Origin of the sequence: Sorangium sp. So ce124, from assembly GCF_051525235.1 — a bacterium.
GTDB classification, from domain to species: domain Bacteria; phylum Myxococcota_A; class Polyangia; order Polyangiales; family Polyangiaceae; genus Sorangium; species Sorangium atrum.
In genome coordinates this window covers 5,439,067-5,554,409 of sequence record NZ_CP150312.1, presented here as the reverse complement: position 1 = coordinate 5,554,409, position 115,343 = coordinate 5,439,067, and the positions used below count along the sequence as shown (strand labels likewise).

The following is a 115,343-nucleotide window of genomic DNA, read 5'->3' as shown; positions in this document are numbered from 1 at the left end:
ATCACCGGCAGCTCGCGGGTGGCGTCGTCCTGGCGCACGCGCTGGAGGAGATCGAGGCCGTTCATGCCAGGCAGGAGCAGGTCGACCAGGGCGAGGTCGACGGGGCTGTCGCCGTGCGCGAGCAGCTCCAGCGCCGCCTCGGCGCTCGGCGCCTCCGCGACCTGGTAGCCCTCGCCCTGCAGCACCAGGGCGAGGGTGCGGCGGATGTTGCGCTCGTCGTCCACCACGAGCACGGTGGGCGCGGCGGCGCCTCCGGGCGGGGCGGCGGGCGGCGGAGAGGAAGCGGGCATGGGTCGACCATACCCCAGCTCAGCCGTGCGCCACGACGCGGGGAGCGAGGGAGCACAGGCCCGGCCCCGCGGCGGAAGCCCTGGCGCGCCGGCGCCGGATTGGGTACGAGGCCTGCTCGATGAGACCCTCCGCCGCTGTCCTCGCCCTCGCCGGGTGCCTCGCTGCCCTCGGCGGGCTCGTGGGCTGCGATTTCGAGCTCAACGACGGCCGCACCGCGACCCTCACGTACACCGAGGACGCGCGCGCCGCCTACAACGAGGCGATGGCCGCCTTCCAGGCCAAGGACTGGGAGGACGCGCGCGCCCTCTTCGGCGAGGTGAAGCGGCTCTTCGCTTACAGCCGCTACGCCCGGCTCGCCGATCTCAGGATCGCGGATCTCGATTTCGAGCAGGGAAAGTACCCGGAGGCGATCTCGGAGTACCGCGCGTTCATCCAGGAGCACCGGACGGACCGGAACGTCGAGTACGCGAAGTACCGGATGGCGAAGGCGCTCTACCTGGACATCGACGACACGGTGTTCCTGCCGCCGGCCGAGGAGCGCGATCAGGCGACCACGCTCGAGGCCTACAAGGAGATCCGGACGTTCCTCCGGCAGTACCCGCGCAGCCGTTACCGCGAGGACGCGGCCTACATGCTCGAGGTCGTGACGGGGCGGCTCGTGCGCCACGAGCTCTACGTCGCGCGCTACTACCTCAAGGAAGACGCGTTCGACGCGGCCCTCGCGCGGATCGACTACGCGCTGCGGAGCTTCCCGGGCTCCGGGCTCGATCCGGAGGCGCTCGTCCTCAAGGGCGAGACGCTCCTCAAGATGAAGAAGCCCGACGAGGCGCGCGCCGTGTTCGAGTCGGTCATCCGGGACTGGGGCGGCCCGTTCGCCGTGACCGCGCGCCGGTTCCTGGATGAGATGGGCGCCGGCCGGCCGCGCGGCGCGCCTGCCAAGAAGGCGGCGTCGGGCCGCGCCCCCGCGGGGCCGCAGCTGTGACGCAGGCTGTCGGGCGGCCGTCCTCCGGCGCGCGCTACGTGCTGGAGCAGACCGGCGCCGGAGATACGCCAGGGGAGTTCGTGTACCGGGGCCTCGTGCGGCTCCCGGCCGCGGACGTCCCGGTCGAGGTGCGGGTCGCCGAGGCGACCGGCGCGGCCACGGCGACGGTGGACGCCGCGGCCGTCCCGCACGGCGGACCGCATCCCGAGGAGCTCTCCAAGACGGCGGCGGCCCTCGTTCGGAGCGCGACCAAGTCAGCGGACGCCCATGCGCGGCGGCTGCCGCGGAAGATCGTCCGCTGGCGAGGCTAGGCGACGGCGGCGCGGAGCCCGCGCTGCGGTCCGGGCGCCTGGCGCCTCGGGCGATCGGCGCGCCCAGGGCCGTCGTCTCCCGGCCGGGAGCCATGCTAAAAGCGTCCCACCATGTCCGAGAAAGTACCGATGACGCCCGAGGGGCAAGCGCGGCTCCGCGAAGAGATGCGACGGCTGAAAGAGATCGACCTGCCGCAGGTCGTCAAGGACATCGGCACGGCCCGGGAGCACGGCGATCTCTCCGAGAACGCCGAGTACCACGCCGCCAAGGAGCGGCAGGGCATGATCGTCGCCCGCATCAGCTACCTCGAGCAGACGCTCTCGCGCGCCGAGGTGATCGATCCGTCGAAGCTGAGCGGCAGCAAGGTCCAGTTCGGCGCCAAGGTCAAGCTCGCGAACGTGGACACGGACGAGGAGCAGAGCTTCCAGATCGTCGGGCCCGAGGAGGCCGATCTCAAGGTCGGGCGCATCTCCATCGCGTCGCCGCTCGCGCGCGCGCTGCTCGGCCATGAGGTCGGCGAGGAGGTCCGCGTGAACATGCCGGCCGGGCCGCGCACGTACGAGATCCTCGAAGTCTCCTTCGCATGACCGAGCGCAACGGGGCCGCTCCGATGCGCCCGCGGGGCCATGGGGGCGCCGGCCGGCCTCCCGGGGGGCCCGTGCCCTCCGGGCGGCCCCTGCTGGGGAGCCGGCCTGACACGACGGCCGCCGGGGAGGGCGTCGTACCGGGGCCTGCCGGCCACCGGGCCCCGGCGGCGCCGCGCCCGCAGACCGGGCCGGCGCGCCCGTCCACGCCGGCGCCCGCGCCGAGCCGCGCCACGTTCCCGAGCGGGAACTCCGACGCGCCTCCGCGGAAGCTGGAGACGGAGATCGGGTGGCGCATGGCGGACGCCTACCTCGCGATCGCGGCGCTCGCGCTCGCCGAGCTCCTGGTCGTCGGCGCGTGGCGGTGGCGAGAGCTGCTCGGGCCCTACGAGCTCGGCCGCGCCCTGCGCGACCTCCTGCCGCTCGCGCTCTCGGCCGCGGCGCCGTGCGCCGCCGTCCTCGGCGCGGTGCTCGAGATCGTCATGCGCGCCGAGCGCAAGGCGTTCCGCGCCGCGGCAGCGCTGATCGCGGGCGCGTTCGGCGGCGCGGTGGCCTTCGGGGTCTCGACGGGGCGCATGCTCGAGGGCGGCCGGCGCGCGCCCTTCATCGCGGCGCTCGCGCTCCTCGCCGCCGCGGCGACGTTCGCCGCGGCGCCGCGCGCCGCGCGCGCCTTGAAGCGGGCGCGCGCCGCGGCCGCCGGCAGGTGGCTCCTCCTCGCGGCGATCTGCGCGATCGTGCTGCTCGAGGTCGCGAACGTGCGCGTCTTGCCGCGCCTCTACGCCGCCTTCCACCTGGGGCTCGCGGCGCTCACGCTCGCGGCGGCGACCTTCGCGACGCCGGCGCTGCCTGCGCGCGCCGCTCGCCTGGAGGACGCGCACGGGCGGCGCTCGCCCAGGCTGGTGCGCGCGGCGCTCGCGCTCGTCCTCTTCGCGTTCGGCGCCGCGCTCGCGCCCGGCGCGGCGGACAGGCTCGCGCTGGCGGACAACATCCGGCTGATCTACGCGACGCACAGCCCGCTGCTCGGCCACGTGATCGAGCTCGCCGCCGTGCTGTCGCCGCCCGAGGCGCTCGACGCCGCGCCGCTCGACGAGCGTGCGAGCGGGCACGCCATCGATCTGCGGGGGCGCGACATCGTGCTGATCAGCATCGACGCCCTGCGCGCCGACCACGTGGGGGCGTACGGCTACGACAGGAAGATCACCCCGAACCTCGATCGCCTCGCGGCCGAGGGCGTGCGGTTCGACGCGGCGTACACGCCGACGCCGCACACGTCGTACGCGGTGTCGTCGCTCATGACGGGCAAGTACATCCGCCCGCTCGTGCTGCAAGGTCTCGGCGAGGACTCCGAGACCTTCGCGCAGCACCTCCGCCGCTACGGCTACAAGACGGCGGGCTTCTACCCGCCGGCGGTGTTCTTCATCGACGGCGAGCGCTTCGGCGCGCTGCGCGACCGGGCGCTCGATTTCGAGTACCGGAAGGTCGAGTTCGCGAGCGCCCAGCTCCGTCTGGAGCAGGTGCGGAGCTACCTCGGCGGGCTCGGGCCGGAGCAGCGCGCGTTCATGTGGGTGCACCTCTTCGAGCCGCACGAGCCGTACGAGGCGCACCCGGAGCACCCGCTCGGCGACCGCGACATCGACCGCTACGACGCGGAGATCGCCGTGGCGGACGCGGGGGTGGGGGCGATCGTGGACGAGGTCCGCAAGGGGCGCCCGGACGCCGTCGTGATCGTCACGGCCGATCACGGCGAGGAGTTCGGCGAGCACGGCGGCCGCTACCACGGCACGACCGTGTACGAGGAGCAGGCGCGCGTGCCGCTCGTCGTGAGCGCGCCCGGCCTGCTCTCGCCCCGCGTGGTCCGGGCGCCGGTGCAGCTCGTCGATCTCCTGCCGACGGTGCTCGCGGGGCTCGGCATCCCGAGGCCGGCGCGCGTGCGCGGCGCCGATCTCGGGCCGCTGCTCGCCTCGGGCGACGAGGCGGCGGAGCAGGGCAAGGCGGCCCCGCCGGGCGGGCCGCCCTCGCTCCCGGGCTTCGCCTTCGCCGAGACGGACGCGCAGACGCTGCTCGCCAAGGGCACGCTGCGGCTCGTCTGCGCGCGCAAGATCGGCGCGTGCGCGCTCTACGACGTGGCGACCGATCCGCGCCAGCAGGAGGACGTCTCCGCGCTGCGCCCGGCGGAGCTCGGCGCGATGCGGTCGGAGCTGCGCGCGATCGAGGCGTCGCACGGGCGCTACGAGGTCCGCGGCCTCCGGCAGGAGGGCAAGGGCTGGCCCGACGCGCTCCGCCGCGGCATCGCGGGCGACGCCGACGCGGTCGTGGAGGTCGCGGCGCTGCTCGACGACGCGGACGTCGCCATCCGGCGCAAGGCGGGCGAGGTGCTGTTCGATCTGCGCCGCTCCGAGGCGGCGCCCTCGCTGCGCCTCGCGCTCGTGCGCGACGAGGACGACGAGGTGCGGCGCTGGGCGGCGCTGACCCTCACGCGGCTCGGCGAGGGCGCGCCGCTCACCCGCGATCTCGTCGTCGATCGCGATCGCAAGTGGCGGCGCCTCGCGGCGCTCGCGCTGGCGGAGTCGGGCGATCGCCGCGGCGACGACGTCCTCGTGGCGTGGCTGCGGCAGGTGGTCCGCGGCCCCGAGCAGGACGGCGGCGCCGACGCGGGCGAGGTGACCTCGTTCGAGCGGGCGCGCGAGATCGTGGACGCGCTCGCCAAGATCCGGGTGAAGGCGGCGCTGCCGCCGCTCATCGCGGCGCTCGGCGACGTGCGGCTCCGCCCGTACGCCGCGGCCGCGCTCGCGGCGATCGGCGAGGACGCCGCGCGGCCGGCGCTCGCGGAGCGGCTGAGCCAGGAGCCGTACCAGACCGCGCGGGTCGCGATCGCCGAGGCCCTCGTGAAGCTCGGCGCCGGCCCCGAGCTCCGGGCGCCGCTCCTGCGCATGCTCGGCACGCCCGATCCGCTTCCGGGGGGGCTCGGGCTCGCGCTCCGGGCCGACATCCTCGACCTGCTCGGCGGGCCGCGCGAGCGCGATCTCGGCCGCCTGCGCCGCTTCGCGAAGAGCGGGGTGGGCCTCGGCGTCGTGATCCCGAAGGCCGGCAACGGCAAGGGCGTGCGCGTCATCTGCCGCGCGCGGACCGACGACGGCCGCCCCGGCGAGGTGCGGTTCGGCAGGCCCACGCGCGGCTGGCGCCCGCCGAAGCGGGACGGCGCGTCGCTCGTCCCGGCCAGCGCGCCGGAGCTCGACGCGGAGCGCGCGGTCACGCTCGCGATCCCGCCGGGGAGCGAGCCGACCGAGGCGTTCGCGACGCTGCCGCCCGCGGCGGGCGCGCAGGCCGGCAATTACGGCGATTTCGTTGTGTACGCGACCCAGAACGTCGAGGTGTCCGCGTGCGCGGTCGTCCCGCTCGCCGACGAGATCCCGCCCCCGCCGCCTGCGCCCTGGTCGCCCGACGAGGCCGGGGCGCCGGCGCGCTCGGACGACGAAGCACCCGCCGCTCACCGGCCAGATTGACGCCGCAGGCCGCGAGACTAGAGTCCGCCGCGTGTCGGACAAGGACCGAGAGCAGGCCGAAGAGAAATCCGCGCAGAGCGATGGCGATGTCGCTGCCACGCGGAGCGATGGCGACGAGGACGGGGCCGCGGAGGCGGCCCCGGCGAGGCCGCCGCGCGGCGCTCCGGTGAAGGACGCCGGCGGCGATGGCGACGACGAGGCCGCGCAGCGCGTGGCCGACGCGCTCGGCGTCGGCGAGGCGGAAGAGGCCCCCGCGCCGGAGGCGGCGAGCGAAGAGGCGGTCGAGGCAGCGCCGAACCGCGCGGCCCGCCGCCGCGACGAGGCCACCGCGCGCCGCCGCAAGAAGAAGGCGACCGGCGAGGAGCTGCCCAAGGACAAGAACGCCCGCGCGAAGGAGCTGCTCGCTCGCCGCAGGGAGCAGGCCGAGGGGCGCCGCCCGGTCCAGCTGCTGCCGGGCGAGATGGTCGAGGACGCGCTCAGCCGGATGACCAGCGGCGCTGGCCGGTGGATCAAGACGAACTTCCACATCGTCCAGTGGGGCGTGGTGGCGGCGATCGTCGCGACCGGCGGCGCCCTGTTCTACCTGTCGCGGGCCGAGAAGAAGGACGCCGCGTCCACGTCGGCGCTCGTCGCGGCCGTCGCCGCGGATCGGGGCAGGGTGCTCGCCGAGGACACGCGCACCGACGAGGAGAAGGAGCTCGACGTCACGAGGACCTTCAAGACCGCGGACGAGCGGTCGGCCACCGCGCTCGCCGAGTACAACAAGGTCATCGACGAGCACGCCGGCACCGGAGCGGCGACCCTGGCGAAGCTCGGCCAGGCCGGGGTGCTGCTCGACAAGAAGGACTACGCGCACGCGCTGGACGCGTACAGCGTCGTGGTCTCGTCGCCGCTGGCCGGGGCCGATCCCGACGTGAAGGGGCGCGCCATCGAGGGCATCGCCTTCGCCCGGGAGGGCAAGGGTGATCTCGACGGCGCGCTCGCGTCGTTCAAGGAGCTCGAGGCGATCGACATGAAGGGCTACAAGGAGCTCGCGCTGTACCACCAGGCGCGGCTCTACCTGGCCAAGGGCGACACCGACAAGGCGAAGGAGCTGCTCAAGAGCGCGCACGAGAAGCTCCAGGCGCCGTCGACGGAGGGCCGCCCGTTCCAGTTCCTCGAGGCGGTCGTCGAGGAGATGCTGCGCAAGATCGATCCGGCCGCCGTGCCGCCTCGCGCCGCGTTCGGCGGTCCGAAGGGCCAGTCGATGACGCCGGAGGAGATCGAGCAGCTGCTCCGCCGTGCGCGTGAGAACGCGGAGAAGAAGGCGGGCGATGCGCCGCACTAGCCGCGCAGCGGGCGTCGCGCTCGTCTGGCTGGGGCTCGCGCCGCTCAGCGGCTGCGGCAACCTGGGCGTCGCTGCGGCGCCCGATGCGCCGCTCTGGCTGCACCATCCAGGCGGCGCGCTCGGCATCACCATGCGCCGCGAGATCACCGCCGAGACGCGCAAGGTCGGCGAGGCCTACGAGCGCGGCCGCCCCGAGATCGACGTGGCGCACCGGCGCGTCTTCGTCGGATCGAGCGATCACGGCCTGTACGCGGTGCGCGCGGACACGAGCGACGTCCTGTGGCGCTTCGAGACGCTCGGCCCGGTGCAGTGCGAGCCGCTCTACGACGCCGCGTCGGACACGGTCTATTTCGGCTCGGACGACGGCGCGCTCTACAAGGTGCGCGCGTCGGACGGCGCGCTGCTCTACCGCTTCATGACCAACGCGAAGGTCGCGCGGCGGCCGGTGCTGCGCGACGGCGTGCTCTACGTGACGAACGCGAACGACACGCTGATCGCGCTCGACGCGGCGACGGGGGCGATGCGCTGGCACCAGCACCGGACGCCGGCGGGCGGGATGGAGATCGCCGGGTACGCGGGGCCGGCGCTCGGCCGGGACAAGGTCTACACCGCGTTCTCGGACGGGGTCGTGATGGCCTACGACCTCAAGGACGGGTCCGAGCAGTGGGCGCTCGTCGACCTGGCCGCCGAGGCCGAGCAGAGCGCGGGCGGCCAGACGCCGAAGTACCTCGACACGGACACCACGCCGGTCCTCGGGAAGATCGCCTCGGGCGATGTGGTCTTCGTGGCAGGTTACGCGGGCGGGGTCTTCGCGCTCGACGCCGAGAACGGGACCCGGGCCTGGGTGAACGAGGCGGCGGTCGGCGTGACCGAGCTTCTCCTGTGGGAGCAGCCTGCGCACCAGCCTCGGAGCGGAGGCGGTCCGATCGTGCCCGCGCGGAAGGTGCTGCTCGCGTCCTCCGGCATGACCGGCCTGTGGGCGCTCGATCCGGAGGATGGCCGCACGATCTGGCGCCGGGACTTGCCAGACGGCGGCATCTCGGCCCCCGTGCCGTTCTCGGGGGCGCTGCTGGTGACGACCACGCGCTACGGGATCTTCCTGTTCTCTCCGCTGGACGGGGCCGTGATCGACGGCATCGAGACCGGCGGCGGGATCGCGATGACGCCGGCGGCGTACGGCCGGCGCGCGTTCGTCCTGACGAACGGCGGCTCGCTGCTGAGCCTGGACGTCGAGACGCCCCCGGTTCCGAAGGGCTGAACACACGCACAGGCTGAAGCGCGGCGGCTTGATGCCGGCGGGCCGAGGGGCGCGCAGGCGTTGCTGCCGACGCCTTGAGGCGTGCTTCGGGGGGACGCTGGACGGGGGGCCTCCGGCCAGGTCTCGTGGCGGGCAGCACCGGCGGGGCGGCGGCCGTGGGCGAGGCCGACCCAGGTTGCCGTCCGTGGGCGAGGCCGACCGGGGTTGCGGCAACGGCGAGGCGACCGACCCAGGTTGCGGCAACGGCGGCGACCGGTGCGGCGGACCCAGGTTGCCGTGGGCGAGGCCGACCCAGGTTGCGGCAACGGCGGCCACGGCCGCGGGATGCGGCCCGATCGGCCCCAGATGCATGAATTTGCTTGTGAAATCGAGCCGAGCTCCCCTGCCCGCCGCACCGGCCTTGGATCGCATAAGAAACATTATGTCAACTCGCGCGCCCGGGCGGGGTTCCAAGCCCCACGGCTGGTCCGAGCGCAGCCAGGCACCCTGGCCGAGTCGTCCGCGCGCTTCTGCAACCGCGCGCCTTCGCCCGGGCGCCCGCCGGCTCACGACGGCCCCCGAGCGAACGGCTCACCCCGCCGGGTTCAGCTCTCGCCGCGCTCGTCGCCCGCGTCGCCCTCGTCCGGCGCTTCGGGGCGTTGCAGCGGGATGGCCGCCCACAGGATGACCTCGCCGGCTCGTGTCAGCGGGCTTCCGGAGTCCTCCTGCTCGCTCCACCACGCCCGGACCTTCGCCGGCGCGCCGTCGCCGAGCGGCTCGAAGCCCATCTTCTCGCAGAAAGCGCGCGTCCAGCTCGCCTTCTCCCTGGAGCGCACCACGACCTGCTCCAGGCCGAGCTCGCGCGCCCGCTCCTGGAGCTCCGCGAACAGCCGCGTGCCGACGCCGCATCGCTGGTGGTCCGGGTGCACCGAGAGCTCCTCCAGGACTGCGACCCCAGGCGCCTCGTCGCGCCACGCCAGGTAGCCGGCTACCTCGTCGTCCGCCTCTGCCACGCGCACGTCGTGCCGCCGCGTCAGCGCGGCGAGATCGGCGAGCGTCCGCGCCTCGACCTCCGCCACCCCAGGGCCAGCCTCGCGGTGCATCGCCGCACAGGCCTGCTCCAGCGCCACGAGCGCCGGCAGCTGGGCCTCTTGCAGTCCTGTCACGCGGATCCGCTTCGGGGCCGTCCGTTCGTCATGCATCCCCCGAGGCTACCGCCGATGCGCGGGATGCCCCACTTCTTGCCGAACGTGCACGCGCGGCGCCGCGGCAGCTCAGCTGCGCAGCTGGAGCAGCCGCGCGATCGTCTCGCCGTCCCCGGGGCTCAACGGGACGAGGATCCCGAGCGCTGCGCCCCGTGGCGGAGCGTTCCTTCCGTCCATCGGGACGAGCCGGAGCTCCCCGGCGCTCGAGATGCCGATCACCGCGATCCGCAGCGCCGGCAGCGGCTCGATCTGCGACGCGGGCAGCCGCGGCGGCGGCGCCTGCCATTCCCCTTCGTACGGCGGATCGCTCCACGACGAGTCCTCCGACGATCCTCCACGATCGTCCATGGGAGCTCCCTGCGACCAGGACGCCGCCCCCTCCGCGCCCCGGCCCTGCACCGCGCCCGAGGGCTCCCCGTCTCCCTGCTGATCCGCAGACGCGATGCCAGCGTCGGCTTCATCCGGCTCGGCCTCGGTCCAGTCGGCGCGGTCATCGGACGCGGGGCCCGCCTCCGGTGCGGCAGCGGGCGCCTTGCCGTCGCCCGCCAGCTGCTCCAGGGCGAGCATCGGCGTCTCCTCGTCCAGGTCCTCGATCCGGAGCTCCATCAGCACCCGCTGCTCCTGCGGGGTCAGGGGGCGGCGCGCGGTGCCCTCCTCGTCCGTGCTCGGCCAGAGCCCCGGGCGCCGCTCGGTCGCCTCCTGCGAAGAGCCCGCGCCGAGCGGGACCGCCGGCCGCCGCGCCAGCGCCGCGGCCATGGCCGTCGGCGTAGGCACCGTGGCGCGCTGATCGGCCGGAGGATCCGCGTCGGCCGGCTGCTCCCCGCTGTCACTCTCGCGCGCCGCGTCCGACGCGCCCTGCCCTGGCTCCTGGCCAGCGAACGCGCTCGCGGCCGGGAGCTTGACCACCGGGACCTCCTCGGTCACCGCGGTCGTCGACGACACCCTCCCGTGCGGCGACGCCGCGAAGCCGGTGATCGCACGCGCGTTCGCCGGGACAGCGCGGCCCGGCGATCCGGCCGTCGAGGCAGCCGCACCCGGCGGGGCGCCGGTCTTCGTCGCCGCGCCGGGGCGCGCCGGGAGCCCTGGCGCGTGGCTGGGCGCGCGGGCCGCGGGCGACAGCTGCGTCGGGGTCACCTCGCGCAGCGCCGCTGCGCTCACCGGCGCAGGGGCGCGCCCCGGCACCACCGACGCCGGCCGGCCCACCCCCGCCGCGGGCCTGGGCACGGCTCCGTCGCGGAACGTCGCCACCGCGGAGGCGAGCGGCCCTGTCGGCGCATCGCCGGCAGGCGCGCGGACCGAAGGCGCCCGCATCGCGGCGGGCGGCGCGCTCGTGCCCGCGCCGCCGCGCTCGGCTCGCCCTGCCTCCGCGCCCGGTGGACGCGACGGTCTCGCCGGTGCCCCCGGCGCGCTCGGCCTGGGCGGCGGCGCGCTCGCCGTTGCGGGAGGAGCGCCGGACCCCTGGGGCGGCGCGCTCAAGGCCGCGTTCGGCGGCGCGCTCGCGGTCGGGGGCTGCGAGGCCGTGGCCGTGTCCGCCTCGAGCGCCGCGATCTTCTGCGCCACCTCCGCGGCGGCCTTGAAGAGCTCGAGGGCGCGCAGGTCGGCGTTGGCATCCGAGGCCTGCTCCGCGGCGCGGCGCAGCCATTTCAGGGCCTCGTCACGCTCCCCGCGCCCCCACAGCGCGGTCGCGGTCGACAGCGCCCAGTGCACGTCTTCGTTGTCTTCGTCGTGCGGCGGCGGGATCGGGCGCAAATTGGCTTCCATGAGGCCTCGTCGAGCAGGTCGCTCACCGTGTATCACGACTCCAGCGCCCGCGTCTTCAACGCGAGCTGGCGCACTTTTCGCACCTTTGCGCGCACTTTTACACGCGTCTTTACACGCAACGAATCATTCCCTTTCGCGGCGCTCGGTTCCCATCGGTTCGCATCCGTTCCCATCGCTTCGCATCGCTTCGCATCCGTTCCGATCTCCTCGCGCGTCACATCGATCGCCCTGGCCGCGCTCTCTCTTCGGGCCGCGCTCGCCTACCCTCCGCTGCGATGCGTCCATCCGAGGCGCCTTCGCCCCCGAGCTTGAGGTCCGTATACGCTTCGTGGCACCCTGGCTTTGCGGGACCTCCTTCGTGACGTGCAGGCGCGATGGCGCTGCGTCGCTCCGGCAGACGTCGAGGCTACGGGCCTCCACGAACGTAACGGCGGCACTCGATCCCTACCCCTCCAAACTCCGCCTCCCCATCCAGTAGGACGACCACCGCGTGCAGATCCTGTCGGACCTCAAGCCTGGAGACACGCTGGGCCGCTACGAGCTCCTCATGCCGGTCGCCCGCGGAGGGATGGCGGCCGTCTGGGCGGCGCGCCTCGTGGGATCCCGCGGCTTCCAGAAGATCGTCGCCATCAAGACGATGCTGCCGGAGTTCGGCGACGACCCCGCCTTCGAGGCGATGTTCCTCGACGAGGCGCGCCTCGCGTCCCGCATCCGGCACCCCCACGCGGTCGAGATCGTCGAGCTCGGCGACGAGAACGGCGTGCTCTACATCGTGATGGAGTGGGTCGACGGCGACACGATCGCCACGCTGAACAAGCAGGTGAAATCGACCGGGGGCGTCGGCGTCCCCCTGCCGATCCTCCTGCGCATCGCCTCGAGCATCTGCGCCGGCCTGCACGCCGCGCACGAGCTGCGCGACGACGAGGGCAGGCTCGTCGACCTCGTGCACCGCGACATCTCGCCGCAGAACGTGATGGTGTCGTTCGACGGCATCGTGAAGATCGTCGACTTCGGCGTCGCCAAGGCCACGGGCCGCCTGCATGAGACGCACGTCGCCGGCCAGCTCAAGGGCAAGATCCCGTACCTCTCGCCGGAGCAGCTCACGTCGGGCAAGGTCGATCGGCGCGCCGACATCTTCTCGCTCGGGGTCCTCCTCTACACGACCCTCAGCGGCTATCACCCGTTCCGCGGCAAGACGGACGCGAAGACGATGGAGAACATCATTCGCTTCGCCCCCGTCCCCATCCGCGAGCTCGTGCCGGACGTCCCGTTCGATCTCGCGCTGGCGATCGAGCGCGCGCTGGCCAAGGATCCGGCGGACCGCTGGAGCGACTGCGCGTCGTTCCAGCGAACGCTCGACCAGATCGCGATCTCTCTCGGCGCCGCGGTCACGGAGGGCGACGTCGGCCGCTTCGTCCGCGAGACGCTCGGGGACGCCGTGGCCGAGCGCCGGAAGAAGCTCGCGACGGCGATCCAGCTCGCGGACAGCCGCTTGTCGTCGCGCGGGGAGCCCCGCTCCACGTCCGGGCGGCGAGGCGAGCCGCGCAGCAGCAAGCGGCCGCCCGCCGGGAACACGCCGCTCCCCGCCACGTTCGCCGGCATCCTCCCCGTCTCTCTCGACGAGCCGCCGCCCAAGTCCTCCTTCCCGCCGCCACCGTCCAGCCGCAAGCTGCCGGTCAAGTCCGCGCCTCCGGCCCTGATGACGCCGGCGCCCCGCCGACGGCGGCGGTGGCCCCGACGCGTCTTCCTGGCCTTGGTCGTGGTGCTGTTGCTCGTCTCGGGGGCGGCGCTCGCCGCCCGCGCGGGCCTCCTGCCCGTGCCCGGCGAGGTCCACGACGCCCTTCGCGACGTGCGCGCGCTCCTGCGCGGCGCGCGCGAGGTGCTCCGCGGCGTCCTCGAGCGGCTGAGCGCGCTATTGGCCGATTAGCGCCGATTAGCGCCGATTAGCGCCGATTAGCGCCGACCAGCTCCGTGCGGCCGTGCGGCCGCGCGGCCGTCACTTGATGCCGGCGGACGGCTCCGGCAGGCAGACGCCGAGCGCGCAGAGCAGCAGGTTGACGTCGCCCGCCGCGCAGTACACCTGCCGCGCGCAGTAGTCGTCGTAACCGCAGAGCTGATGGCAGGACGCCTCGTTCCCGAGCTCCCCGGTGAACGTCATGCAGGACCAGCCGCTCGACAGCCAGAGCCCCTCGGGCCGCTTCGCGTCGAAGAGGCACGCGTCGGCGCGCGTCTCCGGGTCGAACACCTCCGCGGTGCAGGCGTCGCCTCCCGACAGCTTGCCCCGCGCGGCGGACATCGTGTTGAGCAGGTAGGTCACGTCGCACGCCTGATCCGAGGCGGAGTCCCGCGCGATCCGGGCGCGCAGCTCGTCCTTCCTCGCCGCGTAGGACCGCACCGCGCGGATCGCGCTCGTGACCTGGTTGTTGCCGCCGTCGGGCTTCGTCCCTTCGGCGAGCGCCGCCAGCACCTTCTCGACCAGCTGCTCCGCCTCCGGATCGGCGCCCGCGGAGCCGTCCTTCGCGTAGCCGAGCCGGATGTACGAGGGCGGCGTGCGCGGCGTGCACGGCTTCGCGTGCGCCCAGAGCTCCTCGCTCACGATGGGCGGCCGCTTCGTGAACGGCTGCTTGCAGGCGCCCACCGATCCGGGAGGCAGCGAGCCGGAGGCCCGCGGCGTCGGCTGCCCAGGACCTTCGTTGACGTACTCGGTCGACGCGCAACCCGCGGCGCCCGCGGCGGCGGACAGCGCGAGCAGACAGCCCACCGAGAGAGCTGCGGCGCAGCGATGCGGAGCGTTTCCCACGGCCGCACGGTAGCAGAGCCGGCGCGCGAGCAGAAATTCTCGCACGGCGGCGCCCTTCGACCGGCGGCCACCTCGCGGTGCGTCCTGCCGTCCCGCCGCCCCTGCCCCGCCGAGCGCCTCCGCCGGAGGCGCCCGCGGCCGGGAGGAGGACCCCTCCCGGCGCGCGGCATCCCCGCGGCGGCCTCCGCCGCCGGGCCGCTCGAGGCCTTACAGCCCGAGGCTCGACTGCTCGATCAGGTCGTCGACCACGGCGTGGAAGCTCTTCGTCCGGGCGTAGACCGTGAGCTGGCGATCCGCGCTCGTCCCGTCGCGGAGGATCGCCCGGATCCGCTCGATCTCGCCCTGCGACCCGAAGATCTCCGCCGACTCTTGCACGAACTCGAGGAGCTCGCCGACGAGGTGGCGGACGGGGACCTGCTCCTGCTTCCCGAAGTCGATGAGCTGCCCGTCGAGGCCGTAGCGCACGGCGCGCCACTTGTTCTCCTCGATGAGCTCCTGCCGGTACTCGCGGAACCCGAGGTTGCGCCGGTAGAGGAGGTAGAGCTTGCCCATGACCGCCTGGACGAGCGCGGCCAGCGCCACGGTGTCGTCGAGGCGCGTGGTCATGTCGCAGATCCTGACCTCGACCGTGTCGAAGAACGGGTGCGTGCGGACGTCCCACCAGATCTTCTTCGCGTTGTCGATGCAGCCCGTCTTCACGAGCAGGTCGACGAAGCGCTGGAAGTGGCCGTACGACTCGAAGGGCCCCGGGATCCCGGTGCGCGGGAAGCGCTTGAAGATCTCGCTGCGCGTGCTCTTCAGCCCCGAGGGGCGGCCGAGCCAGAACGGCGAGCTCGTGGAGAGCGCGAGGATGTGCGGCAGGAAGTAGCGGACCTGGTTCGCGAGGGCCATCGCCACCTCGCGGTCCTTGACGCCGACGTGGACGTGCAGCCCGAAGATGAGGTTGGCGCGGGCGACGTCCTGCAGGTCCTCCACGATGCACCGGTAGCGCTCGCCGTCGGTGATGTCCTGCTTCTTCCAGTCGCTGAACGGGTGCGTCCCGGCCGCGACGATCCGCATCCCCCCTCGCCGCGCGAGCGTGTTCAGGCTGCCGCGCAGCTCGGCGAGCTCTCCCCTCGCCTGCCGGATGTCCCGGCAGACGCCCGTGCCCGTCTCCACGACCGACTGGTGCATCTCGGGGCGGGCCCGGCCGCGCAGCAGCTCGTGGCCCGGCCCCCCCTCGAGCAGCTGGCTCACGTACGACCGCAGCTCGCGCGTCTCCGCGTCGACGATCTGGAACTCCTCCTCGATGCCCAGCGTGAACTGGCCGTCGAGGAGCCCCTCGACGTCGGTCATGACGAGGCCCCGAGCCGAACTTTGCCCACGGAGGGCCGGACGAGCCTCGACCACGCGTAGCCGTCCCGCGTCCGCCGGTCGCCTCGCGAGCACTCCACCGCGAACGCGACCATCCAGTCGACGGCGATGTTGAAGTACCGCTCCCGCAGGTGCTCGATGTGCATGTCCGGCGCCGGGTTCGTGAAATCGATCGCGTACGGGACGCCGTCGCGGATCGCGAACTCGATCGAGTTCATGTCGTAGCCGAGCGCCTTGTTGATCTTGATCGCGTCCTCGATGACGCGGTCGTGCAGCGCCTTCGGGAGCCACCGCTCGCTGTCGTGCTGCACGTAGCAGCCGCGGAGCCCCGTGGGGCCGATCGCCCTGGGGTCGTACTGGATCGGGAGGACGCGATCCTTGCCGACGCAGATGCAGCGGACGTAGTCGTCGAAGTCGATGAACTCCTGCAGGGTCATGACGTTCTGCCCCGAGGCGTTGTAGGCGGCGAGCAGCTCCTCCTGGCTCCGCACCACCGACACGTCCTTCCACCCGCCGCCGTCCGCGGGCTTGAGGATGGCCGGGAAGCGCACGTAGTCGACGATCGCCTCCCAGTTGAGCGGATACTCGAGGTTGCGGAGGCTGCGCTCCTTGACGATCGCCGGGATGTAGTCGCGCTGGGGCAGCATGACGGTGCGCGGCGTCGCGATGCCGATCTGCGACGCCAGCGAGTAGCCGAAGAACTTGTCGTCCGCGCTCCACCAGAACGGGTCGTTGATCACGAACGCCCCGCCGAGCGCGGCGGCCTTCAGGTAGAAGCGGTAGTGCTTCACCTCCTGGCTGATCCGGTCGATGAGCACCCGGTACGGGCTCTCGAACCGCTCGGGCGTCCCGCCGAGCTTCGCGATCTCCGCCCGGACGCCGGGCACCTTGTTGCACCTCTCGAGGAACGCCTGAGGGAACGACTGTTCCCAGCCGACGAGGATGCCGATCTTCTCCGCCATACGTTGCTTGCTCCTCCCACTACGCCTACGCGCGGCTGGCGCCGCTGACGCACAGCGTAGCGCGGACACACGGGAATTTTGCGCCATAAGTGTATCGATGAATCAGGTTGTCACACGGTTCAGCAGCTCTGTTCGCACGTCCGTTCGGCGTTCGTGACGGCGCTTGCCATCGCAGCAAACGAGCGACGCGAGGCCTGGACGCGGATCGCGAGCGTGGCGACGGGCGCGCGGCAGGCGCGCGGCGCGTGGCGAAAGCCACGGAGATCCCGGGGCAGACGCGGGCTCGATCAGCCAGGGACGGAGGCCGCGAGAAATAAATCTTGACGGACTCCGTTCGGCGAGTACAGTCGCGCACCTCTCCGACGGGGCGGGTAGCTCAGCGGCAGAGCGTCGGCCTTACAAGCCGATGGTCGCAGGTTCGACCCCTGTCCCGCCCACTTCCTGGGTCTAGGGGCCTGGGTGATCTGTAGTGATGTCAGTCTGGGGTGGTAGTTAAGTTGGTTATAACGCCGGCCTGTCACGCCGGAGGCCGCGGGTTCGAGTCCCGTCCACCCCGCCAGCTTTCTTCCCTGTCATCTGAGCCGATGCTCGCCTGAGCCTCCCTCGGTTGGCTTGCATCGCTCGGTGCAGGCCAGGCGAGGAGGTCTGGCTCGTGGCGAGCTTGCTCATGGGAAGGAAAGCCGAGCATGCTCGGCGCTCGCTGAGCGATCGTATCGCTGACGTCTGGGGTGGTAGTTAAGTTGGTTATAACGCCGGCCTGTCACGCCGGAGGCCGCGGGTTCGAGTCCCGTCCACCCCGCCAACGCTTCTTGAATCTCCGCCGCGCCGCCGTCCGCGGTCGCCCGCCGCTCCTGGCGGGACCGGGCGCTTCTGGCGTGGCGTGCAAGGCGCTGCGCCTCAGTCGTCCCGCCGCGAGAGCGTGAGCAGCGCCTTGACCTTCGAGTACGAGATGTAGGGGTTGTCCTCGCTGCCCCCGAGATCGTCGTCGTCCTCGCCCGCGCCCTGGGCCCGCACCGGGATCCAGAGATAATCCGGGTGGAGCTCCTTGCCGTTGATCCCGTTCACGATCGAGGGGTTCTTGATCCACTCGCCGCCCAGGATGTTGAGGTTGTCGTCGAGCTCGAGCACATAGTGCAGCTCCGACACGGAGAGCGGGACGGTGCGCTGCTCGGGCGGCGTGAGCAGCGTCTCGCCGGTGACCGAATCGGAGATCATCCAGAAGCGCGCGGCGACGCGGACGAAGCGCGTCGCGCTCGGGTTGAACCGGTAATTGTAGCAGTCGGCGCCCATGTACGCGCCGCCGCACAGGAGCCGCGCGGCCTGCTGGGCGTCCACCTCCTCGATGACATCGATCGAGAACTGCTTGACGGGGAAGCTCCACACCTCGACGTCCCAGGTGTGGTCGACGATGAACATGAGCTTCTGTCGCTCTGTCGAGTCGCCGTGGAGCGGCTTTGCTCCGACCGCGAGCAGCCCGGTCATGGCCACGTGCATCGTGGCCGGGTTGAGGTCGCGACAGGCGGGGTCGATGGGCCTGCCGTAGACGTCGCGCATCGTCCGATCCGCCCGCGTCTCGCAGCGGCGCCCCGAGAAGGTCACCGAGTCGCTGAAGTAGAGCTCGCTCATGAGCGCCTCGATGTCCGCCATGCGGAACAGCACGCAGCCGGTCTCCGCCGCGGCGCACTCGGTCACGGTCGAGCCGGAGAGCTTCACCCGGACGTCGCGGCGCGGCCCGGCCCCCTCGGCGGCGACATAGGCCGACCACCCGTTGCAATGCCCCCACCAGTACTCCGGATAGACACCCTGGTAGAGCCCATGATGCTGTAGCTCCCAGCGTGTGACCGGGCCGGCCACGACCACCGCCGGCTGGATATAGGGAGGATTGCGCAGGTACGGAGGCCGCCTGAGGTCGTCCATGCTCCACGCGGCGATGCCCCCGAGCCTCTCCATCTGCCCCGGATGGAAGAGGACATCGTATTTCTCGGCGGGAGAGAGGTTGTCCGGGTCGGACGTCCGATCGGAGTAGTTCTTGTTGGCCGAGTTCCAGCGATCGGCGATCCCGTTCTGCCGCTGCGGCCACCAGTTCGAGGCGAACGCGGTCGACTGCGCCTCGCCTTCCCGGAGCGTCGAGTTGAGCTGGAGCAGGGAGCCCCGGAGGTCGGGGTGCAGCTGCGAGGGCAGGTTGGCGCCGTCGATCGCCTCGCGACCGCCGGTTCGAGGGATGAGGAGCTGGTGCGCGCCGCCGAGGATCTGGCCGGTCTCGGGCGAGAAGCCGAGCACATAGGGCAACTCTCCGCCTTCCGTGAAGCGGAAGGTCGAGACGTTCAGGCTGCTCTCCGCGACGGCGACGCTCTCTCCCGGCGTCGGGTCGAGCTCCGCACAGCCCTGCACCAGAAGCACCGAGCTCACGACGCTCGCCCATCTCCACGTCTTCATCGCCGAATCCCCCCGGAGACCGACGCCCGCCGATCTCTGGCGCGTGCTCTGCAGAGGGCGCGCCACCGGGCCCGGCGTTAAAGAGCGCAGCCATTGCACGGCGCGGCAGCCGGACCATTCACCGCGCGCCGATGCGCCAGAGCACGACCTTCACGGTGTCGATGAGGATGGAGATATCGAACCAGAGCGAGAAGCTCTTCATATAGTAGAGATCATACTGGAGCTTCTCCAGCGCGTCCTCGGCGGACGCGCCGTAACGGCAGCGCACCTGTGCGTGTCCCGTCACTCCCGGCTTCACGAAGAGCCGCTGCCGGAAGAAGGGGATTTGCTTCTCCAGAGCGTCGATGAACTCGGGGCGCTCGGGCCGCGGCCCCACCATGCTCATCTCGCCGACCAGCACGTTCCAGAGCTGCGGCAGCTCGTCGAGCCGCGTCTTCCGGATGAACCGCCCGACGCGGGTCACGCGCGGATCGTTCTCGGTGGCCCACGCCGCCCCGTCCTTCTCGGCGTCGGTCCTCATCGAGCGGAACTTGTGGATCCTGAACGGCTTCCCGAGAGCGCCTGTCCGGATCTGCGAATAGAGCGCCGGCCCCCTGGAGTCGAGCTTCACCAGGGCGGCCGTGAGCGCCATCAGCGGCAGCGCGAGGACGAGCCCGGCGGTCGCGCACACGACGTCGAAGATCCGCTTCGCCAAAAGCGTCCGCCGCCGCACGCTGAACCCGTGAGAGAAGATGATCTGGCTCGGCTTCAGCTCGCGCACGCAGATCTTGCCGGTCACCCGCTCGTAGAAATCCATGCCCTCCTCGATCTCGACGCCGCGGAGCTTCAGATCGAGCAGCGCTTCCAGCGGGAAAGCGGCGCGGCGATCGGACGTCGCCACGATCACCGCCCCGACGCCGCGCTGCTCGACGAGGCGCCGGAGGTCTCGGTACCTCCCCGCGATCTCGGCCTCGTCGATCGGCTCCTCGTCGCGGACGAGCCGGCCGGCGAGGCGCAGCCCGAGGACCTGTCCATCCTTGCGGATGAGGGCCGCGCACGAGCGGGCGAGCTCGCCCGAGCCCAGCACCACCGCGAGTTTCGAGAAGCTCTCGCTCCTCATCACCCGATCACACGCCGCGCGCCACGCGGGGAGCACGAGCGCCGCCGCCCCGAGCGACGTCAGGATCACCCGATCGCTGATCTGCGCGTCCGGCACGAGCCAGAACGCGAGCCACAGCACCGCCGCCGCCAGGCCGAGCGCCCGGAACGTCGTCAGGACCAGCGCCCGCGCCCTGGGAGGCTCGGGCCCGTACAGGCCGTGATAATAGAGCGACGCCAGCGCCACCAACGAGATGCTCGCCGTCCGTCCGAAGCGCTCCCCATCGAGCGTGTGCTCCCAGCCCACGAGCACGCCCGGCGCGCAGCACACCAGGAGCGAGAGCAGGCTGGCCTCGACAAACCACACCATGGCCCGGCGCGGCGACCGGAACAGCTCCAGCATCGTCCCTCCACTCGTCGGCCCCGGGCGGTCGCACGTCACGGCGCGTCGCCTCTGACGGGGCACATACGGTTGTAGTTGAACCTACATTAGAGCAGACCGGGGCAGATCGCCAGATGCCTCCGACGAATCTCATTTCATGACGGCGGACTGAGCCGCCGCGCGCGGGGCCGGGCCCGGCGAAATTGGCGATTTCGCGGCCGGATTGCGCCGATGACGTGCGGGCTGTCGTGGGGAGTCGCGGCCCGAGTAACGCCGTCGACGGATTGCATACGTCGAGTCCTTAGCGTGACGTGGACCGAGACGGAGCCGCTGCGCGCCACGTCAGGGGGGCGCCGCTCGGCGCGCGGTAGTCTCGGCGGCTCTCCGGCGGCTGAGCCGTCGCGCGGGTGGGCGCGCCGCTCCCGGCCGGGAGAGCGATTGGCGTGTCGAGGGGGGTTATCGCGTGTCGCGCATCGCGCGCGAGCCGGCTTGCGCGGCGCGCGCGGACGGGGTCTCGCCGGAGGCGTCTGGGGTCTCGCCGGAGGCGTCGCCGCCATCGTCGAGCTCGCGGCCTGGCTCGGGCGCCTGCCAGCGGCCCGAGGGCATCCCCTGGATCATCGCGCTGCGGCGCTCGTCATCCCATGCGCCGTCGGGATCGCGGCGGAGCGTCCGGTGTCGATCCGTCGACAGCGTCCCCGAGATCCCGGCGCTGACGATGCTCCTCAGCGAGCCGCCGGCCTCGCCTGCGCTCGGCGCCGGATCGAGCGCGGCGCGCATGTACTCGAGATCGACGCCGCCGCTCAGCGCGATCCCGCGCCAGAGCGGATAGGAAATCTGCGCGCCGGCGAGCGCCGTTGTCGTGGACAGCGACCCTTCCCTGGAGGGCGCCGGCGCGCCGGGGGTGAGGTGGAGCGGCGGATTGGCGGCGACGGGGGCGCTGCCGGTCGAGAAGCGGGCGACTCCGGTCACGATGAGGTCGCGGGTCGCGCCGCCCCGGGCGGGCCGAAAGCTCGCTTCGAGGGACGCCTCGTGCTCGTGCCCGAATCCGATCCTCGGCCCGAGCGACGTGTAGGCATAGGCGTAGCCTGCTGTCAGCCGATAGCGCTGCTCGACATAGGTGAGCCCGATCCGCGCCGCCGGCGCGATCACCGCGTCGCGCGACGACAGCACGGGCGGCGGGCTCGCGACGGTCACGCCGCCGGCGACGCGCGTCGAGACGTTCCGCGTGAGCTCGTGGGACTCGGAGAGGAGCGCGGCGCCGGCGTGGACGCGGGCCGCGCCGCGCGTGAGATCGGTGTCGAGCAGCGCGTGACGGTACTGGGTGACCTCGTACCGGAGCTCGGGTGTCAGCGTGTCCAGCGCGCCGAGGTCGAACGAGGTGCTCACCTCGGCGCGCCCCGTGTGCGCGTCGATCCCGACCGCGGCAGGGTCGTCGGCCGAGAGCGCGCCCGCCTGCTCGTAGCCGGCGCCGAGGCGCACCGACGACCGCCGCGACGCCGTGATGGAGAGGGCCGGCCCGGCGGAGAGCGTGTATTGCAGGCGATCGCCGGACAGGAAGGGATCGCGCGCGGCGAGCGCGTCGTCGGCGCGCACGCCGAGGCGGGTCGCGAGGTAGCCGGCCGCGGCCATGGAGAGGTCCGCGAGCGGCGAGAGCGCCCAGCCCGCTCCCCCGCCGAGCCGCGCCGAGGCGCTGTCGGAGGGCGTGAGTCGAGCCGAGTCGAGCGAGACCTGAAATACCCGCTCGTAGCTCCCATCGACGCTCAGTCCATAACGCGACACCTCGCCCCGGAGAGAGCCCTCGAGCGAGCCCACGACGCCAGCCATCAGCGCTCCCGAGCCCACGTCCCCGACGTTCGACGCCACGCTCTGCTCCACCGCCGCCCGTGCCGTCACGTCGGAGTCCCACATCGGCAAGACGAACGAGAACACGCGCCCCCTCGCTGTCGAGCGGCAAGCCCCGCGGCACGGAGCGACCCGAATCGGCCGCCCTCCCCTCCCCGGCAGGCACGCCCGGCGCCCGGAGCGTCCCACGTTCGATGATGTTTGCAACATTACAAATCTGGCCTCGGCATGCGCATGTCACGGGAGCGCGGCGCGCCGGGCTTGCGCGGCGCTGCCAGGGACGCTCCGGAGAGCGGGCCAGGTCGTGCGAGGCGCGCGCTCGCGGTGTGGACGTGCGCCGACAGGGCAGGACGTACCTCGGAGTCCATCGCTGCCCCGCTGAGGGCGGACCCATGGAGTGTAACAAATGTTACACCATGAAGCCTGGCGTGAACGTGGGCATGAAGGAGGCGGGCTGGCCGAGGCAGCCGCGCGTCCTCTGGGTGACGCGCATCTTTCCGAACCGGGTTGAGCCGCTGTCGTGCGCATTCCAGCGGCAGCAGCTCGCGGCGCTGTCACGCCGCTGTGCGGTGGAGGTGCTCGCGGCGATCCCGTACCACCCGGGCGTATCGCTCCTGGGCGAGCGCACGCGTCCGGGCCGGCTGGTGGCGGTGCCTGCGCGCGACGAGATCGATGGCGTCCCGGTGGTCCACGCGCGCGCACCGTACCTCCCGGGGGCGGGTCGGGTGCTGGCGCCCGTGAACGCGCCGCTCTACCTGGCGGGGCTCCTGCCGTACGTCCCGCGGCTGCGGGGGCGGTTCGATGTCGTGCTGGGGGCGTGGCTCTACCCCGACGCCTGCGCCGCGGCGCTGCTCGCCCGGATGCTCGGCCTCCCTTACGCTGTGAAGGCCCACGGCACGGACGTGAACGTCGTGGCGCGCTGGCGCTCGGTGCGGCCGCTCGTCGGCAGCGCGCTCCGGTCCGCCGCATACGCGATCGGCGTGAGCCGGCCGATGGTCGAGGCGCTCGTGGCGCTCGGCGCGCCGAAGGAACGCGCGGTCCTCGTCCGCAACGGGGTCGACCGCGCGCTCTTCCGCCCTGCCGACCGGCGCGCGGCCCGGCGCGAGCTCGGGCTCCCGGCGCGCGGGCGCATCGTCACCTTCGTCGGGCACGTCAGCCGGGAGAAAGGGATCCACGAGCTGCTGCGCGCGTTCGAGGCGCTCGGCAGGGACGGCAGCGACGGAAGCGAGCCTGTCCATCTCGTGATCGTCGGCGACGGTCCGGAGCGGGCTGCGGTCGAGCAGGCTGCTGCGCGGCGCGATCGCGAGCGCGCGCCGGCCGATCTGCGCGAGGGGCGCGGCCGGATCATCGCGGTCGGGGCGCGGCCGCTCTCCGCGGTTGCCCGCCACCTCGCCGCGACGGATCTGCTGGCGCTTCCGAGCTGGGCGGAAGGAACCCCGAACGTGGTGCTCGAGGCGCTCGCGGCCGCGCGGCCAGTGGTGGCCACGCGCGTCGGGGGCATCCCGGACGTGGTGACGCCGGGGCGCACCGGCCTTCTCGTCCCGTCGCGCGATGCGGGGGCGCTCGGCCGGGCGCTCCGCGAGGCGCTCGCGCGCGCCTGGGACGAGGACGCGTTCGCCGAAGCGGCGCCGCCGTCGTGGGAGGAGAGCGCCGAGGCGCTGCGGCGGCTGCTCGCGCGGGCGGCGTTCGGGGACGACGGGCGGGCTGCCGCGTAGCTCTACTGCGGGAAGTTGCCCCGGATCAGCAGAAAAACCGCCAAGTCGCCAAGGACGCCAAGGAGAGAGGGGAAAAGGGGCCGTCCGGGCATCCCCCCTATTCCCCGGTTTTGTTGGCGCCCTTGGCGGCTTGGCGGTTCGCTTCCCCGGCCGACTTCCCGCAGTAGAGCCAAGGGCGGATCACCACGAGATCGACCAGGTGCACCGCGGCGCACCGCGGTGCCTGCAGGACGTATGCTCGACCGAGCTGCGCCGGCTGCCGAGGAGCGCGAGGCCCGCCTCGACCCAGCCCGAGATACCATGGCTGCACATGTAGAGCGGCAGACCGCCGCCCGAGAGGGTGGCCCTCCCCGCGGCGTCGCTGATGGCCGTCGCGCTGAAGTCGCCGTACCTGAAATAGGTCTTGTACACTAGGCCGAAGCGCTTGAAGAGTACCGACGGCGAGCCCACCGCCGCCATCGTCTTGTAGGTCGTCGTCAGGTCCTTCCGGGCGATCTCCGCGCCGAAGAAGCGCATCTTCTCCATCCTGCCGCCGAAGAGCCCATGCAGGAGCGCGCAGTCGATCTCGAGGAGCGGCGCCATGTCGTGCCAGGCCAGCGGCATCGGCGGATCGTCGAGGTAGCGGGCCGCCTGCGGCGAGAGCTGGCGGCTCAGATCCGCCACGACCCGCTCGCCATAGCTCTGCCTCAGGGCCTCGGCGCGGGAGCTGATCAGGGTGCCCTTCACGAGGTTCCCCTCGCGGAGGATCCGAGGATCGCCAAGGAACTGGGAGGAGTCTGGCGTCGGCATACTGCGGAGCGCTCCTATCTTCGCCGAGTATAGCGACAGATCCGCGCGGAGGTGTGGCGGATTCGCGTCATGTGCCCTCGGTCCGCCGTGCGCGTGTCCTCCGAGGTTCCGAGGTGTCCGCGTCTTCCGGGGCCGCGGAGGGGGCGCGGAGGCGAGGGCTGCTCACCCCGCTCGATATTTCGATTGCGCTCGCTATTTCTACGCCGCTCTACGCCGCTCTACGGCGCTCTACGCCGCTCTACGCCGCCGCCGTCCTGCCCCACGATGCGCGAGCGCCACCTCATCCGCGATGGCGTCTCCTTCTCAGATGAATGGTATGCGACATTACCACCGACGCGACGTGCGCGGCGCCGTCCTCCGCCGCTCGATCACAGGGATGATGCGCGCGTCTCGGCCCGAGGGCTGATGAGGTCGCAGCGCGCGGGCCGCTCGGCGGCGCCGTCGATGTTGGCCATGTGACACGGACGCGCACTGCTCCTTCCTTGGCGACGCGCGGCGCGCACGCAGATACTCGGCACGACGCGTGCTGTTCAGCGTGGGTCAACGCTGGCCGGCGCGGCTGTTCGCGCCCAGCGATACCGAGAACCAGCATGCGACCGATTCACCACATCCTCACCGCCGCGGTGCTCTCTCTGGGCCTTGTCGGGGCGCAGGGGCGCGCCGCCGCGCAGCCTGTCGCCGGTCACCCGCGACTCTGGCTCACGAACGAACACCTCCCCAGGCTGCGCGGGTGGGCCGCGGACGGCCGAAACCGCATGTACACGGAAGCCATGGTGCCCGCGCTTCGGGGCGCGATCGCAGCTTACGAAGGCCGGTTCTATCCGAATGGCCGGCCGAACCCGACGTGGCCGGACGGCGGCACGAACGCCTACGAGCAGTATCCGACCGAGGCGTATGCCGAGTTTTTCGCGTTCATGTCGCTCATCGATCCCGACGCAGCGGCCCGCCCCACCCACGCTGTCAGGGCGCGCAACCTCCTGATGCATGCCATCGAGGAGGCGAGCAAGGGCAGGGCCGACGGCGAGCCCTTCCGCCGCCCGGGGTTCGCGACCGGCGACCGCTCGCGCTGGTGGGGTGAAGGCTTCCCGCTGACTGTCGACTGGATCTACGGCGCGACCGACAGCGGCGGCCGTCCGGTGCTCTCCGCCGGAGACAAGGCCAAGATACGGCAGGTCTTTCTCAGGTGGATTGACGACAACCTCCACGCCTCGACGGCGGGCAACGAGCACCCCCACCCGGTCGGCGTCATGAACGATCCGGCGCTCCTCCGCGATCCGCTCCAGCTCAGGTGGGCTGCGAACAACTACTATCTCGGCCATCTGCGCAACGTCACGCTGATGTCGCTCTCGATGGACGACGCGGACGACCCTCCGCTCGATCCCAGCGCGCCGGCGGGGGCGCTCGGCAACACGCTGCGCAGCTACCGCGCGGACGCGACCGGGGCGTGGCTCTACCAGGCCTTCGCCGTCTTCGAGGCCTCCGAGACCGCGGCCAAGCAGCTCGGGGTCCCGTCCGACGGGCTCGGCGTGGCCAGCGGCGGCATGCCCGTGGAGGGCTTCCTCTATGGCAGCGGCGGCGTCGCGACCCTCCACCAGGCGCTGCTCGGGCTCTATACGGCCGGCTACGGCGCCCAGGCCCAGTCAGGACCTCAGATCGGGCTGCTGCGCAGCGGAACCTGGGACCGCTTCACGGACGGGTTCCTGCACTCGATCGCGCCGGGCCCGATCACCTACCCGTCGAGGAGCGACCTCGGGCCGGTCTACGAGGTGGCGAACTACGGCGACACGCTGCAGAGCTGGGTCGAGCCGCGCTTCGCGGAGCTGTTCGGCTCGCTGGGCGTCTACGACCAGCTCACGGGCAACACGGCGCGCTTGCAGAGGTCGCGCTGGATCGTGGCCAACACGATCGCGGGCGGCGCGCCCGAGCTCTACGCGCGCACGTCCAAGATCTGGGGATCGCCCGCCCCGAGCCGGGCGATCCTGAGCTTCATGCTCTTCGACCCGGCCGCGCCGCTCCCGCCGGATCCTCGCCCGGCGATGCCCACCGCGTTCTTCGAGCGGGCGCAGGGGCGCGGCTCCCTCCGCGCGCGCTCGGACTGGACGGCGGGCGCGACGTGGTTCACCTGGCGTTGCGGCTGGGTCACCATCAACCACCAGATCGGCGATTGCAATCAGATCGAGCTCTACCGGAAGGGAGAGTGGCTGACGAAGGAGCACACGAGTTACTCGAACAACCTGATCGGGGCCACGACCGATTACCACAACACCCTCTCCCTGCAGAACGACAAGCCGTCGAACATTCGCTGGTTCGAAAAGGAGATCGTCGCGCGAGGCGGCCAGTGGCGCGAGGGGCGCGCCGCCGGCGATCCGATCACGCGCATGACCCGGGGCGCCGGCTACGTGTTCGCCGAGGGGATAGCGACGGATCTGTACAACACCCGCGAGAACGTCTGGACGCCGACGGACGCCGCCCGCGACATGGTCCATGCGAGCCGGTCGGTCGTCTGGCTGCAGCCGGATCACGTGGTCCTCTACGACCGCGCGACGTCGCGCACCGCCGGCCGGTTCAAGCGGTTCAACCTGATGACCACCTCGGCGCCGCGGATCGCCGGCCGGACGGCCAGCTCCGTGACCCCGCGGGGGCAGACGCTGTTCATCCAGAGCCTCTTGCCGCGGAACGCCCGCATGACGGCCGTGCCGATCGAGAACGTCGACAAGCCGGCGGCCATGGAGCCGACGACCCACCGCCTCGTCGTGGAGGATCCGACCGCTCCGACGGACGTCCGCTTCCTGCACGTGCTCCAAGGGGCGGACGCGGGCGCGGCGGTGGATACGGCGACGCGGATCGACTGCGCGCAGGGCTCCGGCTTCGACGGCGCGCTCGTGGCAGGCACGGTCGTCCTCTTCCGCTCGGATCTGCGCTCGGACCCGCAGCCGAGCTCGGCGCCGCTGTCCTATCAGGTGCCTCGCGCGACGCGCAGGCATGTGATCACCGGCCTCCTGCCGAAGACCGGCTACGACGTGGCCGTCGTCTCCCGGGAGCCGGAGCTCGCGATGCGCATCACGCCGGGCGGGCGCACCACGACAGACGACGCGGGCGTGCTCTCGTTCGACACGCCGTAGCGCGCAACGCGCCGCGGCCGCGCGGACGGCGCCGGGGCGATGAACAGCCGGCGCCCCCTTCAGGGCTTCGGGGCGAAGGCCCGGTCGAGCTCCTCCTTTCCGAACACCGGCGCCCACGGCAGGAGCTCGTACTGCGCCAGCCCCTTCTCCGTGAAGGGATCGCCGTCCCGGATCCGATCGAGCGTCGCCCCGGCCGCCTCGTCGGGCACCCGGAGCAGGAGCGCCCCGCCGTAGCGGGGATCGAGCGGCCCTGACACGAGCACGAGTCCCTGCTCGATGAGCCCCTTCAGATAGGCGCGGTGGGCGTCGACGGCCGGGAGCACCTCGTCGAGCGGTCGCCTGTAACGAATGATCGCAATCGCGTACATGATGTCGTGAGTCCTCGCGCCGCAATCTACCAGAGCACAGCGCGCCCGGTCGGAGAGTCTGTTCGCGTCAGGGCGCTCTCCGGCCGAGCTTCCGGCGGCAATCGCGCGGTCCCCCTTTCCCTTCGCGCTTCCGTCTGGCAGTGTGCGCGCCCTCCGCTGGAGACACCTGTATGGCGAGACCCCCGAAAGCAGCACCTGCTCCCATTCTCCCGTCCTCGCCGGCCGCCGCGCTCGCTGCGTACGGCCGCGTTGAGCCGAAGCTCCTCGAGCTCGGCCCCGACGATCTCGTGACCGTCTACGTCGAGGTCCCCAGGGCCGTGAGCTCCGTGCTCTCGGCCCTGCCCCACCTGCGCGAGCTCCGCGACGAGATCGTCCGGGATCTCCCGAACCATCCGATCGCGATGCTGGACGAGCTCGAGGACTACGCCCTCGCGGCCTGGTACGCCGATCTCCTCTACAGCACGCCCGCGAGCGAGCTCGATGCGAAGAAGCTCACCGAAGACGCCAGCACGCTGCGCGAGGGGCTCCTCGTCGCCGCCGAGGCGCTCGGTCACAGGAACCTCCTCGACAAGCAGCGCGTCGCCGACATCCGCAAGGGCAAGGGGCACGCGGATCTCGCGAGCGATCTCATCGCCCTGGCCGAGCTCTTCCGCGGCTCCTGGGACAAGGTCCGCGCCAAGACGGCGGTCGAGGACGAGGAGCTCGAGCGCGCCGCGGATCTCGGCGTGCGCCTCCTCGCCGCGCTCGCCGCGAAGCCCGGCAAGGGCTCGTCCGCGGCGCCGAAGATCACCGACGCCGCCGATCGCCGCGCCCGCGCGATCTCGCTGGTCGCGAAGGCGTACGAGGAGTGCCGCCGCGCCGTCGCGTACCTGCGCTGGCACGAGGGCGGCGACGGCGACCTCGCCCCGTCGCTGCTGCAGAAGCCGCGCGGCCGACGCCCGAACGCCGAGAAGGCGGCGGCGGCCGCGAGCAGCGCCTCGTCCGAGGCGCCGGCCAAGGCGCCCGACGAGGAGGCGTCCGCGGCAGAGGGCGGCGAGCTCTCGTCCCCCGAGCCGGCGAACGACGCCGCGCCGGTCGTGAGCGCCTGATCGTCCGCGCCTCGCGGACTCGAAGCGAGCGCGCAGCAGGGACGAGGCGCGGGCAGCGTGGAGGCTCCTCTGGGCCTCCGGCCGCTCCGCGCCCTCCCCTGCGTCGACGCGCCTCGACGACCTCGATCTGCCGGCCTCGAGCTCCGGCTACCGGCTCCGGCTCGACTCCTCGATGAGCTCGACCTTGTAGCCGTCCGGATCCTCGACGAACGCGATCACGGTCGTGCCGTGCTTCATCGGGCCCGGCTCGCGCGTGATCTTCCCGCCCGCCGCCCGGATGCGGTCGCAGGCCCCACGGATGTCGTCGACCCCGAGCGCGACGTGCCCGTACGCCGTGCCGAGCTCGTACTTGTCCACGCCCCAGTTGTACGTGAGCTCGAGCTCGGCGTGCTCGGGGTTCTTCCCGTAGCCGAGGAAGCAGAGCGTGAACTTGCCCTCCGGGTAGTCCTGCCGCGACAGGAGCTGCATCCCGAGCACGTCCCTGTAGAAGCCGATCGAGCGCTCGAGATCGCCGACCCGAAGCATCGTGTGCAAGATCCTCATGCCGATTCCCGTCTCCTTCTCCGGCCCTGGCGCCAGCGCGGCGCTCAGCCGTAACGCACCGAGATGAGCTCCATCTCCGCCTCGCCCGCCGGGCGGCGCACCGTGATCACGTCCCCCGCGCGCTTGCCGAGGAGCGATCGACCGACCGGAGAGCGCCAGCTGATGCGCCCTGCCGCGCTGTCGATCTCGTCCTCGCCCACGATCTGGTACGTGCGGCGCGCGCCGTCCTCGTCCTCGATCTCGACCGTCGCGCCGAAGAAGACCTTGTCGCCGCGCTGCTCGGACGGATCGACCACGACGGCCTTCTCCAGCCGCTTGGTCAGGTAGTGCATCCGCCGGTCGATCTCGCGCAGCTTCTTCTTGCCGTAGATGTACTCGGCGTTCTCGGAGCGGTCGCCCTGCGCCGCCGCGTCGGCGACCTCCTGGACGATGCGAGGCCGCTCCACGGAGCGGAGCCGCGCGAGCTCTTCGGACAGCCTCCTGGCCCCGCTGGGCGTGATGTAAGCCGGGTCGGACATGGTCGAGCGCGAGCGAGCCTACGCCGCGCCGCTCGCCAGTTCAACGCCATGGATCCCGGCGCGGAAGCCCCGCCGAGGACCCGCCTCGGATGCCCCGATCTTCACGGATCTCCACGAGATTCTCCACATGTTGCGGACGGTTGTTGACGCGCCGCGGCGACATGCTAGGCGAATGCAGAACTGTGCCGCAGCTGCGCGGAAGACCGGGAAGGGAACCGGCTGCCAGCGCCTCCCTGCCGCGGCAACGAGGAGGTCTCCCATGTCGAACGCTCAAACCCAACAGAACCGTTACAAGGCCGACCTCCGCGAGATCCGCTTCCTCCTCTTCGAGCAATTCCGGCTGGACGAGCTGCTCGGCAGCGCGCCCTACGACGCGTGGGGGCGCGACGAGGTCGGGATGGTCGTCGACGAGGCGTACAAGTTCGCGTGCGATGTCTTCGGCCCGCTCAACGCGGTCGGCGATCGGGTCGGTTGTCGCATCGAGGGGGGACAGGTCAAGACCCCGCCGGGGTTCAAGGAGGCGTGGGACAAGCTGTATGAGGCCGGGTGGAAGTCGGTCTCGGTCTCGCCCACCTACGACGGCCAGGGCGGTCCCTTCACGCTCTACACGGTGGTGGAGGAGTTCCTCTGCGGCGCCAACGCGGCGCTCAACATGTACCCCGGGCTGACGTACGGCGCGGCCGAGGTGATCGAGCACTTCGGGACGCCGAGGCAGCGCGACCTCTTCTTGAAGCGGATGTACGGCGGGCAGTGGAGCGGGACGATGTGCCTGACCGAGCCCCAGGCCGGGTCGGACGTCGGCTCGTCGCGGACGAGCGCGGTGAAGCAGAAGGACGGCAAGTACCTCATCCGCGGCACGAAGATCTTCATCTCCGGCGGCGATCAGGACCTCACCGAGAACGTCGTGCACCTCGTGCTCGCCCGCGTCGAGGGCGCGCCCCCCGGCACGAAGGGGCTCAGCCTCTTCGTCGTGCCCAAGATCCGGGTGAACGACGACGGCTCGCTCGGCGGGTCGAACGACGTCGTCGTCGGCAACATCGAGCACAAGATGGGCATCAACGGGTCGTCGACGTGCGTGCTCAACTTCGGCGAGAGCGACGCGTGCCTCGGGGAGCTCGTCGGCACCGTCGAGCACCAGGGCATGCCGCAGATGTTCCGGATGATGAACGGCGCGCGCATCTCCGTGGGCCTGCAGGGCGTGTCGGTCGCGTCCTCGGCGTACCTGAACGCGCTCGAGTACGCGAAGGATCGCAAGCAGGGCTCGTCGATCCTCCAGTGGAAGGACGCGACCGCGCCGCGCGTGCCGGTCATCGATCACCCGGACGTGCGGCGGATGCTGCTCGACATGAAGAGCCGCGTGGAGGGCATCCGCGCGCTCATCATCAAGCTCGCGCGCCACCAGGACGCGGTCGCCGTCTACCAGGGCAAGGACGACCGCGCGGCCGCCTACAACCAGGGCCAGGTCGACCTGCTCGTGCCGCTCGTGAAGGCCTACTCGTCCGACCAGGCGTTCCGCGTCTGCGAGACGGCGATCCAGACCTTCGGCGGCGCCGGGTACACGAAGGATTACCCGGTGGAGCAGTACTGCCGCGACGCGAAGGTCTTCTCGATCTACGAGGGCACGAACCACATCCAGGCGATGGACCTGGTCGGGCGGAAGCTCGGCCAGGGCGGCGGGGTCAACCTGCAGGCCTTCCTGAACGACGTGGCCGAGTTCGTGAAGGCCAACGAGAAGCACCCCGTCCTCGCCGCGAGCATCAAGGAGCTCCGCGAGGCGCACGAGGCCGTCGCCGGCACCGCGATGCGGCTGCTCTCGTGGTTCCAGATGGGCAAGATGCCGATGGTGCCGCTCGCGGCGAACCGCTTCCTCGAGATGATGAGCGAGCTCGCGATCGGCTGGCTCCTGCTCGACGGCGCGGTCATCGCGCTCAAGGCGATGGAGGGCCTCCCGGCCGGCGACGCCGGCGCGAAGGACCGCGCCTTCTACGAGGGCAAGAAGCACGCGGCCCTCTACTTCGCGGCCAACGTGCTGCCGCACGCGAAGTTCTCCGCCGAGATCCTCGGGCGCGAGGACTCGTCCGCGCTCGACATCCCGGCCGACGCGTTCGCGACCGTCTGACCCCCCTCCCCGCGCCGGCCCCGCCTCCGGGCGGGGGCCCGGCCGCGCGGCGCGGGCTCACTCGGGGACGGTGAGCCGCTCCGCCAGGTCCCGGACGGGCACGGGCATCGTCGGGTCGCGCGAGACGGCCATGATCTCGGCGCGGAGCGCGCGGACCTCCGTCAACCGGAGCCACGAGAGCGCGAGCCGCGTCATGCTCGGCAGGCCTCTCGCGAGCACCGCGCGGACGACGTCGGCCGCGGGGAACGAGAAGGCCACCTCCTCGGGGGGCAGGCCCGCGGCCGTCGCCGCCGCCTCGATGCTCGCGTCGAAGTCGTCCCGCTTCGTTTCCAGCACCTCGAAGAAGGCCCGCCCGCGCTCCGGCGCGATGACCTGAGCCGCCCCTCCGCCTTCGGGCGCGAAGATCCAGGCGCCCGAGCCGTCCAGCCCCACCCGGGCGCCGGACTCCAGCGTGACGAGCGGCAGGAAGCGACCGCCTTCGATCGGCTCGCCGCCGCCGGCCTCGATCAGCTCGCGCACGAGGTCCCTCAGGTTCGCGCTCATGGGCGGATGTTCGCACGGAATACCCGGCGATGGGCAACAGGGCCGACGCGCCCTGCGCCGGCAGGCGCGGGGCGGCTGCGCGCTCACGCGCTCGCCACCCGGGCGGCCCCTCCCTCTCCGGGGACGCCCCCGGCGAGCGCGTACGTGACGGGGCAGGCGCGGCGATCGCGACTGGCGGCGCGCGCAGGTCGCTTTGCTTGGAAAACGCGCAGGGCTGACCGGAATAAGGACGGGGCAGGCGTGGCGATCGCGACTGGCGTCACGCGCAGGTCGCTTTGCTTGGAAAACGCGCAGGGCTGACCGGAATAGGAATAGTATGAGGATTCGATTCAAGGTTGATGCACGGGTATTGGGGTTCATTCCGGTCGCGATGGCGTTGAGCGGCTGCTTCGAGGAGCCAGCAGATATCATCGGGATCGGGGACATCGAAGACGAGCTGTCCGACGAGGCCTGCGCTCCGAGCAAGCACGAGAGGGTCCGCTCGGACTGCGGGGTGTGGGTCTCGAGCACCCTGGGGCACGACAGCAACGCGGGGACCTCGACGGCGCCCCTGAAGACGATATCGAAGGCGCTCCAGCTCTCCCCGGACAGGGGAAGGCGCATCTATATATGCGCCCAGACGTTCGATGAGGCGGTGATCGTGCCGGGAGGACACACGCTCTTCGGCGGGCTCGACTGCGACGACGGCTGGCGCTGGACAGGCGACAAACAGAAGACCACCCTCACCGCTCCCGAAGGCGAAACGCCGCTCTCGTTCGACAACGGCGAAGGCGTGGCGGTGATCGAGGATCTCCACGTGATCGCGCGCTCGATCCCGGCAACCCACACCGAGCTGGCAGGCAGATCGGCGATCGCCGCGAACAGCTCCGGGGTCCCTGTCGATTTCACGCGGTGCATCCTCGAGGCGGGCGACGGGGCGCCGGGGGCGAGCGACGGGGCGTTCGTGGACGGCGCTGCCGAGAAGGGGATGATCGGCAACTTCGGCAACGCCGCGTGCTCGGCCGCGACGGTCTCCGGCGGACTCCCCGTGAACAACAGCTGCGGTACGCCCGACGATCGGTCGGACGACTCGCGCGGCGGCACGGGAGGGACGGGTGGCTTGGCGTCCGGGGGTGATGGAACCAACGGGGTTCCGACCACTGCGATGAACGGCGGCAAGGGCGAGACCAGCACCCGGCGCTGCACCGCGGGGCAGGATGGCGCGGACGGGGTCGACGGGAGTCCGGGCGCCGGTGCGACGGGCTTCGGCGATCTGTTCCTGGATGGGTATACCGGTCCGCTTGCCGGCGACGGGGCGCCGGGGACGCGGGGCCAGGGCGGCGGAGGAGGCGGCGGCGCGAAGGGCGGCACCGGCGCGCAGATGTGTCCATTCGAGGCCTCTGCGGCCGGCGCCGGCGGCGGCGCCGGGGGCGCGGGCGGGTGCGGGGGGCTCGGCGGCCGCGGCGGAGGCGCCGGCGGGGTGAGCATCGCCCTCTTCGTGGGGAGCGCGGTCGTCGACCTGAACGACGTGGTCCTGAAGACCGGCCGCGGCGGCAATGGCGGCGCTGGGGGCGAGGGCCAGGCGGGCGGCGAGGGCGGCGACCACGGGGCAGCCGGGACCCGAGGCGAGGCCACGGGGCTGAACGCCGCCTGCCCCGGCGGTCGGGGTGGCCGGGGCGGTCATGGCGGCCGGGGCGGCGGCGGGCTCGGCGGCCACTCGATCGCCGTCGCGTACGCGGGCTTCAAGCCTTCGCTCACGAACACGACCATCGAGATCGGTGAGGCCGGGATCGGAGGGCGCGGGGCCAGCCAGGCGTATGACGGCGCCGACGGCGTGGCGGCGGAGATCTACGATATCGAGCAGCAATTCAGGCAGTAACGCGGCGTGAGGCCCGCGCTAACCGGGCGCCGCCGGCGCGGGCCAACTCCGATCCTCCTGCATGCAGCGGAGCTGCGTCACGCGCCTTCCCTCCGCGGTGGTCACCACGATCTCCCGAACGGGCGTGTCGCGCCGCGCGCGTCGGCTCAGCTTCTCGACCACCAGGAAGCCCTCCCGCGCGCCCGCGAGGCGGAGGAACTCGTCGAACAGCGCGATGTGCGCGCCGCGCGCGCCATCGTCGGCGGTCGCGATGCGCCGCTGGGTGGCGACGCCGATCGCCAGCGCGCCGCCGCGGGCCCGCACGACCATCGCAGGATCGAGCCCGCGCTGGCTCTCGTCAGGCACGGTCCAGATCTCCGCGACCCCCGCCTCTGCGAGGCGCCGCTTCATGTAGTAGAAGGCAGACTGGAGCGTGTTGTTCCGGTACGGGATCGCCTTCGACTCCATCGGATCGACGTGGTTCCGCCAGAACGCGATCAGCGCGCGCGCCCAGCGCCCGCCGTCGAGCCGGCGATCCTCGAACGGCCAGTCCTCCGCCATCGCCTGCGCGCACACGCCGAGCAGCGCCTGCTCGTCGATCCCGCGCGTCGCCAGGCAGGGCGCGCAGTGCATGTAGGCCGTACCCCGCTCGAGCAGCGCGCCGCACATCGAGCAGACGTCGTTGCCGTAGCCGGGGCCCATGTACCGGAGCCAGCTGGCGCTGAGCTCCTTGTGCGCCGCGCGGCGCTCCTCGTTCCGCTCGATCTCCCGCAATCCGTCCCGGAGGGCCTTCAAGGCCGCGCGCCGCTCGTCATCTCGCTGCTTCATCCGCTGCCCTCCAGCGTGAGCCCGTCCGCGCCGGCTCGGGCAATGTAACGCCCGAGCCTCCGCCACGCTTCGCAAGGAGGAGGGATCCGCCCGTGCGCGATCCTTCACACCAGCCCGGCGAGCGCGCCGCCGTGGGTTATTGACACTGACTTTCATTTACGGCTACGGTTCCGGGCGACGACATGTCACGATTTGCCCTGTTTCTCACGCTCCCGCTGGTCTTCAACATGGGTTGCGGTTCGGAGCCCGCCCCCGACGATCCTCTGGCTGGCATCGAGCTGATCAGCGATGACCTCACCGACGTCCCGCTGCACGACGCTTCTGCGGAGCAGGTGGCTCGGTTCAAGGACGGCGACGCGCTCTTCGATTTCGTCTTTCGCGAGCGCGACGGCCTCGGGCCGCTCTACATCCGCGCGGCGTGCGCCGGCTGCCACGACGGCGCCTCGCGCGGCCCGGGCGCGGTCCAGAAGATGGCGCTCGTCGAGGACGACGGCGTGACGCCGGCGGCAGATCAGGGGGGGCTCCCCTACGGCCACACGTTGCGGCCCTACGCCGTCGGGGGGGCGACGACGCTCTCGGAGCCCGAGACCGGGGCGACGATCAAGGTCTCGAAGCGCCTCGGCCCGCCGGTGTTCGGGCGCGGCTACATGGAGGCGGTCGACGACGCCGAGATCGAGCGGGTCGCGGCCGAGCAGGCCGCGCGCGGCGACGCCATCCGCGGGCGCATCAACCGCGTGGTGTTCCACTCGAAGAAGAGCGGGGACGAGTCGTTCAGCGCCTTCGTCGAGGGCGACGAGAACCTCATCGGCCGCTTCGGGTTCAAGGCGCGCGTCGCCACGCTCGACGACTTCACGGCCGACGCGTACCAGGGCGACATGGGCATCACCTCGCCGCTCCGGCCGGACGAGCTGCCGAACCCCGACGGGCTCACGGACGACGCCAAGCTGGGCGAGGACGTGGTCCTCGACACGGTGAACGCCGTCGCCGACTACATGCGCTTGCTCGAGATCCCGAGGCGCGCGCCCGCCGACGCGCGCGGCCAGGCGCTCTTCGTCGAGGCCGACTGCGCCGCCTGCCACGTCCCCTCGCTGAGGACGCGCGCCGACTACCCGATCGCGCAGCTCGCGGACATCGACGCTCCCGTCTACACGGATTTCCTCCTGCACGACCTCGGCCCCGATCTCGCCGACGGGCTGGCCGACGAGTCGGCCAGCTCCGTCGCCTGGCGGACGGCGCCGCTCATCGGCGTGCGCCACAGCACCGCGTACCTCCACGACGGCCGGGCCAGGACCATCGAGCAGGCCATCTTGCTCCACGACGGCCCCGGCTCGGAGGCCGCGGCTTCGATCGCCGCGTTCCGCGCGCTCTCCTACGAGGATCGCGGGGCGCTCATCGACTTCGTGCGCTCGCTCTGATCGACGTCCACCGCGACGCACGCGCACCAATCCGCATCGCGCGCTCGCCCCGCGCGAGCGGTGACAAGGAGCTCGAACATCATGCACATCCCCGCCCGCTTGCGGTCCGGTCTGGCCATCGCCGCCGCCGCCCTCTCGCTTCCTGCGTGTGGAAGCGACAACGAGACGCTGCTCACCGACGCGGAGTACGAGCAGCAGGCCGTGTCCGACGTGAAGACCTTCATCCAGGGCAACATCGACCAGTTCGCCGCCGCCACGGCCGCGCTTCAGGCGGCCGCGCCCGCGCCAGATGCCGACGGGTGGAGCGCGACGAGCGACAAGGAGGCCGTCGATGCCATGAAGGCCGAGTGGAAGAAGGCACGGCAAGCCTACGAGAGCATCGAAGGAGCCATCGCGGTCGTCTTTCCGGATCTCGACTACTCGACGGACGCCCGCTACGACGCGTTCATCGAGGTCCAGGCCGACGACGATCTCTTCGACGGTGAGGGGGTGACCGGCGTGCACGCCATCGAGCGCATCCTCTGGGCCGACGCGATCCCGGAGCCCGTCCTCGCCTTCGAGTCCGAGCTCGACAACTACAGCGAGGCCGCCTTCCCTGCCACCGAGGCCGAGGCCGCCTCGTTCAAGGACGAGCTCTGCGCGCGCCTCGCGGCCGACGCGGCGAAGATGCAATCGGATTTCCGCTCGCTCGCGCTCGACGCGCCGTCCGCCTACCGCGGGGTCATCGCCTCGATCGCGGAGCAGGTGGAGAAGACCAGCAAGGCGGCGACCGGAGAGGAGGAGTCGCGCTACGCCCAGTACACGCTCGCCGACATGCGCGCGAACATCGCGGCCGGCGTGGCGACCTACGAGGCCTTCCAGCCGTGGATCCTGACCAAGGGCGCCGAAGGCGCGGAGGTCGACAAGGCGGTGCTCGACGGCTTCGAGCGGCTGTCGAGCGCGTACGACGCGATCGAAGGCGACGCGCTGCCGCCGCTCCCGGAGGGGTGGAGCGAGGCGGAGCCGACCGACGAGCAGCTCGCGACGCCGTTCGGGAGGCTGTTCTCGCTCGTGGAGCACGAGAGCGACGACGCGACCCCGGGCACGCTCGCCAGCGACATGACGAGGTCCGCCGATCTGCTCCGGCTCAAGACGCTCCCGTAGAGCAGGGCGCATCGTCGTGCGCTGCGGGCTCATCCCCGTCGTTCGGCTCGTCGAGGCCTACTTTCGCGCGCCTCACTCGCTTGCCTGGCGGCTGAGCCCGGTTCACACGAGCCTGCGTCCCGCTCTGGCGCGGCGCTGTCAGCCGCGTCAGCCGCCGGCGTTCCACCGCACGAGCACGCACGTGACGTTGTCGGGGCCGCCGTGCTGGTTGGCGCGGTCGATGAGGGACCGCGCCGTCGCGGCGAGGTCGCTCTCCTGCGCGAGCAGCTCGGCGATCTCCGGCTCGGAGACCGGGCCGGAGAGCCCGTCGGAGCAGATCAGCAGGAGATCTCCGGCCTCGGGCCGCTCGACGCGCGTGGCCACGTCGACGGTCTTCCCCATCCCGAGCGCGCGCGTCACGACGTTGCGGGCGAGCAGCGGGTCCACATCGTCAGGCAGCTGCTCGCCGCTGTTCAGGTGCTCGTTCCAGAGCGAGTGATCCTCGGTCAGCCGCTCTAGCCTGTGCTTTCGGTAGCGGTAGACGCGGCTGTCGCCGACGTGCGCGATGCACGCCGAGCTCCCGTCGACGTAGACGCCCGCGAACGTCGTCCCCATGCCGTAGCAGAGCGGGTCGCGCTGCCCGACCTCGAAGATGCGCTCGTTGGCGCGCCAGATGGACGAGACCAGGCGCAGCTCGAGGGGCGTCACCTCCTCGTCGTACCCCGTCGGCTGGGTGATCTCGCCCTCGCCGTCCTTGCAGTACGAGCGCACGATGTCGACCGCCATCCGCGACGCGACCTCCCCACCGGCGGCGCCGCCGATGCCGTCCGCGACGACGAAGAGGCCGAGATCCAGATCGACCGCGAAGCTGTCCTCGTTGTGCTCGCGCTGGTGGCCAACGTCGCTGTCACCGGCGGCTTCGATATGGAGCGGGGGGTTCACAGAGCTTCCTCGTCAGCGGGACGCGTGTCGATGCCCGGAGCATCCAGCGGCGGGACGCCTCGCGCAAGTCAGGAAGGCGCTCAATTCGGGCGAAGAGCGCCGGCCTGCTTGGGCACGTGCGTCATCCGCGTTACGCGCTTCACGTGCGCAGCGCAGCGGTCGCGGGCGACTGGAGCGCCGGATGGGCGCCCTGCGGCTCGCTGCGCTGCCCGGCAGGGGGCGGTACGCTGGCCGCGAGGGCCTCGAAGCGGCCGTTCTTCCAGGTCACGAGGCCTCCCGAGAGGCGCGCGGCGCTGCCCGCCCCTGGCTCGGATCTCAGCCAGACCAGGGGGCGCGCGGCGAAGACCGGCTTCGTGCAGGCCACGTCCTCGAAGGCGGCGGACCATGAGCCGGTGTTGCCGAAGAACAGCCCGCCCTCCCAGGTGCCCTCGGGCGTGTGCGTGTGACCGAAGACGACCGCTCTGGCGCGATGGGCGCGGGCGACCTGGCGCGCGGCGCGACTGACGCGCTGCCACGTCGCGTCGAGCGGGAGCTTCGGCACGAGGCGCTCATAGACGATGAGCGCCGCCGGCGCGACGAGCGCCGCCGGCGCGAACCAGAGCGGGGCGAGCAGCAGCCACACGAGCGCCACCGCGACCGCGAGCAGCCCCAGCGCGGCCCGGTCGAGCCACAGCTCGCGCGCGACGAGCCCCAGCCGATCCTCGGCCGGGGGCGCGAACAGGCGGGCGTGACGGGCCACGGCGCGGAGCGGGGCGCCCGTCTCCTGCGCCGCGGCGGCGAGGCTCTCGCGCAGGCGAGCGCGCCGCTCCGGCTCGCGCCGGCGCACGAGCTCGACGAGCGTGCGGAGCGCGCCGAGGGCCCACGCCCCCGCGAGCGAGCGGCGGGAGAACATGTAGTAACGCGCCCAGTGCGCGAGGTACCCGAACGCGGACAGCATGAACGAGGAGTCCACGTGCGGGTTGAAGTAGCCCATCCGCGACACGAGCAGCCGGCACACGAGCGAGCCCATGGTGGGCTGGATCTCGCCCGGTTTCCGCCCGAACGGGACCATGGGGTACCGGTAGCTGCAATAGGCGTCGTACTGGTTGCCGTGCTCCACGATGATGCCGTCGGGCGTCTTGTGGAACCACGCGCGAAACACGACGCGCGCGCCCAGCGCCGCGCGCGCGTGCGGGGCGCCGGAGAGCGACGCGTCGCCCAGCGCCGCGAGCGCCGCCTCGACGACGCGGGCCCGGACCAGGTCGCGCACCTCGGGCAACGTGAGCTGGACGTCGTGGTTGCCGGAGATGAACACGACGGTGTGCCCGTCCGCGACGACGCGGCCGAGCGCCTCGATGAACACCGGGTGATCCGCGAGGATCGCCGCCATCGCAGGGACCGCGTGCTCGGCGCTGCGGGGGAGATCGTGAAAGACGCTCTGCTGATCGATCACGCGCGGCGCATCGAAGTCGAACACGTCGCCGTTGAGCACGAGCGTGAGCTCATCGCGCCCGGCGCCGCGCGCCGTGCCCTGCCTCATCTCGTCCCGGAGCGCGTCCAGCATCGCCGCGACCTCGCTGTCGGGGGAGTAAGGAGCCTGGCGGTAGCGCATCCACAGGCCGTCACCTGGCTCGAGCTCGCAAAGATGGATATCTGAGATCGCCACCGTATGGAGCATTCGATAAGGTGACACACGCGCCCGTCCATGGCCGTCAGGGAACGGTCACGGCCGGGGGTCGGGTGATGGCGGAGGCGCATGCGGGCGCGGCGCAGCATGACGTGCCGCGACGCTGCGATCGCCCTGGACTGCGAGGTATCGGCGCCTGCGCGTCTGGGCGGCTGTCGGGATTTGTGGTGTCTTGGGCGTTGTGTCGCTCGTTGTCGTGGTCGTTGCACCACACCGCCGCCCGCCGCCGCTTGCCTGCTAGGGCTTTCCCTTGCGCTTGACGATCACGAACTGCACGCGACGGTTCTTCTGGCGCCCTGTCTTGACGCGGTTGTCCCCGAGCGGCTGCTCGAAGCCGTAGCCCTTGGCGACGAGCTTCTCCCGGGGCACCCCGGCGGCCACGAGCCACGAGAGGACCGCGTCCGCGCGCTGCTGCGACAGGCGGAGGTTGTACTCCTCGGTCCCGTTGTCGTCGGTGTGGCCTTGCACCTCGATGAGCTCGATGTCCGGGCTCTGCTGGATGGCGTCGCGCACCTCGTACAGGATCTCGTCGGAGATGGGATCGACCGTCTCCGCGCGCGTCTTGCCGTAGACGACGAACTGCACCGGCTTGGACGTCTTGATCTCGTCGGCGTTGACGCGAACGAACCTGGGGCAGCCGTTCTGTCGTGGATCGGGGTCGGAGGGCCCCCGCTCGTTCGGGCAGGCGTCCGCGGCGCCGCGGACGCCGTCTCCATCCGGATCGTCCGGGCAGCCGTTCTGCTTCGGGTCCCGGTTCGCCGGTCCCTTGACCTTGGGGCAGGCGTCCGACGCGTCGGCGATGCCGTCGCCGTCCGCGTCGCCAGGGCAGCCGACCTTCTTCGGGTCGTCGCTCGCCCCGCCGCGCACGGTGGGGCAGGCGTCGATGCCGTCGTGGAAGCCATCGTCGTCCGAGTCTTCGGGGCAGCCGTTCTGCGTGGCGTCGGCGCTGCGGGCGCCCGGGGTGGTCGGGCACGCGTCGTCGATGTCGAGCACCGTGTCCCCGTCGCGATCCGCCGGAGGACATCCGTCCTTCGCGCGATCGGGCGACGGATCGCCCTTCACGTCGGGGCAGGCGTCGATGTCGTCGTTGATGCCGTCGTCGTCCTTGTCGCCCGCGACGGCGGCGGTCTGAGCGCGCTCCGGGGCCGGCTTCGGGAGCGGCGTCCAGCCGACCATGCCGACCGCGCGGACCGGCGGTGTGCCGATGGCGTTCGTCAGGCCCGGCCCGACCGCGGCGCCGAACGTGAGGCCGTCGAGGACGCGCAGCTTGGCGCCGAAGAGCAGCTCGGCGTTGACGCTCGCCTCGTCCCGCTGCACCGGCGTGCTCGAGAGCAGGAGCTCCTCGCCGAGCGGCGCCCCCCCGTACGCCTCGGCGCCGAGCTGGAGGAGATCGCCGCCGATCAGGAGCCCCGCGGCGCCGCCGAACGTGAGCCGCTGCGGCCGGTTGGGGCCGCCGCCGAGCTCGACGCCGCCGCTCGCGCTCCAGAGGAAGCCGAGCGACGACTCTGCCGAGCCGACGCGCCCGCCGAGGCTCGCGTGGACGGCGCCGCGGGCCTCCGCGTCGCCGGTGTACTGCGCCGGCGAGCCGGTGGGCGCGAACAGGTAGCCGCCGATGCCGAGCTGGAACGGGCCTGCGTCTTTCCCGAGCACGCGGAGGCGCGCGCCGAAGCGGAGGTCGCCGAGCTCGGGCGCCGTCAGCTCGGTGAACACGACGCCGGGGATGCCTGGATCGTCGCCCCCTTGCGCGACGGCGAGGGGGGCGTCGATCGAGAGCAGCAGGCGATCCCACAGCGCGAGCGAGGCGTCGAGGCGGAGGAACGTCTGCGAGGAGACGAGGTCGACGGGGGTGTCGCCGCTGGTGTGGATGGGGCGGTGGGCGTAATCGAGCATCACGTACGCGCGCGGCGCGAGGTGGCCGGGAGCGGCCGGAGAGGGCACGCCGAAGAAGGCGTCTCCAGCGGGCGCCGGCTCGAACCGGTCGAGGGAGAAGCCGCCGGTGGATTGACCGCGCGAGGCGCCGGCGAGCGTCATGAGGACGGCGGTGGACGCGACCGCTGCGACGGAGGAAGGCCTCATCGGCCGGGCACGATAGCGGGGGCGCGTGGCGGGGGGCAACATCCGCTTTCCCTGGCCGCGGCGATCCCGGGCGAGGTCCAGGCGGCGGTCAGCGCCCGCGCTCTCGCCGCGTTTGACTTTGCCACTGGGGTGGCCACGGGACGACGGTGCGCAGAGCGCGCGCGACGTGCCAGGGATGATCAACGGCTATGGGATGGCCGCGCGCGGCGCCTCACGGACAGTCGCCGAAGGCGCTGTTGGGTACGACGCTGCGCGTGATATCCGCCGTGACGGTGGGGATGTCCTGCGTCCAGACGTGATCCGTGGGAGCCGCGTCGCAAGTCCCATTCTGGGAAAGGTCCACGTACCAGTGCATCTTGTACGCTTTGTCGCCGGGTATCTGTCCCGTCACGGTGAACGTGCCGTCGGCCTCGATCGCGTCCGAAGCGCTCAGGGCCGGCGCGGCTTCGCCGGCGGCGACGACGGCCACGTAGACCATGTCACCAGCGGTGTAGGCGGGAACGTAACCGGTGCCGCGGAGGGTGAAGTTGAAGCTCTCGCCCGATGTGCCGCCCGCGCCGCCGGAGCCGCCCGCTCCCGCTCCGCCCACTCCCGCGTCGCCTTCGCCGCCCGTTCCTGAGCCGCCGGCGCCACCTGTTCCCGTGCCGCCGGCGCCGCCTGTCTCCGCACCGCCAGAGCCGCCTGTTCCCGCGCCGCCTTCGCCGCCCGTTCCCGCGCTGCTCGTGCCGCCCTCACCCGCGGTGGTGGTCGTCGTCGAGCTCGAGGTCGTCGCCTCCCCCATGCCGTCATCACCGCCGCACCCCGCGCCCGTACCGGCGATGACGAATGCGCCCATCGCCATCCATACCGCGATCCACCGAGATGCCTGCATGAGGGTCCTCCTTGAAGCTCCGTAGTTAGCGGGGCGCATCTTCGTGCGCTGCGGGCTCATCCGCCTCGTTCGGCGCGCTGCGGCGTACTTTCGTACGCCTCATTCGCCTGCCTGGCGGCTGAGCCCGTATCACACGGATCTGCACCTCGCTATCCAAGATTGACGGTATCGGACGGCTGCGTCGACGAGGAGCCGTCGCGCTCGCCGGGCGTATATCTCAGCTGATCGCCAGAGCCCAGTTTCCGCGGCGTGGAATCACGCCCGCCGTGGCTGCCGCCGGCCTCCCCGCCGGAGCACGGCGGCGAGGATCAGCAGCATCCCCCATGCCTCCCGGGGCATCGGCGCGCGTCCCATGCGGCAGTCGCAGCCACCTTGGAAATCGGGCGACGTCCCGCCGCCGCTCGTCGCCGTCGTCGCCACGGCCTCCCCGCCGGCGCCGCCCATGCCGCCGGCGCCGCCCGCTCCGCCGGCCCCTCCGCCGCCGCCGCTGGTCGGATCCGGCGTCTCGCAGGCATCACCCACGCCGTCCTTGTCCGTGTCGGTCTGTTCGGGGTTCGCCACGGTCGGGCAGTTGTCGGTCTCGGTTACCTCACCGTCTCCGTCGGGATCGCAGGCGTCGCCGAGATCATCGCCGTTCGTGTCTTCCTGCCCGGCGTTCGCGAGGAGCGGGCAATTGTCGCAGACGTCGCCGTGGCGGTCGCCGTCGGCGTCTTCCTGCTGGGGATTCACGATCAGCGGGCAATTGTCGTCATCATTCGCTATCGAGTCGCCGTCGGCGTCATCATCGCAGGGATCGCCGAGGCCGTCGCTGTCGAGGTCGGACTGCGGCTCGCCCGGCGCAGGCGGCGGGTTCGCCGCGAAATCGCAGTTGTCGTCGTCGTTGATCACCCCGTCAGCGTCCGGATCGCCGTCAGGATCGCACGCGTCCCCGATGCCGTCGCGGTCGGCGTCCTGCTGCCCGGCGTTCGGCACGCTCGGGCAGTTGTCGTCGACGTCGAGCATGCCGTCGTTGTCCGAGTCGCCGTCGCACACGTCGCCCTTGCCGTCGCCATCGGTGTCGACCTGCGGCTCGCCCGGCGCAGGCGGCGGGTTCTGCATGAGGCGGCAGTTGTCGTCGCCGTCGAGCACGCCATCGTCGTCCGAGTCGGTGTCCCGGTAGTCCGGGGTCCCATCGCCGTCTGTGTCGATTGCCGGCGTGTTCAGCAGAGCATCCCCGGCCTCTTCGGAGTCGAGCACCCCGTCCCCGTCGCTGTCCGGGTCCACGGCGTCGATGAACGCGTCATCGTCGGTGTTGTTGACCGGATCGCCAGGATTGTCGCGGTTCAGCACCTCCTCGAAGTCCCCGATGGTGTCACCGTCGGAGTCGACGCTGGTCGGGTCGGTCCGGAGCGCCGCCTCCTCTGCATCCGTGAGGAGGTCGTTGTCGTCGTCGTCGTCGCAGACGTCCCCGGCGTCATCGCCGTCGCCGTGGGCACGGTCGGTGTTGACCTGGTTGGTGTTGATGTCGTATTGGCAATTGTCGTCGACGTCGAGGACGCGGTCGTTGTCGTCGTCATCGTCGCACTCGTCGCCAAGCGCGTCTTCGGGCCCGTTCTTCCGGTTGTTCTCCTGCCCCGGGTTCGGGGTGGTGATGCAGTTGTCGGTGGCGTCGGGCACGCCGTCGGCGTCGTCGTCGGTGTCGCACGCGTCGCCCAGCGCGTCGCCACCGGCGAGGTTCTGGTCGGTGTTGATCTGCGTGCTGTTCGGTGCGAACTGGCAGTTGTCGGTGGCGTCGGGCACGCCGTCGGCGTCGTCGTCGGTGTCGCACGCGTCGCCCAGCGCGTCGCCGCCGGGCAGGTGCAGATCGGTGTTGGCCTGCGCGCTGTTCGGCGTCGTGACGCAATTGTCGTTCACGTCGGGTACGCCGTCGGCGTCGTCGTCGTCGTCGCACGCGTCGCCGAACCCGTCGCCGTCGGTCAGGTCCTCGTCCGTGTTCGTCTGATCGAGGTTGCGCTGGAGCGGACAGTTGTCGGTGGCGTCGGGCACGCCGTCGGCGTCGTCGTCGGTGTCGCACGCATCGCCCAGCGCGTCGCCGCCGGGCAGGTTCCGGTCCGTGTTGCGCTGGCTCGTGTTCGGCTCGGTCGGGCAGTTGTCGGCGGTGTCGGGCACGCCGTCGGCGTCGTCGTCGTCGTCGCACGCGTCGCCCTGCGTGTCGCCGGTGGCTGCGTCGGTGTTCGTCTGGCTCGCGTTCGCCGTGGTCGGGCAGTTGTCGCACGCGTCGCCTATCCGGTCGCCATCGCTGTCGCCCTGGTTGTTCGTGTCGTGCGGCCCGTTCGGTGTCGCGGGGCAATTGTCGCAGACGTTGCCGACCCCATCGTGGTCATCGTCGAGCTGGCCGGCGTTGGCGATGCTGGCGCAGTTGTCGCACGCGTTACCGAGGCCGTCGCCGTCGCTGTCGATCTGATCCGTGTTGGCGACCTCAGGGCAATTGTCGCAAGCGTTGCCGACATTGTCCCCGTCGCCATCGGCCTGGTTCGCGGTGATGAGGCGCGGGCAGTTGTCGCACGCATCGCCGAAGCCATCGCCGTCGGTGTCGACCTGGGTCAGGGTTGCCACGTACGGGCAGAGATCGCACGCGTTTCCGAAGGCGTCGCCGTCCTCGTTTTGCTGATCGTTCGAGCGGCCCAGGCAGTTGTCGCACGCGTCGCCCGTCCCGTCACGGTCGTCGTCAACCTGGTCGTCGTTGCGCGCGCCAGGGCAGTTGTCGCACGCGTCGCCGACCGTATCGCCGTCCCTGTTCGCCTGGTCCGCGTTCGCGCGGTCTCGGCAGTTGTCGCACGCGTCGCCGACCCCGTCGTGGTCCACGTCTTCCTGGCCGCTGTTGGGCGTGTCCGGGCAGTTGTCGCACGCGTCGCCGACCCCGTCGCGATCGCCGTCAGCCTGGTTCGTCGTCGCCGTGTCCGGGCAGTTGTCGCACGCGTCGCCGATCCCGTCATGATCCCTGTCAACCTGGCTGTTATTGGCCGCGTCCGGGCAGTTGTCGCAGACGTCGCCGAAGAGGTCGCCGTCAGGGTTGTGCTGATCGGTGTTCGGTGCGTTTGCGCAGTTGTCGCAGTCGTCCCCGATGCCATCGTTGTCCCTGTCCCGCTGATCGTTGTTGAATGCAGTGGGGCAGTTGTCGCAGGCGTCGCCGTAGTTGTCGCTATCGGCGTTGCGCTGGTCGCCGTTCGAGACGTTGAGACAGTTATCGTTGAAGTCGCTGTCGCCATCCGCGTCGTTATCGGTCTCGCAGATGTTCCCCCGCCCGTCGCGATCGCTGTCGAGCTGATCCTCGTTGCGATCTCCATCGCAGTTGTCGCAGACATCCGGGACGCCGTCGCCGTCGCCGTCGAAGTTTGGATCCGCAGCCATGGGCGTGGGAATGGTCGGACACTTGTCTGCGGTGTCCGCTAGCCCGTCGTTGTCGTCGTCGAGATCCGCGTCATCGGGGATGCCGTCGTTGTCGTCGTCATCGTCGCAGGCGTCGCCCTGACCGTCGCCATCGCCGTCGTACTGGCTCCGGTTGCTGACCCCAGGGCAGTTGTCGACGGCGTTCGCGACCTCGTCGTTGTCCGTGTCCCACAGCGTCGCGCTCGCCGGCCGGGGCGCGAGCGCCACGAGCGCGAGCAGGCCCGCGAGCAGCGGCAAGATCCCGCGTCGCGCGGCGCCGGCGTGCGCGAGGTGGCGGGACATCCAGGGCAAGGCGGGGAAAGTCATCGCGGCTCCTCCAGACAGATCGCGCCGTACGCGACAGCGCCCCCGTAAGCCTACCCAGTTTCGCCCTCCTCCTGGGGAGGTTTTCCTCGGCCGCGCGCTCGATGGAGCGGCGATCGCCCGCCGCCGCGCCCCCATGTCGGAGGCCACGTCGGAGGGGCCCCCCGCCGCTCCGGCGAAGCGCCGCCTCACTGTTCGGCTGCGGGCCGCCTTCTGTTAGGATGGCCGAGATCCGCCCCCTCACGTCGCGCGCGCCGCGCCGACCACGGAACGACCCTTGCGAAACCACCGCGTGCTGCGACTCGGCTTCAGGCTGCGAACGGCTGCGCTGCTCTCTGCGTGCGCCATTCTCCCCCAGGTCCTTGGCTGCTCCGACGAGGGCGCGTCGCGCCGCTCCCCACCGCCCGGCGCCGCGTCACCGCAGGCGGCGCCGCCCGGAGCGCGCGCCCGAATCGCCGCGATCCGCGCGCGCTTCGCCGACGCCATCGCCTCGAGCCCCGTCAAGATCGTCGCGCCGACCCCGGCCGGCGCCCTGCGCGCGGCAGCCCCGGAGGGGGCCGCGGCGTCCGTCGAGCTCCCGGCGCGCGCCGCCGGTCCGGTGCGCCTCGCCGATGGCGCGTCTCGAGTCTCGATCGCCTTCTCCCTCGTCGACGCCGCCGACGTGCCGGCGGCGGTCGACAGCGGCCTCGTCCTCTACGCAGGCGCGCTGCGCGCCGACGGCGGCGCACGCGACGTCCTGCACCGCGTCCTCCCGAACGGCACCGAGGACTTCGTCGTCTTCGAGCAGGAGCCAGCGCGCAAGGAGCTCCGCTACCGGGTCGATGTCACCGCCGCCGCGGGCCTCCGCCTCGTGGAGCGTACGCTCGAGTTCCTCGACGCCGGCGGCTCGCCCCGCCTGCGCGTCGCGCCCCCGTACCTCGTCGACGCGACCGGCGCGCGCGTTCCGGCCTCGCTCTCCGTCGAGGGCTGCGCCGTCGACACGAGCCCTCGCGCCCCGTGGGGCCGGCCGGTCACCCCGCCGGGCGCGCCGGCATGCACGGTGATCGTCGGATGGCAGCCCGCCGGCGTTCAGTACCCGGCGCTCCTCGACCCGCAGTGGATCGCCACGACGAACCAGATGATCACGCCGCGCGCCCGCCACACCGCCACGGTGATCGACCCGGCGAACCCTGCGAGCCCCGTGCTCTTCACGGGAGGGTTCGACGCATCTGGGGCCGCGCTGGCGACGGCGGAGCTGTACTTCCCGCTCGACCGCACGTTCGCGAGCACCGACGCGATGGACGTCGCGCGCGGCGCCCACACCGCCACGGCGGTCACGAAGCTCGCCCCGGCGGCGCCGTCGGATCCTGCGCCTCCGCCGCCGGCGGTCGTCGTCGTCGGCGGCAGCAGCCAGCGCACGAGCGGCACGCCGGTCGCTGCCATCGAGGTCTACAACCCGGCCACCGGCCAGTTCGTCAGGGACGGGGGGGCCTCGCTGGGCCGGTTCAACCACTCGGCCACCCTCCTCGTTCCTGGCGAGGTCCTGGTCGCGGGCGGTCTCGCGGATCCGCTCAACCAGCCCACGAGCACCGCTTCCCTCTACACGTTCAGCTCCTTCGGACCGAACGGCGGAGCGCCCGTCACGAGCACGCTCGCCGCCGTGGGCAGCATGGCGACCTCGCGCCACGCCCACACGGCGATCCGCCTGAAGAAGGGGAATGTGCTCGTCGCAGGCGGCTTCGTCCTCTCGGGCGCCGCGCTCACCTCGGCCGAGATCTTCCACGAGGACGAGGGCGTCTTCCGGCCGATCTCCGTCCTCTCGCCCTCCGCGACCCCGATGACGGCGCAGATGAGCGCCCTCCGCGGCTTCCACACGGCGACGCTCATCGACCGTACGGAGGCGCTGGGCGGTCAGACGGCGACGTCGCTCGATTCAGGCGAGGTGATCCTCGTCGGAGGCACCACCCGCGTCTCTGGAGGCGCCTACGTCCGCACCATCGACATCTACCACGACGGCGTGACCGATCCGACGAAGCGGGGCTTCGAGCTGCAGCCGACGCCGATCTCCATGGCGAACGCGCGCGCCAACCACACGGCGAGCCTGCTGCCGACGGGCGACGTCCTCATCGCCGGCGGGTTCGACGGCACGACCTCGCTCTCGAGCGCCGCCATCTATGATCCGCTGACCAGGAAGTTCAGCCCCCTCAGCCTGCCGGCCGGTTCGCTTGCGCAGGAGGCTCGTCGTGAGCACGTCGCCGTCGTCGTCAACGCCGGCACGGACCGCGTCGCAGGCCGGGCGGTGCTCGTCGCGGGCGGCATCGGGGCGACCAGCACGCAGCCGCTCGCCAGCGCGCAGCTGCTCATCAAGGCGAACGGCGAGGCGTGCGCGCACGATCAGGAGTGTGCATCAGGGCATTGCTCCGATACGGAGAACGTCTGCTGCAACGAGGCGTGCGATCAGGAGTGCTTCTCGTGCACGGCGTCGGGCAAGGGGACGGGCAGCGATGGCACCTGTGGTCCTGCGAAGCTCGACAAGGAGCTCCCGATCGTCTGCGTCAACCAGATCGAAGTGCACAACCGCTGCGATGGCCTGGGGCACGCGCTGGCTCATGAATCCACCAAGGACTGCAAGCCGGGCCGCTGCGGCAGCAACAACAGGTGCATTCTCTATTGCCTCGACGACTGCGGTTGTGACGAGAGCGGTTGGTGCGACGTCGGCGTCGGCGATCCGAACGCCTGCGGCGAGGCCGGCGGCGCCGGAGGTGCATCCTCCGGGACGGGTGGTGGCGGCGCGGGTGCAGGTGGCGCAGGCGGCGCGTCCGCTGGGTCGGGCGGTGCGGGCGCGGGCGGCGAATCGGGTGGCGCTGGTGCAGGCGGCGCATCTGCTGGAGGCGGCGGAGGTGCAGGGGGCGCAGGGGGCGCATCCGCTGGGTCGGGTGGAGCTGGTGCAGTCAGCGCATCCGCCGGGTCGGGTGGCGCGGGCGCAGGGGGCGCGTCCGCCGGATCGGGCGGCGCTGGTGCAGTCGGCGCGTCCGCTGGATCGGGCGGCGCAGGTGCAGGCGGCGCGTCCGCCGGATCCGGTGGCGCACCGCCCGGGTCGGGTCTGTGCCTCGATCGACTCGCCAACGGCGCCGAGTGCGCTCGCGATCGCCAGTGCATCTCGGGCCACTGCGTCGACGGGTTCTGCTGCGATTTCGCGTGCGATGGCCAGTGTCAGGCATGCGACGTGGTGAACAACGTCGGCAGGTGCACGAACGTCGGGACGCCTGTCGACCACGAATCGCCGCACCCCAACGAGGGCGGCACCTTCCAGCGCGAGGCGTGCCCCGGTGACGGCGCGTGCGCCGGCTACTGCGGCGGCGCCACCGATGCCAAGTGCATGTTCCCTGTGGAGGGGGCGGTCGCGAGGACCTTCACGTGCTCCTGCCCGGACGAGGGCTGCATCGTGGGTCCCGCGACGCTCACGCGCTTCTTCTGCGCTGGAGACGGCGGCGAGAACGAGCCGGTGGTCGAGCGCTGCGGCGGGTTCAAGTGCGCGGACGAGACCGCCTGCAAGACCTCCTGCGCCTCCGACGACGACTGCATCCAGGACTTCGTCTGCCTCGACGGCGTCTGCGCCGACCTCGAGGAGATCGGACCGAGCTGCGACGGCGCGCACACGCTCCGGTCCCCGGGCGCCGACACGGACTGCACCCCGTACACCTGCCCGCCGGGCGGCAGCGCCTGCGCCTCACCGTGCAGATCGGTGGCCGACTGCGTCGATGGCATGGTGTGCAACCTCGCGAACCAGTGCGTCCCGCAGATCGATCCGTCGGAGGTCCCGTCCTGCTCCTGCAGCGTCGTCGGCGCCCCCGCCGAGCGCAATGCCGCGCGCCTCTCCGTCCTCCTCGGCGTCGCCGCAGCGCTGGCCGGGCTTCGCCGCCGGCGGACCTCCCATCGCTAGGTTGCGAAGGGCAAACGAGGCGCGCCCACACATCGGTGCCGCGCCTCGTCAGGTACGAGCAGCGCCGAGCGGGATCGAGAGCACGCGACGCGTAGCGGCGCATCGCGACCGCGCACGGCGCACCGGCTCGGGTCTCGTCAGAACTGGTAACGCAGGCTCGCCCCAGGCGAGATCATCAGGACGAAATCGCCCATGAGCGACTCCGGCTCGTACGTGCCGATCCCGTCGCTCGCCGCCGCCAGCTCGATCGTCCTGTCCCACTTCGGCTTGCTGAGGCCGATCAGGAGAAGCAGCTTCACGCCACCGGCCACCTCCCACCGCTCTCCGAGCCGCAGGCCGAGCCGCACCTCAGGATCCGCGTAGAAGTAGGTCGCCGAGGCGAAGTCGACCACCGGGAACGTGTTGAACGACTCCCCGCCGGTCGCCCTGAACCTGCCGGTCCGCTCGTCGCGGACCTCGCCCACGAGCACCCCCGCGCCCAGCCGGAGCAGCGATGGGAAGCGCTCGCCGAAGTGGTATCCGAACGTCGCGCCGGCCAGGAAGCCGCCCAGGCGGAGCGTGTCGCTCGCCGTGCCGTCGAGCGGATCCCGGTAGCCGACCGGCCTGAGCGCCGCCGAGCGTTCGTCGAGCTGCTGCGCCGCGAACAGGCCGCCGAGCTCGATCCCGACGCCGATCCCCGAGCCGAGCTCGTAGCCCCCGTGGATCATGCCGAGCCCGCCGAGGCCGAGTGAGCTGGAGCAGCCCGAGTCGCAGCCGTCCGTGATCTCGCCGCCCAGCGTCGGCGCCAGCAGGAACGAGGCGCTCACGTCGAGCGTGATCTTCGGCGGCTTGCGCCAGATGTCCGCGTCCTCGTCGCGCTCGAGACCCATGTCGAGGCTCTGGCGCTGGCCCTTCTGCAGCGTCACCGTGCGCGTCCCGGTGACGAACCCGTCGGCCTTCACCTCGACCCGGTGCGTGCCGACCTTGAGCCGGCCGAGCCAGACGCCGTTGCCCACGTTGACCGAGTTGATCCACACGCTCGCGCCGGGCGGCGTGGGGTCGACCCGCAGCGAGGCGTCGAGATCCTCGGCGAGCAGCGACAGCGTCGTGAGCTCCTGCGGCTTCACGGGCGCCGCCGTCGGCTGCGTCCCGAGCTTCCCCGCGCCGCGCAGCGCCACCATGTGGTCGCCGACCGACAGCGCGCCGATCCACGGGGTCTGCCCCACGACCACGTTGTCCACGAGCACGTCGACCGTCTTGCCGGCGCGCTCCACCACGCGCAGCCGGCCGGAGCGGGTCAGCCTGCGGAGCTTCGCGTTGACCGTGACGGTCTGCCCGCCGGCGACGTCGACGCGCGTCTCCACCGGCTCGTAGCCTTCCTTGAAGACGCGGAGGACGTGCGCGCCCGCCGCCACGCGGATCGGCTTGACGGGCGGGTACTGCCCGCGCTCCTCGCCGCTCACCACGATGGACGCCCCGGGCTCCGCGTTCGTGATGTCGAGCGTCCCCACGAGCGCCCGCAGCTCGGCGATCTCCCGCTGCGCGGCAGCGCGCTCGGCGGTCGACATGGTGAAATCGCGGAGGAAGGTCTCGAACATCTCGAGCGCCTCGTCGTAGCGCTGGAGCTTGCGCAGCGCGATCGCGGCGTTGTTCGTGGCCACGCGCGTCGGGAAGAGCTTGCGCGAGAGGAGGAACTCAGCGAGCGCAGGGCCCCAGGCCTCCTCGCGCAGCAGCGTGAGCCCCTTCTCGAAGTGGAGCCGCGCCACCTGCCGGTCCGTCTCGGAGACGGGCGCCTCCTCGGCCGGCACCGCAGCGCCCGTGGCGGGCGCGGCGCCCTCCCTGGCCGGCGCGCCGGCTTCCACGGCGGGCGCGCCGCCCTCCTTGACCGGCGTGGCGGCGCCCGCGGCCGGCGGCGCCGGCTGCGCGAGCGCCGGTCCGGCGGCGACCGCGGCCGCGATCGCGGCCGAGAGCGCGCGCAGCCGCGGCACCGCGCGGGGACGCCGAGCGAGGGAGAGAGGACGAGAGCCGCCGCGCCGCGTACGCAGATCCATTCGATCGAGCACCGTACTCAGCCTGTCGTTCCGCTGCTACTTTCCGAACTCGTCGGTGTTGTCGATGATCCCCTTGGGGGTCGTGGGCCCGGGCGGAGGCGCTGGCGACGCGGCCGAGGCGCTCTTCGCCGATGCCGCAGGACCGCCCTTCCCCGACGTCGGCGTGAGCTCGACCTTCGGCGGCAACGCGCCGGTGTCGGTCACCACGACGTCGGCCATGGCCTCGCCTCCACCCTTCTTGAAGACGCGCACCCTGTGCACGCTCCCGGGCGGCCCGGTGATATCGAGGATCCCGTTGCGCGTCGTCACGCGCTTGCCCTCGACCTCGACCGAGGCGTCGGCAGGCAGGATGACGACCTGAACGCGCTTCGGCTGCGGCTCGACCGCCGCCGCGACCACCTCCGGCGTCGGCGTCGCGGCCGGCGTCGGGGCTGTCGACGTCAGCGTGGCCGCCGCAGGCGGGAGCGTCTCGACGGTCGCCTTCGTCTCCGGCTGCACGATCGGCTCCGCCGAGGGCCGGCTGATGAAGTACACGCCGGCCGCGATGACCGCGGCGGCGAGCGCGGCGCCGGCCACCACCGGCACCCGCGGCACGCCGGGCTGCGTGCCGCGGTGCGACTGCGTGAGCGCCCCCGTCGTCGCGGCGCCAGCGTGGTTGGTGGCCGGAATGATCGCCGCCGGCGGCCCGCTCTGGAGCGGGGGCGGCGCGAACGACGAGTAGCCTCCGCGGTGCTCCTGCGGGACCGCGGGATACCCGCCGCTCTGGTTCGCCGGCGCGGTCGCGGCGTACGCGCCGCCCTGATTCGCGGGCGAGATCGCGGGGTACCCGCCGCTCTGGTTTGCCGGCGAGGCCGCTGCATACGCGCCGCCCTGGTTCGTGGCCGGCGCGTTCACCGCGAGCCGCGGCGCGGACTGCCGGTGCACGGCCTCCGGCAGCGGCACGAGCATGCTCTCGTGGATGCCCCAGCCGTACGGGAGGAGCGGCCGGATGGCGCCGAACATCTCCTGCGCGCTCTGGTAGCGCTGCCCGGGGGCCTGGAGGAGGCATCGGTGCACGATCGCCGCGATCTCGGGCGCCACCCACGGGGCGAAGTCCTGCACCTGCGGCGGAGGATCCGAGCAGATCGCGATGATCAGCTCACCGAGCGCGGTGATGTGATGGTACGGCGTCCGCCCGGTCAGCAGCTGGTAGAGCACGGCGCCGAGCGACCAGATGTCGGTGCGGTGGTCGATCTCCTTCTGGCCGCGCGCCTGCTCGGGCGACATGTAGAGCGGCGAGCCGATCAGGTTCCCGGTGCGCGTCAGATCGGCGCTCTCGGTCTCGTTCGCCCGGTCCATCTTCACCTTGGCGATCCCGAAATCGAGCAGCTTGACGAGGATCTCGCCGGCGTCGCGGCGCGCGAGGAACAGGTTGTGCGGCTTGATGTCGCGGTGGACGACGCTCGCCTCGTGCGCCTTCTGGAGCCCGATGCACGACTGCGCGACGATGCGCAGCGCGAGGTCGGGCGCGAGCGGTCCGACGCGCTTGATGAGCTCGTGGACATCCTCGCCCGCGAGGAACTCCATCGCGAGGAACGGCAGGTTCGAGCCACGATCGACGCCGGCGTCGAGCACCTGCGTGATGTGCTGTGTGTCGATCGCGCCTGCCGCGCGCGCCTCGCGCTGGAAGCGGCTCACGACCTTCGGGTCGCGGGTGAGATCGGCCGAGCTGATCACCTTCACGGCGCAGCGCCGGCCGGTCCCCGTGTGCTCGGCCTCGTAAACCGAGCCCATGGCGCCCTCGCCGAGGAGCTTGCGTATCTGATATTTGCCGTCGATGATCGTGCCGATCACAGCGTTAGGGCCACTCTAAGGGATTGCGCACGGCGTAGCAACGCCCGTGAAGGCGGCGCACGCCGCCGGCGCGGCCTCGCTGCATTCGGCTGCAATTTCGCGGACCGCGCCGCGCTCCCGCGGCGCAGCGCGTCTCACCTCACCACCATCACCGGCCATCCATCCTCTCGCCACGCCGCGATCCCGCGCGAGCCGCGGGGGCACGGCCGTGTGGCGCCGTCCCCCCAGCGTCCGCGACCCGCGCTGGCGGCGACGACCTCACCTCACATGGGTCGCCCCCGCCGGCGCGGGCCCAGCCTCTGCCGTTGCAGCCGTTCGAGCGCTGCCGTCACGCCCCCGCCGTCCGCTGGCCGCCGGGGTCGGCGCTAGCAGCCGAGGCCCGAGCCCCCGTCGCTACCAGCCGAACCCGTTGTTGTTGCCGCAGCCCCCCGCGAACCCGGCGCCGCCCCAGGGGTTCCCCGCGAACCCGGCGCCGCCCCAGGGGTTCCCCGCGAACCCGGCGCCGCCGCAGGGGCTCCCCGCGAACCCAGCGCCGCCGCAGGGGCTCCCCGCGAACCCAGCGCCGCCGCAGGGGCCCGGCCACCCGCCGCCGCAGGGGCCGGCCGAGAACCCGCCGTTGAGCGGCCCACCGATGCCCGCCGGATTGCAGGGGTTGTGGGGCCGGCAGCAGGGGGGACCGAAGTTGTTGCAGGGGCCGCACGGGAAGCAGTCGGGAACGAACGCGGTGTTGCAGGTGGTGCAAGTCGAGATGATCGCGGCAGGCACGCCGAAGCCGCCGAAGCCACCGAAGCCACCTCCGAACGGCACGCCGCCGAACGGCACGCCGCCGAACGGCACGCCGCCGACGCCCGGCACGCCACCGACGCCCGGCACGCCACCCGGCCCGCCCACGGGCCCCTGGCCAACAGGCCCCTGGCCCACGGGCCCCTGGCCCACGGGCCCCTGGCCGACAGGCCCCTGCCCCAGCTGGCCGACCGGCGCCTGCAGGCCGGGGCTCGCCGGTCCCTGCACGCCGACAGGCCCCTGGCCGAGGTCCATGGGGCCCTGCGCGCCGATCGGCCCGCCCTTGCCACCGTACGGCCCCTGATACCCGCCCCTCGCCGACGCGTCAGCCTCGAGCGCCGCGGTGGTCGAATCGACCTGCTCGACCTCGTCGATGCCGGCCTCGTCGAGATCCGCGTCGCTCGCCGCATCAACGGCGCACCCCGTGCCCAGCGCCGCCATCACCACCGCGAGCCCCAGCACCTTGCCATGAATCGAGAGCATGTGTCGTCCTCCTCAATATCCCGTGATGGCCGGAAGGTCCGAGCCACCTTGGGCTCATCGAAGAGCAGGGTGTGTGCCTCAGCCCTCGTGTGCAGACACTGCCGCTGCGAGCTCGTGTCACTGGCCTTGCCGCATCCGCAAAAAGGCATTCTCTGGATCGACGCCGGCCTTGGTTTTCCGGGTTCTCAACGCGGAGACCGGCGGGACGGCCCCCGATCGGAGGGCGTATCGCCCGCGGCCCGCGCGCCGCATGCTGGAGATGGCGAACTCAACGCCTCGGCGGCAGGCGCCGAGCGCAGCGCGCAGCGCCGCTATCGCGGGCTTTCGAGCAGAGCACCTGCGCTCCCGCCCGCACCGCGACCGTCGTGAACGAGAGCCGCCGAGCCCCGCGCGAGGCACGCTGGCGACGGCGCGCGGCGCCTCCCCGCCGCTCGTCTGACCGGGCCGCAACCTGCGCACGAGGTCGGACCCTCTGCGCCTGACGTGCTCAGGCTGCGCCGTTTGTGCATCAACAGAGGCACGACACGAATCGATCGCCTCGGGCCGTAATCTTCTGCCTCCGCCACCGTAACTTCGCGGCGGGCGCTCGAAACGAGCCGCGTCAGCGAGATCCTGCGCCTGTAGACCACCCGATGCGCGCACGTGGGATCATGTGGTCAAATCTATGTGGGTGGCTCCAGCCGCTCATCGTACGCACGTCGTGTGCGCACCCGGCGGCCCAACCACGGCCGGCGAACTGAAGGACTTTTCTCCGGAGGGCGCGTGCGCATATCGAGCGAGACGGAAGGGCCCGGCGTACGCCGCGGGCCGCGGGCCGCTCGCCATGATGGGTTCCAGGAGGCCTGATCGCCGCCCCCTCTTCGTGATGTCCTTATCTCTGCGCGCCGCTGGCGCCCCGGTGGTCGACGCCCTCGCCCCGCTCGGCGCCGTCCGGCGGCGCGATGTCCTTGCAGCAGCGGAATCCAAGGTGGTAGTTCGCGTGGCTGCCCCTGCTCATGAGGCGCGTCGCGTGCCAGTCGGGGGCGCGAAAGCGGCAGTCGTCGGCGTGGACCTCCATCGACGAGAACGCGAACCAGCTGCCCTTCATCTCGGTGAAGCCCCGATCGCCGTAGCGCGCGAGCTCCTCGGGCAGGATGGGCAGGCTCATGTGCTCGGCGACGTTGCCGTGCAGATCGAAGACACCGAGGCTGCTCCGGCACGCGGGGAACGCGCCGGCCGGATACGTGTTGGAGCCGCAGCGGTCCCACCCGCCGCCTGGACAGCCCGGCGTGCGGTAGCTCCCCGTCCCGCAGAGCGCGTGGTTCTTTGCGGGGCCGTAGCTCCACACCTTCTCGCGCAGGAGGTTGTGGTGCCAGCTCGCCTCGTTCCGGGGCCGCGCCCACTCGTACTCGACGTCCGGATCCCGGAGGGCGCCGGCGCACGCCCCCTCCCACTCGTGCGCATCGCAGATCCGTTTCCCGACCGCCCTGCACAGGAGCGCCGCCTCGCGCGCCCGGACGTGCACGACGGGGTACTCGCAGGGCACGTTCGGGAACTCGAGCTGATCGATGCACACGGGGGCGTCCGCCGCGGTCTGACCGCGCGTGGGATCGAAGAGCGGCACCATCCCCGGCGCGCCGCAGGCCGGCTCGCGCGCCGGCTCGACGCCCGAGAGCGCTCGAATGCGGCGGCACTCCGATCGCGACATCGGGTGGCGCGTCAGCGCGGGGTTGCCCTGGCCGAGCACCGTCGACGCCGCGAAGATCGCCTCGACCTGCCGCATCGCCTCGTCGGGGAGCGCGAGCTCGCGCCGCATCCGCGCGAACAGCCGGAGGCGCTGCTCTTCCAGCGTGCCGGGCTCGTCGTCCTCGTCATCCGCCGTGAGCGTCACGCGCTCCGGTGGCGCTGTCGGCGCGCCCTCCGGCAGCGCGCTCGCCGCGCTCGCCACGAGCGGCGCCGCGCTGCGCGCCGCCGTCGCGGGCGCCCCGCTCCACACGGCCACGGCCGCGCTGGTCCACACGGCCGCTCCCGCGCCGGCAGCGCCCGCAACGACGAGGGCCGCGGCTCTGCCGCGCCGGCGCGCAGGGGCCACGCGCGCGCCGGTCGAGAGCGCCGGCAGTGGGTCGCTCGACGCGGGTGATCGCGGGGTGCAGGGCGGCTCTATCGGCGTCTCGGTGCAGGACATCGGCGCGCGAGTTCGCGCTTACTGCTACGAGCATCCATCGATTCCGGCAACTTTCGGGGCGCTGGCCGACCGAGCCGCTCCTTGACGGTCCTGCCCGGGGCACGTCAAATGAGGCATGGCGCGAAGGGCGGCCCTCCGAGTCCTCTACCTGGCGCTCCTGCCGGTGCTCGTCCTGCTCGCGCTGGTCGTCGCCCCAGTGCTCGTCGTCTCGAGCGTCGCGAGCCAAGGCCGCGTGTGGCGGCCGGAGACATGGAAGAAGATCTCCTACGGGAGCCGCTACTTCCGCTCGTCGTTCCGGGGGAGGCTCGGCGAGGTCGTCGACGTCATCGACGTCGTCCGCGATCGCCTGATCCTGATGGTCGTCGTCCTCGCCGCGGCCTGCGGCGCCGGCGGGCTCGCCGTGCACCTGCTCGATATCGGGGTGCCCGCCTGGCTCTCCGCGTGGCTGGATGGGTCGTTCCTCTCCTTCCTCGCGTCCTTGTTCCCCGCGGGCGGCCGGCTCTCCTTCGGGGGCGGGGCCGCGCTCGTCCTGGCCGGGTGCACGGCGCTCGCGGCGCTCGCGCTCGGGCTCTCGCTCTATGCGTGGCTCGCGTCTGCCCTGGGCGAGGCGACCCGCGTGATCCTGCGGTATGGCGGCGCGGCGACGCTCTTCCCCGATCCCGGCGACGCGATCCCCGGCGGGCGGCTCGTGCTCTGCCAGATCTCCGATCTCCACATCACGGCGGGCGGCCGCGAGCCGTACGAGATCGAGGAGGGCTCTGCCGCGTGGCCGGAAGGGGCCCCTCGCCCCGACACCGCCGAGCTGACAGGCCGCCTCCGGCGGCTCGTGGCGGAGATCGCCGCCATGAAGCCGCCGCTCGTCGCGCTGACGGGCGACATGACCGATCTCGGGGAAGAGGCGCAGTGGGACGAGCTCGAGGCGGCGCTCTCCGGCATACCCGCCTCCTCGCAGGTGCTCATGGTGCCTGGCAACCACGATGTCGCCATCAACGTCGGCACGGCGCCGGACCCGTACCTCACGAAGCGGGCGGAGCGCGAGCAGCGCTTCATCGAGGTGCTCACCCGCGTGGAGCGCGGCCCCTTCCAGCCTCCCCTTCACGTCCCGGCCCGCAAGCGCGCGCGGCGGCGGCTGCGCGCGATCGCCGGCCTGTATCCGAGGCGGCTCGATCTCGAGGGGGGTATCCGGATCTTCGGCCTCAACTCCAACCGTTACCGCTCGCGGTTCGTGGGGTCGAACGCGATCGGGCAGATCGGCGGCGCGCAGCTCCGCCGACTCGCCCGCGCGCTGAGGCGGGGGTCCGGGCCCGTCATCGTGCTCCTGCACCACCACGTGGCGCGCCTCGCGGGGCCGATCTCGCTCAACGACACGTTCATGATCGCCATGGATGGCCCGCGCCTCCTCGAGATGCTCGCGGCGTATCAGCAGAAGAACCCGAAGAAGAACAGCGCGCTCGTGCTCCACGGGCACAAGCACCTCGCGTTCTTCGGCCACTACCGCTCGAAGAGCGGCGGCCGCGTCAGCGTGTACGCGCACCCCTCGTCCACGCTCGGGCACGAGACCGACGGCTATCTCGATGGCGTCGCCAGGTTCGCGGCGATCCGCCTGACGGAAGACGGCATCTGGCGCGTCGAGACGCACCCGCTCCGCCCTGCACGCTCTGCCGCGCCCGCGCCGCCGGCCCCCGCCGAGGCGGCCGTGTCGTGAGGTGAGCGGCACGACTGCTCGGTACGGTCAGCGCCGATTCTCCGACGGAGCGAAGGACGGCATGCTGGGCCCGTCACGCTGGCGCCGCCGGACACAACCGAGCCCGCGGTGAGACAGCAATCCACATTGCGCGATATGCAGGGTCGCTGCCGCGTCTGGCCGCAATGCATCATTTCTGGTCCGTGCGTCGTCCGGCTGCCACATCGGTCAGCTATGCTTCCCGGATGGCGGGCACCGGGAGCGAGCTTCACGGCCGTGTCTGCTCCGGGTGCCTCACGCAGAATCGACGGCTTTGGCGCCGGCGACACGCGCCGGGCCGCGCTTCATGGAGGGTTCGACTTATGAGATTGCCCACGATGGCCATTGTGTTGCTGACAGTGGGTGCGATCGGCGTTGGATGTGGGGGCAATGGCGCCACCGACGGCGACGGGAGCTCGCAGAGCGGCTCGGGGAGCGGGGGCTCTGGCCAAGGGAGCTCCCAGAGCACGACCGGCGATTTCGGGTCGGGCGGTCCGGGCGCAAGCGGCTCCTCGGGGCAAGGCGGCTCCTCGAGCAACGGCAGCTCTTCGGGCCAAGGTGGAGCGTGCGCCACCCAGTCGGCCAGCGCCGACCTCCAGCCCGTGTACCTGGCCTTCGCGTTCGACGTGTCCGGCAGCATGGGCATGGGCGACGAGCCCTGGTACGACAGGGAGCTCAAGTGGGAGCCCGTCGTCGCGGCGACGAAGCAGTTCTTCAATGATCCCCTCTCCGAGGGCATCAACGCGTCGCTCAGGTTCTTTCCGAGCGAGGACGAGGACCGCGACGAGAAGTGCTCGGCAGAGACCTACGAGACACCGGAGGTCCCGATGACGGCGCTGCCCTCTGCGCGCTTCGCCGAGGCGATCGACGCCGTCACGCCGGCGCCCGGCGCCGACTGGCGCGGCGGCACGCCCACGTTGTTCGTCATGCAGGGGACGATCTCGTTCGTCGAGGCCCAGCGGCGGGCCACGCCTGGCAGGTACGCCATCGTCCTCGTCACGGACGGCTATCCTGCGGGCTGCGGCGATCGGGCCAACAGGATCCAGCCCGTGGCGGACGCGGCGGCCGGCGCGCTCGGGGACGGCGTCCCGACGTACGTCATCGGGGTCGACAACCCGCCGGTCGAGGGCGCGCCCCACGACCTCGACAACCTGCACGACATCGCCGACGCGGGCGGGACGGGGCAAGCCTACCTGATCGACACGGGCAATCCCGGGGCGACCTCGGCCGCCTTCAAGGCGGCGATCGACGCGATCCGCGGCGCGTCGGTCTCCTGCACGGTCGAGATCCCGCCCGCTCCCGACGGGCGGACCTTCGACGCGCAGCGGGTCCGCGTGACGTACCAGAGCGGCGGAGGTAACCCGACGGCGCTCGCTTACGACCAGGAGTGCGCCAGCGAGAACGCCTGGCGTTACGACAGCGCCGCGAACCCGAGCCAGATCGTGCTCTGCGACAGCACGTGCGCCACGATCCAGGCGGACCCCGAAGCGGCCCTGGGGGTCGACTTCACCTGCGAAGACGTGATCGAGATACCGCAGTGAAACATGGATGACGCCGAGCACACCTGCGCTCGGCGTCGTCCGTCTCGGTGGTTCTTGACACCCTGCGACATTCCCGCCCACGATGCCTGGGTGACACATCGCCCGCCGAAGTCGCCTGAGGCCTTCGCTGTCCCGCGCCCGGCTGCCCGCCTGCCCGCCGTCCTCACCGTTGCGCTGTCGCTGCTGGCCGGCGCGTGCCAGGGCTCATCGACGAGCACGAGCCCGCCCTCGGACAAGACCGCCGGCCCCAGCGCCGCGGCGCCGGCGAGCGCTGCGCCGGCCGCCGCATACAAGGTCGGCATGGTGCTGGTCGGCCCTTACAACGACAAAGGGTGGAACCAGGCGCATTACGACGGGATCCGGTCGGTCCTCGCCAAGATGCCGGACGTCGGCTTCGAGTATGTCGACAAGGTGAACCCGTCCGACCGCCCGAACGTGAAGGGGTCCCAGGTCGCGGACGATCTCATCTCCCGGGGCGCGCGGTTCGTCGTCTACAACTCCGACGATTACAAGGACGACGCCCTCGAGACCGCGCGCAAGCACCCGGAGGTCACGGTCATCCATGTCTCCGGCGATTACGCCTGGAAGGAGGGCAAGAACCACAAGCCCCAGCCCAACCTGGGCAACTTCATGGGGCGTATCGAGACGGCCCAGCACATCGCCGGGTGCGCCGCGGCGCTCGGCACCGAGACGGGCAAGATCGGGGTTGTCGGCCCGCTCGTGAACGACGAGACCCGCCGGCTGGTCACCGCGGCGTACCTCGGCGCGCGGTACTGCTGGGAGAAGTACCAGAAGAAGAAGCCGGAGGATCTCACGTTCAAGGTCACGTGGATCGGCTTCTGGTTCAACATCCCGGGCGTCACCCTCGACCCCACCAAGGTGGCTGACGACTTCATCGGCGGCGGCTTCGACGTGCTGATGACCGGGCTCGACACGCCCGAGGCCGCGCTGCAGGCCAAGAAGGCGAGCGGCGCTGGCAAGAAGGTCAAGTACGTCCATTACGATCACAAGGCCGGCTGCGACCTGGCGCCGGAGATCTGCCTCGGCGTCGCGTACTACAACTGGGCGCCGCTCTACCGCGACACGATCGAGAAGGCGCGCGCGGGCAAGTACGCGAGCGAGTTCGTCTGGCAAGGGCCGGACTTCCGCGACCTGAACGGCGATTCGTCGGTCGTCGGCTTCGGGCCCGGCGCCGCGCTGGGAGAGGCGCAGGCGCCGCTCGGCGCGTTCGTCATCGAGCTCGCCAACGGGCTCGACCTCTTCAAGGGGCCGCTCAAGTTCCAGGACGGGACCGAGTTCCTGAAGGACGGCGAGGCCGCGACGCCCCAGCAGATCTGGTATCTGCCGCAGCTGGTCCGAGGGATCACCGGGCCGAGCAAGTAGCCGCCTCGGGGCGGTGATCCATGCGGATCGAGATCGAGCGCGTCGCGAAGCGGTTCGGCCCGGTCAAGGCCAACGACGGCGTGTCGCTGACGATCCAGGCCGGCGCCGTCCACGGGCTGCTCGGCGAGAACGGCGCCGGCAAGAGCACGCTGCTCCGCATCCTGGGCGGGCTCGTCCGCCCGGACGCGGGCCGATTGCTCTTCGATGGCCGCCCGGTGGTGCTCGCGAGCCCGGCGGACGCGCTCGCCGCCGGCGTCGGCGTGCTCCACCAGGAGCCGCTCGATTTCCCGCCGCTCACCGTCCTGGAGAGCTACCTCGTCGCCCGGCCCCGCGCGGCCGGCGCGGGCGGCGGTGCGCGCTCGCTGCTCCCGGGCCACGGCCGGGCCGCGGGCGTCTTCCTCCCCCGGCGCGCGGCGCGCGAGGAGCTCCTCGCGCTCGCGGCGCGCTTCGGCTTCTCCGTCGACCCGGACGAGCACGTCGCCCGGCTCACGCTCGGGGAGCGCCAGCAGATCGAGCTCTTGCGGTTCCTCTCGCTGGGCGTCCGAGCGCTGCTCCTGGACGAGCCCACGACGGGGATCTCCGGGGCGCAGCAGGAAGCCCTGTTCTCCGCGCTGCGGCGGCTCAAGGCGGACGGCAAGGCGATCGTCCTCGTGTCGCACAAGCTCTCGGACGTCGAGGCGCTCTGCGATCGCGTGACGGTGCTGCGGCACGGCAAGGTGGCGGGAGAGGCGGAGATGCCGGCCGGGGCCGATCGCCTCGTCGCGCTGATGTTCGGCGAGGCGCTCGCGTCTCAGGAGCGATCCCCCGAGGCGGGCGGCGGCGCGGCGCTCGCGCCCCTGGAGCGCCTCCCCGAGCCGAGCGGGGGCGACGCGCTCGCCCTCGAGGGCGTGGTGTTCGGCGATCACCGGCTCAACGTGCACATCGCCCACCTCGCCGTCCGCCGCGGCGAGGTGCTCGGGCTCGCGGGCCTCGAGGGGAGCGGCCAGCGCCTCCTGCTGCGCGCCTGCGCGGGGCTGCTCCGGGCGCGGCGGGGGCGCGTCGTCGTGGGCGGGGCCGACCTGACCGGCCGCCCCTACCCGGCCTTCCTGCGCGCCGGCGTGGGCTACCTGCCCGCCGATCGCCGCCGCGAAGGCCTCATCGCGGGCCTCTCCATCGAGGAGCACGTCGCGCTGCGCGCGCCGCGGCCCGGGCTCTTCCTGCGTCCGCGGGAGATCCGGCGCGCCGCCGAGCGGGCGATCGAGGCGCTCCGGATCCGGGGCCGGCCCGACACGCCCGTCGAGCGGCTCTCCGGCGGCAACCAGCAGCGCACCCAGCTCGCGCTCCTCCCCGCGGATCTCGCGCTGCTCCTCCTGGAGCAGCCGACCCGGGGGCTCGACATCGCGTCGGCGCGCTGGGTCTGGGAGCAGCTCCTCGCGCGGTGCCGTGCCGGCGCGGCGCTCCTGTTCGCGTCGTCCGACCTCGACGAGCTGATGCGCTACAGCGACCGTGTCCTCGTGTTCAGCGGCGGGCGCGTCTCGCCGCCCGTCGGCGCCGCCGACCTCACCCTGGACCGGCTCGGGCGGATGATCGGCGGCGAGCTCGACGACGCCGCCCTGCCCTCGGCGCTCGCTGCACCTGCGCCGCCGCCGGCGCCCGCGGGGTCCGACCGATGAGCTCCGATCCGGCCGCTCGACGATCGGTGCCCGCCGCGCGCCGCGGGGCCGTCTCCCTCCTCCTCCGCCTCGCGCCGCTCGCCCTGGCGTTCGCGCTCGTGGCGGGCCTCTGCGCGCTCCTCGGCGCCTCGCCGGCGGCGGTGGCCGCGGGCCTGTGGCAGGGCGCGTTCGGCTCCACGGACCGCGCCGCGCGGGTGCTCGCCACGCTGGCGCCGCTGCTCCTCTGCGGGAGCGGCCTGCTCTTCACGTTCCGCGCCGGCCTGTACCACCTCGGCGTCGAGGGGCAGCTCGTCCTCGGCGCCGTCTGCGCCACGGGCGCGGCGCGCGCCCTGTGGCCGCACCTCCCGGCAGGGGCCGTTGTCGCGCTCTGCGTCGGCGCCGGCGCGCTCGGCGGGGTGCTCTGGGGCGCCCTCACGGGCGCGCTGCACACGCGCGTCCGGGTGAGCGAGATCTTCGCGGGCCTCGGCATGAACTTCGTCGCCCAGGGGCTTGTCCTGTACCTCGTCTTCGGCCCGTGGAAGCGCCCCGGCGTCGCATCCATGGCCGGCACCGAGCCGCTCGACGGCGCGCTATGGCTCTCCACGCTGGGCGGCACCGATCTGAGCCCCGTCGCGCTCCTGCTCGGGGTCCTCTCGCTCCTCGGGACCGCCGTCGTGCTCGGGCGGACCCACCTCGGGCTCCGGCTGCGGGCGGTGGGGCTGAGCCCGCCGGCCGCGGAGGTGCTCGGCGTGCTCGCGGCGCGGCAGGTGCTGCTCGCTTTCGCGGTCTCCGGCGCGCTCGCCGGCGTCGCCGGCGCGCTGCAGGTGCTCGGCACGTTCCACCGGCTCATCCCGAGCATCTCGAGCAGCCTCGGCTTCCTCTCGCTGCTCGTTGTGATGCTCGCCGGCCGGCGCGCCGCGCTCGTCGCGCCGATCGCCCTCTTCTTCAGCGCGCTCAACGTCGGCAGCCTGGAGCTCCCGATGACCCTCGGGCTGGAGTCTTCGCTGGCGGGCGTGCTCCAGGGCGCGCTCGTCCTGTTCGCGCTCCTGTCCCCCAGGGCGGCGCGCGGCGGCGGCCGGTCGGAGGTGGCCTGATGGGACGAGGCCCGAAGGGACGAGGCCGATGGGGGCAGGCGTGATGGAACGACACCTCGGATGGGAGGAGCAGCCCTCATGAGCGACGGCGGCGCCGAGCTCCTCTCGCTGCTCGCGACCGCGCTCGCGGCGTCGACGCCGCTCGTCTATGCGGCGGTCGGCGAGACGCTGACCGAGCGGGCCGGGGTCATCAACCTCTCGGCCGAGGGCGCGATGATGCTCTCGGCGATGGTCGGCTTCGCGGCCGCCCTGTCGACAGGGAGCGTCCTCGCCGGCTTCGCCGCCGCGGCCGCGACCGGGGCGCTCGTCGCGCTCGTCGTGGCGATCGGCGGGATCTACCTCGGCCGCTCCCAGATCGCGGTCGGCTTCGTCCTGGCGATGCTCTGCGCCGATCTCTCGTCGGTGCTCGGCGGCCCGTACGTGCGCGTCCCTGGCCCGACGGTGCCGGCGGCGTCGATCCCGGTGCTGCGGGACGTGCCGCTCGTGGGGCCGCTGCTGTTCCAGAGCGATCCCGTGGTGTACGGCAGCTACGTCCTCGTCGCCGGCGCGTGGCTGTTCCTTTATCGCACGCGCGCGGGGCTCCTCCTCCGCGCGGTGGGCGAGCAGCCGGCGGCGGCGCACGCGCGCGGGGCGCATGTGACGCGGGTGCGCACGGCGGCGACGCTCGCGGGCGGGGCGCTCGTAGGCATCGCCGGCGCGGCGTACTCGCTCGATTTCAAGGCGGGCTGGAGCCACCGCCACACGGCGGGCTACGGCTGGATCGCGCTGGCGATCGTGATCTTCGGCGGCTTCCATCCGGTGCGGGCGGCGCTCGGCGCGTACCTCTTCGGGGTGCTCTCGTCGGCGGCGAGCCTCGGCCAGAGCGCGCTCCCCTCGGTGCCGACGCAGGTCTTCAGCGTGGCGCCGTTTGCGCTGATGATCGCGGTCCTCGGGCTCACCTCGAGCGGGCTCCTGGAGCGCGCCTCCGCGCTGCTGCCCAGCGCCGCGCGCCGCCCGCTCCTGCGCGCGTTCGACGCGACGCCTCCCGCGGCGCTCGGGAAGCCCTACCCGGCGGACGACGGGGCCGAGGAGCGGCCGCGCGGCGTGGATCGGAGCGCCGAGGAGCGGCTGCGTGGCGTGGGTGATGGGGCGGAGGAGCCCCCGCGCGGCATGGATCAGCGGGCGAGATAGCAGACCTCGAGCCAGGGGCGGTCGCTCTGGAGCGGGTGATCGCTCGAGCGGTACGACGTGCGCCCGTCCGGACCTTCCTCGACGAGGAAGCCGTAGTTCGGGGTCGTGCCGTCGACCCACGCCTGGACGAGCCCGGTCAGATCGGCGCTCATGGCATAGGGGCCGACATAGGTGAGCTCCGCCGCGGCGGCCTTGTCGTAGCTCGCGGCGAAGTCCTGCCAGGTCACTGTGTCTTCGCGCCACGGCGCGGTGATCCGGTGAGCGCGGACGGTCTGGTCGCTCGATCCGAAGGCGACGACGCCGAACTCTGCCGACGTGACGGTGGCCCCGGCGGGGATGCCGTCGAGCCCGAACCGGTAGAGCGCCTGCTTGCGCGCGCCGCGGGTGTCGCCAGAGTAGTTGTAAGGGATGTGGCCGTCGCTGTAGCCGGGGAAGGCCTCCCAGATGTCGGCGTCCTCGACCGCGCCGAAGACGCCTCGTTGCAGGGTGACGCACACGTCTTTGCACGCGTCCCCGAGGCCGTCAGCATCGCTGTCGAGCTGGTCTGGATTCGCGGCAGCGGGGCAGTTGTCGCAGGCGTCGCCGATCCCGTCTCCGTCCGCGTCGGTCTGGTCCCAGTTCGCGACGCTGGCGCAGTTGTCGATCGCATCGCAGAACCAATCGCCGTCGCTATCGCCGAGCGGACACGGATCGCAGGCGTCGCCGATCCCGTCTCCGTCCGCGTCGGCCTGGTCCGGGTTGTCGCGGTTGGCGCAGTTGTCGCAGCCCGCGCCCAGGCCCGGCGCGATGTCGTCGCCGTCGTCGCTCGAGAGCGACGACAGCCCGATCTCGTAGCCGTCGCAGACGTCGCGATCCGCGCAGGGGATCGGGCCGGAGACCGCATCGTACAGGCAGAGGAGCGACGCGCCTTCGGTCGCCTCGACGTACACGCGGGCGAAGCCGACGGCCATCGACCCGCCGTCGACGACATCGACCTGGAGATCATTGCATGCTGCGGGATTGTAGAGGGCGAGGACGTCGGGCTCGGTGAACGTCCTCTGGAGCGTCGCCGTATTGCAATCGCAGCCGTTGGTGCTCGCGACCGTGTCGAGGTGGACCCCATTCAGGTACAGCGAGAACGCGCCGGCGCCGCAATCGGCGTGGTTGATGGTGAACGTGATCGCGGTCGGTGCTCCCAGGGCCGTCCCGGAAATCCCTGCGAGCACGAGGAGGGAGAGGCAAGCGCTAGCAGCGCTCGTATGGAAGTATCGCATGATTCTTCTTATATTCTTAGTTTAGACAACATACAATACCCCTGAGAGGTTTTGGTTGGCTGGTGTGCGCTTGCGTGCAGCTGTTTCTGTTGCGCGGCGCCGTGACGCCGTGATGCGCAGTGAACAATGGGATACGTGACGCGCAGTGAACAGCGGGATACGCGACGCACAGTGAACAGCGGGATACGCGACGCACAGTGAACAGCGGGGTACACGACGCGGGGTGAACGGCGGGGTACGCGACGCGGGTTACGCATCCGGCGGTCAGCTCGTCGGGGGAGCGGGCGGTCGGGCAGCGCCTCGACGCCATCGCCATCCGCATTCGTGGTGACGCCGTTGGTGGTGGTGCCGGTTTCGACGGGACGTTGCGGGCGTTCAGGCGGCTTGCGGTATTGACGATTTCTCGCGGCGTTCCGCCGCGAGCGGCAGGCGCCAGGACGCTGGTGCGCGGAGCGACGGTACGGCCGGGACGCTGGCGAATGACCGCTGGTTGGGATACAGCGTTACGATCGGGCGAACATTGGCGTTCGCCAAGCTTTGGCCAGGAGGAGAGGCAGGCGGGAGAAGGACCTTCGCCGCCATTGCTCTGGCATGGCTCCCAAAGCTGGACGCGCTGTCCGCCCAGGCGCTGGGGTTTGCTCCGCCGAGCTTGCCGACGTCGCGGTGGGCTGCTGACCGAACACGCCGCGTCGGCCTACGCTCAGCCCGACTGCGCGGTGAGCTGCCGGTACCAGCGCTCCCGGGCGAGCACGAGGAGCAGCTCGTCCCCGTCATCGAGGCCCAGCGAGGCCGCATAACCGTCGAGGTAGGGCGGTACGGGACGGCCGAGCTCGGCGAAGTACCAGGCCACGAGATCCTGCCGCGCGATGCCGAGGCCATCCAGAGAAGGTGCCTCGAGGCCATGCTCGGTCAGCACCTGCTGCTTGTGCTGCGCCCGGGCATGGAGCTCGCCGTGACGGCCCATCATGCGCAGCTGGTCGGGAAGGAGGCGCTCGATCTCGGGACCGAACATGGTCTGCACCCAGCGCAGGCGGGCCTCCCGCTGGATCAGCGCGGTGAGGCCGTCGACGTCGAGCCGCTGCTCCCCGATCCACGCGCGGATGCTCTCCGAGGTGAGCAGGCCCTTCTCCCGGCGGACCTGGGTCAACACCTCTTCGAAGAGCTCGAGAGGGATCTCGAGCCCCTGGCGCCGCGCCTCCTCGGCGGCGAGCACCCGCGCCAGCGCGCCGAGCACGGCGTGTCCATAGGACCCCGACCCCTCGAGCCGGAGCTCGTCGAGGAGCACCTTGGGCTGCACGGGCGCGCGAGCAGGATCGGTAGATCGCGCTTCCGCCGGCCGGCGCGCCGCCCCGTCGGGCTGCGCCGAGAGCTTGCTGCGGCCGGCGCGCCGCGAGACCTGATCCCAGACGTCGGTGTAAGAGAAGTGATAGGCCACCCGCAGTGGAATGGGGGCACGCGCGCGCTGCGCTGCCATCGCCTCCAGCATCGCGATGGCGTCGCGCCGCTTCTGATCGACGCGGCCCTTCGGCAGCCACTTCTGGAGGGCACCGAGCTCGTCCGCCGGCAGGCCCTCCCGCGCGCCGTCCACGAGGAGCCGCTGGAAGCTCCGCTGGGCGTAGAACGTCCGCTTGGCGATCGCCGCGAGCGCGCGCGCCGTCTCAGCTCGGAGGATGGCCCCTTCCGCCGCAGCGTCCAGCGTGGCGCGGAGGTTCACCATCGCGTCCGAGAGCGCGCGATAACCGTCTTCCGCGGGGCCGTGCACGATCGCGACCTCATCGTCGTCGGTCAGCGCGCCTCGGTGGTACGCCTCGAAGATGACGCCGACGCCCACCATGCCGAACGCGTTGAGCTCCGCCGCCCGAAGCGCCCCCATGCTGGCGCTGCCGAAGACATGGATGCCCTGCGACATGGCCCAGAGGATCTCCTTGTGCCAGACCGCCGGCAGGCGCTCGAAGTAGCCGTCGATGATGCCGATGGCCCAGGGTTTCTCCAGCGTAGCCCGGTATACGTCGCCTTGAGCGACCGGCGGCACGAAGACGGCATCCGCGAGGATCGCAGCGCCGTCTGCCGCCGCCAACGTGGGGCCCGCGAAGACGATGACGCTCATGTCCTCGCCGCTTCCCAGGCGGTCCTACGCGCGCGGGCCCGAGGCCCAGGGACGAAGCCGGGGACGTCGTCGACCGACTCGAGCCCCGGGATGATCACCCGGACGACACGGATGTCGAGCCCGGCCTTGCTCAGGTCCACCACGATGACTCGCTCGATCCCGGCCGCGCGGAGGCCGTCGAGCGCTCGCGCGATGTCCTCGTCGAAGCTGCCACCCGCGCGAGAAGGGATGTGTCGGAAATCGCGGAGCGGTCCGCGAAGATCCGCGATCTGCTCGCGCCCTCGCCGAACGTGATCGGGGTGGCGCACACGCTCGAATCGATCACGGTCGCCGTCGTCGCGGGAGCCGGCGATGAACGTCAGCCGGCTCTGGGCCGCCTCGGTCAGCGCCCGCAGCAGGGCGATTCCAGGATCCGGGTGGCAGCCCATCCCCTCGGTCGCGTAGAGGAGGCGGAACGGGTCCGGCTCCCTGTCAGCGATGAGGCAGAGGAAGGAGGGCAGCCCGACCTCGGTGGTCGTCTCCCAGACGCCGACGGCGACGCCTGCCGCCTCGTAAAGAGCGAGGACGCGGCGGCAGGCGACGTCCTCGACGGTGCCTAGATCCACGCGGGAGCCGGGCACCTCGGCCTCGCCGCCGGCCCGCCAGAGCGTCGTCGCGTCGCGCTCCACCACCTCGCAGATGCCGTGGCTGATCGCCTCGAGCAGGTGATTGCCGGAGGCGAGCCCGTTGGAGCTCATGACGAAGGAGCCGCTGCCGGCGGGGAGCGGCAGGGTGTAGTTCGTGTGCACCATCTCGTGAGGGACCCAGACCGGCTCATCGTGGAGGAGGTCGCGGCCCTCGACCCAGAGGAGCCGGTGGTGCTCGTGGAAGGCGCTCACCGAGAAGCGCGGCAACGCGGCGACGTCGACGACGCGGTGGGCCCTCGAGAGCTCGCGGTAGCTGGCGAGCTTGAGCGGCAGGTCCATGGTCTCCGCGTGGAACGACTCGATCGATTCCATGAGGCCGGACGCCCGCGCGGCATCCAGAGTGAGCCCTTTCCCCTGGGACACAGCCAGAGAGGCGGAGTTGGGGCGACAGACCATGACGACCGGGAGCCCTATGACATCCAGGCCCGCGACGTCGGCCACCCGGGTGATGCCGAACGCGGCGAGGTGCGGCGCGAGCCGTGCGAGGGTTTCCGCGGGAGGGACGAGGCGGTGAGTGCCCTCTCGGAATGCCTTCAGCACGCGCTGGGTCATGCGGGCGGTCTGCTGACTCTGCAGAGGAGCGCGAACGCGGGCGCCGCTCGATGCGGGCGCCGCGTGCTCACTTGGCCTTGCGGCGCTCGGTCAGGCCCTGGATCGCTGTGCGCGCGTACTTGGCTGCCTGCTCGGCGCTCTCGAGCACCTTGACCGCCCGGCTGAGGGCCTCCTCGGGACGGTCGAGATCCATGGCCAGCGCCGAGGCCGTGGCCTGGGATGCTGCGAGATCGGCGCCCTCGGCGGCCATCAATACGTCCTCGATGGGGTCCTCGCTCTCGGACCTGGGCGTCGGCTTCTCGAACGGCGTGACCCGGCGCAGGCTCGACAGATTGACGAGATAACAGGCCTGATTGCCCGGCCGAGGCTTGATCCAGGCGAGCGAGACGCCCTGCCGGAGGAGCTCCGTCGTCCGATCGTAACAAGGCGCGCACTTCTCCTGCGTGATCTCGAACTCCGGCCTCATGAAATGCTCTCGCCGGAGGTAGTAGATCTTTCCGTCATCCGCCGCGATGACCAGATCCTCGTCCTTGTGCGGCGCCCTCTTGGGCTTCGGACACATCTCGCCGTGATCGCCCGACATCGTTACCTCCGTGGTCGCAACAGGCTGCCCTGCTCCGATGGATCACGCGACGCCAGCAGCGCTACAACAGCCAGAACCAGGTGCTGATCGTCGCGTGGAGAGGCGCCAGCGCGCGGTGCGCCGGGCCTGTGGAGAAGCGGCATCCTGCGCAAGGGGGCTCACCGAAGTCAAGTCGCGCAGCGTCGGATCAGCTGATCCCCATGGGCGCGCCACCCTCGGCGACGAACCGATCGGCGATGTCCACGAGGAGCGCGTCGGTGGCGGGCTGGCTCTTCACGGTGACCTGCGTCTCGTCCGGCAGGAGCACGAACGAACCGACCACCTTGCCGTCGAGCCGCACCTCGTGGCTGCCGCCGGGCGGAGCGGGCGCGACCTCGTAGACCTTGCCGTCACGTGCCTTGATCTTCATGCCCTAGCGGTAGCACGCAGCGGCCGCCCGCGGGGTGCACCGCGCCGCGCGAGCCCAGCCCGCCGCCTCGGGCAAGAGCCCCTCCACCGCGGGCGGATTGCGCGGTAGGATGCGGCTGCGCGCCGAGCGCGAGGAGTGTTCACCGTGCCGAGATCCGACGATCGCTGATGCTGACGCCAGAGCCTGGCCAGCCCCCCGAAGCCGGCGGCGGCGGATGGATCGTCCTCGGCGTCCTGAACGAGATCCTCCTCAAGCTTGCCAACCAGCCGGACCTGCGGTCGCTGTGGGAAGAGGTCTGCGCGAGCGCGCGCTGGATCGTCCCGTCCCAGCGGCTCTGCGTCGTGCTCGCCAACGACGGCGGCGGCGCCAGGATCGCGGCGAGGTACCAGCGCGGCACCTTCGAGTACGGGGCGCCCGAGGGCGGCGGCGTCGTCGTGGACGCCTGGATGGTCGCGGCGCTGGAGGCGCAGCGCCCCGCGTGGTTCAGGGGGCCGTGGGACGAGGCGCGCGAGGCGGATCGCGCGCGTGCGTGGCTCCTCGCGGACGACCCCGACGTCGTCTTCCACGTGCCGATCCAGGTCTACAAGAAGACCATCGGCACGATGCTCTTCGCCCTGGAAGACCAGCGCCAGATCGACCGGAAGGCGCTGGCGAGCGCGACCACGTACGCGCTGTACGTCGGGGCCACGTACACGACGCTCAAGAACTCGCTCGACCTCGCCGCCGCGAGCGCGCAGCTGCGCGAGCAGAACGACGAGCTCGAGCGGGTCCAGATCGAGCTGCGCCTGCAGCTCGACCGGGTCCGCGCGGCGCACGAGGCGATGCTCGAGATGTCGACGCCGATCATCCAGGTGTGGGACGGCGTGCTCACGCTGCCCGTGATCGGCACGATCGACAGCGCGAGGGCGGCCCGCATGATGGAAGAGGTGCTCGACGCGGTGGTCCGGCACGGCGCCCGCTTCATGATCGTGGACCTCACCGGCGCGCAGGCGGCGGACACCTCGACCATCGATCACCTGCTGCGGATCTTCGCGGCGACGAGGCTGCTCGGCAGCCGGTGCATTGTCTCCGGCGTCCCGACGGCGATGGTCGGGCGCATCCTGGAGTCCGGCGGCAGCCTCGACGGGATCCCGGTGTTCAGCACGCTGAAGAGCGCGCTCGAGCACGCGGTGGGCGCGCTGCGGCAGCAGGCGCAGCCGGCGCGCCGGTAGCCGCCGCAGCCGGAGGAGCGCCCGGACCGGAGCGGTGTCGACCGCGCCGCGCGCCGCGCGCCGCCCGCTGTGATACGCCCGCGGTCCCACACAGGAGCGTGACGGATGAAGCTCGCGATGATCGGACTCGGCAGGATGGGCGCCAACATGGCGCGCCGGCTCATGCGCGGCGGCCACGAGGTCGTCGCGTTCGATCTGAACCAGGACAGCGTGAAGCGGCTCGGCGAGGAGGGCGCGGCGACGGCCTCCTCCCTCGGCGACGCGGTAGCGCAGCTCGAGTCGCCGCGCGTGGTCTGGGTCATGCTGCCCGCGGGCGCGCCCACCGAGCGCGTCGTCGGAGAGCTCGGGGAGCAGCTCGGCGAGGGCGACGTGATCATCGACGGGGGCAACACCTACTTCAAGGACGACGTCCGCCGCGCCAGGGCGCTCGCCCCGAAGGGCATCCGCTACGTCGACGTGGGGACGAGCGGCGGCGTGTGGGGGATCGACCGCGGCTACTGCCTCATGGTGGGCGGCGCCCCCGAGGCGTTCGCCCTGGTGCAGCCGATCCTGCGGACGCTCGCGCCGGGGCCGGGGGACATCCCGCGCACGCCGGGCAGGCAGGAGGCCCAGGGCGGCGCGCAGAGCACGTCGGAGGACGGCTACCTGCACTGCGGCCCGGTCGGCGCCGGGCACTTCGTGAAGATGGTCCACAACGGCATCGAGTACGGCCTCATGCAGGCCTACGCGGAGGGGTTCGACATCCTCAAGAACGCCGCCACGGAGCGCCTGCCCGAGGAGCACCGGTACGCGTTCGACCTCGGCGAGATCGCCGAGGTCTGGCGGCGGGGCAGCGTGGTGGGTTCGTGGCTGCTCGACCTCACCGCGATCGCCCTCGCCGAGAGCCCGGAGCTCGCCGGGTACAGCGGGTTCGTGCAGGACTCCGGCGAAGGCCGCTGGACCGTGATGGCGGCGATCGAGGAGGCCGTCCCCGCCGAGGTGCTGTCCTCGGCGCTCTACGCGCGCTTCCGCTCACGCCACGATCACACCTTCGCGGAGAAGGTCCTCTCCGCGATGCGGCACAAGTTCGGCGGGCACCTGGAGCGCCCCACGGGGGGCTGAGGCGAGGTTGACGGCCAGAACCGACCTCTGGCAGCGTTGCCGTCATGGCCCGCACCGCCCCTGTCCCGAACATTCCGGCGATTCCTGGCATGAACCCGGGAGTATTTATCATGGGAGGAGGCGCCGTCGTCGGTGGGCGCGGCGGAGCCTCAGGCCGTAGAAAGGCGCGAGGACAGGGGGCCAGCGGCAAGAACGGCGGTGACAAGGCGAAGGGCGGTGGAAAAAACGCCTGCGGCGCAGGTAAAGACGGCGGCGGTTGCCCGAATCACCATGGCGGCCGCGGAAGCGGAAAGATCGCCCAGGGCGATCCGGTCGATGTGGTCACCGGCCGCGTGTTCACCGTCCCTGAGACGGATGTCGACATCCCGGGTCCCCTTCCTCTCCAGATCGTTCGGTCGTACGGCAGCCAGGCGCGTGGGCGGGACGTCGGGCTCGGCTTCGGATGGACCCACAGCCTCGCATGGGTGATCGAGCTTCGCCGGCGGACCACCATCGTCGTCACGGCCGATGGTAACGAGGAGGAATTCGGACTCGTTCCGCGGGACGCTGGCGTCCTCGGTCCGCATGGCTGGGTCCTCCACAAGGAGGGTGACGGCTTTTCCCTCGATTTTCCGGACGGAGATCGCCTGCTGTTCGAGCCGGATCCGGGCGACCGCACGCAGCATCGCTTCCGCCTCGCCGCGCAGGTAGATGCATTCAATAACCGAATCGCCCTCACCTATAGTGAAGGTCGCCTGGCCCAGGTCACCGACAGCGTGGGGCGCGTACTACGGATTCGACCGGCGTCCGCGGGACGTATCGGCCAGATCGAGTTCGTGAGCCGCGCGTCCACGGGGCGCTCGCTCGTCTTCGCGCGCTACCAGCACGACCAAGCAGGCGATCTCGTTGCAGTGACCGATGCGGATGGAAACACCACGAAGTACGGCTACGACGACGAGCACCGGCTCGTCTCGCAGCAGAGGCCGACCGGGCTGACGTTCCACTACCGATACGATCCCGCCGGACGATGCGTCGAGACATGGGCAGACTACCCCGGCGCGGTCGACCCGTGCCTCGCCGCTTCTGTCCCGGCGCTTCTGTCGGATGGCAAGACGCCGGCGAAGGGAATGCACCACGTTCGACTCGACTTCTATCCCGATGGCTACTCGGAGGCCACCGACTCGGTCACATTTCACCGTTACTTCGGCAATGAGCACGGGAAGGTCGACAAGGCCATCACAGCCGGAAGCGTGTATATGCGCACGTATGACGAGCGGGGCCACCTGCGCTCGTTCACCGATCCACTCGGAGCGACGACCTGCTGGACGCGCGATGTCTTCGGGAACGAGACACGAATCGTGGACCCGCTCGGGAACGTTACGGTGATCGAGCGGCTGCGGAACGGCGATATCCGCAAGATCATCGATCCGGAAGGCGGCATGACGGAGGTTGGGTACGCCGAGCGAGCGATCTTCTGGACCGATCCGATCGGCGCGACCTTCGAGGTCCACTTCGACGCTCGCGGCCTCATGGAATCGACCGTGGCTCCGACGGGGCATCAGACGCGTTACCGTCACGATGAACACGGCAATCTCGTCGAGGTGCTACGCGCCTCCGGCGCGCGCTGGGCGGCCGCGTACGACGAGCTCGGGAGGCGGACGGCGGAGCGCGACGAGAGCGGAAGCGTGACCGAGTTCTCCTACAGCAACAAGGGGCTGCTCCTCGCGGTGCACGAACCGAATGGCGCTGTCACGCGTTACGACTACGATGGAGACGAGAACCTTATCTGCGTGACAGATGTCGACGGCCGGACGACCCGCCTCGTGCGCGGCGGCACCGGCTCGTTGGCGGACGCCATCCTGCCGGACGGGAGCGTCATTCAGCTCCGGTACGACCGCGAGGAGCGCCTCGTCGAGATCCGCAATGCGAACAGGGAGGTGTACTCGATCGAGGTCGGCGCTCTCGGCCTCCCGATCGCGGAGAGGACGTTCGATGGTCGGGAGATTCGCTATCAACGCGACGCGCTCGGGCGCGTCCTCCTGATCCGTCGTGGAAGCGAAACAACAGAGCTCCAGCGCGACCTCGCCGGACGCGTGGTGAAGAAAATCTACGACGACGGAGCTGAGGAGCACTTCTCATACAACGGCCGTGGCGAGGTGATCCTGGCGGAGGGGAGCGGCTGTACGGTCGAGCTGCGACGCAACGCGGTCGGATGGGTGATCGGGGAGAAGCAGGTCGTGGACGGCGAGGCGTTTCAGGTCGAGGTGACCTGCGATCGGGTCGGGACTGCACTTCGGAGGGCGACGTCTCGAGGTCATACGGTAGAGTGGGCCTTTGATGAGGCCGGGCGCTGTACGCGCACGCGGCTCGACGGCCGCGACGAGATCTTTTCGCGCCACGACGAACGGGGACTCACGGTCGAGACCCACCTGCCGGGCGGAGGCCGCATCGACGCGCGGTACGACGCGATCGGCAGGCTCGTTGCACGGCGGGTGTGGTCCTCATCCAGCTCGCCCGCGTTGCGTCCAGGCGAGCCGGAGTGGATGGGGCCCCGTGTGCCCAACGTGACCGTGGATCAGGCGTTTCAATATACCTCGGCGGGGCATCTCGCAGCCGCGTGGGATGCGCACTTCGGACACAAGCGCTTCGAGCACGACGCGCTCGGCCAACTCCTGGCCGTGATCCCCGAAGAAGCGCGCGATGGGCTCGCGGCCAGGCGACCCCATGCTATCGAGCGCTTCCGCTACGATGCCGCCGGAAACCTCCATGAGCACGGCGAAGGGGCGGAGGTGCGCCGCTACGAGAGCGGGGGCCGGCTGGAGACCAAGGACTCCACCCGCTTCCTCTATGACGCGCAGGGCCGGCTGATCGAGAAAAGGGCACGAGACGCCGCCGGGGACGACCACGTGACACGTTATGCTTGGTCGGCGAGCGGAATGCTCTCGAAGATCGAGGGGCCAGAGGGGATGACGGTTGAGTTCATGTACGACGCGTTTGCGCGGAGGGTGAAGAAGACCGTGCGGCAGAAGGGACAGAGCGGTGATGTGCGCCTCCTGCGCACGACGCGCTTCTGCTGGGACGCGATGACCCTCGCCCACGAGATCGCGGGGATCCCCGGCGGGGAGATCGAGGAGCGCACCTACTGCTTCGATGAGAGCGGGGCTCCCTGGGCTCACCGCGACACGAGGCATACTGGGGAGGGGTCGGTAGCGGGGCCATGGCTCTTCTATTTGAACGAAGCCATGACGGGCTATCCGGAGCGCCTCGTCGATGGGAAAGGTGAGGTCGCGGGCGAGCTGCTCCGCACGGCATGGGGGAAGGTGACGTCCAAAGCCGGATGCAGCGCGCCGACACAGGTTCGCTTCCTGGGGCAGTACGAGGACGTGGAGACGGGGCTCTTCTACAACAGGCACCGTTACTACGATCCAGATCTCGGGAGGTACATCTCGCCCGATCCCGCAGAGATCGACGGCGAGCTGAACGCCTACTGGTACGCGCGCAACCAGCCGTGGACCATCGTCGATCCCGATGGGCTCATCTATTCCCGCATCCTCGACAAGGACGGCAACATCCTTACGTACGTGGATGAAGACCAAAGTACGAAGCCGTATGTGGGGAGGAACCCGAGCGAGGGCGGCAGGGTCACGCCCGCCGGTCACATCAGCGACAAGCCGTGCGCGGAGGCGCAGGTCTTGACGGTCATGGGGGAGAACATTCGAAGAGACGTGATGAAAGAGCAGAAGAAGGTGCGCGTTCAGGATCGCATGACCCCCGAACAGGTCGACGCCGAGGTGAACCGACGCATTAAAAAGAAGTTCCAGGACGAAGGCCTCTCGATCGAGACGTACGACAGCGCGAAGATGCGGAGGCGGGTCGACCCGTGCGAGAGATGCGGAGCGATGTTCGAAAGGCTGGGCATTCAAGAGCACGTCGTCGGAATGAAGGGCAAGAAAGGCCAATACGGAGTCTACAGGGCCTAGAACAGGAGACGAGCGTCCCCCACCGAGGTCCGAATGCATCGTGAAGAAAAGGGAAAATCGTCCGAGACCGTCCCTTGGACCGAGGGGGAAGAGCGCGCCCGTGAAGCGATCGAGCGATGGCGCGCTGCTCCGGGCTCCGCGTGCCTGCTGCACGGCCTGCCGGCAGCCGGCAAGACGGCCCTGTGTATGTGGCTCGTCGCCGAAGCGAGCGCGCGTGCCGGGGTGCGCGTCACCGCGGTGCACGTAGGACGAGCGAGCCGCTTCGTCTCCGAACATGAGATACTCGCTTCGCTCCTGCAGCAGCTCGGCGAAGACGTGCTGCACCCTCCGCGGGATGTCCTGAAGCTGCGCTCGGATCTCCGGAACAGGCTGGCCAATGGCCAGGATGAGGACGAGCCCGAAGTGCTCCTCGTGCTCGATGGTCTCGACGAGTGCGTCGACTGGCCCGGCGACGCCAGGATATCGACGCTTCGAGAGCTAGGAGAGCGCGTTCGATGCGTCGTCTCCATCACCGGCGACGAGGGTGAAGCGCGCGCCTGGAGGGAGCGCCTCGGCTGGAAGGACCGCGATGTGCAGCTCGTCGAGGTCGCGCCTCCTTCCCCCGCGACGGCGGAGCGGCGGGGAATTCCGAGCTGGGCAGCAGCAGGGGGCAACGGCGGGCCGAAGGCGCTCGCCGTGGAGGTCGAGCACGAACTCGCGCTCCTCGAACGAGGAGAGGTCGGGCTGGAGGCGCTATCCCTGCTGGCCCGTGCGCTCGCGCCGCTCGATCCGGAGGATGTCGCGGAGCTCTTGGAAATTGACAATGTTGCTGCGCTCGATCTCCTGCGGGTATACGCACCGTTCCTCGGTCGGCTCTTGCGCTGGGATGAGCCGGTGCGTGCGGTGCGATTCCAGCACGAGGCGCTGCGGGTCGCGTGGGAGCAGAGGAGCGCCGGTAGCGCTCTGGCGATCGAGGCGCGTTACCGCCGCGCGATTCTACGATGTACCGCGGAGCCCTCCCGTTGCCGGACGACCTACTTCCGCCGCCATGCGAGCATGCACCTCGCGCTCAGCGGCTCTCCTGTCGCCTCGATGCTCGCGTTCGCCGAGCCGGGCTGGGTGGAGGCGATCTCTGCCGAGGCGCTCGCCTATGCTCTCATCGATCTCCGTCGCCTGCGCGATCGTATAGGAGAGGAGGTGGAGCGTTGCGGGTCCCTGCCTCCCGCCCTCGCCGCGGCGCTCGTCTGCTGCGCGGCAGCGCAGGGCGCGGCGGCGACGCTGGGAGACACGGAGCCGTGGGAGAGCACCGATGCAGACATCGCGACTCCACTGCTCGATGCGGACGCGGCGCGCGCGTTGGCATTGCTTGCCCTCGCTGCGGAGGTCTCACTGTCCGCCCAAGCCGGGATCCGCGAGCGAGCGCTCGAGATCGCCGATCGCACGGGCGCGCGGTGGTCGAGCGCCTCGGCGCTGATCGCCGTGGCCGAGGCGGCGGAGGGCGAGAGGCGCACCCGGTATGCGCGCGCCGCGCTGGAAGCTGCGCGCCGGTCGGACGGGGAAGATGCGCCCCGGGCGCTCGTCGTGGCGGCGGGCCTGCTCCCCGAAGAGGAAGCCCAGGAGGTCGCCGCAGAAGCCATCGCGCGCGCGGGAGGAGCGCCGCCCGCGATCGTGCCTGAGCCTGGAGTGAGCGAGGCTTCCGCCGTCGCGCTGGAGCGAGCCTCGCGTTCCCTGCCTGCGCCCCAACGAATTCGCGTCCTCGCCCGGTTGCTCGCCGGCCTGCCGAAAGAGGCGAAAGTTCGCGCTGTCCAGGAGATCGAACGGCTCTGGACGCCTTGGTGCTTCGAGAGCACGGCGGAGGCGGAGGCGGTGGCGCCTTATCTGTCCGACGCTCTCCTGGAGAGGGCGCTCGAGGAGGTCCCGGTCTGGCCGGTGCACGCTCTCGGAGCGAGGCTGATCTCGCTCGGGCGAGAGGCCGATGCCCGCGCGCTCGTGCTGCGATGGGCGGCGAGCAGCGCAAGGTACCGGGCGGACGCGCTGCTTCGCCTCGGCGAGAGGCTCCCTGCGGGGCGGCGACCGGTGGAGGAGGTCCAGGCCCTCTTCGAGGAGCTCGCCCCGGAGGAGCGATGCAATTTGATCAAAGAGCACCCTTCCGCTTCGGTCGCACTCCTGGGGGCGGAAGCGGCTTTACGCATAGCAGAGGACTGCGTCGAGCCCTCCGGGAGCTACGTTCGGGCCGTCGTGCTAGCACGGCTTGTAAAGACGCTTCCTGAACCGATGCGCGCCGAGGCGGCCCGACGTGCGGTGCTCGCCTTCGAGGCAGCAGGCGCCGACGCCGATGTGCTCGGCGATCTCTGCGAGGCTGCGCCGTGGATGAGCCCTGCCGATGCGGCACGGCTGCTCTCGACGAGCCTGTTCGACGCCTCGGGGACTCCGTCGCTGGCCGGTGTCTTCCAGGGATGGGCAAGCGTGGCGCAGCTCGCGGGCGTCTTTCGCCGGGCCGGAGGGGAGGAGGCCGTGCTTGCGGCCGCCGATGAGGTGGCGTTCGCGGGGCGGTGGCTGCGCGGCGTAGAGTGACCCGTCCTCCCCGCCTTCCCATGCTCATGCAAGACGCCTGGTCAGGAGCGCCACACGCCGCGCCGAAGAACGATGAAGCGCCGACGGGGTCGAGTCGCGGTCCTAACGCCCCGAGGCGAGGAGCGCCTCGGCGAGGAGCATCGCGTCGACCGGCCAGAGCTCGGGCGGACGCCGGTGCTTCGCCCCTGCCTCGGGGAGCGGGCGACAGCTGAGCACGAGGCGGCGGAAGCGGTCAGGGACGGCGTCCCGGCCGTGCGCCGCGCCGAGCAGCGCGCCGGCGATCGCGGCGTTCGTGTCGGTGTCGCCGCCGGCCATCACCGTGTCGATGAGGCCCCGCTCGAGCGAGGGCGCGTGGAGGAGCTGGTAGAAGGCGTTCTGCAGGGCGATGAGGACCCAGCCGGCCTGGTGCGAGAAGCTCCGGGGCGGGGCGCTGCGCGCGGCCGTGAGCGCGGCGACGACCGCGCGTTCGCCGCTCCCCTCCGCCTCGTCGAGGGCGGCCGCGAAGGCACCCTCGACGCCGGCGCCGCCCACCGCCGCCGCGATGGCCGCGACGAACGCGGCGGAGGCGGCGCAGCAGACCGGGTGGGGGTGCGTGAGCGCGCTGTCGTCGCGCGCCCAGGCCGCGGCCTCCCGCGGGCGGCCCGCGCCGAGGACGCCGAGGGGCGCCGCGCGCATCACCGAGCCGTTCGCCTCGCTCGTCAGGCTCGCGGCGGCGCGGGCGCGCTCGCGCCGCGCGCCGGGCAGCGGCGCGCCCGCGGCGGCCCTGAGCGCGGCCGCCGTGGTGTTGCCGATGTCGAACGGGCTTGAGCCGTACCAGTGCACGTAGGCGTCGAGCGCGGCCTCCGCGACGAAGCCGCGCTTGCGGACGATCGAGCGCGCGAGCATGAGCGCCATCTCGGAGTCGTCGGTCGGCTGCCCGGCCAGCGTGCCCCACGTGCCGCCGTCGGCGAGGTCGCGGACGCCGCCCGGGTAGAGCGGCGCGATCGCCTCCGCCGTGCGGAACTCGACGAGCGCGCCGAGCGCGTCCCCCGCGAGCTGGCCGAGCAGGCAGCCCTGCGCGCGTGAGAGCGTGCCAGCGCCCTCGACGAGCAGGCTGTGCGAGGGGCGCAGCAGCCCGTACGTGCCCTGCGGCGGCGGGATGCGGCCGTGGATGACGGCGTTCCACGGGCGGCGCGTGAGCTCGCGCACGACCGCGGGGGCGCCGCCGAACAGGCGGCAGACCTCGCCGTCGCCCTGCGCGGTGTAGGTGATGGGCGCGCCGTCGTCGTCGACGAGCTCGCCGCCCGCGGCGCGCACGAGCGCGTGCCCGGCGGCGTAGTCCCAGCTGCGGGGCCGGCTGAGCGAGACCGCGGCGACGCCCTCGCCGGCCGCGGCCAGGGCGAGCCGGTAGGCGAGGCTCGGGAGGGCGAGGAACCGCGCGGGGGCGACGCAGCGGGCGTTGCGGGCGGGGAGGTAATCCGCCGACTGCGAGAGCAGCACGACGGCGTAGCGATCGAGCGCGCCGCCGGCGAGCGACGACGAGACGGCGGCGCCGTTGCGCCGGATCGGCCCGGCGCCCTCGGCCCAGGCGATGAGATCGCCGTCGTCGTCGGGATAGGCGTACGCGAAGACGACGCCGAGCACCGGGGTGCCCTCGCGGAGGAGGCCGATGGAGACCGAGGCGCCACGGTAGCCGTGCAGGAAGGACGCGGTGCCGTCGTGCGGATCGACGACCCAGCGGTGCGACGGGTCCACGCCGTCCAGGGCGCCGGTCTCCTCGCCGAGGAACGCGTAGGGGGTGGCCCTGGTGAGCGCGTCGCGCAGCAGGAGCTCGACCTCCACGTCGACGTCGGCGCTCGTCCCGGCGCCGCGTGGGCCGCCCGGGCGGTGGAACTCGGCGCGGAGGAGCGCGCCAGCGCGGCGCGCCGCATCGACGGCCAGCGTGAGCTCAGCGTCGTAGCCCATGCCGTTCCCCTGGTTCCACGCGAGGCACCCTACCCCAGGTCGGCGCGCTGGCGGTGGCCGGCGTCGAGATCGCCGGGGGGAGGCGCGGCGCCGTAGCCGCGCACATCGGCGACGGCCGCGTCGACCTGCGCGACGATGGTGCGGGCGTGGTCGAGGAACGCCGCGCCGGCCGGCAGGAGCCGCATGCCGCGCGCGGTGCGCTCGAACAGCTGCGCGCCGAGCTCGTCCTCCAGGCCGCGGATCTGCCGGCTGAGGGGCGGCTGCGCGATGTGGAGCCGGCGAGCGGCGCGGCCGACGTGGCCCTCCTCGGCGACGGCGATGAAGTAACGGATCTGCGAGAGGCTCACGCGGCCGATTCTAGCCCGAACCCCGCGCGCGGGGAGCCGCGCGCGAGGACCCGAGATCAAAACGGTATTGGATGGCCGCTCGCTGCGCGCGCATACGCCTGGCATGAACGTGGAACTCCTCAGGCCTCACGCGTGCGAGGCGATGCGGCGCGCAGGGCGCGCGGCGGCGGCGACGCTCTCGGCCGTCGGGGCGCGGCTCCAGCCCTTCGTGACGACGGCGGACATCGATCAGTGGGTGCGCGAGGACACAGCGCGGCGCGGCGGCCGCCCCAGTCAGCTCGGCTACAAGGGCTTCCCTGCGGCCGTGTGCACGAGCCGGAACCACGTCGTGTGCCACGGGATCCCGCGGCGCGACGAGGTGCTCCTGCCGGGCGACATCGTCAACGTCGACGTGACCACGGAGCTCGGCGGTTACCACGGCGACACCTCCGCGACGTTCTTCATCGGGGACCCGAGCCCCGAGGCGCTGCACGTGGTGGACGTCGCCAGGCGCTGCCGGGACGCGGGCATCGCGGTCGTGCGCGACGGGGCGCGGCTCGGCGATATCGGTGCGGCCATCGAGGAGATCGCGCGGGCGGAGGGGTGCGGCGTGGTCCGCGAGGTCGGCGGGCACGGCATCGGGCGGAGGATGCACCTGCCGCCGCACGTCGCGCACACCGGGGTGCGCGGGGCAGGCATGCGGCTCCGCGCCGGGATGGCCATCACGATCGAGCCGATGGTCAACCTGGGCTCGCACCGCATCCGCACGCTCGACGACGGGTGGACCATGGTCACGGAGGACGGCAGCCTCTCGGCGCAGTTCGAGCACACCGTGCTCGTCACGCGGGACGGCTGCGAGATCCTGACGCTCTCCTGACGCTCCGAGCGCCGCGCTGAGGCATGCGCCCGCGCGCTCGCAGGCCGAGGATCCTTTGAAATGCTGGGATGAGGACGGACGAGGCCAGCCGCGCCGAGGAGGCGGAGCTTCGCGCCGAGGCGCAGGCCAAGCGCGCCGAGGTGGAGGCCAGGCGCGCGTCGGACCTGGAGCGTCAGCTCGTCGAGGCGCGGGCCGAGATCGAGCGGCTCCGCCGCAACTGACCGCTCGCGCCGCGGCGTCACACCCCCTTGGTCACCCAGGCCCAGACGAACTCGCACTCCATCGGCGACGCGCCGCTCTCGTCCGTCACCGTGACGGCGACTGTCACGTCCCCCTTCGGCTGGTGCAGGAAGGACTGGCGTTGCTCTGGCGTGAGGGTCGCGACCGCGCGAAGGCCGCCTCGGGCGCGGCGCGTGTAGTCGATCTTCATGCTGCGCAGGAGCGGCAGCTTGTCTTCGGGCAGGTTGACGGCGACGACGAAGCCGGTCGCCGTCTCGGCCAGGAGCCCCGCCGCGGCGGCGTGCACCCCGCCGATGTGGTTCCGCACCCTTCCCCCGTTGGCGAGCCGCAGCGCCACCCGATCCGAGCTCACCTCGTCGAACTGGACCCCGGCGGTCCCGGTGAACGGCACCATGCGCTGGAACAGCACGCTCTGCGCGCGCGTGCGAAGGAAGGACGGAAGCGCCTGGAGCGGCGCGAGCGAGCGGGCGATGAAGTTCAGCTGGGACATAGACCCTCCGGAGGCGAGCTTAGCGCATGCCGGCCCGGCGTCTCATCGGGCTGTGGGCGGCGCGGCCCTCACGTCAGCGCCGCCGCCGCTGTGGCTTGTTCACCGCGACCGCGGCCTCTTCCTCGGCCTGCTCCGCCGCGGAGCGCGCGGTGTCCGTCTCGACGCGCAGCTTGCCCCGACGGTCCCCCTCCTCCGCCGCGCCGATGCGCTGGCGTGGGGCCGCCGCAGGGCGCCAGTCCTTCCCGATCGCCCTCGCCATGGCCACCTCGTGCCTGCGGCGATGCTGCTCGTGCCACCACCGCATCTGCTCGGCCTCCTCCGCCCAGTCGTCCTCGTGCGCGGTGAACGCGACGAGCGCGTGGATGCCGAGGCCGATGGCCCAGAGCAGCGGGACGATCGACACCCAGAACGCGACGCCGAGCAGGAAGCCGAGCGTGAGGAGCACCGCGTTGACGATGAGGTAAACGCCGAGGTGCCGGTAGAAATCGCGGCGCTTGCGCCGGAGCCACGCCGCGCGCTCGGCGGCGGTCGCCGCGCTCGACCTCCGCTCCACGTCGCCGCGCTCTCGCGCGCGGAGCGCGCGGCTCGCCTCACGCAGCGCCTCGGGGGCGACGCCCACCTCCTCGGCCGCGGCGAGCAGGTCGTCGAAGCCGAGGCGCGCGTCGCCGCGCGGGGCGCGCGCATCGCCTCCGTCGGCGGCGGCCTGGCGCTCGATCGCCTGCGCGAGGACGTCGCGGACCTCCTCGGTCGAGAACCGCTGCGCCGCGGTCTCGCCGCCGCGAGGCGCCTCGCTCCCCTTCGCGCCGGGCGCCTGCGCGGGCGGCGCGGACGTTGCCGACGTCGCGGCCGCGGCCGCGGGCGCGGCGGGCACCTCGCCCCTCCCGGCCGCCTCGAGGGCGCGCAGGAGCTCGTCCATCGACGCGAACCGATCGTCGGGGCGCTTCGACAGCGCGCGCAGCACGACCGCGCTCACCGCGGGCGGGACGGCGGCGGCGTCGAGCAGGGCGCGGTCGGCCTCGTCGGTGAGGATCGACGCGACGACGGCGAGCACGTCGCCGGCGCCGCGCCAGGGCAGCCTGCCGGTGAGGAGCTCGAAGGCGAGCACGCCCCACGCGAACTGGTCCGCGCGCCCGTCGAGCTCGGCGCCGCGGATCTGCTCCGGGGCCATGTAGACCGGCGTCCCGAGCTTGACGCCGAGCGCGGTCAGCGTCGGCAGCGCGGGGGCCTCGGTGGACGCGCTCGGATCGGCGTTTCCGGCGGCGCGGCGCGCGATGCCGAAGTCGAGCACCTTGATCACCCCGTCGTCCCGGACCATCACGTTCTCCGGCTTGATGTCCCGGTGGACGAGCCCCCGCCGGTGCGCCGCAGCGAGCGCGCGGGCGACGTCGGCGAGCCAGGCGACCCGCGTCGAGGCCGGCGCGCCGGCGCCGTCGATGGCGCTGCGCAGGGTGCGGCCCGGGACGAGCTCCATCACGATGAACGGCGTCCCATCGAGCTCACCCACGTCGAAGATCGAGACGGCGTTCGGGTGGTCGAGCGCCGCGGCGGCGCGCGCCTCGCGGAGCAGGCGCGCGCCGGCGTCCTCGTCCACGGCGCCGCCCGCGATCACCTTGACCGCGACGCGCCGCCCGAGCCGCGCGTCGTGCGCCCGGTAGACGCAGCCCATCCCCCCCTGCCCGATGGCGGCCTCGATCGTGTACCGCTCGAACGAATCGCCCGGCTTCAGCATTGCCGGCGGGGAGCCTAATGGATCCGCGCGGGCTTGGACAGGCGGCCCTTGGCCGGGAGCGGCGCGTGTGGAGGTCGATCCGCGGCCGCGGGACGCCCCGTTGGCCGCGGAAGGTGCGGGGGCGAGGCGTCAACTCCACGGATCGCGGCGCCGCGGCTTGTGTAAGGTGGCGCCATGTCATCGCATCGAACGATGCTGCTCGGCGTCGCGGTCGGGGCAGCGGGCGGCCTCACGGCGAACGCCGTCGCGGCAGGGCACCCGACGCTCACCTGGATCGTCGATCACATCACCTACCCGGTGGGCCAGATCTTCCTGCGCCTGCTGTTCATGCTCGTGCTCCCGATCTTGTTCTCGGCGCTCGTCATGGGCGTCTGCGAGCTCGATCTGAAGCACGTCGGCCGGCTCGGCCTGCGGACGCTGGGCTACACGGCCGTCGTCTCGAGCATCGCGGTGCTGATCGGCCTCGTCCTGGTGAACCTGATCCGCCCGGGTGATGGCCTGCCCGAGGCGGTCCGGAACCTCGCGCACGGCGGGGGGATCAAGGCGGCGACCGCGCCGGTCGACACCTCGCCGGTGGGGATGATCATCGCGATGGTGCCGGACAACATCTTCAAGGCGGCGGCAGGGGGCGACGTGCTCGCGGTGATCACGTTCTCGCTGCTCTTCGGCATCGGCCTGTCGCTCACCCAGACCGACGCGGCGGCGCGGCTCCGCGAGTGCATCCAGGGGCTGCTCGACGTCTCGATGCGGCTCATCGAGGGGGTACTCCGGTTCGCGACGATCGGCGTGGGAGCGCTGCTCTTCACGATCACGTCCCGCATGGGGATCGGCATCATGCAGCAGCTGGCGGCGTACGTGCTCACGGTACTGCTCGGCCTCGGCCTGCACATGTTCGTGGTCTACTCGCTCTCGGTCCGATTCCTTGGCGGGATGTCGCCGGTCGCGTTCTTTCGTGGGAGCCGGACGGCGATCGTGACGGCGTTCTCGACCGCCTCGTCGAACGCTACGCTGCCTACCGCGCTGAAGGTGGCCGAGGAGGAGCTCAAGCTGCCGCCGTCCATCGCGCGCTTCGTGCTGACCGCCGGCGCCGCGATGAACCAGAACGGGACGGCGCTGTTCGAGGGGGTGACCGTGCTCTTCCTGGCGCAGGTCTACGGCGTCTCGCTGACCTTCGGGCAGCAGGCGACCGTGATGCTCATCTCGGTGCTCGGTGGGATCGGCACGGCGGGCATCCCTGCCGGCTCGCTGCCCGTCATCGCGATGATCCTGGGGATGCTCGGCATCCCGCCCGAGGGGCTCGGCCTGGTCCTCGGGGTGGATCGGTTCCTCGACATGTGCCGGACCGTGATCAACGTGGTGGGGGACCTGGCAGCAGCGGTGTTCGTGTCGCGGGATCAGCACCCGAAGCCGCAGGAATCAGCGGGCGCGTGACCGGACGGGGCGAGCCCCCACACGCGGCGCCTCGCAGCGGAGGCGCCGCGCCCCGCAGATCAGGAGCGCCCGCTACCGACCATCGGAGTTGAGCCGCTGGCCAACGTTCCTTGGTTCAGGCCGCCATCCTCATGCCGGGCATCATCATGCCCATCATGTTCGGCATCATCATCGCGGGCATCATCATGCCCGTCATGTTCGGCATCATGCCCATCATGTGCGGCATCATGCCGCCCATCATGTTTGGCATCATGCCCATCATGTTCGGCATCATGCCACCCATCATGTTCGGCATCATGCCCATCATGTTCGGCATCATGCCACCCATCATGTTTGGCATCATGCCCATCATGTTCGGCATCATGCCACCCATCATGTTTGGCATCATGCCCATCATGTTCGGCATCATGCCCATCATCGGCATCATCGGCATCGCGCTCATCGGCATGTTCATCATGGCTCTCCCCTCGGTCAGTCGTTGCGGGAAGTGGCGTAACTCCCTGAGCGGATCGGAGCAATATTGAAGACTTGGAGCGCCGTGCTTTCCTCCACGGGAGCGGACACGGCTCCGGACGGAGCGGATGGACGGCCGAACCAAACAGAGGAACATCCATGATAACGGCAGCCATCGCTGCCGCCCTGGCCGAACAGGGCCCGTGAAGCGGGCGCGCTCAGGAGGGGAGTCTCGGAGAACAGGCGCCGGAAGGCCGTTCCATGGCGGTCGAGGTGCGTGAGGGAACGAGGTGCCAGGCGCAGCCGCTGCGCGCAGGGACGCCGGATGGACGGTGCCGACCTCCGTCACTCGATCGTGAACGCCGCTCCTGTCACGGGATCACGCAGCAAGATCGGCACGTCCTCGCCGGCGCCCGTCAAGCGCGCTCGCGCCTCCTCGATCGCCTCGTCCACGGCTGCCTCCGCTGCCTCCTGGGCGGCCTCCCCTGCCCCCTCGCCGCCCGCGCCGAACTGGGCCGCCCGCTGGTCCTCCTCGGCCTGCTGCGCCCGCTCGCGGTTCGCCTCGGTATCGAGGGCGTCGCTCGTCTCGCCGACGGGCACCACCTTCACGAGGAAGTCACCCACCCGCAGGCTCATCGGATCCGGCTTCTTCAGGTCGCTCACGGCGTCTGTCCTCCCGCCACGCATGAGCTTGCCGTAAATCCGGCCGATCCACCACCCCGGCCGCCGCGCCGATCGCGAGGCACGCGCGCGCGACCTTCAGGAGAACGACCGGTGCTCCGGCCGGTAACGAGCGCTCGCCGTCGTCGTGGCGTAGGAAGAACGGTAGTCCGTCGCGAGCCACACCAGGCCGACGGCCACGCCCGACACGAGATAGAAGCTCCTCGCCGCGGGCTCCTCATCGAAGCCGAACAGCCAAGGCGCCGCGACGAGGAGCACGGCGACCGTGGCCTCGATCGCTCCGTGGACAGGGAACGGGATGAGCTTCGCGGCGCCCAGCGGGAACGCGGTGAGCAGCGTCATCGCGAGATGCGCGGCGCCGAGGACGTAGCAGAGCGTCTCGGGGAGCCCGCCGAAGCCGAACAGCGAAGGGGCCAGCAGGAACAGGGCCGCAACTGCATAGTCCACAAACCCATGAGCTCGAGGCGACAGCATCTTCATGACCGACTCCTTGCAAAATCGATGTCCGGATTGAGTGCCTTTGTCGGCCCGGAAATTTGCAAGGGGTATGCCGTCGAGAGGCTCGCGGAGAGAGGTTATCCTCCCCGGCGATCACGGCGGCCATTCGAGCATCCATCGGCCAGGAAGAAAGAACAGCGGGCGTGCGCCTGGAGGCGCCGGCCGCTTCGACAGCCCGATCCGAGCCACGTTTCCGCCCGGAGGGCCTCAGCCATGCTCGCTGTTCGTGTGGCAGATTGCCCCGCCGTGCGTCACTTCGCGGCGGAGATCAGGAGCTCGGGATCGACGCGTGTCTCGAAGAGATTCATGCGCCAGTCGAGGTGAGGCCCGTTCGTGCGGCCGGTCATCCCGACGGTCCCGATGACCTGACCCTGCTTGACCTCGTCGTTCACCTTCGCCGCGAAGCCGTGCAGATGGATGAACGTGGAGGTCAGTCCCTGCCCGTGATCGATGATCATGGTGTGACCGCTCAGCGGGAGGTCCTTCTCGACGAGCACGACCTTGCCACAGGCAGGCGCGCGCACCGGGGTCCCGACGGGCACCGCGATGTCCACGCCCCAGTGGATACCTCCGTCCGTGCCGTTGAGCAGGCGCGGCTGGCCGTACCGCGAGGTGATGGGGCCCTTCGACGGCCAGATGAAGCCGTTCTTGTAGCAGTTCCTCTTCGTGTACTTGTTCCGGACCGCGTCGAGCTTCTTCTCGGCCTGCGTGAGCTTCACGCGTGTCGCCATGTCGAGCTTGACCATGTTCTCCGGCAGGTGGTCGACCTTGTCGACCTCGAACTTGCGAGGCTCCACGTCGAAGAGCTTCTCCAGCACCTGCCCGTCGTCGAACGTGATGGTCAGCTTCTCCTGCGCTGGCGCGTTGCGCGAGAAGGCGATCAGGAACTCCCCCTCGTCGCTGACGGTCACGCGGTGGCCGGGGAACGCCATGCGGCGCAGCTTGCCGTTCAGCTTGGCGCGCAGGAGCCCTCCCTGGACGGCACGCCCTTCCACCGAGAGGCGGCTGTCGTCGGCCGCGGAGGGCCCGGCGTCGGCCGCGGGGGGCCCGGCGTCGGCCGCCGCCGCGCTCGCCGCGGCATCGGCGGTGTCGGCCGCCGCGGGGGCGGCGCTGGCGTCGGGCGCCTCGGCCGGCGCGCTGCTCGCGGAAGCAGGCGGGGCGGCGGAGGCAATCGGCGCCGGATCGGCGGAGGCTTGGGCGCCCGTTGTGGACGAGCTCGAAGAAGGAGCACCGCGATCGCAGGCAGCGATCGTGAGCAGGCTTACAACGATGACGGGGACGCGCATGGCGGCGATCGTGCCAGAGTTTCCGCGCATCGACGAGATAATGTCGAAGCGCGTCATGCAGGCATGTACCGATCGCAACGACCCGTGCGCCTTGCAGACGACGTGCGCGCCTCGGCGCGGCACCCTCACCCTCGTTGGCGCGTGAAGAGCGCCATGAGCACCGGGCCCGCAACGCCGCGCGCATCAGACGATGCGCGGCGTGATGGATCGAGCGCGGCGGGCAGCGTGGTGAGGATCAGTTCTCGAAGCGAGGGGTGTCGTGCCGCGGCTGCGACCGCGCCGGGGGCTGCGCCTGCGCGGAAGGCTGCGCCTGCGGCCGAGCTTGCCCCTGCGGGTGCGGGCGGCCCTGTCCCTGCGGCCGAGCTTGCCCCTGCGGGTGCGGGCGGCCCTGTCCCTGCGGCCGAGCTTGCCCCTGGGGCCGGCCCTGTCCCTGGGGCCGAGCTTGCCCGTGCGGGTGGGGACGGCCCTGTCCCTGGGGCCGGCCCTGCGCCTGCGGCCGAGCTTGCCCGTGCGATTGCGATGCGGGCCTGGGATCGATCTGGAAGACCGGAACCCCGGGGTCCGCGAGGAGCGGGAGGCGCTTCTGGATGAGGCGCTCGATGTCGGCGAGATAGGCGCGCTCCTCGCTGTCGCAGAACGAGAGCGCCACCCCGGACGCCCCGGCGCGCGCCGTGCGGCCGATGCGGTGCACGTAGCTCTCCGGGATGTTCGGGAGGTCGTAGTTGATCACGTGCGAGATGTCGTCGATGTCGATGCCGCGCGCCGCGATGTCGGTCGCGACGAGCACGCTCGTCGTCCCCTGCTTGAAGCTCGCGAGCGCCCGCTCGCGCGCGCCCTGGGACTTGTTCCCGTGGATGGCGACCGCCTCGATGCGCGCACGGCTGAGCTGCTGGACCACGCGGTTGGCGCCGTGCTTGGTGCGGGTGAACACGATGGCCCGGCGGAGCGCGGGATCCTTGAGCACGTGCTCCAGCATCGCGCGCTTGTCGCCGCGCTCGACGAAGACCACCCGCTGGTCGATGTTCTCGGCCGTCGTGGCGATCCGCGCGACCTCGACGCGCACCGGGCTGCGCAGGATGCTGTTCGCGAGCTTCAGGATGTCCGGCGGCATCGTGGCCGAGAACAGGAGCGTCTGCCGGCGCTCGGGCAGCATCGCGAGCACGCGCCGGATGTCGTGGATGAACCCCATGTCCAGCATCCGATCGGCCTCGTCGAGGACGAGCGTATCGAGCCGACCGAACGGGGCGATGCCCTGCGAGCAGAGATCGAGCAGCCGGCCCGGCGTCGCCACGAGCACGTCGACGCCGCGGCGCAGCGCCTCCATCTGGGGACGCTGCCCCACCCCGCCGAAGACGACCGCAGTCCGCAGGCCGAGGTTCTTGCCGTACGTGGTGAAGCTCTCGGCGACCTGCGCCGCGAGCTCGCGCGTCGGGGTGAGCACGAGCACGCGGAGCCCGCCCTGCTTCGGCCCGCCGCTCTGCGCGAGGCGCTGCAGGATCGGCAGCGCGAACGCGGCGGTCTTGCCCGTGCCCGTCTGCGCGCAGCCGAGGAGGTCGTTGCCCTCGAGAATGGGCGGGATGGCCTGCTGCTGGATGGGCGTCGGGGCGCTGTACCCCTCGGCCTCGATGGCGCGGAGCAGCGGTTCGATGAGCTTGAGATCGGCAAATTGCATGGACATCGGGCTGGAGGACAGCCCCTCCTGAGCAAGGGCGGAAGGTACGCCGCGGCACCGCGCCCTCCTTGTGGAGAGGGTTCGATCACGGAGAGCTGCCGCCTCGCGCCCCTTGAGTGGAGGCTGCGAGGACCAATGACAGCGACCGAGCACCGCGACCCGTGCCAGGTCAGTCCGAGGCCGCGACTCTAGTACGGCGTGGTGAGGAAGTCGAGCAGCGACCGCGAGCCAACAGCGAGCCGTCACGCGTTGCTCACGTCGCTCGTTGTTCGGCTTCGGGTTCCGGCTTTGCGTTGGCCGCTTCTCGCTTCGCGGTTACCGCTACGACGCCGCCCCGAGCCGCGATCGCATCGCTCCGCTCGCGGTGCGCGGAGCGGGCTCCGCGCGCGCGGCGCACCGTGCTAGACCGTCGTCCGAGCGGAGGGCCTGCTTCTCGTGCGCTCGCGCTCGTGGTTCGCGTCGGATCCGCCCGCGACTTCCAGCGTCTTCCCGCTCCTTCGAAGCAGTGCAGCACGCCATGGCCGAAACCGCCGAAGCCTCGAAAACGCCGGCTCGGGTCGGGCACTCCGCTCTGGAGCGCCCCGGCCTTCGGTTGCCCCGATCCCGGCTGCGGCGCTGGGCGCTCGGTGCCGTCGCCGTCCCTGTGCTCTCCGGCGCCGGCCTGTGGATCGCGGTGCACCGCCTTCCATGGATGGGCCCGCTCGTCGCGAACGGGCTGCGCTCGGTGATCGGAGCCGAGAACGTGACAGCGCTCGAGGAGACGGCGTACGCGCTGGAGGATCGCGTCCAGCGGTTCTGGCGCAAGGACGAGCCGCCGAAGACGTACTGGGAGGTGCCCGAGCAACCGGTTCCTGCCACGACGGCGTCACCGCCTCCGGCGGCGACGCCGGGCTCGGCGGCGGGGGGCGCCGGCCCGGCGGCGTTCCGGCCGACGGACGTCGGCCCTGCGCACGCGGCCTGGTCGGCCCCCGGCGACGGGCGGTGGGTGCCCATCGCGGATCGCGTCCATCCGAGCGACGCGCCGCGCCTCTACAAGACGCTGCTCCACCCGGATCCGAACCGCTCCTGGGCGGAGCTGTTCATCGTGGCGGTGGATCTCGCGAGGGTCGATGTGCACCTCATGGCCGGCTCCCGCGAGCCGGCGGCGACGACCGAGGAAGGCAAGCCCTACGAGCGGCCCGCGAAGATCCCGGAGGCGGATCACGAGCGGCTGCTCGCGGCGTTCAACGGCGGCTTCATGACCGAGCACGGCCAGTGGGGGATGCGGGTCGACGGCGTGACGCTTGTGCGCCCCCGGGACCAGGGCTGCACGCTCGCGCGGCGCCGCGACGGGCGGATGCAGATCGCGCCGTGGACAAGGCTTTCGACGGAGGAGAGCGACATGCAGTGGTGGCGGCAGACGCCGAGCTGCATGGTCGACGAGGGCGAGCTGCACCCGCTGCTCCGCGCGCCGCAGGTCCGCAACTGGGGCGCCACGCTGGACGGCAACACGGTGATCCGCCGCTCCGCGGTGGGGCTCGACCGCGACGGCAAGGTCCTCTACGTCGGGATCAGCAATCACACGACGGCGCCCGCCATCGCGCTCGGGATGCAGCACGCCGGCGCCTCGACGGTGGCGCAGCTCGACGTGAACTGGTCGTACCCGAAGTTCCTTCTCTACGAGCCCGGTGAGGGCGGCGCCCTCGCGCCGGTCGCGCTGGCGAGCGGCTTCGAGTTCTCGGAAGACGAGTACATCCGCAAGCGCTCCCTGCGCGATTTCTTCTACCTGACCCGCAAGACCCCGGCGCCCTCGACCGCCACCCCGTGACGCCTCGCTGCGGCCGGCGGTCCCCTCCGGACCGGGCCGCGCGCCCGCGCGTGTAGGCTCGGATCGAGCCGCCGTCGAAGGCTTGCGGACGCCTAGCCAGCCCGACCGCTGCGCGCGGCGCGGCGGCTGCCGGCGCCGGTCGGTCCTCGCCGTGCGGCCTCGTACGGCTCCTGCGGCGCGGTCGGCCCTCACGGCGTGAACGTGTCGTCCAGGCGAGCCCGTTGAATCGCATTGCACCGAGCGGACGCGTTTTGCCACACGAGCGCGCCCGCCGAACTGCATTGCATCGAGCGGACGCGTTTTGCCACCGAGGGCGCCCGTTGAACCGCATTGCATCGAGCGAGCACATTTTGTCACAGGACTGCGACTCTCATGCATCGCAGCGCATTGCAGTCAGCTCACCTCAATTTCCAGCCAGATTTCATCGAGTTTGCTGGTATCCGCGATTGACAGCGCGAGGGCGCTCGATAGGTAAACGACACCTCACGGCGGAACACCATGCGTTTTTATGCAGACCTCCATGTGCACTCGAAGTACTCCCGCGCGACGAGCGGCGATTGCGATCTCGCGCATCTGAGCTACTGGGCTCAGCGCAAGGGCATCACGGTGCTGGGCACGGGGGACTTCACCCATCCAGCGTGGATGGCCGAGCTCCGCGAGCACCTCGTGCCCGCCGAGCCCGGGCTCTTCCGCCTGCGGGACGATCTCGGCCGCGCGGTCTCGGAGCGGCTCCCCGGGGCGTGCCGCGGAGCGACGCGCTTCGTACTCTCGGTGGAGATCTCGACGATCTACAAGAAGGGAGATCGGACGCGGAAGATCCATCACCTCCTCTACGCGCCAAGCTTCGACGCGGCGGAGCGCATCGCCCGCGCGCTCGCCAAGATCGGCAACCTGACCGCCGACGGGCGGCCCATCCTGGGGCTCGATTCGCGCCACCTGCTCGAGATCGTGCTGGAGTCCGACGAGGGCTCCTACCTCGTACCGGCGCACATCTGGACTCCCTGGTTCTCGGTGCTGGGCTCCAAGGCGGGCTTCGACGCGGTCGAGGAGTGTTATGGCGATCTCGCGCCGCACATCTTCGCGCTCGAGACCGGGCTCTCGTCCGATCCTTCGATGAACTGGCGGATCTCCGGGCTCGATCGGTACCGGCTCGTCTCGAGCTCGGACGCCCACTCGCCCGCGAAGCTCGGGCGCGAGGCCACGGCCTTCGACGCCCCGCTCGACTACTTCGCGATCCGGCGCGCGCTGGAGACCGGTCAGGGCTTCGGGGGCACGGTGGAGTTCTTCCCGGAGGAGGGCAAATACCACCTCGACGGCCACCGCAAGTGCAATGTCGTGCTCTCGCCGGCGGAGACGCGGGCGCTCTCCCTCGCCTGCCCCGTGTGCGGGCACCCCGTCACGGTGGGCGTGCTGCACCGGGTCGAGGAGCTGGCCGATCGCGACGAGGGCGTGCGCCCCGAGGGCGCGAGCGAGTTTCGCAACCTGGTGCCGCTGCCCGAGGTGCTGGCCGAGCTCCACGGCGTCGGCGCCTCCAGCAAGGTCGTGCAGCGGAGCTACGACGGGGTGCTGTCGCGCCTCGGCCCCGAGCTGTTCCTCCTCGGCGACGCCCCGCTCGACGAGATCGAGCGCGCCGGCACGCCCCTGCTCGCCGAGGCGATCGCGCGGATGCGCGAAGGGCGCGTGATCCGCGACGCGGGCTACGACGGCGAGTACGGCGCGATCCGGGTCTTCCAGCAGGAGGAGCTCGCGCAGCGCCGCGGCGGCGGGCTCCTCTTCCAGCCCGAGGCCGCGCCATCGCGGCCGCCTCCCTCGGGGGCGCGCCCTCCCGCGGCGTCACGCCCCCCTCCGCGCCGCGGCCGCTCCGACGCGGAGCCTCTCCTGCCGCAAGCCGGCGAGGTGTCCCGCGGCGCGCCGCCTGCGCTGGGCGGCGCAGCGCCGCTCGACGCGCTCGACCCGGAGCAGCGGGCCGCGGCGGAGATCACGGACGGCGCGCTGCTCCTCGTCGCGGGGCCAGGCACGGGCAAGACCCGCACGCTCACGCACCGGATCGCGCACCTCGTCCTCGATCTCGGGGTCCCGCCGGAGCAGTGCCTCGCGATCACCTTCACCCGCCGCGCCGCCGACGAGCTGCGGGAGCGGCTCGGCGCGCTGCTCGGCGAGGCCGGCGGCCGCGTGCCCGCCATGACCTTCCACGCGCTCGGCCTCTCCCTGCTCCGCGAGCACGCGCAGGGCGCGGGGGCCGCGCCGCCCGCGATCGCCGGCGAGCGCGAGCGGACGGCGCTGCTCGCCGCGGCGCTCGGCGTCCCGGACCGGCGGGCGGCCAGGTTGCTCGCCGACATCGCCCCGCTGAAGCGGCGTTACCCGCGTCACGCCGACGCGCGCGGGGCGCTGGCCGCCGGCGAGATCGACCGCCACGTCGATCGCGCGTGGAAGGTGTACGAGGACGAGCTCGCCGCGCGCGGGCTCCTCGACCTCGACGACCTGATCGGCCACGCCGTCGTGCTCCTGGAGGAGCAGAGCGGAGCGCTCGCCGCGGCGCGCGAGCGCGCCCGGTATCTCTCCATCGACGAGTACCAGGACATCGACGAGCGCCAGTACCGGCTGGTGCGCACGCTCGTCGCTCCCGGCGGGAACGTCTGCGCCATCGGCGATCCCGATCAGGCGATCTACGGATTCCGCGGCGCGGACGTGGGCTTCTTCTTCCGTTTCCAGCAAGATTTCCCGGCGGCGCGCGTTGTGCGCTTGAAGCGGAACTACCGCTCGTCGCGCCCCATCGTCGAGGCGGCGCTCCAGGTGATCGCGCCCTCACCGACGCTCGGCGCGCGGGAGCTCCTGCCGAGCGCGGGCGGCGCGGAGCTCGTGGCGGTCCACGAGTCGCCGACGGAAGCCGCCGAAGCGGAGCGCGTGGTCCACACGATCGAGCGGATGCTCGGCGGGTCCACGTTCTTCTCGATGGATAGCGGGCGGGTGGGCGATCCTGCCGGGAGCGGCGAGTATTCCTTCTCGGATTTCGCGGTCCTCTACCGGACCGAGGCGCAGTCCGAGCGGCTCCGGGAGGCGTTCGCCCGCTCGGGGATGCCGTTCCAGCGGCGGTCGGATCGCCGCCTCGCCGAGCGCGCGGGCTCGGAGGCGCTCGCGCGGGCAGTCGCCGGCACCCCGCCGGGGCCGCTCGCGGCGCGCCTCAAGGCGGCCGCGGCGCGCCTCCGCGAGGAGGTCGCGCAGCCCGGGCTCGCCGGCGCTCCACCCGCGTCGGCCGCAGCCGAGGAGGGCGCGGTGGTCCTCGGCGAGGCCGACGTGGACGCGGCGCTGGAGCTGCACCTCGCGCTCGCGGAGCGCTGCGGCGGCGACCTCGATCGCTTCTTGATCGAGCTCGCGGTGTGCGCCGAGATCGACGCGTGGGATCCGCGGGCCGACCGCATCTCGCTGCTGACGCTCCACGCGGCCAAGGGGCTCGAGTTCCGGGTGGTCTTCCTCGTGGGGTGCGAGGACGGCCTGCTCCCGCTCCGCTTCCCCGGCAGGGACGAGACGGACGTCGCCGAGGAGCGCCGGCTCTTTTATGTGGGCATGACGCGGGCGCGAGAGCGATTGTTCCTCACCCGCGCCATGCAACGCGCGCGGCACGGCAAGGTGGTTGAGACCGAGGTATCGCCGTTCGTGCGCGAGGTGGAGGAGCGGCTGCTCCTGCGGGTCGGCCCGTCGCCCGAGGCGCAGAGGGGCTCACGCGCCGGGGCCGATCGTCAAATGAAGCTGTTTTAACGCGGGGCGCCGCCGAGCCGCTTCTGGGCCGCGCATGCCGCCTTGTCCTGCGTACGCGCGCACTGGTCTGCATAGAAGGTCCGAGCCCGCGCTTTGTCCTTGAGCTCCAGGAGCGGGCCGAACGCTTCACACGCCCTCTTCTCGCCCCACTGCGTACAGGCCTTCTCATAGAGCGAGTAGGCCCGCTCCGGATCGGCGGTCACGCCGTCGCCGCGCTGCCAGATCTCCGCGGCCCGCAGGCAGCCGCCCGTGCCACACACCTTCTCGTAGAGCGCCGCCGCGCGCGCCATGTCCTTCGGAATGCCGTTCCCCTTCTCGTACATCCCGGCGAGGCTCAAGCACGCCTCGGCCCCGAACCCCTTCTCCGGACAGCCCTTCTCGAAGAACGCATACGCCTTCGCGACGTCCTTCGGAACACCGTCGCCCTGCGCGTAGACCGCGCCGGCGGCGTTGCAGGCGCGCATGTCCCCCAGGCTGCAACCTCTGCCGTATGCCACGATCGCCTTCACCCCGTCCTTCGGCGCGCCCTGCCCCTTGCGCAGGATGTCCCCGAGATCGACGCAGTCCTCGGACTGGCCGCCCTCGCACGCGCGCTGGAGCACGCCCACGGCGACCCCGACGTCCTTCGCCGCGAGCTTCCCCTCGACCAGCATCTTGCCCAGCGCGCTGCAGCTCGGCCCGTGCCCGAGATCACAGCCGCGCCGGAGGAACGCGACGGCGCGCGTCGGGTCCTTCGGGAGGACCGCCTGCGGGCCTTCGCTGAGGTACCACTCGGCCACGCTGAAGCACGCCCAGCCGTCGCCCATCTCGCACGCCTTGTCGGCGAACTCTCGCACCTTGGCCCGCCCCGCGGCGTCCGGGGGGACCTTGGCGCTCTTCATGTCCCGCAGGAGCTGCTTCGCCCTCGCATAGCAGGCCTGCGTGACGCCGGCGCCGCACGCCTTCTCGAACAGCTCCGCCGCCCTCGCGTCATCGCGCGGAAAATCCTTGCCGCCCAGGTGCTGAATCCCGAGGTGATAGCAGCTGCCGACATCGCCCTTCCCGCACTCCGCCGCGCAGGCTCTGGCGTCGGTCGGCTCGCACAGGTGCGCGGGCGCGAGCGCAGGCGGGGAGCACTTCGCCCCGCTCAGCACCGTCCCGAGCGGGCACGGGCTCGGCAGCTTCGGGAACTCGTCTTCTGCCTGCTTCACCGGAGCCTCGGCCGCCGCCGCCTTCTTCGTGAGCAGCGGGACGAGCTCCAGGCGCAGCGGCGCATGGCAGCGCTCCGTCGGCGCCTGCGCGTCGGGCCTCGCGGCCCGACAGGCGTCGAGCTCCCCTTCCTTGCTCGTGGTGCCGCCCTGGCTCGCCGTCGCGGCCGCCCCGACCGCCGTGAAGACCTGATCCACCGTCCGCGCCGCGCCCCGGCTGCCCGGCGCCATCGCGAAGGCCCCGAGGGTCGCGGCGCGCACGAAGTGCGTGGCGCCCTCGCAGCTGCCCGAGAGATCCTGCGCAGAGGAGGAGGCCACCGTGGTCGCCATCTTCCCCGTCGGCACGAGCGCCACGTCGATCGCGGCCGAGCCGCCGCCCTCGATCGCGGTGCTCAGCGCCGGGGCCCCGAAGGGCACGTTCGCCTGCATCTCCGCAGGGTTTGTTAATTGTATTACCTTTTCTGCCCGGGTCACGCCAGCGAAGGAGTAGCTCCCTGGGAGCTTGCACTGCGCGAGCAGCTTCAGCGTCGTGCAGTCGTAGGAGACGACGGCGATGCCGTCTTTCATCGCGAGCCCGAGATCGGAGCGGCGTGTCGTGAGCCAGTCGACGATGAGCGGCTCGGCGTGGCCGATGGCAGGACACCCGCCGCTGGTCGTGCTCGCGGTGCTCTCCGGCGAGACAGTGGGCCGGGGAGGATGCACGACCACCTCGGGTTCCAGGCCCGGTCCACAGGCCATCGCTCCGAGCGAGAGCCCAACCACGCACAAATCGAACGCGCGCTTCATCGGGCCGACAGAACCATGAGCCATGGGGTCTGGTCAATACGGCGAGCGCGACCGCACGCGGCATACGCCCGGCCGCGCGGACCCGGGCTATGCTCGGCGCGCCCCCGCGCCCGGAGCCGCCATGAGCACGTCCAGGTCCCAGGAGAGACTGCAAGAGAGCCTGAACCTGCTGACTACCCTGCTCGAAAAGCAACGCGTCATCGAGACGCTGACGCACAAGCAGGAGAGCAAGAACAAAGAGCTCGTCGAGGCGCTGGTCCACCGGCAAAATCTCGCCCTGCTGCAGAGGAAGCTCAGGGATCTGCACCCGGCGGACCTCGCCCACATCATCGAGGTGCTCCCGCAGGCGGACCGCCTTGTGGTGTGGGCTGAGCTCGAGCCCTACCACGCCGCACAGGTGCTGCTCGAGTCCTCGCGGTCGGTCCGCGACTGGCTCGTCGCGGAGACGGAGCGCGCTCGCCTCGTCGCGCTGCTCGGCCAGCTCGATCCGGACGATCTCGCGTACATCAGCGAGTCGGTCGATCCGGAGATCGTGGCAGAGGTGTACCAGTCGCTCGACGCGCGCGAGCAGTCGCTCTTCCAGTCGACGATCGCGTACCCGGACGGCTCGGTGGGCCACCTGATGAGCCCGGAGCTCGTCTCGGTGCGCGACGGCCGGGACCTCGGCGGCGCGCTGGAGGACGTGCGCCGGCGGGGCGAGCTGCCGCCGCACACCGAGGCGCTGTTCGTCGTCGACGCGCGCAACGTGCTCCGCGGCGCGCTCTCGCTCAAGGACCTGCTGCTCCGCGAGCCGAGCGCGCAGGTGAGCGCGGTCATGTCCACGGACGTGGTGAGCTTCACGCCCCAGGAGCGCGCGAGCGACGCGGCCAGGGCGTTCGAGCGTTACGACCTCATCGCCGCGCCGGTGGTGGACGAGCGGGGCAAGCTCGTCGGCCGGTTGACGGTGGATGTGGTGATGGACTTCCTGCGGCGGCAGGCCCAGAGCGAGGCGCTTTTGCGCGCGGGCCTCGCGGGAGAGGAGGACTATTTCGCGCCCGCGTGGACGAGCGCGAAGAACCGCTGGCTCTGGCTCTTCGTCAACCTGCTCACGGCATTCCTGGCCTCGCGGGTCATCGGCCTCTTCGAGAGCACCATTCAGGATCTCGTGGCGCTGGCAGCGCTGATGCCCATCGTGGCGAGCGTCGGCGGCAACACGGGCAATCAGACGGTGGCGCTCGTGATCCGCGGCCTCGCGCTCGACCGGCTCACGCGGGCGAACACGGGGCACCTCCTGAAGAAAGAGCTCTTCGTCGGCCTGATGAACGGCGCGGTCTGGGGCACGGTCGTGGGGCTCGCCGCCGCCGCCCTCTACGGAAGCGTCCCGCTCGGCCTGGTGATGGCCGCGGCCATCCAGCTGAACCTCGTGGTGGCGGCGATGGTCGGGTGCGCGGTGCCGCTCGTGCTCCAGCGCCTGGGCCGCGATCCGGCCCAGGGGTCGAGCGTCCTGCTCACGTTCACCACGGACAGCATGGGCTTCTTCATCTTCCTCGGGCTCGCCAGGGCGTTCCTCGTCTGAGCCTGCCCGCCCGCGGCGCGCTCGCGCTACGATCTTGCGATGGACACCGCCCCCGCCCCGCAACGGCCGCTCGTCGCGATCCGGTATTGCCCCAAGTGCCGCTGGCTCACGCGCGCAGCGTGGCTCGCTCAGGAGCTGCTGATCACCTTCCCTGACGAGATCGACGTGCTCCTGTCGCCGGGCGCGAGCGGCATCTTCGACGTCACGCTCGACGGCGCGCCGCTCTTCTCGCGCGCCGTCGAAGGTCGCTTCCCCGAGCCCAAGGAGCTCAAGCAGGCGATCCGCGACCGCGTCGCCCCCGAGCGCCCTCTCGGCCACTCCGATCGATGAGAGGCACCCGGCCTCTACAGCGGTTTCCGCCCCCCTCTGCACCATGCAGAGCGGCGGTCACCCGCACAGGAGACGGGCCCAGATCGGCGTTTTCGGCGCGCAAGCGCACTCCGGTGCGCTGAGCACCGAAAACGTCGAGGTGGGCCCGTATCCGAAGCGGGTGAACGCCGCTCTAGATGTCGAAGTCGAGAATGCTGTCGAGCTCGGAGCCGCCGACGGCGGGCGTGCCATGGGGCGGCGACGCGACGCGCAGCCTCGGGGCCTCGATCGCGACGCGCTGGCCGCCGGCGACGCTCTTCGTGAGGAACACCGAGCCGCCGACCACGCTCCCCTGCCCCAGCACCGTCTTGCCGCCGAGGACCGTGGCGTTCGCGTAGATGGTGACGTTGTCCTCCACCGTGGGGTGGCGCTTCAGGCCGCGCGCGCCCCGCGAGTGCTGGGGCAAGGAGAGGGCGCCGAGCGTCACGCCCTGGTAGAGCTTGACGTGCTCGCCGATGTCGGTCGTCTCGCCGATCACGACGCCGGTGGCATGATCGATGAAGAAGCTGTCACCGATGTTGGCGCCTGGATGGATGTCGGCGCCCGTCCTCGTGTGCGCCCACTCGCTCATGATCCGGGGCATGAGCGGCACGCCGAGCAGGTACAGCTCGTGCGCGACCCGGTGCACCGTCACGGCGAGGAGGCCTGGATAGGCCAGGATGATCTCGTCCATCGAGGCCGCCGCCGGATCGCCGTCGTAGGCCGCCTGCACGTCGAGAAGGAGGCGCCGCCGGACCTCCGGCAGCCGGGCGATGAACATCCGCGCCACGTCGCGCCCCCGCTGCCGGCACCTCGGGACGTCGAGGCGGCCCGCGTCGACGGTCTCGTCCTGGAAGCACAGACAGCGCTCGATCTGTCGCTCCAGCTTGTCCCGCAGCGTCGAGACCAGGGTGCCCACGTGGTAGAGCAGGTCCTCGTCCGACAGGTCCTGCCGCCCGTGATAGCCCGGGTAGAAGATCTGGAGCAGGAGATCGATGATCTCGGTGATCTCCTGGCGCGACGGGGTGAAGCGCTTGTTGATGTGATGCCCGCGCGCATCCTCCCGGTAGCTCGCGATCAGCGCGTCGACGATGCCGTGCAGGTCGGCCGACGCCTCCGAGGGGGCAGCATCACATTTCTTGCTCACGTCGACCTCACGAGGCCTTCATGGCCTCGACCTCGGAGAACATGCCTTCGAAGAGCGGCCCCGAGAGGTACCGCTCTCCGGCGTCCGGGAGGATGACCACGATGGTCTTTCCTTCCCACGTGGGATCCTTCGCGAGCCGGCCCGCCGCGACCATGGCCGCGCCGCAGGAGACGCCGCAGAGGATGCCCTCCTCGGACGCGAGGCGCCGGGACATGGCGATGGACTCCTCGTTCGAGACCGTCTCGACCTGGTCCACGAAGGAGATGTCGAGGTTCTTGGGGACGAAGCCGGCGCCGATGCCCTGGATCTTGTGCGGGGACGGGGTGAGCGGCTGGCCGGCGAGCGTCTGCGAGATGACCGGCGAGTGGACCGGCTCGACGGCGACGGAGTGGAGGGCGCGGCCGCGGCCGCGCTCGAAGTAGCGGCTGACGCCGGTGATCGTGCCGCCGGTGCCCACGCCCGAGACGAGGACGTCGACGTTGCCGCCGGTGTCGTCCCAGATCTCGGGGCCGGTGGTGGTCTCGTGGATCGCGGGGTTCGCCGGGTTCTCGAACTGCCGCATCAGCACGTACCGGCCGGGGTCGGAGGCGGCCAGCTCCTCGGCCTTGGCGATCGCGCCGTTCATCCCCTTGGGGCCCGGCGTCAGCAAGAGCTTGGCCCCGAGGGCGACGAGCACCTTGCGCCGCTCCATGCTCATCGTCTCGGGCATGCTGAGCACGCACTCGAGCCCCCTCGAGGCGGCGGCGAAGGCCAGCGCGATGCCGGTGTTGCCGCTGGTCGCCTCGACGATCGCCTTGCCTGGGCCGAGCACGCCCCGCTGCTCGGCGTCCCAGACCATGGCCGCGCCGATGCGGCACTTGACCGAGTACGCCGGGTTGCGGCCCTCGATCTTCGCCAGCACCGTCGCGCGCGCGCCGTCGATCACGCGGCGGATGCGCACGAGCGGCGTGCGGCCGATGCTCTGGGTGTTGTCGTCGTAGACGCGGGGGAAGCTGGTCATGGGGGCCCGTGCGGGTGAGTGGGGAGGAAAGAGGAGATCCAGAGGCGCCCCTCGCTGTCAAGGTCCACGTGCGCCGCGCCTCGGCCGCGCCGTATTTCCAGAGCGCAGCGCAGCGCAGCGTCCGTCCGTCGCTGACGTCGGGGCGGCACCTGTCGCGCCAGCCCGCCCGGCGGGCGCGCGCCACGCTCAGCGCGCCCTCTCGGTGAACCGTTGGACGTGCAACGGTCGACGTGCAGGGACCGGCGAGACACCCCGGCGCATGGAGGTCAGTCCGGCCATGAGCGATCGTGCGGTGGATGGCGCGAAGTCGATTACGCGCTCCGGCGAAGCGCAGGAGCCATCCAGATCATCCTCGGAGGGTGGACTGGCCTGCTTGGGCACGGCCTCGACCTCACCGCGCCGGCGCTCGGCTGTCCCGAGTTCCCATGAGGCACAGGCGATGACGCAGCGCGACCAACGTGGCGGTGATGGCGGCCAATTCATGAGAGATTTTGCCGGAGCGCGTCATTCTTGATCTGCTGGCGCTCGATAATTCACGTCGTACGACGCCGTGCCACGTTGGAGCACGGACGGCTCACAGGTGCTCACGAGCGCTCAAGAATCGCGGAACGATGGAGCTGCGTGCGCGAGCAAGGTGCTTCCCTGGGTAACCCCTGGATAACCGATGAACCACCACCATGGGACTACGTCGGACCAGGTCCCCTTCCTTGACGCATGCGCATGCGAACCTATCATGTAGAATTTTAGCTCTTGCCATGAGCGGCATAGGCCTCGCATCATCGCTGACATGTTCCCCGCTGAGCCCCCTTGCGCGGAGGTCCAACTGCCGCATGACGATGACGAGCCCACTTTAATTTTCCGTCGTCCGCCGGCGTCGATTGGGGGCATGGCGATGCCGTTCGAATCGCCGGCTCCGGTCATGGCATCTCCGACGCGGCGTTCCACGTCGCGCCTGATCGCCTTGAGCGCGGGTGCCGGTCTGGGCTTCGCGGCGGTGGTGGGCGCGCTCGTCTCGATGCAGCTCGGCGCGGCGGGCTTCGATCTGCGCGCGGGCTCGGCGCTCCAGCCTGCCGCGGCCGCCGCGGCCGTCCTGCGATCGACGGGGGTGGCGGCGCGGGTCGAGGCGAAGGCCGAAACGGCCGCGCCGCTCCAGGCGACGCCAGCAACGGCGGCGCCGGCCCTCGCTGCCGCCGATCGCGCCGACGCGACGCTCGATCGAACCGCGGTGATCCCCATTCCCGACGGGATCATCACCATCCCCGCGGGCTTCGCCTCGGCAGATGGGGCGTACGATCTGGTGATCCACTTCCACGGGGTCAACGACGTTGTGCAGGCGGGGTTCGATCGCGCCCGGCTCAACGCGGTTGTGATGATCATCAATCTGGGTATCAGCTCCGGGGCGTACGAGACCCAGTTCTCGATCCGCTCCTATCTGCCGGCGTTGATGGCGAAGGCGCAGGTGGCGCTCGAGGCGCGCGGGCTGCGCGGCGCCCGCCTCCGGCGCGTGGCGCTCTCCGCGTTCAGCGCCGGGTACGGCGCGGTTCGCGGGCTCCTGAACCAGCCGGGGTTCACCGACAAGGTGGACGCCGTGCTCCTCCTGGATGGCATTCACACCGGCTACATGCCGCTCGACCACAGCCTGGACATGGAGCGCCTCAAGCCGTTCAGCCGCTTCGCCGAGCTGGCGGCCGAGGGCAAGAAGCTGATGTCGATCACCCATTCGGAGATCACCCCGAACGGCGATTACGCCGGCACCCACGAGAGCACGGACGCCCTCCTCAAGCTCACGGGCGCGCAGCGCACCCCGGGCCCGGGCGCGGACGAGCAGGCGATCTACGACCTGACCGGGGAGGCGAGCGAGGCGAAGCTCCGGTTCGCCCCCCTCTCCGAGGCGCACAGGGGCGCGTTCCACGTCCGCGGCTATCCGGGCACCCAGAAGCCAGATCACGTGAGGCACCTCACCCGCATGGCGGAGACCGCCCTGCCTGATCTGGTGCGTTACTGGAGCGAGCCGCCCGCGCAATGAGGGGTGGCGTGTCGGGGGCGCGCGAGCTGTCGGTACAGAGACGCGCGTTACGAAGACCGGGGCGTCTTCATTTGAGAATTCGTCACGGGGCGGCCTTGGGCGTATAGATTACGAGTGCTGGTGAGAAAGGCGGCCAGCGGATCTCGCTGATCTGCGATTGGCCCTGGCTCCAGCGATCGTCCTCTGCTACCGCGCAGCGCGATGGGTCAACCGGACCTGTTCGCCAAACGAACGTTCGCCGAAGAGACGGAGCGCCTCACTGGAGGTGCCATCACCTGGCAGGATCCACCCGAGATCCGTCTCGAGAAGGTGCAGTGCGATGGCCTGCTCCTGATCCACCGCCCGGCTCTCCTGGTGGAGCTGACAGCGCCTTGGCCCGAGGCGCGTGGTCACGAGGAGGTGATGGTCGAGCTGAAGCTCGCCGGGGATCATGTGGATCGGAGGGCGATAGAGCGAGCCCTCTTGCGGCGGCAGGCGAGGCAGTTGCAGCGGGTCGAGCAGGAGGAGGAGGCGCCGCCTTGGGTGGGCCACGAGCCGCTCTGGCTGGTCGCTCCGCACGTGCCGGAGTGGCTGCAACGGGTGTACGCGCCCACGCGGTTCGCGCCCGGCTGCTACCGCGTGGAGCCGCTCGGGCACTGGGTGCTGTGGGTCGCGGCGAACGAGCTCCCCCTCCGTGACGAGCTGATCGCTTTCCTGGTCGCCCGTTCCGGGCGAGCCCTCGACGAGTTCGGCCGGTGGGTAGCCGGACGCCGGCCCATCGAGTGGGTGCTGGCCATGCTAGAGTACCTGGCGATGTCAGCGACGACCCGAGAGGAGCTCCTGTGGAGGTTCGGCAAGGCCGAGGACCCGGAGGTGGAGGCCCGGCGGCAGCGCATCCTCGAGGTGCTTCTCGAAGCGAGCCCGCAGGTCCAGGAGCGGCTCATCGAGAAGGGCATCGAGAGGGGCGTCGGCAAGGGACGTCTGGCCGAGGCCCGGGCCGCCCTGCGACGTGTGCTCGCTCGCCGGCAGCTCGCGCTGAGCCCGTTGGACGACGCTCGCATCGAGGCGTGCGTCGAGCTGGCGACCCTGGAGCGGTGGCATGACCAGGCCATCACCGCGACGAGCCTCTCCGAGGCACTGCAGTAGCTCGGTCCGGCACCGGGCGTACCCCTGTCGCTCGCCCATTACGGCAGCGCTTGACCCGTCCACGCTGTCCGGAACGACCATCCAACGATCACAGCGGCGATAACGCGTAGCACCATCGTCGCCGCGCGCGTTCTATCGCCGAATTCCTCGAGTCCGTCCTTCCTTGATCTAAAGCCACTGCTGCGGTCCTGCGCACCTGTTCATTTCAGACGCCCTGGCAGGCGTGGAAACTCGGATGTTGCGCGGGAGCCTGTGCACCCGGGATCCGAGGAGCTTCCGCTGCGCAGAGCTGCGGTTGGCCCGCCAGGGGTGAGGATGCGTGCGTGGCAGATCGCCGCAGGCTGGGGCGCGCGTGCCGAGCTCAGCCGGCTGCGCCACGGCCTGGGAGCGGGAAATCACCGGCAGACGAAGATGCCATTGCGGTATCGGAATTGCTTTTTCCACCAAAAGAGACGGTGGCATGATGATAGCCGGACAAAGGAAAGCGCAGGGCACCGCGCGGCGGACTCAAGCGGTGCGACCAGCAACCCTCATCGCCCGCCGCAAACGCGGCGGAACGGCGGCCGACGTGGACATCCAGCGCTCGTCCGCGGCGACGGGAGAGGCGGACACGACCGCGGCGAGCCCACGCCCGACGCTGACCTACGCGGATGCGCTCGAGGGCGCCCGGAAAGGGCCGTTCCCGGGAGAGATCGAGCCCCAGCTCGCGACGCTCGTCACCGAGCCACCCCCGGGTGAGGGATGGCTCTACGAGGTCAAGCTCGATGGCTATCGCATGCTCGCGAAGCTCGGCGGGGGTCGCGTGACGCTCCTGACCCGCCGCGGCCAGGACTGGACCGAGCGGTTCGGGGGCGTGCGCGACGACGTCGCCCAGCTGCCTGCGCGGGAGGCCGTGCTGGACGGCGAGATCGTCGTTGTGAGGCCGGACGGCGTGACCGACTTCCAGGCCCTCCAGAACGCGCTCAGCGACGGGAATGGCAGCCGCGAAGGGCGCCTGATGTACTTCGCCTTCGACCTGCTCTACCTCGACGGCCGCGATCTCCGCGGGTGTACACAGCTCACCCGCAAGCGGGCGCTCAAGGCGCTGCTCGCAGAAGCGCCCGAGGAAGGGACGCTCCGCTACACAGAGCACGTCGCGGAGGACGGCTCGGCCGTCGTCCAGCACGCGTGCGAGCTCGGGATCGAGGGCGTCATCGCGAAGCGCCCGGAGGCTCCCTACCGGAGCGGGCGCGGCGACAGCTGGCTCAAGGTGAAGTGCGGCCGGCGCCAGGAGTTCGTGATCGTCGGATTCACCGAGCCGTCCGGCGCCCGGAAAGGGCTCGGGGCGATCCTGATCGGCGTGAACAGATCAGGCAAGCTCACCTACGCCGGCAAGGTCGGCACGGGCTTCACGAGCAAGACGCTGACGACCCTGCGCAGCCGCCTCGAGTCGATCGCACGCTCCACGCCGGCGTGTTCAGGGGCGCCGCGCATGCGGGGCGCGCGCTGGGTCGAGCCCAGGCTCGTGGCGGAGGTCCGCTTTTCCGCGTGGACGCGCGACGGACGGCTGCGACACCCCTCCTTCGAAGGGCTCCGCGAGGACCGCACCCCGGAGTCGGTCACCGTCGAGCGCGAACAGCCGCCGCCCGGCGAGGCGGCGGGCGCGACGCCGAACCGAGCCGCGGATGCGGCGCCAGCCAGAGCGGCGGATGCGGCGCCAACCAGAGCGGCCGGCGCGGCGCCGAGGAGGACCGCGAGCACGACGGGGGGCAAGGCCGCGCGCGGGGGCCGGAGCAGCGGCGCAGGGCGGGTCGATGTCGCCGGGGTGCCGCTGACCAACCCCGACAAGGTGCTCTATCCCGCGCAGGGGATCACGAAGCTCGCTCTGGCCCGGTATTACGAACAGATCGCCGAGCACATGCTGCCCCACGCCGAGAAGCGGCTGCTCACGCTGGTCCGCTGCCCCGCGGGCCAGGGCAAGCCATGCTTCTTTCAAAGGCACGAGGCCGAGGGGCTGTCCGAGGCGATCCAGCCGATGGCCGTCCAGGAGGACGACGGCGAGCGCACCTATCTCTATATCGAAACCGCCGAAGGGCTCGTGTCGCTGGTCCAGATGGGGGCGCTCGAGGTGCACCTCTGGGGGAGCCGCGTGGACCGGATCGAGCAGCCCGACAGGATGGTGTTCGACCTCGATCCAGCGCCGGATCTCCCGTGGGAGCGCGTGGCGGACGCCGCGAGGACGGCCCGGCGCCTCCTTTCGTCGCTGGACCTGCAGAGCTTCGTCAAGACGACCGGCGGCAAAGGCCTCCACGTCGTGGTCCCGATAGCGCCGCGCAGGGGCTGGGACGAGGTGAAGGCGTTCACGAAGGCCGTGGCCGACGCGCTCGTGCGCCTCGATCCGGCGAGGTACACCGCGACGATGTCGAAGGCGAAGCGCACCGGCAAGGTCTTCGTCGACTACCTGCGGAACGGGCGCGGCGCCACCGCGGTGGCGCCCTACTCGACGCGTGCTCGCCCCGGCGCGGCCGTCGCGACCCCGCTCGCGTGGGACGAGCTCGACGCGCCGCTCGATCCCGCCTCGTTCACCATCGAGACCGTGCCGCAGCGCCTCGCCACGATCCGCGATCCGTGGGCGGAGCTCACGAGCGTGCGCCAGTCGATCACCAGCGCGATGCTGAAACAGATCGGGCTCTGATCCTCTTCCCGATTCCCGACGCCCCCGACAAACTCAGGACCCGGTGAGCTCACCGAAGAAGAACGACACCAGCGATACCGGGAATGGTTTTCACTGACGTTCCGTTCAGCATGGTCGTAATCACGCAGAAAAGCGGCGCGCGCTTGGTTGACGGCGTTGCGCGCGCGCTGCATCGTCCACTGGGTCGGCCATGGCTAAGGATCGGGACTCCAGCGCGCTGGCGGAAATTGCAGAGCGACTCCACCAGTACGACGGTGAGCCGCTGCGGGTCCAGTTCCTGGCGCGCGGCATCGACGCGCTCACCCAGGTCGCGGAGCGGCTCGATCAGAGCGAGCTTGGCGAGGTGGTCGCGTCGCCCAGCAACGCGGATGCCCTGGTGACGGCGCTCACGCAGCCCAGCGCCGTCGGCCTCTTTTCCGCTGCGGATCCGCTCATGCCGGCCCGCCTCCGCGGCCTGCAGGCGAGGGACACGCTCCTCGCGGCCGAAGGGGGCACGCTCACCGCCGAGGAGGTCGGCGAGGGGCTGCACCTCTCGCCCCAGGCGATCGAAGCGCAGCGCGCCGCCGGAAGGCTGCTGGCCGTCAGCATCGGCGGTCGTGGCCACCTCTATCCCGCATGGCAGTTCGCGGACGAGGGCCCGCTGCCGGGAATGGAGGAGATCCTGGCCCTCCTCGAAGAGCACCCCCCGCTGGCGAAGATCCGTTTCTTCCTCTCTGGCAACCTCCGGCTCGACGGCGAGCGGCCGCTTGACTGGCTCCGCCGCGGCGAGCTGGACCCCGTGCGGCTCGCCGCGCGCACCTTCGGTGAGCAAGGCGCGGCCTGAGAACGCGCCGCGATGACGAGGGCGTCGCGCTCGCCAGGGATCCGGGCGAATGCGCTCCGCGCAAAGAACGCCGGACACGCGAGTTCGGAGCACGTGCGGGACGTCGAGCGCGTCGACCGTCCTGTCGCTCGTCCGTGCGGAACAGAGTTGCCATGAAGACAACGCTCGAGGCCCATCCGGACCCGCCCCTCGACCTCGCGGCGTCGCCGCTCCCCATCGCGATCTTCCGGCGGAGCTGGTTCCGGATCCACTGGCTCACGCGCGATCCGATGCACTTCGGTCGCTCGGGCGACAACCGCTTCGACGCGCCGGACGGCGAGTTCGGCGTGCTGTACGCCGGCAAGGACGCGCGCTGCGCCTTCATCGAGGTGTTCGGCCACGCGACCGGCGTGCGCTTCGTGGAGCAGAGCGAGCTCGCCGCGCGGGGGCTCGCGCGCATCGCGCCGCGGCGGCCGCTGCGGCTCGTGAACCTCACGGGAGCGGGGCTCGCGCGCCTCGGGGCCGACGCCCGCCTCACGTCGGGGGAGTCCTATCGGGCCGCCAACCGCTGGGCGCGCGCCATCCATGACCACCCGAGGCGACCCGACGGCATCGCGTACGCCGCGCGCCACGATCCGACCCGCATCTGCGCCGCCCTCTTCGAGCGCGTCAGCGCGGAGCTCGAGGTGACCCGGCTCGGCTCCCTCGTGGATCCGGCGAACGCCGCGCTCCTCGCCAGGCTCCTTGATACCTACAAGTTCGGTCTCGTCTGAGCCTCGACGAGCGGGCGGCGCGGCGGCTCACGGCGCTCCGCCGAGCGCGATGGCGGAGCAGGGCGCGCGTGCGGGCTCCGCGCGCGCGCGCCGGCACAACCGGTGCTTCTCCTGGAAGCAGGCGCGCCGCCGCGGCGCCGCGATGGGCGGAGATCGCGGGACGCACGGCCGAGAGGCGGGGGTCCGATGAAAATCAAGAATCTGCGGCTGGAAACAGGCTATCTCGTGGAGCCCATCCCGCTCCAGAAGGGCATTGCGGTTCATCAGATCCAGATCACCACGGTGGGCGGACAGGGCTCGCCTCGGGTCTGTATCTCGCTCGATCCCAACCGCTGCACCGTGGACAGCTTCGGCGAGGCCAAGGCGTGCACGCGGGTGGCGCCGGTCCAGATCGAGGCGGACGTGGAGCTCCTCGAGGAGTGCGACGACAAACAGCTGCTCGCCCTCAAGTTCGAGGGGGGCAACGGGCCAGCGGTCCGGCTCGCGCTCCTGCCCCTGTGCGGCACAGGCAAGGAGGCCATCGTCGCGCGGCTCCTGATCTTCGGGGACACCGGGGAGATCATGGCCATCGTGCCGATGCAAGGGTCGTCGGCCGGCTGCCTGACGGCGTGAGCGAGCCCGGCGCGGCACCGCCGCGCCAGGCTCGCCGGGCGCCCTGCCGACCTCAGGGGCCGGGACAGGGGCGGAACACGAGGCCGTACTCGATCCGGACCTGGACGTCGGTCGTGTCGTTGGTCAACACCCCGGAGCTCGACGGCGCAAGCCGGTTCGTGACATAGAGGCTCGTCTTGATGTTGAGCGGCCGCACGGTGCCGCACTCGGACCAGACCGAGGTCGTGAAGGTGTCCGTGCGCGAGAAGTTGTTCGTGAACGGCCCGATCATGCTCCAGGTGAGCGGCCCCGAGGTGAGCGGCGACCCCGAGAAGTAATACGATGTCTCGTGGAGCCCCTGGACGCCTGCCTCCAGGTCGGCGAACCCCCGGTACGTGGCGTCGAAGACCGCGACTTGCCACCCCGGATCGAACCGCAGATCCACGGCCAGCTGGCAGAAAGCGCGGTTCGCGGCGCGGCCGATGCCCGGGCCGGTGTGCGCCTCGAACTGGTCGAAGATGACGGTCAACGCCTTCTGATCAGGCGAGATCACCCCCGCAGCGGAGCCGACAGGGCAGCCGCTGCCAGCATAGGTGAAGTTCGCGATCCGCGTATTCTGCGCCAGCGCAGGAAAAGCGAAGAAAAACGCCGAACAAAAGCCGAACGCCCATCGCAGGAACATCGTCCCCCCCTTTCGCCGTCAGGCGACATCACATCGCCGTGCGTCGTCGCCGGCGCGCGCGCGTCACCGCTGTCGCACGCCGGCCGACATGTCGTGACGAGCATGCGATGGCGGCGCGCTCCGCGCAACCCGAGCGGGGCACTCTCGCCCGGCGCGGCGCCGCAGACTGGCCGGAATCCATCGAATGATGTGAGGCCTGTGGGGCTCACGGACATTCGACCAGAGCCGGACTGCAGGCGAAGCAGACGAAACGAAGGAGAGGCCTGTCACGGAGGCTCGTGGCCACGGCGCGTCTTCGGAACTCGCGCCGTCGCGCGCTCGCTGAAGAATCCCGAGCATCCAGGCTGCCGCTTCACGACGGCGCGGCGGCGGGGGACGGCCCTCCTCGCTTTGCGCCGGCGGAGGGCGGCCCCGGGAGCGGCGGCGCGGCGACGCGGAACACCGGGACGAGATTCACGCGCTCGTCCCAGGATGGATGACGCTTGTAGAAGAAATCGAGACGAGCCTTTGCGTCCTTCGCAAACGCAGGATCGCGCAGACGCGCATCGAACTCGCTGCGCAGCGCCGGATCCGCGGCGAGCATGCGGCGCGCCTCCTCCTCGGCGACGTAGGCCTCCATGTACTCCTTGCGCTCGAAGGAGGCGTTGAAGAAGCCCCAGGCGACGAGGGAGTCGGGCGCGAGCGGCTCGAGGAGGTGCAGGACGATCGGCGCCCGCGGCTGCGCGATGGGAACGAACAGGGAGCCGGCCGGAAGATCCTGCCGCTCCGGCCGGAAGGCGCCCTGGAGCTCCACGGGCGTCCGACCCTCGAAGGACCGCTCGAACGTCACCGTGTCGGCCCGGAACGCCTCGACGGCGAAGCCGGGGCGAGCCGCGGGGAGGACCTGGTAACGCACGCCGTGCAGGCGCAGCTTGTCGGCCACCCAGGCCGCGTACGCCGCCGGGATGACATAGCCGGCTTCGGGCGCGGTGACCGTCAGGTCCGGCTGGATGCGGTCGAACAGCGGCACGCGCCAGATCTCCGGGCGAGACTCGTCGTAGCGGGTCCACGTGCCGCCCGAGATCTCCGAGGCGCGCTTCTCGTAAGCGAAGCCGCGGAACGGGAAGATGCGCGAGACCGGCCCCGCGCGGTGCGTGAGGGCGAACGGGGCGCCGGCGAGGCGCGCGCTCGCGGCGTCCGCGCGCTCGGCCGCGGCCTGGAGCGCGCCCGCGCCGGAACCGGAGGAGACGCGCTCGAAGAGCGCCGCGAGGAGGTCGTGGACCGCGCGCACGCGCTCGGCGTGGGTGGCCCAGCTGTGCGTCTCGACGAGCACGCCGATGCGGTTGCGGGCAGCGCTGTAGGACTGCGAGAAGCGCGGCGGCCCCGGCTCGGTGGAGATCCCCGACGAGGGATCGTCGTCCTCGCGGAAGGCCGGATAGAACGGGAGCGGCAGGTGACCGAGCGCCGTGAGGCGCGCCTGGAGCTCCCCCGAGAGGGCGCGCGCCACGGCGTCGAGCCCGCCGGGGTGAGGCACCGAGGGCTCCACGACCACCGCGATGTCGTGCTGGAACTTCGCGCCGTCGGTCGTGTGCAGGTCGACCTGGACCACCGGATCCCAGGCGTCGAGGAGCGCCAGCATCGCCCGCATCTCGGGCGCCTCGGCCTTCATGTAATCGCGGTTCAGGTTGAGGTTCTGCGCGGTGACACGGAAGCCCATCTCCTCGGGGCCGCGCTGGTTGGGCCGCTGGTTTCGACGGAACCGCTCGTGGCCGTCGACGTTGAACACCGGCACGAACACCGCCGTGGCCGCCGCGAGGGCGCCGGGCGCCATCGCGCCGTCGAGCAGCTCGCGGAGCGCCCAGAAGCCGCCGTCCTTGCCGTCGATCTCCCCGGCGTGGATGCCGCCCTGGAACAGGATCACCGGGCGCCGCTTCGTCCGCGCCGCCGCCGGGTCGAGCG

81 protein-coding genes and 3 tRNA genes (2 of these 84 only partly in view) are annotated in these 115,343 nt (G+C 71.5%); 41 read left to right on the top strand and 43 right to left on the bottom strand.

Features of this window, described 5'->3' with window-relative positions:
* Nucleotides 1–290, bottom strand: partial view of a sigma-54-dependent transcriptional regulator gene (locus WMF19_RS20735; RefSeq protein WP_437330298.1) — the start only. Its footprint begins 1,204 nt before the window's first position; 290 of the gene's 1,494 nt are visible here — the first part of the coding sequence; its start codon is at nt 288–290; its stop codon lies off the left edge, out of view.
* Between the two features lie 119 nt (nt 291–409).
* On the opposite strand from WMF19_RS20735, the gene WMF19_RS20730 reads away from it, so the two are divergent.
* The 6 genes from WMF19_RS20730 (at nt 410) to WMF19_RS20705 (ending at nt 8,257) form a co-directional block, all read left to right on the top strand.
* Nucleotides 410–1,273 (top strand): outer membrane protein assembly factor BamD, encoded by an 864-nt coding sequence (locus WMF19_RS20730; protein ID WP_437900680.1) that lies wholly within the window; start codon nt 410–412, stop codon nt 1,271–1,273.
* Complete coding sequence (locus tag WMF19_RS20725) at nt 1,270–1,584, top strand: hypothetical protein (RefSeq protein WP_437900679.1); 315 nt, start codon at nt 1,270–1,272, stop codon at nt 1,582–1,584. Before WMF19_RS20730 ends, WMF19_RS20725 begins: the two co-directional genes overlap by 4 nt.
* 111 nt (nt 1,585–1,695) lie before the next feature.
* Nucleotides 1,696–2,172: a transcription elongation factor GreA gene (gene greA / locus WMF19_RS20720; RefSeq protein WP_272099218.1), complete on the top strand. Its 477-nt coding sequence runs from the start codon at nt 1,696–1,698 to the stop codon at nt 2,170–2,172.
* Nucleotides 2,169–5,672, top strand: a complete 3,504-nt coding sequence (locus WMF19_RS20715; protein WP_437900678.1) for a sulfatase-like hydrolase/transferase — start codon at nt 2,169–2,171, stop codon at nt 5,670–5,672. The genes greA and WMF19_RS20715 overlap by 4 nt, the downstream gene beginning before the upstream one ends.
* 31 nt (nt 5,673–5,703) lie before the next feature.
* Complete coding sequence (locus tag WMF19_RS20710; protein WP_437900677.1) at nt 5,704–6,999, top strand: tetratricopeptide repeat protein; 1,296 nt, start codon at nt 5,704–5,706, stop codon at nt 6,997–6,999.
* Nucleotides 6,986–8,257, top strand: a complete 1,272-nt coding sequence (locus WMF19_RS20705; RefSeq protein WP_437900676.1) for an outer membrane protein assembly factor BamB family protein — start codon at nt 6,986–6,988, stop codon at nt 8,255–8,257. Before WMF19_RS20710 ends, WMF19_RS20705 begins: the two co-directional genes overlap by 14 nt.
* A gap of 584 nt (nt 8,258–8,841) precedes the next feature.
* Here the strand turns inward: WMF19_RS20705 and WMF19_RS20700 are convergent.
* Entirely contained in the window at nt 8,842–9,438 is a 597-nt protein-coding gene (locus WMF19_RS20700; RefSeq protein ID WP_437900675.1) for a GNAT family N-acetyltransferase, read from the bottom strand.
* Between the two features lie 72 nt (nt 9,439–9,510).
* Nucleotides 9,511–11,202: a hypothetical protein gene (locus tag WMF19_RS20695; protein ID WP_437900674.1), complete on the bottom strand. Its 1,692-nt coding sequence runs from the start codon at nt 11,200–11,202 to the stop codon at nt 9,511–9,513.
* 490 nt (nt 11,203–11,692) lie between these two features.
* Here WMF19_RS20695 and WMF19_RS20690 point away from each other — a divergent pair, with 490 nt between their 5' ends.
* Nucleotides 11,693–13,129 (top strand): serine/threonine protein kinase, encoded by a 1,437-nt coding sequence (locus WMF19_RS20690; RefSeq protein WP_437330290.1) that lies wholly within the window; start codon nt 11,693–11,695, stop codon nt 13,127–13,129.
* 69 nt (nt 13,130–13,198) lie between these two features.
* On the opposite strand, the gene WMF19_RS20685 is transcribed toward WMF19_RS20690, so the two are convergent.
* From WMF19_RS20685 to WMF19_RS20675, 3 genes are all read right to left on the bottom strand, one after another.
* The gene (locus tag WMF19_RS20685) at nt 13,199–14,047 is read right to left on the bottom strand and encodes a hypothetical protein (protein WP_437900673.1); all 849 of its coding nucleotides are present in this window, start codon (nt 14,045–14,047) and stop codon (nt 13,199–13,201) included.
* A gap of 162 nt (nt 14,048–14,209) precedes the next feature.
* Nucleotides 14,210–15,337: a carboxylate-amine ligase gene (locus WMF19_RS20680; protein ID WP_437900672.1), complete on the bottom strand. Its 1,128-nt coding sequence runs from the start codon at nt 15,335–15,337 to the stop codon at nt 14,210–14,212.
* Nucleotides 15,334–16,317, bottom strand: a complete 984-nt coding sequence (locus WMF19_RS20675) for an ATP-grasp domain-containing protein (protein ID WP_272099202.1) — start codon at nt 16,315–16,317, stop codon at nt 15,334–15,336. The genes WMF19_RS20680 and WMF19_RS20675 overlap by 4 nt, the downstream gene beginning before the upstream one ends.
* A gap of 365 nt (nt 16,318–16,682) precedes the next feature.
* Between WMF19_RS20675 and WMF19_RS20670 the strand changes: the two genes are divergently transcribed.
* The 3 genes from WMF19_RS20670 (at nt 16,683) to WMF19_RS20660 (ending at nt 17,119) form a co-directional block, all read left to right on the top strand.
* Nucleotides 16,683–16,754: transfer RNA gene (locus WMF19_RS20670), tRNA-Val, on the top strand.
* A gap of 45 nt (nt 16,755–16,799) precedes the next feature.
* A tRNA-Asp gene (locus WMF19_RS20665) sits at nt 16,800–16,876 on the top strand.
* A 166-nt stretch (nt 16,877–17,042) separates the two neighbouring features.
* Nucleotides 17,043–17,119 (top strand) — tRNA-Asp (locus WMF19_RS20660).
* A gap of 95 nt (nt 17,120–17,214) precedes the next feature.
* Here WMF19_RS20660 and WMF19_RS20655 read toward each other — a convergent pair.
* From WMF19_RS20655 to WMF19_RS20645, 3 genes are all read right to left on the bottom strand, one after another.
* Entirely contained in the window at nt 17,215–18,753 is a 1,539-nt protein-coding gene (locus tag WMF19_RS20655) for a hypothetical protein (RefSeq protein WP_437330286.1), read from the bottom strand.
* Nucleotides 18,754–18,871: 118 nt separating this feature from the next.
* Entirely contained in the window at nt 18,872–20,233 is a 1,362-nt protein-coding gene (locus tag WMF19_RS20650; protein WP_437900671.1) for a sugar transferase, read from the bottom strand.
* Nucleotides 20,234–20,668: 435 nt separating this feature from the next.
* The gene (locus WMF19_RS20645; protein WP_437900670.1) at nt 20,669–22,141 is read right to left on the bottom strand and encodes a hypothetical protein; all 1,473 of its coding nucleotides are present in this window, start codon (nt 22,139–22,141) and stop codon (nt 20,669–20,671) included.
* 329 nt (nt 22,142–22,470) lie between these two features.
* On the opposite strand from WMF19_RS20645, the gene WMF19_RS20640 reads away from it, so the two are divergent.
* Nucleotides 22,471–23,769: a glycosyltransferase family 4 protein gene (locus tag WMF19_RS20640; RefSeq protein WP_437900669.1), complete on the top strand. Its 1,299-nt coding sequence runs from the start codon at nt 22,471–22,473 to the stop codon at nt 23,767–23,769.
* 180 nt (nt 23,770–23,949) lie between these two features.
* Here WMF19_RS20640 and WMF19_RS20635 read toward each other — a convergent pair whose 3' ends face one another.
* Entirely contained in the window at nt 23,950–24,558 is a 609-nt protein-coding gene (locus WMF19_RS20635; RefSeq protein ID WP_272099193.1) for a hypothetical protein, read from the bottom strand.
* A gap of 590 nt (nt 24,559–25,148) precedes the next feature.
* Between WMF19_RS20635 and WMF19_RS20630 the strand changes: the two genes are divergently transcribed.
* Nucleotides 25,149–27,680, top strand: a complete 2,532-nt coding sequence (locus WMF19_RS20630; RefSeq protein WP_437900668.1) for a hypothetical protein — start codon at nt 25,149–25,151, stop codon at nt 27,678–27,680.
* 59 nt (nt 27,681–27,739) lie between these two features.
* Here WMF19_RS20630 and WMF19_RS20625 read toward each other — a convergent pair whose 3' ends face one another.
* A complete protein-coding gene (locus WMF19_RS20625) occupies nt 27,740–28,048 on the bottom strand; it encodes a YciI family protein (RefSeq protein WP_437330281.1) in 309 nt (102 codons plus the stop codon).
* Between the two features lie 170 nt (nt 28,049–28,218).
* Between WMF19_RS20625 and WMF19_RS20620 the strand changes: the two genes are divergently transcribed.
* A complete protein-coding gene (locus WMF19_RS20620; protein ID WP_437900667.1) occupies nt 28,219–29,136 on the top strand; it encodes a hypothetical protein in 918 nt (305 codons plus the stop codon).
* Nucleotides 29,137–29,283: 147 nt separating this feature from the next.
* Here WMF19_RS20620 and gloA read toward each other — a convergent pair whose 3' ends face one another.
* Both gloA and greB read right to left on the bottom strand, forming a co-directional pair.
* A complete protein-coding gene (gene gloA / locus WMF19_RS20615) occupies nt 29,284–29,679 on the bottom strand; it encodes a lactoylglutathione lyase (RefSeq protein ID WP_437330279.1) in 396 nt (131 codons plus the stop codon).
* Nucleotides 29,680–29,723: 44 nt separating this feature from the next.
* Nucleotides 29,724–30,197, bottom strand: coding sequence for a transcription elongation factor GreB (gene greB / locus WMF19_RS20610; protein WP_272099185.1), 474 nt, complete (start codon nt 30,195–30,197; stop codon nt 29,724–29,726).
* 259 nt (nt 30,198–30,456) lie between these two features.
* On the opposite strand from greB, the gene WMF19_RS20605 reads away from it, so the two are divergent.
* Entirely contained in the window at nt 30,457–32,316 is a 1,860-nt protein-coding gene (locus tag WMF19_RS20605; protein WP_437330278.1) for an acyl-CoA dehydrogenase, read from the top strand.
* 57 nt (nt 32,317–32,373) lie between these two features.
* Here WMF19_RS20605 and WMF19_RS20600 read toward each other — a convergent pair whose 3' ends face one another.
* Nucleotides 32,374–32,859 carry a hypothetical protein gene (locus WMF19_RS20600; protein ID WP_437900666.1) on the bottom strand — a complete coding sequence of 162 codons (486 nt, stop codon included), beginning with the start codon at nt 32,857–32,859 and terminating at the stop codon, nt 32,374–32,376.
* Between the two features lie 316 nt (nt 32,860–33,175).
* Here WMF19_RS20600 and WMF19_RS20595 point away from each other — a divergent pair, with 316 nt between their 5' ends.
* Nucleotides 33,176–34,717, top strand: coding sequence for a PGRS family protein (locus WMF19_RS20595; RefSeq protein ID WP_437900665.1), 1,542 nt, complete (start codon nt 33,176–33,178; stop codon nt 34,715–34,717).
* 18 nt (nt 34,718–34,735) lie between these two features.
* On the opposite strand, the gene WMF19_RS20590 is transcribed toward WMF19_RS20595, so the two are convergent.
* Nucleotides 34,736–35,524: a hypothetical protein gene (locus WMF19_RS20590; protein ID WP_437330275.1), complete on the bottom strand. Its 789-nt coding sequence runs from the start codon at nt 35,522–35,524 to the stop codon at nt 34,736–34,738.
* 182 nt (nt 35,525–35,706) lie between these two features.
* Here WMF19_RS20590 and WMF19_RS20585 point away from each other — a divergent pair, with 182 nt between their 5' ends.
* Together WMF19_RS20585 and WMF19_RS20580 are read left to right on the top strand one after the other, a co-directional pair.
* Nucleotides 35,707–36,939 (top strand): di-heme oxidoredictase family protein, encoded by a 1,233-nt coding sequence (locus tag WMF19_RS20585; RefSeq protein ID WP_437900664.1) that lies wholly within the window; start codon nt 35,707–35,709, stop codon nt 36,937–36,939.
* 81 nt (nt 36,940–37,020) lie between these two features.
* Nucleotides 37,021–38,082 carry an EfeM/EfeO family lipoprotein gene (locus WMF19_RS20580; protein ID WP_437803208.1) on the top strand — a complete coding sequence of 354 codons (1,062 nt, stop codon included), beginning with the start codon at nt 37,021–37,023 and terminating at the stop codon, nt 38,080–38,082.
* Between the two features lie 147 nt (nt 38,083–38,229).
* Here the strand turns inward: WMF19_RS20580 and WMF19_RS20575 are convergent, their stop codons facing one another.
* The 5 genes from WMF19_RS20575 to WMF19_RS20555 form a co-directional block, all read right to left on the bottom strand.
* Complete coding sequence (locus WMF19_RS20575; RefSeq protein WP_437330272.1) at nt 38,230–39,003, bottom strand: PP2C family protein-serine/threonine phosphatase; 774 nt, start codon at nt 39,001–39,003, stop codon at nt 38,230–38,232.
* Between the two features lie 139 nt (nt 39,004–39,142).
* The gene (locus tag WMF19_RS20570) at nt 39,143–40,648 is read right to left on the bottom strand and encodes a hypothetical protein (protein WP_437330271.1); all 1,506 of its coding nucleotides are present in this window, start codon (nt 40,646–40,648) and stop codon (nt 39,143–39,145) included.
* Nucleotides 40,649–40,906: 258 nt separating this feature from the next.
* Entirely contained in the window at nt 40,907–42,745 is a 1,839-nt protein-coding gene (locus WMF19_RS20565) for an OmpA family protein (RefSeq protein ID WP_437900663.1), read from the bottom strand.
* Nucleotides 42,746–42,956: 211 nt separating this feature from the next.
* Entirely contained in the window at nt 42,957–43,616 is a 660-nt protein-coding gene (locus WMF19_RS20560; protein ID WP_437900662.1) for a hypothetical protein, read from the bottom strand.
* Nucleotides 43,617–43,871: 255 nt separating this feature from the next.
* Entirely contained in the window at nt 43,872–47,351 is a 3,480-nt protein-coding gene (locus WMF19_RS20555; RefSeq protein ID WP_437900661.1) for a thrombospondin type 3 repeat-containing protein, read from the bottom strand.
* Between the two features lie 274 nt (nt 47,352–47,625).
* Between WMF19_RS20555 and WMF19_RS20550 the strand changes: the two genes are divergently transcribed.
* Nucleotides 47,626–51,270 carry a kelch repeat-containing protein gene (locus WMF19_RS20550; protein ID WP_437900660.1) on the top strand — a complete coding sequence of 1,215 codons (3,645 nt, stop codon included), beginning with the start codon at nt 47,626–47,628 and terminating at the stop codon, nt 51,268–51,270.
* Nucleotides 51,271–51,407: 137 nt separating this feature from the next.
* Here WMF19_RS20550 and WMF19_RS20545 read toward each other — a convergent pair whose 3' ends face one another.
* From WMF19_RS20545 to WMF19_RS20530, 4 genes are all read right to left on the bottom strand, one after another.
* A complete protein-coding gene (locus WMF19_RS20545; RefSeq protein WP_437900659.1) occupies nt 51,408–53,300 on the bottom strand; it encodes a PEGA domain-containing protein in 1,893 nt (630 codons plus the stop codon).
* A gap of 36 nt (nt 53,301–53,336) precedes the next feature.
* A complete protein-coding gene (locus tag WMF19_RS20540) occupies nt 53,337–55,133 on the bottom strand; it encodes a serine/threonine protein kinase (protein ID WP_437900658.1) in 1,797 nt (598 codons plus the stop codon).
* Nucleotides 55,134–55,526: 393 nt separating this feature from the next.
* On the bottom strand, nt 55,527–56,399 hold the full coding sequence (locus tag WMF19_RS20535) for a hypothetical protein (protein WP_437900657.1): 873 nt from the start codon (nt 56,397–56,399) through the stop codon (nt 55,527–55,529).
* Between the two features lie 871 nt (nt 56,400–57,270).
* Nucleotides 57,271–58,563, bottom strand: a complete 1,293-nt coding sequence (locus tag WMF19_RS20530) for an SUMF1/EgtB/PvdO family nonheme iron enzyme (protein ID WP_437900656.1) — start codon at nt 58,561–58,563, stop codon at nt 57,271–57,273.
* Nucleotides 58,564–58,678: 115 nt separating this feature from the next.
* Between WMF19_RS20530 and WMF19_RS20525 the strand changes: the two genes are divergently transcribed.
* From WMF19_RS20525 to WMF19_RS20500, 6 genes are all read left to right on the top strand, one after another.
* Nucleotides 58,679–60,268 carry a metallophosphoesterase family protein gene (locus WMF19_RS20525; protein WP_437900655.1) on the top strand — a complete coding sequence of 530 codons (1,590 nt, stop codon included), beginning with the start codon at nt 58,679–58,681 and terminating at the stop codon, nt 60,266–60,268.
* Between the two features lie 341 nt (nt 60,269–60,609).
* Nucleotides 60,610–61,827, top strand: a complete 1,218-nt coding sequence (locus WMF19_RS20520; protein WP_437900654.1) for a vWA domain-containing protein — start codon at nt 60,610–60,612, stop codon at nt 61,825–61,827.
* 90 nt (nt 61,828–61,917) lie between these two features.
* Entirely contained in the window at nt 61,918–63,210 is a 1,293-nt protein-coding gene (locus WMF19_RS20515) for a BMP family lipoprotein (RefSeq protein WP_437900653.1), read from the top strand.
* A gap of 20 nt (nt 63,211–63,230) precedes the next feature.
* Nucleotides 63,231–64,862 carry an ABC transporter ATP-binding protein gene (locus WMF19_RS20510; RefSeq protein ID WP_437900652.1) on the top strand — a complete coding sequence of 544 codons (1,632 nt, stop codon included), beginning with the start codon at nt 63,231–63,233 and terminating at the stop codon, nt 64,860–64,862.
* Complete coding sequence (locus WMF19_RS20505) at nt 64,859–65,935, top strand: ABC transporter permease (protein ID WP_437900651.1); 1,077 nt, start codon at nt 64,859–64,861, stop codon at nt 65,933–65,935. The genes WMF19_RS20510 and WMF19_RS20505 overlap by 4 nt, the downstream gene beginning before the upstream one ends.
* A 78-nt stretch (nt 65,936–66,013) precedes the next feature.
* Nucleotides 66,014–67,105, top strand: coding sequence for an ABC transporter permease (locus WMF19_RS20500; protein ID WP_437803177.1), 1,092 nt, complete (start codon nt 66,014–66,016; stop codon nt 67,103–67,105).
* On the opposite strand, the gene WMF19_RS20495 is transcribed toward WMF19_RS20500, so the two are convergent.
* From WMF19_RS20495 to WMF19_RS20475, 5 genes are all read right to left on the bottom strand, one after another.
* A complete protein-coding gene (locus WMF19_RS20495; protein ID WP_437900650.1) occupies nt 67,090–68,358 on the bottom strand; it encodes a DNRLRE domain-containing protein in 1,269 nt (422 codons plus the stop codon). The genes WMF19_RS20500 and WMF19_RS20495 overlap by 16 nt on opposite strands.
* Before the next feature lie 700 nt (nt 68,359–69,058).
* Entirely contained in the window at nt 69,059–70,465 is a 1,407-nt protein-coding gene (locus WMF19_RS20490; protein ID WP_437900649.1) for a TfuA-like protein, read from the bottom strand.
* The gene (locus WMF19_RS20485) at nt 70,462–71,703 is read right to left on the bottom strand and encodes a YcaO-like family protein (RefSeq protein ID WP_437900648.1); all 1,242 of its coding nucleotides are present in this window, start codon (nt 71,701–71,703) and stop codon (nt 70,462–70,464) included. The genes WMF19_RS20490 and WMF19_RS20485 overlap by 4 nt, the downstream gene beginning before the upstream one ends.
* Nucleotides 71,704–71,770: 67 nt before the next feature.
* Nucleotides 71,771–72,286, bottom strand: a complete 516-nt coding sequence (locus WMF19_RS20480; protein ID WP_437900647.1) for a hypothetical protein — start codon at nt 72,284–72,286, stop codon at nt 71,771–71,773.
* A gap of 187 nt (nt 72,287–72,473) precedes the next feature.
* Nucleotides 72,474–72,695: a hypothetical protein gene (locus tag WMF19_RS20475; protein WP_437900645.1), complete on the bottom strand. Its 222-nt coding sequence runs from the start codon at nt 72,693–72,695 to the stop codon at nt 72,474–72,476.
* 167 nt (nt 72,696–72,862) lie between these two features.
* Here WMF19_RS20475 and WMF19_RS20470 point away from each other — a divergent pair, with 167 nt between their 5' ends.
* The 4 genes from WMF19_RS20470 to WMF19_RS20455 all read left to right on the top strand — a co-directional run bounded on the left by WMF19_RS20470 (nt 72,863) and on the right by WMF19_RS20455 (nt 81,519).
* Nucleotides 72,863–73,906, top strand: coding sequence for an STAS domain-containing protein (locus WMF19_RS20470; protein ID WP_437900644.1), 1,044 nt, complete (start codon nt 72,863–72,865; stop codon nt 73,904–73,906).
* Between the two features lie 105 nt (nt 73,907–74,011).
* A complete protein-coding gene (gnd, locus tag WMF19_RS20465; protein ID WP_437330253.1) occupies nt 74,012–75,007 on the top strand; it encodes a phosphogluconate dehydrogenase (NAD(+)-dependent, decarboxylating) in 996 nt (331 codons plus the stop codon).
* A gap of 44 nt (nt 75,008–75,051) precedes the next feature.
* Nucleotides 75,052–78,966 carry an RHS repeat-associated core domain-containing protein gene (locus tag WMF19_RS20460; RefSeq protein WP_437900643.1) on the top strand — a complete coding sequence of 1,305 codons (3,915 nt, stop codon included), beginning with the start codon at nt 75,052–75,054 and terminating at the stop codon, nt 78,964–78,966.
* A 33-nt stretch (nt 78,967–78,999) separates the two neighbouring features.
* Nucleotides 79,000–81,519 carry an AAA family ATPase gene (locus tag WMF19_RS20455; RefSeq protein ID WP_437900641.1) on the top strand — a complete coding sequence of 840 codons (2,520 nt, stop codon included), beginning with the start codon at nt 79,000–79,002 and terminating at the stop codon, nt 81,517–81,519.
* A gap of 102 nt (nt 81,520–81,621) precedes the next feature.
* Here the strand turns inward: WMF19_RS20455 and WMF19_RS20450 are convergent, their stop codons facing one another.
* On the bottom strand, nt 81,622–83,463 hold the full coding sequence (locus tag WMF19_RS20450; RefSeq protein ID WP_437900640.1) for an inositol monophosphatase family protein: 1,842 nt from the start codon (nt 83,461–83,463) through the stop codon (nt 81,622–81,624).
* A gap of 29 nt (nt 83,464–83,492) precedes the next feature.
* Nucleotides 83,493–83,810 (bottom strand): LysR family transcriptional regulator, encoded by a 318-nt coding sequence (locus WMF19_RS20445; RefSeq protein WP_012236172.1) that lies wholly within the window; start codon nt 83,808–83,810, stop codon nt 83,493–83,495.
* A 103-nt stretch (nt 83,811–83,913) separates the two neighbouring features.
* On the opposite strand from WMF19_RS20445, the gene map reads away from it, so the two are divergent.
* Complete coding sequence (gene map / locus WMF19_RS20440; protein ID WP_272099116.1) at nt 83,914–84,666, top strand: type I methionyl aminopeptidase; 753 nt, start codon at nt 83,914–83,916, stop codon at nt 84,664–84,666.
* A gap of 68 nt (nt 84,667–84,734) precedes the next feature.
* Complete coding sequence (locus WMF19_RS20435; RefSeq protein ID WP_437900639.1) at nt 84,735–84,887, top strand: hypothetical protein; 153 nt, start codon at nt 84,735–84,737, stop codon at nt 84,885–84,887.
* Between the two features lie 17 nt (nt 84,888–84,904).
* Here WMF19_RS20435 and WMF19_RS20430 read toward each other — a convergent pair whose 3' ends face one another.
* The gene (locus WMF19_RS20430; protein WP_437900638.1) at nt 84,905–85,396 is read right to left on the bottom strand and encodes a hotdog fold domain-containing protein; all 492 of its coding nucleotides are present in this window, start codon (nt 85,394–85,396) and stop codon (nt 84,905–84,907) included.
* Nucleotides 85,397–85,469: 73 nt separating this feature from the next.
* Nucleotides 85,470–87,125 carry a protein kinase domain-containing protein gene (locus WMF19_RS20425; RefSeq protein WP_437900637.1) on the bottom strand — a complete coding sequence of 552 codons (1,656 nt, stop codon included), beginning with the start codon at nt 87,123–87,125 and terminating at the stop codon, nt 85,470–85,472.
* Nucleotides 87,126–87,299: 174 nt separating this feature from the next.
* Here WMF19_RS20425 and WMF19_RS20420 point away from each other — a divergent pair, with 174 nt between their 5' ends.
* Nucleotides 87,300–88,556, top strand: coding sequence for a dicarboxylate/amino acid:cation symporter (locus WMF19_RS20420; protein WP_437900635.1), 1,257 nt, complete (start codon nt 87,300–87,302; stop codon nt 88,554–88,556).
* Between the two features lie 115 nt (nt 88,557–88,671).
* Here WMF19_RS20420 and WMF19_RS20415 read toward each other — a convergent pair whose 3' ends face one another.
* From WMF19_RS20415 to WMF19_RS20395, 5 genes are all read right to left on the bottom strand, one after another.
* On the bottom strand, nt 88,672–89,013 hold the full coding sequence (locus WMF19_RS20415; protein ID WP_437900634.1) for a hypothetical protein: 342 nt from the start codon (nt 89,011–89,013) through the stop codon (nt 88,672–88,674).
* A gap of 341 nt (nt 89,014–89,354) precedes the next feature.
* Nucleotides 89,355–89,672 carry a hypothetical protein gene (locus WMF19_RS20410; RefSeq protein WP_437900633.1) on the bottom strand — a complete coding sequence of 106 codons (318 nt, stop codon included), beginning with the start codon at nt 89,670–89,672 and terminating at the stop codon, nt 89,355–89,357.
* A gap of 96 nt (nt 89,673–89,768) precedes the next feature.
* Entirely contained in the window at nt 89,769–90,170 is a 402-nt protein-coding gene (locus WMF19_RS20405; RefSeq protein ID WP_437330243.1) for an SPW repeat domain-containing protein, read from the bottom strand.
* Nucleotides 90,171–90,439: 269 nt separating this feature from the next.
* Nucleotides 90,440–91,474 carry a M23 family metallopeptidase gene (locus WMF19_RS20400; protein WP_437900632.1) on the bottom strand — a complete coding sequence of 345 codons (1,035 nt, stop codon included), beginning with the start codon at nt 91,472–91,474 and terminating at the stop codon, nt 90,440–90,442.
* 235 nt (nt 91,475–91,709) lie between these two features.
* Nucleotides 91,710–93,146 (bottom strand): DEAD/DEAH box helicase, encoded by a 1,437-nt coding sequence (locus WMF19_RS20395; RefSeq protein ID WP_437900631.1) that lies wholly within the window; start codon nt 93,144–93,146, stop codon nt 91,710–91,712.
* A 673-nt stretch (nt 93,147–93,819) separates the two neighbouring features.
* Between WMF19_RS20395 and WMF19_RS20390 the strand changes: the two genes are divergently transcribed.
* The gene (locus tag WMF19_RS20390; protein WP_437900630.1) at nt 93,820–94,953 is read left to right on the top strand and encodes a hypothetical protein; all 1,134 of its coding nucleotides are present in this window, start codon (nt 93,820–93,822) and stop codon (nt 94,951–94,953) included.
* Between the two features lie 498 nt (nt 94,954–95,451).
* Nucleotides 95,452–98,709 (top strand): UvrD-helicase domain-containing protein, encoded by a 3,258-nt coding sequence (locus WMF19_RS20385; protein ID WP_437900629.1) that lies wholly within the window; start codon nt 95,452–95,454, stop codon nt 98,707–98,709.
* Here WMF19_RS20385 and WMF19_RS20380 read toward each other — a convergent pair.
* Nucleotides 98,706–100,325 (bottom strand): SEL1-like repeat protein, encoded by a 1,620-nt coding sequence (locus WMF19_RS20380; protein WP_437900628.1) that lies wholly within the window; start codon nt 100,323–100,325, stop codon nt 98,706–98,708. The genes WMF19_RS20385 and WMF19_RS20380 overlap by 4 nt on opposite strands.
* A 478-nt stretch (nt 100,326–100,803) precedes the next feature.
* Between WMF19_RS20380 and mgtE the strand changes: the two genes are divergently transcribed.
* Both mgtE and WMF19_RS20370 read left to right on the top strand, forming a co-directional pair.
* The gene (gene mgtE, locus WMF19_RS20375) at nt 100,804–102,237 is read left to right on the top strand and encodes a magnesium transporter (RefSeq protein ID WP_437900627.1); all 1,434 of its coding nucleotides are present in this window, start codon (nt 100,804–100,806) and stop codon (nt 102,235–102,237) included.
* 39 nt (nt 102,238–102,276) lie between these two features.
* The gene (locus WMF19_RS20370) at nt 102,277–102,567 is read left to right on the top strand and encodes a SelT/SelW/SelH family protein (protein WP_437803142.1); all 291 of its coding nucleotides are present in this window, start codon (nt 102,277–102,279) and stop codon (nt 102,565–102,567) included.
* Nucleotides 102,568–102,739: 172 nt separating this feature from the next.
* On the opposite strand, the gene WMF19_RS20365 is transcribed toward WMF19_RS20370, so the two are convergent.
* Both WMF19_RS20365 and cysK read right to left on the bottom strand, forming a co-directional pair.
* Complete coding sequence (locus WMF19_RS20365) at nt 102,740–103,732, bottom strand: serine O-acetyltransferase (protein WP_437900626.1); 993 nt, start codon at nt 103,730–103,732, stop codon at nt 102,740–102,742.
* A gap of 7 nt (nt 103,733–103,739) precedes the next feature.
* Nucleotides 103,740–104,732: a cysteine synthase A gene (cysK, locus tag WMF19_RS20360; protein ID WP_437900625.1), complete on the bottom strand. Its 993-nt coding sequence runs from the start codon at nt 104,730–104,732 to the stop codon at nt 103,740–103,742.
* 787 nt (nt 104,733–105,519) lie between these two features.
* Between cysK and WMF19_RS20355 the strand changes: the two genes are divergently transcribed.
* From WMF19_RS20355 to WMF19_RS20330, 6 genes are all read left to right on the top strand, one after another.
* Nucleotides 105,520–106,758: a hypothetical protein gene (locus WMF19_RS20355; protein ID WP_437900624.1), complete on the top strand. Its 1,239-nt coding sequence runs from the start codon at nt 105,520–105,522 to the stop codon at nt 106,756–106,758.
* 201 nt (nt 106,759–106,959) lie between these two features.
* The gene (locus WMF19_RS20350) at nt 106,960–107,883 is read left to right on the top strand and encodes a hypothetical protein (RefSeq protein ID WP_437803134.1); all 924 of its coding nucleotides are present in this window, start codon (nt 106,960–106,962) and stop codon (nt 107,881–107,883) included.
* Between the two features lie 514 nt (nt 107,884–108,397).
* Nucleotides 108,398–110,557: a DNA ligase D gene (gene ligD / locus WMF19_RS20345; protein ID WP_437900623.1), complete on the top strand. Its 2,160-nt coding sequence runs from the start codon at nt 108,398–108,400 to the stop codon at nt 110,555–110,557.
* A gap of 190 nt (nt 110,558–110,747) precedes the next feature.
* Nucleotides 110,748–111,380, top strand: a complete 633-nt coding sequence (locus WMF19_RS20340; protein ID WP_437900622.1) for a hypothetical protein — start codon at nt 110,748–110,750, stop codon at nt 111,378–111,380.
* Nucleotides 111,381–111,532: 152 nt separating this feature from the next.
* Nucleotides 111,533–112,132, top strand: a complete 600-nt coding sequence (locus tag WMF19_RS20335) for an RES family NAD+ phosphorylase (protein WP_437330230.1) — start codon at nt 111,533–111,535, stop codon at nt 112,130–112,132.
* 186 nt (nt 112,133–112,318) lie between these two features.
* Nucleotides 112,319–112,744 (top strand): hypothetical protein, encoded by a 426-nt coding sequence (locus WMF19_RS20330; RefSeq protein ID WP_437330229.1) that lies wholly within the window; start codon nt 112,319–112,321, stop codon nt 112,742–112,744.
* Nucleotides 112,745–112,796: 52 nt separating this feature from the next.
* On the opposite strand, the gene WMF19_RS20325 is transcribed toward WMF19_RS20330, so the two are convergent.
* Nucleotides 112,797–113,405: a DUF4360 domain-containing protein gene (locus tag WMF19_RS20325; RefSeq protein WP_437900621.1), complete on the bottom strand. Its 609-nt coding sequence runs from the start codon at nt 113,403–113,405 to the stop codon at nt 112,797–112,799.
* A gap of 352 nt (nt 113,406–113,757) precedes the next feature.
* Nucleotides 113,758–115,343, bottom strand: partial view of a M14 family zinc carboxypeptidase gene (locus WMF19_RS20320; protein WP_437900620.1) — the 3' portion only. The gene runs 319 nt beyond the window's last position; only the last 1,586 of its 1,905 coding nucleotides appear in the window; the start codon falls outside the window, past its right edge — the gene reads right to left on this strand; its stop codon occupies nt 113,758–113,760.

Excerpts from the sequence above, each read along its gene's own strand:
- WMF19_RS20680 (WP_437900672.1), bottom strand. The coding sequence starts at position 15,337 with ATGACCGACGTCGAGGGGCTCCTCGACGGCCAGTTCACGCTGGGCATC.
- WMF19_RS20335 (WP_437330230.1), top strand. The coding sequence starts at position 111,533 with ATGAAGACAACGCTCGAGGCCCATCCGGACCCGCCCCTCGACCTCGCG.
- WMF19_RS20630 (WP_437900668.1), top strand. The coding sequence starts at position 25,149 with ATGCGACCGATTCACCACATCCTCACCGCCGCGGTGCTCTCTCTGGGC.
- WMF19_RS20600 (WP_437900666.1), bottom strand. The coding sequence starts at position 32,859 with ATGAGCGCGAACCTGAGGGACCTCGTGCGCGAGCTGATCGAGGCCGGC.
- WMF19_RS20385 (WP_437900629.1), top strand. The coding sequence starts at position 95,452 with ATGCGTTTTTATGCAGACCTCCATGTGCACTCGAAGTACTCCCGCGCG.
- gloA (WP_437330279.1), bottom strand. The coding sequence starts at position 29,679 with ATGAGGATCTTGCACACGATGCTTCGGGTCGGCGATCTCGAGCGCTCG.
- WMF19_RS20640 (WP_437900669.1), top strand. The coding sequence starts at position 22,471 with ATGAAGCCTGGCGTGAACGTGGGCATGAAGGAGGCGGGCTGGCCGAGG.
- mgtE (WP_437900627.1), top strand. The coding sequence starts at position 100,804 with ATGAGCACGTCCAGGTCCCAGGAGAGACTGCAAGAGAGCCTGAACCTG.
- WMF19_RS20505 (WP_437900651.1), top strand. The coding sequence starts at position 64,859 with ATGAGCTCCGATCCGGCCGCTCGACGATCGGTGCCCGCCGCGCGCCGC.
- WMF19_RS20395 (WP_437900631.1), bottom strand. The coding sequence starts at position 93,146 with ATGCAATTTGCCGATCTCAAGCTCATCGAACCGCTGCTCCGCGCCATC.
- WMF19_RS20400 (WP_437900632.1), bottom strand. The coding sequence starts at position 91,474 with ATGCGCGTCCCCGTCATCGTTGTAAGCCTGCTCACGATCGCTGCCTGC.
- WMF19_RS20415 (WP_437900634.1), bottom strand. The coding sequence starts at position 89,013 with ATGATGAACATGCCGATGAGCGCGATGCCGATGATGCCGATGATGGGC.
- WMF19_RS20555 (WP_437900661.1), bottom strand. The coding sequence starts at position 47,351 with ATGACTTTCCCCGCCTTGCCCTGGATGTCCCGCCACCTCGCGCACGCC.
- WMF19_RS20455 (WP_437900641.1), top strand. The coding sequence starts at position 79,000 with ATGCATCGTGAAGAAAAGGGAAAATCGTCCGAGACCGTCCCTTGGACC.
- WMF19_RS20475 (WP_437900645.1), bottom strand. The coding sequence starts at position 72,695 with ATGAAGATCAAGGCACGTGACGGCAAGGTCTACGAGGTCGCGCCCGCT.
- greB (WP_272099185.1), bottom strand. The coding sequence starts at position 30,197 with ATGTCCGACCCGGCTTACATCACGCCCAGCGGGGCCAGGAGGCTGTCC.
- WMF19_RS20355 (WP_437900624.1), top strand. The coding sequence starts at position 105,520 with ATGTTCCCCGCTGAGCCCCCTTGCGCGGAGGTCCAACTGCCGCATGAC.
- WMF19_RS20595 (WP_437900665.1), top strand. The coding sequence starts at position 33,176 with ATGAGGATTCGATTCAAGGTTGATGCACGGGTATTGGGGTTCATTCCG.
- WMF19_RS20325 (WP_437900621.1), bottom strand. The coding sequence starts at position 113,405 with ATGTTCCTGCGATGGGCGTTCGGCTTTTGTTCGGCGTTTTTCTTCGCT.
- WMF19_RS20450 (WP_437900640.1), bottom strand. The coding sequence starts at position 83,463 with ATGGGCTACGACGCTGAGCTCACGCTGGCCGTCGATGCGGCGCGCCGC.
- WMF19_RS20545 (WP_437900659.1), bottom strand. The coding sequence starts at position 53,300 with ATGGATCTGCGTACGCGGCGCGGCGGCTCTCGTCCTCTCTCCCTCGCT.
- WMF19_RS20430 (WP_437900638.1), bottom strand. The coding sequence starts at position 85,396 with ATGTCCCAGCTGAACTTCATCGCCCGCTCGCTCGCGCCGCTCCAGGCG.
- WMF19_RS20730 (WP_437900680.1), top strand. The coding sequence starts at position 410 with ATGAGACCCTCCGCCGCTGTCCTCGCCCTCGCCGGGTGCCTCGCTGCC.
- greA (WP_272099218.1), top strand. The coding sequence starts at position 1,696 with ATGTCCGAGAAAGTACCGATGACGCCCGAGGGGCAAGCGCGGCTCCGC.
- WMF19_RS20585 (WP_437900664.1), top strand. The coding sequence starts at position 35,707 with ATGTCACGATTTGCCCTGTTTCTCACGCTCCCGCTGGTCTTCAACATG.
- WMF19_RS20340 (WP_437900622.1), top strand. The coding sequence starts at position 110,748 with ATGGCTAAGGATCGGGACTCCAGCGCGCTGGCGGAAATTGCAGAGCGA.
- WMF19_RS20530 (WP_437900656.1), bottom strand. The coding sequence starts at position 58,563 with ATGTCCTGCACCGAGACGCCGATAGAGCCGCCCTGCACCCCGCGATCA.
- WMF19_RS20405 (WP_437330243.1), bottom strand. The coding sequence starts at position 90,170 with ATGAAGATGCTGTCGCCTCGAGCTCATGGGTTTGTGGACTATGCAGTT.
- WMF19_RS20525 (WP_437900655.1), top strand. The coding sequence starts at position 58,679 with ATGGCGCGAAGGGCGGCCCTCCGAGTCCTCTACCTGGCGCTCCTGCCG.
- WMF19_RS20705 (WP_437900676.1), top strand. The coding sequence starts at position 6,986 with ATGCGCCGCACTAGCCGCGCAGCGGGCGTCGCGCTCGTCTGGCTGGGG.
- WMF19_RS20330 (WP_437330229.1), top strand. The coding sequence starts at position 112,319 with ATGAAAATCAAGAATCTGCGGCTGGAAACAGGCTATCTCGTGGAGCCC.
- WMF19_RS20580 (WP_437803208.1), top strand. The coding sequence starts at position 37,021 with ATGCACATCCCCGCCCGCTTGCGGTCCGGTCTGGCCATCGCCGCCGCC.
- WMF19_RS20500 (WP_437803177.1), top strand. The coding sequence starts at position 66,014 with ATGAGCGACGGCGGCGCCGAGCTCCTCTCGCTGCTCGCGACCGCGCTC.
- WMF19_RS20470 (WP_437900644.1), top strand. The coding sequence starts at position 72,863 with ATGCTGACGCCAGAGCCTGGCCAGCCCCCCGAAGCCGGCGGCGGCGGA.
- WMF19_RS20565 (WP_437900663.1), bottom strand. The coding sequence starts at position 42,745 with ATGAGGCCTTCCTCCGTCGCAGCGGTCGCGTCCACCGCCGTCCTCATG.
- WMF19_RS20620 (WP_437900667.1), top strand. The coding sequence starts at position 28,219 with ATGGCGAGACCCCCGAAAGCAGCACCTGCTCCCATTCTCCCGTCCTCG.
- WMF19_RS20560 (WP_437900662.1), bottom strand. The coding sequence starts at position 43,616 with ATGCAGGCATCTCGGTGGATCGCGGTATGGATGGCGATGGGCGCATTC.
- WMF19_RS20480 (WP_437900647.1), bottom strand. The coding sequence starts at position 72,286 with ATGTCGGGCGATCACGGCGAGATGTGTCCGAAGCCCAAGAGGGCGCCG.
- WMF19_RS20625 (WP_437330281.1), bottom strand. The coding sequence starts at position 28,048 with ATGTACGCGATTGCGATCATTCGTTACAGGCGACCGCTCGACGAGGTG.
- WMF19_RS20675 (WP_272099202.1), bottom strand. The coding sequence starts at position 16,317 with ATGGCGGAGAAGATCGGCATCCTCGTCGGCTGGGAACAGTCGTTCCCT.
- WMF19_RS20535 (WP_437900657.1), bottom strand. The coding sequence starts at position 56,399 with ATGCTCTCGATTCATGGCAAGGTGCTGGGGCTCGCGGTGGTGATGGCG.
- WMF19_RS20520 (WP_437900654.1), top strand. The coding sequence starts at position 60,610 with ATGAGATTGCCCACGATGGCCATTGTGTTGCTGACAGTGGGTGCGATC.
- WMF19_RS20460 (WP_437900643.1), top strand. The coding sequence starts at position 75,052 with ATGGCCCGCACCGCCCCTGTCCCGAACATTCCGGCGATTCCTGGCATG.
- WMF19_RS20495 (WP_437900650.1), bottom strand. The coding sequence starts at position 68,358 with ATGCGATACTTCCATACGAGCGCTGCTAGCGCTTGCCTCTCCCTCCTC.
- WMF19_RS20700 (WP_437900675.1), bottom strand. The coding sequence starts at position 9,438 with ATGCATGACGAACGGACGGCCCCGAAGCGGATCCGCGTGACAGGACTG.
- WMF19_RS20435 (WP_437900639.1), top strand. The coding sequence starts at position 84,735 with ATGAGGACGGACGAGGCCAGCCGCGCCGAGGAGGCGGAGCTTCGCGCC.
- WMF19_RS20490 (WP_437900649.1), bottom strand. The coding sequence starts at position 70,465 with ATGAGCGTCATCGTCTTCGCGGGCCCCACGTTGGCGGCGGCAGACGGC.
- WMF19_RS20380 (WP_437900628.1), bottom strand. The coding sequence starts at position 100,325 with ATGCAGGCGAACGTGCCCTTCGGGGCCCCGGCGCTGAGCACCGCGATC.
- WMF19_RS20605 (WP_437330278.1), top strand. The coding sequence starts at position 30,457 with ATGTCGAACGCTCAAACCCAACAGAACCGTTACAAGGCCGACCTCCGC.
- map (WP_272099116.1), top strand. The coding sequence starts at position 83,914 with ATGAACGTGGAACTCCTCAGGCCTCACGCGTGCGAGGCGATGCGGCGC.
- gnd (WP_437330253.1), top strand. The coding sequence starts at position 74,012 with ATGAAGCTCGCGATGATCGGACTCGGCAGGATGGGCGCCAACATGGCG.
- WMF19_RS20695 (WP_437900674.1), bottom strand. The coding sequence starts at position 11,202 with ATGGAAGCCAATTTGCGCCCGATCCCGCCGCCGCACGACGAAGACAAC.
- WMF19_RS20715 (WP_437900678.1), top strand. The coding sequence starts at position 2,169 with ATGACCGAGCGCAACGGGGCCGCTCCGATGCGCCCGCGGGGCCATGGG.
- WMF19_RS20420 (WP_437900635.1), top strand. The coding sequence starts at position 87,300 with ATGTCATCGCATCGAACGATGCTGCTCGGCGTCGCGGTCGGGGCAGCG.
- WMF19_RS20650 (WP_437900671.1), bottom strand. The coding sequence starts at position 20,233 with ATGCTGGAGCTGTTCCGGTCGCCGCGCCGGGCCATGGTGTGGTTTGTC.
- WMF19_RS20350 (WP_437803134.1), top strand. The coding sequence starts at position 106,960 with ATGGGTCAACCGGACCTGTTCGCCAAACGAACGTTCGCCGAAGAGACG.
- WMF19_RS20425 (WP_437900637.1), bottom strand. The coding sequence starts at position 87,125 with ATGCTGAAGCCGGGCGATTCGTTCGAGCGGTACACGATCGAGGCCGCC.
- WMF19_RS20370 (WP_437803142.1), top strand. The coding sequence starts at position 102,277 with ATGGACACCGCCCCCGCCCCGCAACGGCCGCTCGTCGCGATCCGGTAT.
- WMF19_RS20485 (WP_437900648.1), bottom strand. The coding sequence starts at position 71,703 with ATGACCCAGCGCGTGCTGAAGGCATTCCGAGAGGGCACTCACCGCCTC.
- WMF19_RS20635 (WP_272099193.1), bottom strand. The coding sequence starts at position 24,558 with ATGCCGACGCCAGACTCCTCCCAGTTCCTTGGCGATCCTCGGATCCTC.
- WMF19_RS20655 (WP_437330286.1), bottom strand. The coding sequence starts at position 18,753 with ATGAAGACGTGGAGATGGGCGAGCGTCGTGAGCTCGGTGCTTCTGGTG.
- cysK (WP_437900625.1), bottom strand. The coding sequence starts at position 104,732 with ATGACCAGCTTCCCCCGCGTCTACGACGACAACACCCAGAGCATCGGC.
- WMF19_RS20590 (WP_437330275.1), bottom strand. The coding sequence starts at position 35,524 with ATGAAGCAGCGAGATGACGAGCGGCGCGCGGCCTTGAAGGCCCTCCGG.
- WMF19_RS20510 (WP_437900652.1), top strand. The coding sequence starts at position 63,231 with ATGCGGATCGAGATCGAGCGCGTCGCGAAGCGGTTCGGCCCGGTCAAG.